Raw genomic sequence first — 115,343 nt, forward strand, 5'->3', positions numbered from 1 at the left:
TAGGTGACGCACCTGATATTTTGGCAATTCCTGTAGGTAACGCAGGGAACATTAGCGCTTACTGGAAAGGCTTTAAAGAATATAACGAGAAAAAAGGGACAACACTTCCAAAAATGTTCGGTTTTGAAGCTGAAGGTGCTGCAGCGATTGTACAAGGCGCACCAATTGCAAAACCTGAAACAATTGCAACAGCGATTCGTATAGGTAACCCTGCAAGCTGGAAATTAGCTGAAGCAGCACGCGATGAATCACATGGTAAAATCGGTGCTGTAACAGACGAAGAAATTTTAAATGCATACCGTTTAATCGCTGCAAAAGAAGGTATTTTTGCTGAGCCAGGTTCAGCTGCTTCTTTAGCAGGTGTGATTCAATCGGTTGCAAATGGTTCAATTCCAAAAGGCAGTAAAGTCGTAGCCATCTTAACAGGTAACGGTTTAAAAGATCCTGATACTGCTGTTTCTGCTTCAACAATTAGCATGGTTTCTTTACCAAATAACGAAGAAAAAATCCGCGAATACATCGAGGGTGTTCTATGAGTAAAATGTGGTCCATCTCCGTTCCTGGAAGTACGGCAAATCTTGGACCGGGATTTGATTCGGTTGGACTCGCATTAGGTCTTTACTTAAAACTAGACGTTACATTACAAGATGAATGGCAGTTTGTGCATCATTCATCTCATTTACCAGTTGAAATTATCGTGGAAGATCACCTTGTTTATCAAGTGGCGCAACAAGTAGCTCAAAAATTCAATGTACAACTACCTGCTTGCAAAGTTGAAATGTATAGTGAATTACCACTCGCACGTGGTTTAGGCAGTAGCGCTTCTGCGATTGTTGCTGCAATCGAACTTGTAAATGTCGTATGTAACTTACAATTAGATGAACAAGCAAAATGTGCATTATCTTCTGAGATTGAGGGTCACCCAGATAACGCTGCTGCTTCTGTATGTGGTGGATTAGTTGTCGGGGCGACATTACCAAATGGTGCGTTACACTTAGTCAATGAGAAACAAGTAGACGCTGCTTTCGCTGTCTTTATTCCAAATGTCGAATTAAAAACAGCCGAGGCTCGTAAAGTGCTTCCTGCTACATATGAAAAAGGATATGCTGTACACGCAAGTGCATATAGTAACCTACTTGTCGCAGCTCTTTTAAAACAAGACTACGCATTAGCAGGGAAATTTATGGAAGCAGATTTATTCCATGAACCGTTCCGCGCTCATTTAATTCCAAACTACGAAACAATTCGTACATTAGCACGCGATCACGGAGCATTCGGTACTTCTATTAGTGGTGCAGGTCCTACGATGATTTCATTAATTGACTCGTCTAAAGTAGATGCATTCGTTGAAAAGATGCAACAGTACTTACCTGACTATACAATCAAAGCAGCACATGTTGACACACAAGGTGTGCAAGTGACTGTTCAAAACAGATAGATAAAATGATTCATTATAAAAAGGTAGGAGTCATATAAAATGGCTTCTACCTTTTATTTTGTTCTATGTTTTTTATAGTTGTGTAAAATGATATAAATGTTCACTCACAAATGCTTCAAATTGTTTCGCGACTTGTGGAATGTAACGACCTTTCATCGTCGCAATCCCAATTCGACGCTCGCAAACTACATCGGTTACATGCAGCCTTTTAATTTGATAGCCATCAATTCTCTGTAAATCAGGCAACAAGCCCACTCCAAAACCTGCTTCTACAAAACTTGCGACCGTATGAAATTCTTCACCTTCAAATACGATATTAGGAGAAATACCAACCTGTTCAAAAACATGATTCTGAATTTGTCGCAAGGAGTTTCCTTCCTTAATCGTCACAAAAGAATCTTCTGCTAAATCTTGTAATCGAATCGTTTCTTGTTTGGCAAAACGGTGGTGTAGAGGGACAATCACATATACTTCTTCTCGCCACAGTTCACGCCAATCAATTGGAATATCTGTTTCTAAATGGGGAATTAGACAAAGATCACATAGACCTTTATTTAAGTCTTGTACAAGCGGTAGCGAGTTCCTTTGAACAAATTCAAACTCCGTCTCCGGATACTCTTTTTGAAATGCTTGAACAGCTCTTGAGACTAATCTCGTTCCCATCGAGTGTGTAAAACCAATCGCAACTGTGCCGGAATTCGGTGCAACCAAATCACGTATTTCCTGTTTAGCTTCGTCTAATATTTGAGTGATTGGTTCGGTTCTTTCTAAAAATAGAGCGCCATAACGATTCAAACGGATTGCACGCCCTACTCGTTCAAATAGCGGTGCCCCTACTTCATGTTCAAGTTGTGAAATTGCCTTACTGAGCGCTGGTTGCGATATATTCAAAACATCTGCTGCACGCGTCATATGTTCTAAACGTGCAACCGTCTGAAAATACTTTAACTGTTGTAAGTCCATATCCCCCACCCCTTCCATTCATAACCAAATCGAATGAATTCAATCAATATAATAGATTGTTATTATGAATTGTAACTCATTATAATAAAAAGAAACAACAATTTCGGAGGTTGCTATCGTGGAATACATTGAAAAAGGATCACGCGCTTTTCGTTTTACCACATTCGCTTTATTTGCGGGTGCTTTTAGTACGTACGCCAATCTTTACATGACGCAACCTGTTCTTCCCATGATTGCTGATACATTTAATATCTCACCAGCAACAGCCCCTCTCTCGCTCTCTTTAACAACTGTTGCACTTGCTATTTGTATGTTAATTGTCGGCTCTGTTTCTGAAGCATGGGGACGAAAAAATTTAATGACTTTCTCAATGATAGCTGTAGCCATTTTATCAATCGCAATTGCCTTTGCTCCTTCCTTTGGCGCACTACTCACATTACGCATTATCCAAGGTGCTGTGTTCGCTGGTCTCCCTGCAATCGCCATGGCTTATTTAGGAGAAGAAATTGAGCCGAAAAGTCTAGGCATTGCGATGGGTCTCTATGTAAGCGGAAGCTCAATTGGTGGACTTGCAGGACGCGTTATGATGGGGGCTGTCAGTGATGTCTATGACTGGCATATCGCTATGCTCTCCATCGGTGTTTTAAGTTTAATTTTGGCTGTTGCATTCTATCTTTTACTACCAAAGTCAAAATATTTTGTTCCTGCAAAATTAGCCTTTAAACCTTTAGCATATTCTATGTTCGAACATCTAAAAGATCCAGGTCTACTTCTGTTATTTAGTCTTGGTTTTGTTTTAATGGGTTCATTCGTAACGCTCTATAATTATATTAGCTTTTTACTAATCGCTCCTCCCTATAACCTAAGTCAGACACTTGTTGGTAGTATCTTCGTTGTCTATTTAGTGGGAACATTCAGTTCTACATGGATGGGAAAATTAGCAGATCGACATGGTCAATTCGCGATGATTTTACTAGCGATTCTACTCATGTTAAGTGGTGCTGTTTTAACTCTTTTCAGTAGTCTACTCATTATTTTAATTGGTATTGCATTATTCACATTCGGCTTTTTCGGTGGACATGCGATTGCAAGTAGCTGGGTGAGTGCGCGTGCTTCACATGATAAGGCGCAAGCTTCATCTCTTTATTTATTCTTTTATTACGTCGGTTCCAGTGTCGGTGGAACAATTGGCGGCTTCTTCTGGCTATCATTCGGTTGGTTCGGCGTTGTTTGTTTCATAAGTGGTATTTTAATACTTGGTGTCGGATTAACATTCGCCTTACACAAATACATTCTATTTGAACAACGCGAAAAGCGTGTAGCTCTAAAACGATTATCACATAAAAAAAGCACATAAAGAAAAGGTGAATCGCTCTCTTAAACGATTCACCTTTTTTCTACTTTTCAAGTTGTTTAAATACTCGTTTTCGACGCTCATACCATAGTAAAGCAAGTGCGAATACCGTATATCCAAGAGCCCATCCACTCACTACATCTGATAAATAATGTCGAGACTCGGCAACACGTGATAGACCGATGCAAAGCGCAATAACAGTCGCAATACTCATTGCGATAACTTTTGTCTTCTTCGTTTGATATTCTGTCGTAATATAAGCAACTGTTAACAGATAAAGCAACCCTGTCATCGCATGTCCTGAAGGAAAACTAAAACTTGTCAATTGTTCTAAAATGTATGGTCGATCTCGTTTAATAAGACCTTTCACAAATAAATTCACGAGATTGCCACCTGCAATCGTAATTAATACAAAAATCATACCACGAAAGTTTTGTTCTTTAATCCATAGCCAGATTAGCAAGAGAACCGCGACGATAACAACAAATATCGGTTCACCAATATAGTGGAACGGAATTAAAAACTCATTCCCCTTTAATAAATGACTTCCCCACTCATCAAAGTCATATACCCAAACTGATTTTAAATTAAATGCGAAAATAAGGAATACAATAAATGTGAGAATTCCTAAAATATATTTCACCAAAAAACACTTCCTTTTCTTTTCTCGTTACTATTTAACCACCTTTTATTCCAAAATATATTTTTCAGATTATTCTTTACATTATACTGGAGGAAAAGGAGGAATTCATTATGCATTATCATACGATTATTATCGGTGCAGGTTCCATGGGAATGCCGACAAGTTACTTTTCTGCAAAAAATGGTCACAAAACGTTACTAATTGATACATATGAACCACCTCATACATTTGGAACACATCATGGAGATACACGTATTATTCGTTATGCCTATGGCGAGGGAGCTCAATATGTACCTCTTGCGCTTCGTGCTGCTACATTATTTAAAGAAGCTGAACATCTCACAAAAAGAAAACTTTTAGAAGAAGTTGGTGTTTTGAATATTGGTAAAGAAGATACCGATTTCATGCAAAATGTATTTAAAAGTGCTGAACGTTTTCAATTACCAATCGAGAAACTTTCGACAAGTGACATCGAAAAGAGATGGACAGGTATACATTTAGTACACAATGAAATTGGGGCTTACGAGCCGAATGCTGGGTTTTTACATGTAGAGGAATGTATTCGTGCCTATAAAGACTTGGCGGCTCAAGAAGGCGCTGTATTTGCTTTTAACGAAAAGGTCGTATCCATTACAGAAGGAGATGGGCATGTAGAAGTTAAAACGAATAAAAGTTGCTATACCGCAGACTATCTCATTGTAACGGCAGGTGCTTTCGTAAAAGAATTGATGTCTTCTATTCATTTACCCCTTCCTGTCACAATTTTGCGCAAAACTTTTGCATGGTACGATTCAGATGAACGATTTTCAGAACAAAACTTTCCTTGCTTTAGTTTTGAATTAGAAAATGCAACTTACTATGGATTTCCAAGTGTAAATGGTACAGGGCTTAAAATTGGGCGACATGATGGAGGCGTCGTCATCGATCCAAATAAAGACAGAGACGACTTTAACCTTTCAGACCAAGAAGAATTAGATGAATTCTTACATGAATACATGCCAAGTATTCAAAATTTAAAGTTCGGTAAAACTTGTATGTATGATATGACACCGGATGAAGACTTCATTATTGACTATTTCCCAGGAAATGACCGAATTGTTTTAGCGAGTGGCTTTAGTGGACATGGCTTTAAATTCGCGAGCGCTATTGGAGAATTACTTGTGGATATGACGAATAAAAAAGATGTAAACTTTGACTTATCTCTCTTCTCTTTAGAGAGATTTAAAAATTCATAATAAAAAGGGTAATCGCTTTGAATCGCGATTACCCTTTTCTCATCATTATTATTTTAATGCTGCTGAAGCATCTGTTACCATTTGTGATACTGATTCGATACCGCCACCTGCTAAGTACCAAGTTTCAGCATTTAGGTAAACAATTTTACCGTTTTTATAAGCATTTGTTTTCTTAATTAATTCGTTCTCTAAATCTTTTTTAACTGAAGATTTTTCGCCGATTGCTGAATCACGGTCGATTACGAATAATACATCTGGATTTTTCTCATAAACGTATTCTGAAGTAACTGTTTGACCATGTGTTGATACTTCAATTTTCTTATCTGTTTGACCAAAGCCGAATACATCATGGATTAAACCGAAACGAGAACCTGCACCGTATGCACTTAAGCTACCTTGTGTGCCTAAAACGATTAATGCTTTTTCATTTGCTTTTGTTGCTTTTTCATTTAATTCTTTGATTTGATCATCAATTTTAGCTAATTCTGTTTTTACAGCGTCTTCTTTATTGAAGATTTTACCTGCTAATTCAGTGTTCGCTTTAAAAGAATCCATGTATTTTGTTGTATCAATACCTACATATACAGTTGGAGCGATTTCGTTGAATTCTTTGAATTGAGAAGCTTGACGACCTGAAATGAAGATAACATCTGGATTTAATTCAGCGATTTTTTCGAAATCAGGCTCTTTTAAACCACCCAAATTTGCATATTTTGAATCTTTATATTGTTTTAAGTAAGCAGGGATATTTTGCTGTGGTACACCTACTACGCGATCTGATAAGCCTAAAGCATCTAATGTATCTAAGTAACCCATATCAAATACAACAACTTTTTTAGGATCTTTTGGTACGTTTACAGTTTCTTTTACTGTATTTGTTGATTTACCATCTTCACTTGTTACACCGAAGTTATTTTCGATTTTAATTGTATCATCATTTGAAGCTGCGTTTGATTTTTCATCCTTTGTTGAAGAACCACATGCTGCTAAAGCTAATACTAAACACATTAATACGGCTGCGAATGCCCATTTTTTCATGATTAAAAATCTCCTTTTATTTTGAATTAAAGTACACACAAATACGACAATCATTCATTTCTTGAATTGGAATGTCCATATCATAAATTTCTTTCAATGAAGCGGTGTTAATAATATCTTCTGTTGGACCATCTTTAACGATTTGTCCATCTTTTAAAGCAACAATGCGATCTGAATAAACGGATGCAAAGTTAATATCATGTAAAACAATAATAACTGTTTTACCAAGTTCATCGACTAACTTACGAAGGATTTTCATAATTTGAACAGAATGTTTCATATCTAAATTATTAAGAGGTTCATCTAATAGCACATATTCTGTATCTTGTGCAATGACCATCGCGATAAAAGCACGTTGGCGCTGACCACCTGATAACTCGTCTAAAAATGAATGCTGCATATCTTCTAAGTTCATATAAGCAATCGCTTTGTCTACCATTTCCTCATCCTCTTGATTCAAGCGACCGCGCGAATAAGGAAATCTACCGAAGGCAACAAGTTCACGAATGGTTAATCGAACATTCATGAAGTTCGATTGCTTTAAAATCGAAACACGTTTTGCAAATTCATTTGATTTAAATGATTTTACATCTGAAGCATCTAACAATACTTCACCAGAATCGGCATTCATCAAGCGACTCACCATTGAAAGTAATGTCGATTTACCTGCACCATTTGGTCCGATAAAAGATGTGATTTTTCCCGGCTGGATATCAACCGTTACCGCATCAACTACCTTTTTCTTACCGAACATTTTTGAAATATCTTTTACTGAGATCATGATGCACGACTTCCTTTCAATAATAAGTAGATAAAGTAAATACCACCGACAAAGTTAATAATGACACTTAACGTTGTCGAGAATGTAAAGATTCTTTCTACAATAAACTGACCACCAATTAAAGCAAATAAGCTGAAGAGGATCGCCCCTGTGATTAATACAGAGTGTTTATATGTATGGAAGAATTGATACGATAAGTTGGCAACAATCAAACCAAAGAATGTAATTGGACCAACAAGAGCTGTCGATGTAGCAATTAAGATTGCTGATAGAACTAGCATTGTTTTCACAACGCCATCGTAATTCACACCTAAGTTACGAGCATGGTCACGACCAAGAGAAAGTACATCGAGCTCACCCATCTTCGTCCAACCATATGCAATCGTTAGTACAACAATTACAAGTGATAGCCAAACTAAGTTTTGATTGACGTTGTTGAAGCTCGCAAACATCTTATCTTGTACATTCATAAATTCATTTGGATCAATTAGTACTTGAAGGAATGTTGATAGACTTCCGAGTAAAGTCCCAATGATAATCCCAACAAGTAATAAGAAGTAAATAGGCTGCCCTTCTTTTCTAAACATAAAGCGGTAAAGTATTAATGCGAATGCAATCATACCAATCATCGAGATAAAGAAGTTCAATGTTTGATTTAATACGAAGATACTTGCTGAACCGAATAAGAAAATAATGACGGTTTGCAGCAACATGTACATCGAATCGAGTCCCATAATACTTGGTGTTAAAATACGATTATGTGTAATCGTCTGGAATGTAACGGTTGCATATGCAATTGCTACACCTGTAATCGCCATCGCTAAAACTTTGATTAAGCGACGTGGAAATGCATAATGATAACTGCCATTTAAGTTATAAAACACATATAAAGCTGCTGAGATTAATACTAAAACGGCAAGAATCGTAAGTTTTAATTTATTGTTGCGCATATGCTCGCCCCCTCATTAATAGATAAAGGAAGATGGCACTACCGATAACGCCTACCATGAGACTGATTGAGATTTCATATGGATAGATGAGCACTCGACCTAAAATGTCACAAATGAGTAGGAAAATCGCGCCTAGTAAAGCAGTATGCGGCAATGTTTTCGCTAAGTTATCGCCTTTGAAAATCGAGACGATATTTGGAATGATTAATCCAACGAATGGAATCACACCAACTGTTAATACAACAGATGTTGAAATAAGTGCCACTAACACTAAACCAAAGTTTACAATACGTTTGTATTTAATCCCTAAGTTTTTAGCAAAGTCTTCTCCCATTCCTGCAACTGTAAAACGGTTGGCATAAAAATAGGCAATGATGAGAATCGGAACACTTATGTAAAGAAGTTCATAACGACCTTTCAGAATCGTTGAGAAATCCCCTTGTAGCCAAGTTGATAAGTTTTGAATAATATTCATCTTATACGCAAAGAATGTCGTAATTGAGTTTAGAACATTACCAAACATCATCCCGATTAAAGGAATAAAAATGGCGTCTTTAAATTTGATTCGATTTAAAATTTGCATGAATAATAGCGTGCCGGCTAGCGCGAATACAAAAGCAACGACCATTCTCTCAAGTAGGGTTGCATTCACAAAAATCATCATGGATACTAAAATACCAAGTTTGGTTGCATCGAGCGTACCAGCAGTAGTTGGTGATACGAACTTATTACGGCTCAAGCTTTGCATGATTAAACCTGCAATACTCATCCCTACACCTGCTAAGATGATCGCTACAAGTCTTGGTACACGACTAATCAAAAAGATTTGTGTCTCTTCTGAACCGAAGTCCAGTAAGTCCATTGGTGATATGCGACTCACTCCTACAAATAATGAAAGAAGTGATAACAATATAAGCGCTATAAAAAGATATCTTTTCTTCATTGTAATCCCCAATGTCGTTATTTATTTGAGTAGATGAAATGATAATGACTATCATTTACTCACTCATACATTATAGCATGTTGATAATCATTTTCAATGACTAAATGATAAGTATTATCAGTTAATCCGTTTACAAATGATATATTCATACGATAAAAACCACTGTAAATCCTTATAATATAAGGATTCTTCAATACTATAATTTATTTCCTTTTACAGTAAAATTACATGAAAAGACACACTTTCGACACATTTAAATTGTGTACAATCAAAAAAGGAACCGTACCACTTGGATACGATTCCTTTTATATAGAAAGAACTTATTTAATTGAGCCCATCTTACGTGAAATCCATGGACTTAACATTAACATAATTAAGAATAGAACAATGGCTGCTCCACCTAAGAAACCGAAGTATTGTACTTCAGATACTTTATCAAACACTTTTGCAAATTGTGCATTTAATGCTTGTGCTGCTGTACTTGTTAAGAACCATAATGCCATTGTTTGTGCAGCAAAGGCTTCTGGTGCTAATTTAGTTGTTGCTGATAAACCAACAGGTGACATTAATAATTCACCGAATACAACTAATAAGAATGATGCAACTAACCAGAATGGACTTACTAATGTTTGACCATCAGATAGAACAGCTGGAATGATCATAATTAAGAATGATGCACCTGCAAAGAATAATGAGAATGAGAATTTGATTGGTGTCGATGGTTGACGTTTACCTAATTTCACCCATAATGCTGCAAAAATTGGTGCAAAAATAATGATGAATAGCGGGTTCAATGATTGGAACCAAGCTGGTGCAATCTCAAATGAACCAATTGTCAAATCGGTACGACCTTCTGCATAACGCGCTAAAATTGTTGAGCCTTGCTCTTGAATAATCCAGAACATAACACCCGTAATGAATAAAGGAATATATGCAAGTAAGTGCGATTTTTCTTCTGCTTTTGTTTTCTTCGATGTAAACATCCAAATGAATACAGTGATTGGTGCTAATAAACCAACTACTGTGAAGAAGTTTACAGCATTACTAATTGAAATCCAGCCAAAGAATCCAGCAATCGCTAATAAAATTGCGGCAACAACTAAGAAAATAATTGAGTTTTTAATTAGTTTCGCACGTTCTTCTTCGTTTAATGGGTTTGTCGGTTTTGCTCCAGCCATACCCAAGTTTTTCTTCTCTGTAATTTTATACATAACAAGACCTAAGAACATACCGATTGCAGCAATACTAAAACCTGCATGATAGTTATAGTTCTTTTGAACAGCCCCTACTACTAGTGGCGCTAAAAATGAGCCTAAGTTAATACCCATATAGAAAATACTGAAACCAGCGTCACGACGGTTGTCGCCTGGCTCGTAAATGTCACCTACAACTGATGATACGTTTGGTTTTAATAGACCTGTACCTAAAATAATAAATACCATTGAGATGAATAATAATGTAATACCGCCTGGTAATGCTAAACAGATATGACCAAGCATAATCAGTACCCCACCCCAGAAGATGGTTCTACGTGATCCTAAAATACGGTCGGCAACCCAACCACCGATGATACCAGACATGTAAACCAATGAACCATAGATTGACATGATTGATGTAGCGGTTGTTTTATCAATACCTAAACCGCCATTTGCTACTGTATCGTACATGAAGTAAAGTAAGATGGCCCTCATACCATAGTAAGAGAAGCGCTCCCAAAACTCTGTAAAGAACAGTGTGAACAGACCTTTCGGATGACCGAAGAAGCCTTTTTGTGGAACTGACTTCGCAATTCGCTCTTTTGTTTCCATATAAACTCCTACTTTCAATTTCTTAAATAGTCAAATAATTTAATCAATATCTTTTTTTGAAAAGAGTATGTCCATTATACACACACAAAAATAACTTGTCAAAATTTAGAAAATTCTCATTTTTCAATAAAAAAAGACTTAATTTTTACGTTAAAAACGCTTTATTAACAACAAACGTCATAAAATTTAAGTCTTTTCTTGTATTTCCATCATATACACTTTTTTCTATCTGTCCTCTCTAAAAATACACATGCATATAAAAAAAGCGTTCCATAGAGGAAATATACCCCACTATAGAACGCTTCTAACTTTATTCTGTTATGATGAATGGCTTTAGTTTCGGTTCATGTTCTAAACGAACTTCCACTTTTAAATGCGTACCATCCTCTTCATAAGCTGTTTCTTTAATGCTCGCCTTTTCATTTAAAAATGAAACTAAATCGCCGCGATCATATGGAATACATACGCGAAGTGTGACATAGTCTGAGAAAACTTCTGAACGAATCATACCGATTAATTCATCTAGTCCTTTACCATCACGAGCCGATAACCAAATGCGATTCTGATTCACATATGGATACGTAATTTCTGTACAATCTGCTTTATTATAAACATAGATAGTTGGTACACCCTCTACGCCAACTGCTTGTAATGTTTTATTCGTTACTTCCATCATATATTCATGATCTTCATTCGAGACATCCACTACATGTAATAGTAAATCTGCATCGCGTGCTTCTTCAAGTGTCGAGCGAAATGCTTTTACCAGATGGTGAGGGAGTTTACTAACAAAACCAACTGTATCCGTAAGTAAAAACTTTTTACGATCCTCTAATTCAATTTGACGTACTGAAGTCTCTAGCGTCGCAAACAGCATATCTTTTTCAAATACTTGCTTGTGTTCTTCATCACTCGTACGCGCCAATAGTTGATTCATAATCGTTGATTTCCCTGCATTTGTATAACCGACAAGTGATACAACAGGAATATTATTTTTACGGCGTTGTTTACGCTGTGTTTCACGTTGTTCTTTTACAACTTCCAAATCGCGACGAAGTTTTGTAATTTGCTCCTCGATTTTACGACGATCAAGCTCTAACTTCGTTTCACCAGCACCGCGGTTCGCAAAACCACCGCCAGTCGCACCACCTTGACGTGATAATGAGTTATACATACCGACTAGACGTGGTAGCATATATTGTAACTGTGCAATCTCAACTTGCATCTGTGCCTCTTTTGTTTTCGCTCGACGCGCAAAAATATCTAGAATTAGCATCGTACGATCAATGACTTTACAATCTAAGTCTTTTTCTAAATTACGAATTTGTGCTGGTGACAATTCGTCATCGAAAATAACTAAGTTAGCGTCCATTGCTTCATATAAACTACGTACTTCATCAATTTTCCCCGTACCAACGTAATGCGAAGCTGTCACACGCTCTAAATTTTGTGTAATGACACCAACTACTTCTACATTTAATGCCTCTGCTAAATTCGCCAATTCTTCCATTGAATATTCAAAGTGTGGATCGTGACGTAAATTCACACCCACTAATATCGCTTTTTCTATAATTTGATCCAAAAAACTTCCTCCTTCATCTACTATACGGGCAAATTACATCTACCCTTTTTTGACAAAATAAAAAAAGGACAGAGCAAACATACGCTTACTCCCTCCTTTTAAATTGATGACTAATCGAATAGAAGACGTAATTCGCCGTATATGATGTATTTAATTGCATACTGCATCATTCAATCGAATACGAATTACCATTTCGAAAAGCCTCCCGTCCTAAAAAGTTAATTTCATCCTATCATACTGCTATTCAATTGTCCAAGCCTTCACAACTTCAATCGTATGTAGGCGTTCTTTTTCATCTGCTGATTCCACAAACTCAAAAATTGCATTATCAAGTCGTAATGTATGATCCTTTGTTGGCAATGATAATAGACGAGCCCATTGCGTTAGTTTTTGTTCAACATCATGTACATGGAAGATACATTTTTTAATCGTTAATTCTTCGTTATCTGGTTTTAACGTACCATCTTCACGCAACGTTTCAAGACGTTCTTCCATTCCTTGCTCCCATTCAATGAAGAATGGATATGGTAACGCATTCCCCACTTTTTGATCAATGAAAAGCATTTTCCAACGACGAATTTCTCCGCTCGCTGTTTTACGTTCAGATGGCAATACTCCACTTGTTTTATAGCCCATCTTTTTAAAGTAGCGATCCATCTTCTCTAAATTCTCAGAACGTAAACAAATTGAAGCAAATCCTTCACGTCCATCTACATCAAATAGTAATTGTTCAATTAACGGATGACGACTTTCTTTTGCTTTAGTTTCATTTTCGACTGATAACCATTCAATGTAACTCGACTTCGTATAAAATAACGCATTATGTGTTCCCCATTGTAAGTGTTGTCCACCCACAACAGGATGAATGCCTGATATCAATTCATTCGCTGCTACTTCTTCAGGACTTTTCTTCGTAAAATAAACGACATGATCTAATTCAAACATACAAGCACCCCTTATTTTTAAAAAGACCGTAGCCCACTAAAATATGGAACTACGGTTTGTTAGTTTGATTATACCCTATTTATCGCGACGTAATATCTCTTTTGTCTCTTCAAATTCACGTTCAATCTCTGGATTTGGTTTATATGTCATCAGACTGACAATAATCACAACAACGAATGCCGAGAAGAAACCTGGTACGATTTCATAAAGCATTCCATGAAGTTCTTTATTTTGTCCCCATACATAAGCAACAACTGCTCCGACAACCATACCTGATAGAGCACCCCAACGTGTGATTTTCTTCCAGAATAATGTTAAAAGAATGACTGGACCGAATGCTGAGCCGAAACCAGCCCATGCAAATGCAACTAATTCTAAAATTGTATTATCTTGATCCCATGCACCCCATAATGCAAATAGTGATACGACTAAAACAGCTAGTCGTCCCATAAATACATAGTGCTTATCTGACGCACTTTTATTAAATACTGCTTTGTAGATATCTTCAACTAATGCTGAAGATGTAACGATTAATTGAGAGGCAATCGTACTCATAATCGCAGCTAGAATTGCGGCTAACATAATACCTGCTACGAATGGATGGAATAGAATTTGTCCTAACGCGATAAATACCGTTTCAGGATTTTTCAATGTTAAACCATGTTGTTGATAGTAAGCAATGCCGACTAATGCTGTCGTCATCGCACCGAATAAACTTAATATCATCCAGCCGATACCAATGCGACGTGCTTGTTTTGTTTCTTTTACACTTGAAATCGCCATAAAACGCACGATGATGTGTGGTTGACCGAAGTAACCTAATCCCCAAGCTAATGAAGAAATGACACCTGCTGTCGTAGCAGTCGCAAAGAAGCTTAAGTAATCTGGATTAACCTCTTTAATCGACGTTACTGTTTCACCAATGCCTCCTGTTACAAATACACCGACAATTGGTACGGTAACTAGAGCTAAAAACATAATTAAACCTTGAATAAAGTCTGTATAACTTACGGCTAAAAATCCACCGAATAATGTATAAGCAACTACGACACCAGCTACTAGTAATAAACCTGAATGATAGCTATAACCGAATGAACTTTCAAAGAATACACCGCCGGATACCATACCTGACGATACATAAAATGTAAAGAATACTAAAATAATAAGTCCTGAAGCAATACGTAATAATTTAGATGAATCTTTTAGACGGTTATCTAAGTAACTCGGAATCGTAATCGAGTTATTCGATACTTGTGTATATACACGTAGACGTGGTGCAACTAATAACCAGTTCAAATATGCACCGACTGTTAAACCTACTGCAATCCAGCCTTCTACTAATCCAGAAGCATATACCGCCCCTGGTAACCCCATTAATAACCAACCTGACATATCAGATGCCCCTGCACTTAGTGCTGTTACAGCAGGTCCAAGTGAACGACCACCTAACATATAATCGGTTAAGTTACTCGTCTTTCTAAACGAGTACCAGCCAATTGCAAGCATCGCAACCATGTAAAGAATAATCGCCAATAATTGATATGTATTATCTGTCATATCATTTCCCCCTTATGTAAGAATTAGGTTTCCCTTTGTATAATAACCATTAAATGGGTATTATTGTGATGTATAAAAATCATACCATAAAGAATCTAAAATGTATATTATACGTACGAAATTTCTCGTTCAAACGTATAAATAACTATTTTAAAGAAACATTTCAGTTTTTCTATATTGACTATCTAATGAACTATGCTAAAATTTAGCTTATACTTCAATGCGTTGAAGCAAAAAAGTAGAACATGATACATTTACATAGATTTTTATAGGAGGTCACACTATGTTTCGTATTCAAGCTAAAATCGCTCCTTCTGTATTAGAAGCCCTCCTTCTAATTTTAGGTATTATTGCGATTATGAGTGCATCTATTATTAAGTTTGGTGCATTTCCACATATTCCGATTTTAATTTCCATTTTGTTATTACTTATTTATGGTGCATTTAAACGTATTTCATTTAAAGATTTAGAACTCGGTATGATGAACGGCGCACGTGCTGGATTAGGCGCTATTTTTATTTTCTTCTTTATCGGAATTTTGATTAGCGCACTGATGATGGGAGGTACAATTCCTTCATTAATCTACGTCGGTTTCTTAACAATCTCACCACACTTCTTTTTCGCGATTGTCTTTTTAATTGCTTGTGTAGTCGGTGTAGCAGTCGGTAGTTCACTCACCACAACCGCTACAGTTGGTGTAGCATTCATCGGTATGGCTTCTGCTATGGATTTATCATTAGCGATTACAGCAGGTGCTATTGTCTCAGGTGCTTTCTTCGGAGATAAGATGTCACCATTATCTGATACAACGAACTTGTCATCTTCTATTATGCAAGTTGATTTATTCGATCATATTAAAAATATGGCTTGGACTACTATTCCAGCCCTTGTTATTTCAACCATTTTGTTTGCAATTTTGTCGCCAACGAAAGAATTGAAACAGACGGAAGCAATCGACCAATTCAAAGAAGCATTATTAAAAACAGATTTAATTCATTGGTATGCTTTTATTCCTGTCGCACTACTTGTCATCATGGCATTTAAAAAAGTACCTGCCATTCCAACATTAGCGATTACATCATTCGTTGCAATCATTATTGGGCTGTTTATTCATCCTTATACAGCTACTGAAGTGATGTCTATTCTATACGATGGCTTCAAATCTACTACAGGTTTAAAAGAGATTGATTCCTTACTAACACGTGGTGGTTTAGTCAGTATGTTCTCAACAATCGGTTTAGTATTACTTGCGCTATCAATGGGTGGATTACTCTTCACACTAGGTATCATTCAAGCGATTCTATTAAAAGTTGAACATTTATTACGTCGTCCACGCTCAGTAATTGCTGGAGCTGCTGGTACAGCAATCGGTATTAATACATTGATTGGTGAACAATATTTATCGATTCTATTAACAAGTGAAGCATTCCAAGATCAATTTAAAAAAGCAGGACTTCATAGTAAAAACTTAGCACGTGTAGTAGAAGATGCTGGTACGGTTGTAAATCCACTCGTTCCATGGAGTGTTTGCGGTATTTTTATTACAACTGTTTTAGCTGTTCCAACAACTGAATACTTCCCATTCGCTTTCTTCTGCTTATTATCACCGATTTTAACCGTTCTATTCGGTTTTACAGGCAAAACATTAACGTATTTAAAGTCAGACGAATCATAAGCGACTGTCATACTCCTTCTATTAAAAATGTGTTAAACTTACCCATAGTTTAAACGCATATAAAGTAGAAGGAGTTTTTATATGGAATTTCAAGAAATGTTAGAGCGTGTAACGACTTTACTAACAACCGAACAACTTATTTCTGCAACGATTAGTCAACCGCGTCAAAAATCAAATGAAGTAAAGCGCGTAAAGTTAAAACCGATTGCACTCAAAGGAATTTATCACATTCAATTCGAATATCAATACGAACGTATTTTAAAACACGAGAATGTAACACTAGACCAAGTAGCTGAAAAAGTCACACAGCTATTTGAAGATTTTAGACAGCTACAAGGTGAGTTCAAAGAAGAAGCGATTCAAATTCAATTATCAAAAAAGAATAAAGTACTTTTCAAAACGAATAAACAACAAAGTACAAAACAAGTGAACCTATCACATAATCGTAAAAAACAATATATTTTAGATCCTGATGTCCCACATCCATTCCTTATACGACTTGGTGTACAAACAAAGGAAGGTAAAGTCAAAAAACAAAAATACGATAAGTTCAAGCAAATTAATCGCTTTATTGAATTTATCGATGATTCACTTGAACACTTACCAAAAGATCGCACGATTCGTATTTTAGATTTTGGTTCAGGTAAATCCTACCTGACATTTGCGTTATATTACTATTTACGCGAAATGAAAGGCTTAGATTTACGTGTGACAGGTCTCGACCTAAAAAAAGAAGTCATTGAACACTGTGCTGAAATTGCACGCGATCTTCAATACGACCAACTTGAATTTTTAGTTGGTGATATTAATGACTATAATGATGAGAATGCAGTCGACATGGTCGTTACGCTTCATGCATGTGATGTTGCAACAGATATGGCATTATCGCGCGCGGTCAAATGGAACGCAAGCGTAATTTTAAGTGTTCCTTGTTGCCAACATGAGCTGAACCGACAACTCGACGCTTCTCCACTCGATATCATGTTGCAACATGGTTTAGTGAAGGAACGTTTTGCTGCACTTGCCACAGACTCCATTCGAGCTGAAATTCTTCAACTTGTCGGCTATGAAGCACAGTTACTCGAATTTATCGATATGGAAAACACACCTAAAAACATTCTCATTCGCGCTTATAAAACAGGTGAAAAACCGACTGAAGAACAACGTGCGCGTTACGATGCTTTCACGCAATTTTTACATGCAAAACCGTTCTTAGAAAATGAATTAAAAGATTATTTATAAACGACTCGCACACCTATTTTCCAAGCGAAAATATGGTGTGTTTTTTCTATTTCACACACGCTTTCTTCCTATTTATTTATTTTGAAAGGATTTTCGAAAAACTTCTATAATTCTTCACTTTTTCGTGATACACTTTTTGAGAAATTTCTTAAAACATTCTTCTCTCTTTTTATTTATTGAAAAAGTATTGACTTTCAACTGATAATGATTATCATTGTTAGTAATAAATAACGAATCGAAAGAAGGATCATAATGAAATCAAAATCAATTTTAGCTACTATTCTTTTAGCAGGAACAGTATTAACAGCAGCATGCGGAAACACAGAAGATGCAAAAAAAGAGGATGCAACAGGTAAAACAGCTGAGCAACCTAAAACAGAGCAAGTTCAACTTGATCAAGAAGTTGCTGCTTACAAAGAATTTGCAATTGATCAATTAGACAAATTCACATCTTCTACTGAAGATTTTGTAAACGCTGTAAAAGCTGGTGATATGAAAAAAGCAAAAGAAATTTATCCAGTAGCTCGTATGTATTTTGAACGTTCAGAGCCAATTGCTGAAAGCTTTGGTGATTTAGATCCACGTATTGATGCACGTCTAGCTGATGTAAAAGATGAAGGTAAGGGCGAAGAAGATTGGTCTGGTTACCACAAGTTAGAGCGCGCATTATGGGTAGAAAAAACAACTAAAGGCTATGAAAAAGTTGCCGATCAATTATTAGCCGATTCAAAAGAATTACACGCACGTGTTGAAACAGTTGAAGTAACACCAAAACTAATGGTCAACGGTGCGGTTGATTTATTAAATGAAGTATCAACATCAAAAATTACAGGTGAAGAAGAAATCTATTCTCATACTGACTTATATGACTTTAAAGCCAATATCGAAGGTGCAGAAAAAATCTTCACAATCTTAGAAAAGAAAATTCAAGATAAAGACCCTGCACTTGCTGAAAATCTAACAAAACAATTTAAAAACGTAAACGATTTATTAGCAAAACATGAAACAAAAGATGGTGGTTTTGTATCTTACACAAAATTGAAAAAAGAAGATACACAAGCCCTTTCTCTAGCTGTTAATCAACTTGGCGAGCCATTAGCTCAAATGGGAACAATCTTGGAGTGATTTAAATGACCGAAGAAAAAAAAGATAATTTGTTTGAAAAGAAAATCTCACGTCGTCAAATGTTAAAAATGACAGGTGTAGGCGCAGCAGGTGTAGCCATCGGTGCTTCAGGTATGGGTGGTATTCTCTCTGCATTTGGTAGAAATAATGCAGTTGAAGAAGACAAGACAAACGTAAAAAATAAAGTAAAGTTTTATGGAAAAAATCAATCAGGTATTATGACGCCTTCACAAACAAATATTTATTTTGCTTCGTTAACTGTTCTTGTGAAAACAAAAGCAGAATTAGCCCAATTATTTAAAGATTGGACACCTGCTGCTGTAAAACTAATGAATGGCGAAACAGTTGGTGATGTCACAAACATCATGGTACCTCCTGCAGATACAGGTGAAGCGGTTGGTCTTGATGCGAAGAACCTAACACTGACATTCGGTGTAGGTCCATCGCTATTTAAAAAATTCGATTTTGGTGATCAAAAACCAAAAGAATTAAAAGACTTACCACACTTCCCAAAAGATCAGTTACAAGAAGAATATTCTGGTGGCGATATTTGCATTCAAGCATGTGCAGATGATCCACAAGTAGCCTTCCATGCAGTGCGTAACTTAGTTCGTATCGCAACAGGTCGAGTTTCACTAAAATGGTCGCAAGCTGGATTCAATGCCATTCCAATGAAGAATGGCAAACCTGAAACACCACGTAATCTATTTGCATTCAAAGATGGTACAGAAAACCCTCGTGATGCGGCAGACGCAGATCGTGTTGTATTTATCCAATCAGGTGAATCAAAATCATGGCTTACAGGTGGTACATACCTTGTGGCACGTAAAGTTCAAATGCACTTAGAAACATGGGATCGTACAGCGCTTGATGAACAAGAAGCAACATTTGGACGTCATCGTGATACAGGGGCGCCACTTGGTAAAACAAGTGAATTCGAAGCGATGGAAATTGATCGCAAAGATAAAAATGGTGAAAATGTAGTCCCTGAAACATCACATGTCTTTTTAGCAAAGAAAGCAAATGTGCGCTTATTACGTCGCTCTTATTCATATGCTTCTGGTGTTATGGACTCAACAGGGACACATGATGCAGGCTTATTATTCATTTCGTTCCAAAAAGATCCGAATCAGTTCATTAAGATTCAAAATAGTTTAGGTCGTATGGATAAAATGAATGAATATATTACCCATCGAGGCAGTGCTCTATTCGCTTGCTTCCCTGGTGTGAAAAAAGGGAGTTTTATCGGTGAAGCACTTTTTAACACGCTTTAGTTCAATCTTATTAATCTTTTTATTACTAGCAGGCTCTTACACAAAGCCTGCTTTTGCAGAACCTGCTAATAACTATAGTCATCTATTCATTTCAATTAGTGATGCCATCACGAATTCGAAACAAGGAAATGATGAAAAAGCAAAAGAAGCCATTGCCACATTCAAAAAAGACTGGGAAGCTTCTAATCGTAAAGATTCAAAAGCAGCAACTGAGGTAAATAATGCGCTTGCTGCAGCTGAAAAAGCGAAAAATAAAGAAGAGCGTCTCGCTGCATTAACAGCTCTTTCAACAGGGATTACAAATCTTGAAACAGAAGAAAATCCCGTAGATGAAAAATCAGAGCGCCAAGACGTATTAATGGCGATGACACCTGCTTTGAATCAATTAGAACGTGCGATTCAATCAAAGAATGTCGAAACTGCCTTAACAGGTTATAAAACATTCAATGCTTTTTGGACAAAGAATGAAAAACCAGTTCGTCAATTTGATATGACGGCATATGGTGAGATTGAAGTACAAATGTCGCTACTTCGCTTAGAATTAGAAGGTGACAATCCAAACTTTGATTCACTACAAAATACATTTAATACATTAAAACAAGACGTAACAGACTTTGCGAATGGTAAAGAAGTTGGTGCTGTAAAAAAAGGCTATTCACTTAAAACCTTAACTGATTTAATTGATGAAGCAAATGATTACATAGACCAAAAAGAATACTCAAAAGCTTCTGCCACGATTACAGAATTCATTAAAGTATGGCCTAATGTCGAAAGTGATATTAGTACAAAAAATGCAGGTCTGTACACAAAAATTGAAAGTGATATGCCCATCATTGCTGGTAAACTAACAAAATCATCGGTGGATGCAGATGCACTAAAAAAACAATTAACAGACTTTAAACAACAAATCCAATTAGTTGATGGTGATCAAAACTATACGATGTGGGACGCTGCATTAATTCTTCTACGTGAAGGTTTAGAAGCACTATTAATTATTTTAGCGCTTGTTGCATTCTTGAAAAAATCAAATCAAGAACATATGGCAAAATGGATTTATATCGGTGCTGGCGCTGGTATTGGCTTGAGTGCCGTGGCAGCCATCTTAATGTCTACACTGTTCAACTCTGATTCGATTGCATCAAGTCGTGAAATGATTGAAGGTTACGTTGGGCTTGCAGCAGCCGCTATGATGATTGGTGTCGGTGTCTGGATGCATAGTAAATCAAATATCAAAGCATGGAACGCTTATATTTCAAAACAAATGAATCATGCCATGTCAAAACAATCGGTATTCGCAATGGCAGCAATTAGTTTCTTGTCCGTATTCCGAGAAGGTGCGGAAACATTAATTTTCTATGCAGGAATCGCACCAAAAATGGCAACAAGTCAATTCGCTCTTGGTATTGCCGTAGCCATCGCAATTCTAGCAGTAGTCGCATTCTTCTTATTAAAAGTGAGTGCGAAAATTCCTGTACACCGTTTCTTCGCTGTAGCGACTGTACTCATCTACTTACTCGCATTTAAAATTATCGGTGTTAGTATTCATACACTTCAATTAACAGACCGTATGAGTACGAACATCATTTCAGGTTTACCTGTCTATCCGAATATCGGGTTCTATCCGACGTGGGAAACCATCATTGGACAACTTATTTTAATCGTACTGGTGATTGGTACAATCATCTATAAACGAAAAAATGAAAAGTAATATAAAAAATGAGATTCTTAATTGAATCTCATTTTTTTAATGCATATTTTTCTTCTATATAAGCATTTAAATCATTCATTTGGCTCCTGGATGGATGTGTTCTCGTTACACAATAGAAAAGACGATGATACGTATAATGTTCATCATATGGAATGTCTGGTACAAGCGAATCTTTCGATAAAATAGTGAGACCTTCTCCCTGCTTTAATAATTCTACAATTAAGGCATTTGAATTCACTTTTAAAATCGGTAAATAGACGTTTTGTTCTTCTAAAAAACGTTGATTGTAATAATAAATACCCGACTCTGCTTCCCTCATCAGCCACTGTTTCGCGTCCTTTTTCCCCGCTAACACTAGCTCATCTTCAAAGATTGGAAAACGTCGAAATGTTTCATGCATAAGTGGTTTTTCAATTAAGCCAATATGCGCCTCATGCTGTTCCATCTGCTTCATCACATCGTCTGAATTCATCTGCTTCAATTCAAAAATAATATTCGGAAAAGCATCTTGTAAATCACGATATATACGCGGCATATAATTCGTGGCACATGTATTGGAACATGCAATAACACATACTTCCTTCTTCTCTTTAATATGCTGTAGTTGCTCTAATACATGATCCCATTCGTCACGTAAATTTAATAGCTGGCGATATAAATAGTCTGCTTCTTCTGTCGGGATGACTTCTTTCGGTCCTTGTCGAATAAATAGCGTAACATGTAGTTCTTCTTCAAGCTTTTTTAGTTGGACAGAAACTGTTGGTTGCGAAATGAATAATGCATTCGCGACTTCTGAAAAATTCCGTAATTTATATGCCTGCATAAAAATTGTAAAACGCTGAAACATATTTTCCACTCCTATTATTAATTTTTGTAATAATTATGATTTTAATAATTTATTTTTATTATAATATATTTCAATTTATAATATAGGTATCAACTAAGAAAGAGATGATTCGATGTCATTCATCAAAAAAATTCCGATTCCAATGGCTGGTCTCATTTTAGCGATTGTATCACTTGGAAACTTTATGTTACAACGCCAATTCGACTTAGTGGGGCATATCTTCGTATGGATCGCTATTCTACTAACTGCATTCCTTACACTACGCGTTGTAATGGACTTCCAATCAATTAAACAAGAATTAAAAAATCCAATGATTGCAGCTGTTGCACCAACATTTACAATGGCAACATTCGGTATTGCTGCATACATTCATCAATTTGAAAATTTTATCTTATTAGCTAATGTTCTATGGTATGGTGCGATTGTGTTACATCTCGGTTTTATGGCACACTTCACTTATCACTTTGTCATTAAACATGATTTAACATTACAGAGCTTATACCCTAGCTGGTTCATCACGTATATTGGAATTGGCGTTATTACATTCACATCGCCAACATTCAATTTATTAATCGGTCAAATCTTCTTCGTACTAGCGATTATTAATTACGTCGTACTCGTACCACTGATGATTTACCGTTTGATTAAAACACATTACAATGAGCTTGCTGCTATGCCACTTCTAACAATCTTAACTGCACCTACATCACTATGTTTAGCTGGCTATTTAGCAATTACAGATGTACCGAATACAACTATTGTAGCTAGTAGTTTAATCGTTAGTCAGATTCTATTCTTTTTCGCACTGTATTTCTTACACAATATTTTCAAACTAGCCTTCTATCCAAGCTTTGCAGCATTCACATTCCCTCTTGTGATTACAGGGATTGCAACAACACTTGCACATGATGTTCTACAATGGCCTTACTTCCAATTTGTCGCTTATACAGAAGTGGCTATCGCTATTGTCATTACAGGGATTGTGTTTGTGCGCTACCTTGCTTTCTTATTCATTCAAAAGAAAGAAGCACCTGTTGCAAAGACTGTTAAAAAAGAAATTGAAATTTAATGAAATATTTAGAGTTTACAATGAAAAACTGGAACCGCGCCACAGCGTGATTCCAGTTTTTTTATGTCTATATGAAATAGTATTTTTCACACTTATATACTATTTTGTACAGTTATCTTCACTATGTTTTGTAGTTGTTGTAATATATTCGGTTTCATCATTTTGTACTATTTCTTTTTCACAAAACTGTTGTACTTCTTTGCCCTTTTTCATGACACCATAGTAATACGTTATATTCGGTTCATCTTTAAAAATTACTTTATACTGTCCTTGATAAAAATCGTCATGTGAAGCTTCTTTTGGTTCTACATAAACTTGTTCATGTAAATCTTTTTCTGTGTAACCTTGCTGTTCTAAATGATTCGGGACATGTTTTTCTACTATGTATTTTGTATAAGGGTTGCCGTTATTCAACACAAAAATAAATAGCAGTGGTACAACAATGATACAAATTCCAATTATAATTGCTAACGTATAAAATAACTTTTTCATATAAATCCCCTCCTTTTCTATAAAATAACATATTTACACAAAAAGAAACGCATAGATGAAAAGAATCGTGCTTTTCACCTATACGCTTTTTTAGTTATTTAATCATCTTACTTGGAACAACCCATTCGTTGAATTGTTCTTCTGTTAATAGACCACTTTGAATCGCAGCTTCTTTTAAAGTTAAGCCTTCTTTGTGCGCTAACTTCGCAATTTTCGCTGCATTTTCATAGCCAATATGAGGATTTAAAGCTGTTACAAGCATTAGTGAATTGTTTAAGAAATGTTCTAGCTTATCTTCATTCGCCGTAATCCCTACTAAACAATGCTCATTAAAGCTACGAATTGCATCTGATAATAGTTCAACAGACTGCATGAAGTTGTGTAAAATCACTGGCTTAAAGACATTCAATTCAAAGTTACCTTGTGAAGCCGCAAAGCCAATTGTCACATCATTCCCCATTACTTGTACGGCTACCATTGTGACAGCTTCACATTGAGTTGGGTTGACTTTACCTGGCATGATTGAAGAACCTGGTTCATTTTCTGGAATCGAGATTTCACCAAAACCTGAACGTGGACCAGACGCTAACCAACGTACATCATTCGCAATTTTCATTAAGTCTGCTGCTAACGCTTTCATCGCACCATGTGTCGTTGTAATTTGATCGTGTGATGTAAGTGCATGGAATTTATTTGGAGAAGGAACAAAATCAAGACCTGTTTGTTTTGAAATTTCAGCGACTACTTTTTCATCGAATCCTTCTGGTGCATTTAATCCCGTACCAACTGCTGTACCGCCAATCGCTAATTCGCGCATATGTTGTGCGGCTTCTCGAATCATCTTTTCAGACGCTTCAACCATATACAACCAACCACTTACTTCTTGTCCTAATGTAAGAGGTGTCGCGTCTTGTAGATGTGTACGACCGATTTTAATTAAGTGCATAAATTCTTCTGATTTCGCTTGTAGTGTTGCTTTAATTTGCGCTAAAGCAGGTAATAAATTATGTTCAACAGCTAGAGAAGTTGCGATATGCATCGCTGTTGGGAAAGAGTCATTTGAAGATTGAGATTTATTAACATCATCATTTGGATGTAGACGTTCTTCTACACCTTTTTCAGCTAGATATTCATTACCGATATGTGCAATGACTTCATTCACATTCATGTTCGTCTGTGTACCTGAACCTGTTTGATAAATAACAAGAGGGAATTGGTTGTCATATTTACCTGCAATGATTTCATCTGCTGCAAAAGTGATAGCTTCAGCTTTCGCTTCTGAAAGTGTTCCTAAATCAACACAAACTTTTGCGACTGATTTTTTCAAAATCGCATATGCATGTATAAAAGTAATTGGCATGCGGTCTGAACCGATGCGGAAATTTTCTGTACTTCTTTGCGTTTGAGCGCCCCATTTACTATTTGCTGGGACTTTGATTTCTCCCATAGAATCATGTTCAATACGATATTCCATATTGTTCATCTCCATTTCTTCAATCTGTACTACTCTTTTATCATAACGCTTTTAAGAAGTTTTATCTTGCCATTTGCTTGAAGTAAGTCGAAATGGAACGCAAACTAGTTTTTAACTTACTTTTTGTAACCTTTATAGATTTTTGCCTACTTTTATATAAACTCTTCCTATTTAAATAAACAACTGTTTCTTGAATATGCACCACATCAATCTATAAGCCGTATTTCCCTAAATATGTATGTTACAAGATTGTAAATTTTATTAAGATTAATTGCTTTTTTTATACGGTATTCGTTTTGAATTTGTTATTATTATAGTTGCGTTTAAAAACTTATATGGTTGTTTCAAACTAGGAGGATTTACATGTTCAGCTCAAAAAAAGAAGATCCATTCTTTGCCGCACTTTATCAAATTGCTGAAAACCTAAATGCTGCATCACACTATGCAGACGATTTTCGCATCACAAGCATCGCTGATTTAAAGGAACTTAGCGTTACACTGAAAAAATACGAAACAGATGGTGATAAACTGATTCATCAGTTAATCCAAATGTTAAATAAATCATTTATGACGCCAATCGAACGTGAAGATATTTTAGAGTTAGCCGTTCGTATGGATGATATTTTAGATGGAATTGAAGGATGTATTGCACACTTTGAGATGTTCTCGTTAACAGAAGTAGATGACTACATGCGTGATTTCTTAAAGTACATCACACTTAGCACAGATGAAATTGTCGCTGCGATGAAACATTTATTAAATCGTAAATTGTTAAACATGCGTGAACACGCAATTGTTATTAAAGACTACGAACGTAAATGTGACGAGGTATTACGTACATCAATCAAACAATTATTCTCACATGAAAAAGATCCAATTCGTATTACACAATTCAAAGATATTTACGAACAACTTGAAGAAGTAGCTGACTACTGCCAAAACGTAGCCAATGCGATGGATACAATTATCATGCGTAACGCATAGGAGATGTCGAAATGGATACTGTATTTCTATTAACAATCGTCGTCGTCATCGCTGCACTTACGTTCGACTTTATCAATGGCTTTCATGATACTGCAAATGCCATTGCTACAGCCGTTTCTACGCGTGCATTATCGCCTAGAGTGGCTGTAACAATGGCTGCTATAATGAACTTTGTCGGTGCAATCACTTTTACAGGTGTGGCAACTGCAATCGCTAAAGACATTGTAGACCCATTTGCTTTAAATCATGGTGTCGTTATCATTTTAGCAGCATTACTTTCCGCGATTATTTGGAACTTAGCAACGTGGTACTTTGGTATCCCTTCTAGTTCATCGCATGCTTTAATTGGCTCACTTGCAGGTGCTGCTGTCATCGCTGGTGGTATGGGCGTTATTAATTTTGAAGGTTTCCTTACAATTATTAAGGCGTTAATTCTATCACCATTCATGGCAATTATTTTAGGATTTTTAATGATGTCTCTATTCAAGGTCATCTTTAAAAATCGTAACTTGTATCGCTCAAATAAACGTTTCCGTCATGTACAGATTGCGACTGCTGCACTTCAGTCTTTCTCACACGGAACAAATGATGCACAAAAATCAATGGGGATTATCGCTCTTGCCTTAATGTCTGGTGGCTATTTATCAGCAGATGCTGGCGTACCAATGTGGGTACGAATTGCTGCAGCAACTGCGATGGGGCTTGGTACATCAATTGGTGGTTATAAAATCATCAAAACAGTTGGTGGTAAGATCATGAAGATTCGTCCAGTAAACGGCGTAGCAGCTGATTTATCTTCTGCTTTAATCATTTTCGGTGCAACACAAATTCATTTACCGGTTTCGACAACACATGTCATTTCATCTTCTATTATGGGTGTAGGTACAGCGCAAAATGTCAAAGGCGTTAAATGGGGTGTGGCGCGAAATATCGTCATTACATGGATTATTACACTGCCAATTTCAGCAGCACTTGGTGCATTAATCTTCCTATTTTTCAATCTATTCTTATAAAAGTCTACTCACAAAGAAATTGCGCGATGGCGTGATTTCTTTTTTTGTTGCGAGCACTCGACTTATTTTGTTCCGTACTTTTTCTGTTTACCAAATAATTCTCGAAAATACATCTATTCCTTTTAATCTTCTAAAACGGTAAAAAAGTGATTTCTTTTATTCGTATTCCTTTTTGAAATTTTGTAAACTGAAAGCAAAGTATGTTAGAAAGGGTGTCACCATGGTTCGCTACTCACAATTTATTACGAAACATGCGAAAAGTATTGTCGCTCTCTGGGTGATTTTCATCGTCATCAGTGCTTTCTTCGCAGTCAAAATTCCCGATTATTTAAAGGGTGACGGCTTCAAAGTAGATGCTGAACATCAAGCTGTCATGAAAGAACTAAACAAAAATTTTGATGTACCTGCTGATTCTATTCTTGTTGTTTTTAACGATGTATCTGATAAGAAAATTAAAAGTACATTGGATGAATTAAAAAAAGAAGAGCCTGAAATTGACTCCATCATTTCACCTCTCAAAGAAAAAGATCAATATTCTAAAAACCTGTCGTATGCAGTTTTAAACTTTGATGAAAGTTCTCAAGATTTAGGTCCTGTGGTAGAACATGTTCGTAATCTCACAAAAGATGACAAAAATATTGAATATACAGGTGGACCTGTCATTTCAAAAGATATGAATGAAGCGAGTCAAAAAGACTTAATGCAAGCAGAATTAATCGGTTTACCAATCGCAGTCATTGTTCTACTATTAGCATTCGGTTCTGTTGTCGCTTCGATTCTTCCTATTTTAATCGGGATTTCTACGATTATCGTGACATTCTTTGCAATGGTAATTATCGGTGATTCTATTTCGCTGTCCGTCTACATTTTAAATATTATTCCAATGCTCGGACTTGCCTTAAGCATCGACTTCTCGCTACTCTTCATTAATCGTTATCGAGAAGAAAGACAACGAACATCTGTCGAGCATGCTGTTCAAATCGCGATTCAAACAGCGGGTAAATCCATTATCTTCTCTGCTATTTGTGTCATGATTGGTCTAGCTGCGATTAGTGTTATTCGCGTCGAACTATTTGAAAATATCGCATTGGGTGGTTCAGTTGTTGTATTCTTCGCTGTTTTTACAGCTCTGACATTATCTCCAGCAATTTTAACACTACTAGGTGATCGTCTAAACAAGTGGACAATTATTCGTGTGAAACCAACTGCTACCTCACGTTGGCATGCTTTCGCTTCAACAGTTATGAAGCGACCTGTACTCGTTGTCATCGCATCACTTGCAGTACTTGTGCTTATGATGATTCCGATTAAGGATATTAAACTAACAATTCCACAAATTGATGCACTACCAAAAACATATGATGCACGTGTCGCATATGAAAAATTAGATAAAGAGTTTAAATTAGATAGCCAATCAACTGTTTATGCCTTAGTTGAACGTAAAGATGGCTGGGATAACGATGGTGGTCGTAAAGAGATTCTTTCACTTCAGAAAAAACTCGAGAAAGACTCACTCGTAAAAGATGTAAAAACTGCATTCACAACAGCAGATATTAAAACGGTAAAAGAATGGAATCAAGCTAGTCAAATCCCACAGGCGAAAACGAGTCTAGAAAAAGCACAGGATGCTTTCATCCATAAAGATCAATTAATGATTCCAATTACATTAAATGTAGCGGGTGATTCTTCTGAAGCACAACAATGGGCGCGTGATTGGTCAAAACCAAACTTTAAATTAGCCGGTGCGCCGAAATATAATCAAGAAATCTTCGATGAAATTTCAGATCATGTTGTTGAAGCAGGCCTCATTATTATCGTGACGACGTTCATTATTCTTTTAATCGCTTTCCGCTCGATTATTATCCCTTTAAAAGCGATTATTATGAATATCTTTGGACTAACTGCTGCATTCGGTTTACTCGTATATATCTTCCAATACGGTCACTTTGGATTAGATGCAGGTAGTATTGTTTTAATCATTCCTGTCATTACATTCTGTCTTGTATTCGGATTGAGTATGGACTATGAAGTATTTTTAATTTCTCGTATTCAAGAAGAATATGAAAAAGGAAGTAGTAACGCGAAAGCTACAATTGATGGTTTAACGCAAACAAGTAAAATCATCACATCTGCAGCACTCATTATGATTGTATTAACAGGTTCGTTTGCATTTACAGATATTATGCCTGTGAAACAAATTGGTGTTGCGATTGCGATTGCTATCGCAATTGATGCTACAATCATACGTCTTCTTCTTGTACCAAGTTTAATGAAGTTATTCGGGGATTGGAACTGGTGGTTACCATTCCGTAAAAACAAAAGAAATGCAAAATAATTAAAACGAGCCTGGAATAAAACATGTCATCTTCCCTTTTTAGAGTTCGCAACGAAAAACTGGAACCGCGCCACAGCGCGATTCCAGTTTTTCTTATGCTCATGTGGAATGTGTTTTTTACACTTATGTCCCAGGCTCGTTTATTTATTGAATCATTTTAAAAAGAACGCTCTACCCATTCTTTTGCAGCTTGTACTTCATCCATTGTTAATTGATGACCGTATTGATGCCAATACATTTTTACATCCGCTCCTGCGTCCTCTAAATAGTCTTTTAAGCCCGTTGATTGCTCAATTGGACACATCTGATCGTTTTCTCCTGCTGTAATAAATACACGCAGCCCTGTAAGGTCTGGTAACGTCACATCTTCACGTGGAATCATTGGATGATGTAAAATTGCGCCTTTTACGACTTTTCCTACTTGGAAAAATAGGTTCGCAGCAATATTCGCCCCATTTGAATAGCCGATCGCAATGACATTGTCACGATCAAAATCATACTCTTTCGCTGCTTCATCAATAAACGCTGCTAATTCTTTTGTACGTAGTTCTAAATTATCTAAATCAAAAACACCCATTCCTAGACGTTTGAAAAAGCGCGGCATACCATTCTCTACTTCGCTGCCTCGTACACCAAGTAATGATGCTTCTGGATTCATCTCTCGTCCTAAACCAAGTAAATCTTTTTCATTACCACCTGTTCCATGTAGTAATAAAAATGTTGGGGCTTGTTCATTTGATCCTTTTATAAATATATGTTCCATTTAAATCCCCCCTCTTCATAATTATCTCGAATTCAAGATAATTATATAAAAAAAGAGCAAGTTCGTCAATGAACTCGCTCCTTCTTCTATTATTTCTCTTTTTTAAAGCCTTCTTCACGTAGATACTGTTCTGCATCTTCTTTCGTTCCAAAGCTTTCTTCTAAGTTGAATGCATGGTACACATTCCAAAATGGTTCTTCATGTACAAGAAGTAATTGGTCATTTTTATTGTTCTTCCAGCTTTCTTCAATGACAACTTCTTCTTTCGGTTCATCTACTTCTGATAAATACATAATTGCATCTTCGATTACTTCAACTAATTGTGTTTCATCAAAGTCACGAATGTTCACAAGACCACGATCATCTGCATCATAAGCAAGTAAATCCCCTACATAGACAAAGCCATTACCATTCGGATGTAACTTCTCTACAACAATTTTCTTCTCGTAGCGACTACCTTCAAAATGATAGTTCAAGCGATTCATTGAAATCGGTTTTTCCGTTAATTCTGGAAAGCGACGGATAACCTCTTTTTTTTCTTCAAATGTTAGCATAATAAACTCCTTTAAAATCAGTTGTTATTAAGTATAACACTCCTTATATTTCTTTGGTGACGGCTTTCCGAATTTCTAATCGACGCGCATAAATATTTTTGATAATTGCCTTCATAACTGCATAGAAAGGTACACCTAACAGAATACCGAGGAAACCAGCGATATTTCCTGCTGCTAAAATAATCGTAATAACTGTTAATGGATGAATATCTAATGTTTTCCCCATTACATTCGGCGTAATCAAGTTACCATCAATTTGTTGCGCAACAAGTGTCACAACACATACCCATAATGCTTGAATTGGACTATCTAGAAAACCAATTACAAGTGCCGGAATAAAGGCAATCCATGGTCCAATGAATGGAATGATATTCATAAAGAATGCGAAAATCACTAATAATAATGCATAGTCTAAACCAATGATTAAATAACCAATGAACATCATGAGCGCAAGTAAGAAACTAATTAATAACTGACCTTGAATGTAGCTACGTAGCACTTCATTCACATCTGCAATCGTCTTCTTAACCCACTCACGGCGACTACCTGTAAACAAATTATAAATACGCGGTGCAAATTTCTCATGATCTTTTAGCATATAGCCAAAGAAGAATGGAATTAAAATCAGAACAAATGCCCAGGCAACGACTTTTGAAATCACATCAAGTACAAATTTACTCGTTGATAGTGCATAATCCTTAATTCCATTAATCGCTCCATCAATCGATTTTTGAACTTGTTCTGGTAAATGCTCACGTTGGTTCACGACATATTTCGACCACTTTGTTACTTCGTCGATGAATCCTGGTAATGCAGCTAAGAAGTTATTCAGCTGAGTAGCAATTAATGGCCATACATATGATACAAAGATTGCCACTAATCCAATCAGTAGTAAGAAGATACTGAGAATACTCGACCAACGCGGAAATTTCTTTTTCTCTAAAAAACGTTGTAGCGGTTCCGTAATGTAGAACAAAACCCCACCAATTAATAAAGGTGTAAAAATCGCACTTAGAATAACAGCGATTGGATAGAAGATATGTTTAATCTCCATAAAATACTTAATAATTAATAATGTTAAAAGGAGTCCAATACCTGCTTGGAACCACACTTTTTTCGTCAACGTACATCACTCCATTTCTTGTACATATTATAGAATATTTCCACAGAATAGGAAAATCTAACATCAAAAAAATGAGAAATCGTTTTATTTACGATTTCCCATCTCATTTATTTATAATTTCGTATCATCAACATTATCTAAATATGCTTTAATCGCTACTACAACATCTTCTAAACATCCTGCTTCAAATGGAGACGTTAAATGAGCTGCCTCAACTAGCTTTGTGAAAGACTTTGAACCGCCTAAGCGACACAGTGCTAAATAATCTTTCCATGCTGCTTGATAATCCTCTCGTGAACGTTTCCAGAATTGGAATGCACATACTTGCGCTAATGTATAATCGATGTAATAGAATGGACTTGCAAAAATATGACCTTGGCGTTGCCAGAAGCCACCCTTCTCTAAATACGCATCGCCATCATAATCACGATGTGGTAAATATTTCTTCTCGATTTCGCGCCATGCAGCTTTACGCTCGTCAGGTGTCATCTCTGGATTCTCGTACACAACATGTTGGAATTCATCGACAGATACACCATATGGCAAGAACATTAATCCACTTTCAAGATGTGAGAATTTATATTTCTCTGTGTCTTCTTTGAAGAATAGCTCCATCCAAGGCCATGTGAAGAATTCCATACTCATCGAATGAATTTCTGCTGATTCAGAAGTCGGCCATAAATACTCTGGAATACCAATATGACGACTTGAATATACTTGGAATGCATGACCTGCTTCATGTGTTAAAACATCAATATCTCCTGATGTTCCATTAAAGTTAGAGAAAATAAATGGTGACTCATAATCTTCGATGAATGTGCAGTAACCGCCACCTTGCTTTCCTTTTTTCGCAACTAGGTCCATTAAGTTACGCTCTTGCATGTAACGGAAGAATTCATTCGTTTGCGGTGACAGTTCTTTATACATTTGTGCACCTTGTGCAACAATCCATTCAGCATCACCTTTTGGTGTTGGATTTCCTGTCGCATATGTGAATGCTTCATCACAGAATTTTAATGTATCAACACCAATTCTTTTACGCTGACGTTCACGTAATTCCGTCACATATGGTACGACAACATCTCGAATTTGATCGCGATATCCTTTTATCATCTCTGCATTATAGTCGACGCGGTTCATACGGACATAGCCTAACTCCACATAGTTTTTATAGCCTAACTTAACTGCCTGTGCATGACGATTTTTTACTAATTCATCATAGATGCGATCAAACTCTGCTTCATGTTTTGCGAAGAATGATGAACTTGCATCGCGTGCTACTTTACGCGTTGCACGATCTTTTGATTCAGCAAATGGTGCAAGTTGTGCCAATGTATATGTTTCACCTTGAAACTCAATTTGAGCCGAAGCAATTAAGTTTGAATACTCCGTACTTAGTTTATTTTCTTGTTGCATCAGTTCAATGACTTCTTTTGAAAAACCTTTTAATACATAATCAGCTAAAGAAAAGAGCTGTGAACCATACTTCTCTTCTAATTCTTTACGGAATTTCGAATTGACTAACGCTTCATAACAAGCTGTTTGCACTTCTTGTAGAATTGGACCGTTTTCATCTAAAAATTCACGCTCTTTACGGTAATATGTATCGTTCGTGTCGATTGAAGAACGAATATATGCGATATTATCCATTGTTCCGTAGTGATTGCGAATAACATTGATTTCATCCAGTACTTGTTCCTGTTCTTCTACTGTTGAAGCTTCTTTAAACTTTGTTACAAGTTGCATTAAATCTTTTTTCATTTCTTCAATATCTGGTCGTGCATATTGATACTCATCAAATGTAATTGTCATGTCTGTTCCTCTTTTCTATTCTTTTCGATTTTCGAAATATTTATTATATTATTCAATAAATTTTGGAAAATTGCAACGAATTGTCGTGCTTATTCTTCCTATATTTAAAAATAAAGGTTAAGAACTTATATTTTCCTCAGATTTATGCTAATCTATTTCTATGCCCAATTTTTAAAGTGAGGTGCTAGACATTGGTAGGTCGTAACAATCCATGTCCATGTGGCAGTGGTAAAAAATATAAGAAGTGTCACGGTAAGAATGCGGATGGCAATCTTATGAACTTAGTAAATGATGAATTGAATCGTCTAGAGCGTACATTCATCCAAGAGGTTAATCCTGCTTCAAACTACAAAATGAATCAACGTTATCAACAATTGCTAGGAGAACTTTCTTCTGTTTTCCCTGATTTTTTAATCAATGCAATTAACATTGAAACATCTGTATATATTGAAGAACCAGCGCAATGGCAAGCATTCATTGCAAACCAAAGTGAAACAACAATGCGTCAGCAAGTAAAAGAGATTATCCAAAATTGGCATAATCCTCGTTTCATTTTGGCACACGTTGAATCATATGATGAAAAAGTGATTACACTTTTAGATGAAGTTGATGGCAAGACATATCAAATCCCTGCAACTTCTGAAGGTAACACACCAGGCGAATGGTTGTTCGGTATCGCATTACCAGACCCTCGTCTAGGTGAAAATGGCTTACTTGTGAAGAGTTCTGCTTTATTCATTCCTAAGAATGACGAAGTAACAAAGAACGCTTTATTAGAAAAGCTAAAAGCAGGTATTACAGATTCATACGAACTGTATAAAGTATTCGGTGAAAGCAATTCGCCAATGGTAGAAGAAGAAGCAACGGAAGTTGTAGAAACAGAAGCTGTTGTAGAAGAAGCTCCGAAAAAAGAAGTGGCTGTAGCAGACGAAGAATCATCTGTTCAAACACTTGCTGAAAAATACTTAGCTGAATATAACTTAGAAGCAGCTGCTTTCTTAGAAAAACTTCAACAGTTCTTAGATTCAGAAACAGTGAAGGCGAAGAAACCAGAAACAGTTGCAGCAAGTGCGATTTTAGCTGGACAAGCAACGAACATGATTCCAGAGGGCGGCTTGTCAAAAGTAAAAGATGTTGCTGAATATTATGGTGTTTCTGCTTCATCACTTTCTAAATACCGTAAGCAAATTACAGAGTTTTTAGAAGCTTAATCAAAAAAGAGAGCTCGTTCCGTAAAGGATCGACTCTCTTTTTTTAACGCCATAATTTTACTTTTTGTAAGATAAGACCTGCGCGTTCTCTCGCGCGTGCAGTAAATTCAATTGTTTTCGGTGTAGGAGCAGCTACTACATCTACATTAAAACCAAAATGTTTTGCAATCATTTGTGCGCGTGCTAAGTGGAAGTCATTTGTAATCAGTGTAATTTTTTCTTGATTAAGTGGAATGAATTGAGATGAGAATTTAATATTTTCATAGGTGGAAGTTGATTTCTTTTCTACAATTAAGCGATGCTCTTCAATCCCTTGCTCGATTAAATAGTCACGCATGACAACTGCCTCTGCCTCGTCTTCATCATCGCCTTGACCACCAGAAACAATGAGTTGTACATGTGGATATTGTTTAGCGTATTCTGCTGCTGCATCTAAACGATTTTTTAAGGACTTTGACGGAACTGCACCTGGATTCACTTTTGCACCTAATACGATAGCATAGTTGCTTTTACCATCTGCTTTTGGTTTCGTACCTTTATTCATTATATAATCCGTACCAAGCCAAAAGATTACGCCTGATGCTAGACAGCTCAACAAAGTTATCTTTTTCCAACCCATGAAAATCACTCCTATTCTATAGAATATAGAACGCTCCAATCAATTGTATGTTGCGTAATATAAAAAAAGAGGAATCACTTTCAAATATCGTGATTCCTCATTCTATATTAGGCTTGTTCTACATTATGATACACTTGTTGGACATCTTCTAGTTCTTCTAATGCATCAATCATTTTTTCAAACTGAGCCATCGACGCTTCGTCTAATTGAACCTCTGTTTGTGGAAGCATTGAAATTTCAGCAACTGTGAATTCTTCAATACCTTCTGCTTTTAATGCTTCATCTACACGTGCAAAATCAGTTGGTTCTGCATATACAATCGTTACATCGCCTTCTTCAAAAACATCGCGTACATCAATGTCTGCCATGATGAATACTTCAAGTAATTCATCTGCTGTTTTACCTTCTACACCAAATACAGCTGTTTTGTTGAACATATAATCAACAGAACCTTTAACACCCATGTTCCCACCATTTTTACCGAATGCTGCACGAACGTCTGAAGCTGTACGGTTTACGTTGTTTGTTAAGGCATCAACAATTACCATTGAACCATTTGGACCAAAACCTTCGTAGCGTAGTTCGTCATAAACTTCGTCTACATTTCCTTTTGCCTTATCAATCGCACGATCAATAATATGTTTTGGTACACTATATGTTTTTGCACGCTCTAAAACGATTTTTAAAGCGCCATTTGATACTGGATCTGGTTCGCCTGATTTAGCTGCTACATAGATTTCACGACCAAATTTCGCATTAATTCGACTAGTATCTTTATCTTTTGCGGCTTTCTTTTCCTTAATGTTATTCCACTTACGTCCCATTAAAATTCACTCTCTTTCAAAATTAGAATACCTAAATTGTCGACGGGTGGGCAGTTATACTGTCGCCCGACATGGACGAGCCATTAATTTACTGTAGTATTATACACCAAATTCATTCAATTGCCTATTTATCATTGTTAACAAATAAAGAGCTAATTCACTTCACTCACATGAAATCAATTAACTCTCTTTTTTATGCCTTCATTATTTCATCATATAAACGCTGATTTGCTTCCACACACAATTGATAGGTTTCTTCAAAATCACCCGTGTAATAAGGGTCTGGTACATCTTTTGGTTCGTCTATAACATCTAAGTAGCGCATGATTTTTGCATGGGTCTTCCCGATTATTCGTTTCGTCTGTTCGATATTATTGAGATCCATACAAACAATGTAATCGAATTTTTGCCCATCTTCTTGTACAAGAGGTCTGCTAACCATTCCATCTGTTGAAATAGCGTGTTCTTTTAACTTTTGACGCGTCCCTCGATGTGGAGGCTCTCCTTCATGCCAACCACTTGTACCTGCTGAATCAATCACCCATCCATCCAGCTCACCTTTTTGTTTAACCATCGCTCGAAAAGTAGCTTCAGCCATCGGTGAGCGACAAATATTCCCTAGACAAACAAATAAAATACGATGTTTCATATTCTACAAACTCCTTAATTCCAAGGGAAGAATTTGAATAGTACAACGCCACTAACAGCTGACTTTTTAATAAAGCCATAATCACGACTGTCACTACTATTTTGACGATTATCACCCATTACAAAGTAAGAGTTGTCAGGTACTTTCTCATCACCTGTTACATCCTTCATCGTAAAATCTTCTGTAAAGTTTAATCCATCTGCTTGATATTCCTTTACATGATCTTGTTCATAGTCTTCTTTGTATTTTTTACCGTTAATAAATAATTCATCGTTTTTAAATTCGATATTATCTCCTGGTAAACCGATTACGCGCTTGATATAGTAATCATCTTCCACTGGCGACTTAAATACAATGACATCAAAACGCTTAATTTTACTTACCTTACTAATAATTACACGATCATTATCATGATATGTGTTCTCCATTGATTCACCTTTTACCGTTACAGGTGCAAATAAGAAATAACGTACACCCACTGCAATTAAAATCGCAATTAGAATTGGCCAAACCCATGACATAACCTCTTTACCCTTACTCGTCTTCTTCTTTTCCTGTTCCATTTCATCACCTTAATTCTGTTATTTCGTTCTTCTAATTATGACATTTTCTCACATTCATAATCAATATATACCCCTATTTCCTATAAAAAAGACTATTCAAACGATGAATTTGTTCCGCTTGAATAGTCATGAGTTTATTATTTTAATTCTTCTAAGTGTTGTGCTGTAATGCCAAGCACTGTATAAACCTTTTGTAATGTCGTTTCACGCACCTTTGTATCGCCACGCTCAATTCGACTTACTGTTTTTTGTGTAACATTTGCACGCTCAGCAAGCTGTGACTGTGTTAGTCCTACTGTCATACGTTTTTTGAAAATAATTTGGCTTCTTTTCTCAGCCATTTTCTCTAATGCCGTTTTTTCAACCACTACATTATTTTCTTGTTCATATAACTCTACTGATACCATTACACTACACCCCTATTTTGTTTTATTTGTTGTCATTTCTCCATTCCATATGTTTCGCTCGACTCATTTGAAATCCCTTGTATTCAAATATCCCTTGCTGTCTTGTCTAATGTTGTCTTGCAATTGTGTCAGTAACTCCCCAAGTTGCTACTCTAACAGTTGCGTATATGCTTCTCTGCCTTCTTTTCCTTTTGCATTGACATAAATAGGTTCACCATAAATGATGTAACCCTTCTTTTTAGAAAATACTTCTTTTGGTGTGTTCGGTCCTATGTATGCAGCTGGAATAATTGGCGCTTTGCTTAGCTGTGCAATCGTAATTGCACCTTGTTTCAAATTAGAAGCCTCTGCATTTCGTGTTCCACTTGGAAAAATCCCAACAATCTCACCATCTTTAATTAGTTTCATTGGGACTTTTACGACACTTGGCCCTGGATTATCACGATCTACAGGAAAAGCATGCATTTTTGTAATGAACCATCCTAATGCTTTTTGATCGAACAGTTGCTTTTTTGCCATAAAATGAATGGGTTTTGGGTAGATAGAAATTCCAAGATTCAACATATCAATCCAGCCACTATGTGTACATGCAAGCACATAACCACCATCAGTTGGTAAATTATTTCTACCGTACACCTTCACCTTATTGAATATACCTAAAAACCATCGAACTAAAAATCCTACAACGCGATACATAATACTCTCCTTCATACTTAAACAATCTAATCGTTTATTATTAAAAAATTTATATCTTTTTACTAGTATAAACAATTCTAAATATAAAGTGCGAATGTATTAGTGAATCTGTTATCTATTTCCCCTTAATTCCATTGTAAAATAAAATGGAAAAAATGTGTACTGAATGTACAAAAAAATTTAAAATTATTATTCAATTCAAAATATTTATGACACATTTTCAATAAATATTAATAAAAGTTGTTATATCAATGATTATGCAGGTTATGAAAATGTTAACAACATTCACTTTTTTGTAAGAAATGCTTATTTTGTCTTTCTGGAGTGGAATACCTTGGGTTTTTCATTACTATCTATTTAACTCCCTACTATTTACAACATAAATTTTTACCAAAATGAATACAAGTATTTTGCTATTTTTTACAATAGAAGGGTAACCATATACACTACGGTTACCCTTCTCTCTCCATATTATGCATAAAGTAAAATGAATTTTAAGTCTTTATTTTTTTCTAACTTTCATCTGTTTGACTAAAAATCCACCACTTAAATTACTTGGCTCGTAAGAAATGATGAATGCTTTCGGCCACATTTCTAAAACGGTATTTCGTAATTTTTTTTCATTTTTACGTTTCGCAATAACCGTCATACAAATTTTCTGACCATCTTTTCCATCTGCTAACCAAGACGTAACCCCATAACCTTTTGAGCGTAATTCATGGACAATTTCAGCATCTTCTAAATTGATAATAATCTCAAACAAAATATAACCTAGCGCTAGTTTACCTTCGATTAAACTACCAATGTAAACACCTAATCCCCAACCTAGACAGTATGCAGCCATATTCCAAGGATTATCTAAATTATCAAGCACCATTGTCAAACCCATTAAGTAAATAAAGACTTCTAAAACAGATAAAATAGAGGCTGCTTTTGGATACCCTTTAATAACGAGAATCAGGCGCAATGTTGTCATGGTCATATAAGCTACGTTAATCACAATAATGAGAATAATCGTATCGAGCATAATAAGCCCTCCTAACCAATATACGAATTGTTTTAACTGATTCCCTTAATTTCCCTTAGAAAACATATCACAATTTAGTGCGCTTTTGTTCTTGAATACGGTCTAATTTTTTTAACGTGTTGTATAAAATCAGTACACCGACAAGATTACAAATTGTACCTAGACTAAATATAGTCCAAAATACTGTAGCTTCTAAATTGCGCGTAAAAGCAAATGTAATACTTAAAGAGCCTATGACGACAAGTGAAATAATCCATACAAATTGTTTAAACATGGATCACACTCCTTTATGCTGTTAGTTTTCTATAAGATGCATTTCAATTTTTCGACTCGTCCGACTTCTTTTCTTTGTTAACAATGCCTTTGCAGATTTCCGAAATTCGACATATTCACCGAATTGTATATATTCTACCCGAAAACCAGCTTCTAACCAAGCAGCAGACTGCACGTATGTACCACTTCTTGTATTTCCCCACCATGCTTGATACTTATATGCAGACTGTGGAAGCGAGGTTTGTAGGATTTCTTCAATTTTTTTAAAACTTAAAATCACTTGTTCCTTTTCTTGTTGTTGTAAAAATTCATGGAGTGGAAAATATTTTCCGTTTCCTTTCATTCTATAACGTCCTTTCTATATTACGGTTCGATTTTATAATTCTAACATAAAATGAAAAGAATATTCTAAAAATTCTAAATTAATGGAAAAGAAACGTTTTACTTACAGAAAAAGGACTTCAAGTGAATGAAGTCCTACTTACACATTTATTTTTTCTTCTTTTTCTCTTTTTCTTGTTCTTCTTTTAAGAACATATTATAGAGTGGCTGTAATGACTTTGCATCTAAGTCGATATCACGTTCATATGCATATTTTACAGCATAACCGAGTGAAATCGTCATCGTTGCTGCAACCGAACCTGCTGCAACTGAACCTGCTCCTGGAATCAGCTTCACAACCTGGCGGAAGATCGTTCGTCCCACACTTCCGACAACGGTCGCAATAATCATCTCTTTTGCGCGATCTTTTGTAATCGGCTTATTATATAATTTGGCTAATTTAATCATCATCGCTACTTGTAATGCTGTTAAAGGTCCAAAGTCTGCTCCTGGTAGAGGAATTGCACCGATTGCAGCAGCAGAAGCCCCAGAAGCTAAAATCCACTTTTTCGCAGTAGATGACTTATCTGCCATGTGTGTTGCCATCAGTACGTCCTTTTTTCCTTTTTCTAAAATACGCAAAATTTGGTTTTGTAACATCGACATGTTCTCACCTGTACGTGAAGAAATCGGAACGACTGGATAGTTATAAGCCGTATTGTCTTGAATATATTTGACCAAATCGCCTACATCTTCAGCAGCATCAATCTTATTTAAGACAATTAAAATATCTTGATTCACTTCTCGAATTTGTTTTAACGTTTGTAGTTCATAATCTGACAGTACTGTTCCAGCAGCATTTAAAAAGAATAAAACAACATCTGCTTCTTTGAAAAACTTCAATGTTTGTTGTGAATTTTCACTGTTTACATCTTGTAACCCAGGTGTATCCACAAAAACAATTTTGTCATGCAGTGCATATTTTTCAATCGACACCGTCTCACCTGGTTTTGCACCTACACGCGCTACTTCCCCATCCATTAGACGATTAATTGTTGAAGATTTTCCTGCATTAACATCACCAATCATCGCAATTAAAATCTCTTGATCCAATTGTTTATTAATTTCGGCTGACTGCTCCGCAAAAATTTTATCAAATTGCTCATCTGAAAAAGGTTGTTTCTCCATGTATTGCTCACTCCTTTTATAATGCCGAACTATGTGACTGACTAGTTCTTATAAATTAAATACCCGCATACTCGGCTAATTCACGCTCATATTTATTTAATGACGAAGCTGAAACATCAAAATATTCTGCAATCGCTTTTACCGTTGTATCGATTTTTTCGAAATATCCATGGTCATTACCGAAACGAATCGCGCCAGCTGCAATGGCGACTGGTTTACGCGCTTTTGGTTGTTTTTCAACAACAAAGTCTTGCGTCAATTGTAGAATGCGCTCTGCGTCGCGTCCCTGTTCTTCTAAGTATGCCATAATGCGATCGAAAACTTCTGTTTCAAAATCTGTAAATTCATTACCTTCAAAACCATTCTCAACAAGTTTCTTCCATAATTCCATAGAATCGTTCATTGTTTTTTCTTTAAAGAACTGTTCAAAAATTGCTGTATAATCGACTGGGAAGAAAATCATACTCGAAATCGCTAAATGATGTTGTTCATCAATTGGCAGTATGAAGCAAAATACATGAACATTCTCTGGAATAGGACGTTCACCTTCGCGTCTTAGTTCCACGAATGCCTTCGTATCACTATGTTCTACAATCATATAGTCGTCTTTTACTTCTTTAATTTTTCCGATTAATAAAGATGGGTGTGACCAATTCTCTAAGCGTTCTTTTAAGGCTGGACGAATCGTATCTTTTAATACTCTTTCTAAATAGCCTGTCCAAATATCTAAGCGTTCTTCAAAGAAGAAATAATCAATGGCAATCGCTTCTACTAATTCGATATCGAGTTTGTCACCTAGCGCTTCATTCCACTTTGCGCCTACCGCATGATATGCTTCAAAATCTTGTTTTTTTGGATATAACTCATAGAAATTTTGAAGTACACGCTCCATTTCTTCGTCTACAACAACGTCTACTGTTACTGCCTCTTTATTCGCACAACACTTTTTATATTTTTTTCCACTACCACATGGGCATGGGTCATTACGTCCAATCATTTTTCCTACTCCTTTTAAAAAAACTTTTACTGTAACACTATAACACCTTTAGAAACATTCCGCTAAACAGTGAAATTCACCTTAAAGTATGCTATTTTTTTAATATGAAAAAATATATTCCGTTACTTTTATTAATCGTTATTATTTTCATTTCATCTAGTCAAAGTTATGAGCAACAATCTATCGTACCAACCTTGCAACAACTCTTACCAAATCAACCGTTCTACAACTTCTTATCACTATTTAAAATTCCCTATTGGGGAATTACAGTGTCTGTTGAAGAACGTGGTTACTATTACTTCATTGAATTTTTAGTACGAAAAGCTGCACATATGTTATCTTTCGGTGCGATGGCAATCGCCATCTATATCGCGTTATTCCCAAGAAAATATCGCTATGTATATGCGCTTATCATCACATTCATCCTCGCCTTAGCAGATGAATTCCATCAGTACTTTACAGATGGTCGCACAGCTACCATGTCAGATGTGTGGTTAGATACATTCGGTGGATTTTTACTACTGACATTATTTGTTCTTATTCTAGCGTTGATTCGTAAATGGAAATCAAAACGATAAAACACATCCTTTCGTATATGGAAGGATGTGTTTTATCGTTTAGAGTAGAAGTGTCATCAAATATTCATCATAATACTCTTGTCCTTTTTTCATAGACTTCTTTTCAATGCCTACTACTTCAAAACCTAATTTTTTATAGAGTGAAAATGCTGGTTCATTCGTTGTCACAACACTTAAATTCAATTTCTCAATATCAGGATCTTCTTTAGAATCATCAATGATTTTTTGAATTAACGCGACACCTGCACCTGTACCTCGTGCTTTTCCTGACACATACACTGCGCCAATTTGCGCACGATGCGACATTTTAATCATTTTCTCTTTTTGCAATGTAGCTGCACCAACTAACTCCCCATCTAAAAAAGCACCATAAAACTGCTCGGCATTCGAGCGTGTCACTTCACGTACGAGGTCAATTGGATTTTCAATTGCTACTGCTTCCTCATAAGACATCGCAAAAGCTTCTGGGACTTCTTGTAATGCTTCTTTTCGAAGCGCCCAGTAAGCATGTGCATCATCCTCTACTAATTTGCGTATTTCTAGCATGATTTTAGCTCCTTTAGCGATTTAAATATCGCAAAGTTTTCGACAGATTACCTTCCATCCTTTACCCATAGCTAAACCATTCTAAAACACTTTCTTTTATAAAGAACCCACCAAGATTTCGACATCAATTGTAATTTCATCTAGCTGTAAGTCTTCGATTTTCTTCTCTTGATGCCAGCCCATCGGTGTCATATGTGCAAGTAATGGGACAAGTTCTGTGGATATCTTTTTTGTCGTTGTCACGCGGAAGATATCCACATGTGGAAAACTCTCTTTAAATCGTTCAACTGTTTGACTGTTCGAGTAATCTTCTTTATCGGATGTCGCGTAGAATTGTTTTCGTAACTCTTTTAAATAGCCGCTCTGTGGAACGACTTTAATCACTTTGCCATTCGGCTGTAATAAACGCTTAAATTCCTCATAATTCGCAGGCGATAAAATATTTAAAATGACGTCGAATTTCTTCGATGCATAGGGGCTTTTCGCTAAATCTCCTACAACCCATAAAATATCGATATAGTTCTTCGCAGCCGCCACGATTCCTTCTTTTGAAAGGTCAATCCCTGTCGCAATCATTTCGTGTTCACATTGTTCTTTTAGTTTATAAAGATGCGTTCCTTCACCACAACCTGTATCTAATACCGTCATCACTTCAGGTAAGTTCGTCAGCTGTTGTAAAATCACATCATATACATCCGCATATAACATGGCATCGAGCACTTGTTTACGCGCTTCAAATAACTTTTGATCATACATCGATTGAACAGGATGTGTTAGTAAATTAATATAACCTTGTTTTGCTAAATCAAAGCTATGACCATTTTTACATACAAGTGTTTTTTCCTCTTGCATGTGAAATGCTTGCTCACAATGTGGGCAGCGAAATAGCTGTGCATTCTTTTGAAGCCACTGTGCGCTCATTTGTTTTTTAGATAACATCTTTCACATTCCCTTCAAAAAAAGAAGCAGAAAACGCGTATTCGTCTTCCGCAACTTTTGTTATTTTATAAGATATTCAATGATTAAACCAATTGATAATAAGAAACCAAAGAATGTATTTGTTAAAGCAGTTGATTTCATCGCCAAACCTTGTTTCATCGGGATGCCTTCGCCTTCTTTAAAGTTCTTAATTGCTGCAATTGGTTTTGGCATACTAATGAAGACGAATAGTAACCATGGACTAACGACACCGAATATGACTAAACCGACAATCCACGCATACGATACGATGAACGAAATCGCCAGCAACTGAATCGCTTTTTCGCGTCCTAGTAGAATCGCAAGTGTTTTACGGCCACCAATTGTATCTTCTTTAATATCACGAATATTATTCGACATATTAATACCACCAACTAAAATACCGAGTGGTACAGATACTAAAAAGCTTGTCATACTTACATCACCTGTTTGGATGAAGTAAGCAATTAAGATAAAGCCAATTCCCATACTCAGTCCTGCAAAAAGTTCACCAAACGGTGTGTAAGCAATCGGCATTGGACCACCTGTGTATAAATAGCCGATTAACATACCAATAATCCCAATAACTACAAGCCACCAACTTGAATTCATACAAATATAGATTCCAATTAATATGGATAGACCGTATAAGATTAAGGCGAATGCCAATACAGAAGACGGTTTTGTACCATGTCGTACAAGCGCACCACCAATCCCTACTGAATCAGCAGTGTCTAAACCTCTTTTAAAATCATAATATTCATTGAATAAATTCGTCGCAATTTGTAAAAACAAACCGCAGACAAGCATTGCCGTAAATAAAAGCCAATTGATTGGACCATCATTAAGCGCGAGCATTGTCCCTAAAATAACAGGCGCAAAAGTTGCTGTTAATGTATGTGGACGTGTTAATTGCCACATTAATTTTAGCGTACTAATATCTTCAATCGGCTGATTTGTTTGTTTCGCCATGTTTTACTTCCTTTCGTACTTTCTATAACTCTATTATTCTACATGATTTTTCGTTTGATTGCTAAAGTTGAATTTCAATAAAAAGTTTGGTACAGTAAAGGCAACTAAAGCGTACAGAAGGATTTCTAGGGTTCCGTAAACAAATTTGTTTAGACTGGTCCGAGAGAAATCCCGCATCAATTTGATGTGCCACGGAAGGACAAAAGCCTGGGAGTTTCACTGCAAGATGCAGTCAAGCTCTCAGGTTTTTTTATGTACATAGAAGGAGGAATTTATAATGAAGCACTGGGCAGTTGTTGTTTTTGCTGCTGTACTCGAAACTTGCTGGGTTATTGGTTTAAAACACGCAGATACTTGGTGGGAATGGTTACTTACCATTGCCGCACTCGTTTACACATTCAAATTATTATTAAATGCAGGTGATCACCTACCTGTCGGAACAGTTTATGCTGTCTTTGTCGGATTAGGTACAGCTGGAACCGTACTAAGCGATATCGTTCTTTTTGATGCACCAATCGAATTTATGAAAATCGCATTAATCGGTGTATTACTAATCGGTGTGATCGGACTCAAAATGGTAACACCCGATCGTACAGAAGGAGGTCAATCATAATGGCTTGGATTGCGCTTATTTTAGCAGGTTTTTGTGAAATTTTTGGTGTTGCCATGATGAACCGCTGGCAACTTTATCGTAATTGGCAAACCATTGTAGCACTGATTATTGGTTTTGGTATTAGTTTAGCCTTACTCTCTTACGCAATGGAAACAATTCCTATGGGAACTGCCTACGCTGTTTGGACGGGTATTGGCGCTGCTGGTGGTGCACTTGTCGGTATGATTTTCTTCAAAGAATCGAAAGACTGGCGTCGCATTGTATTTATTACACTCATTTTAGCTGCTGCTATCGGTTTAAAATTATTTTCTTAGCGTTTATAATGAGAACACTTATGAAGTTTGAAGGGGTGCTTTAACATGAAGATTTTTAAAATTACAGATGTAGCAGATTTAGAAAAAGCATTCTCAATCCGAAAAGAAGTATTTGTAGAAGAACAACATGTACCGATTGAAGAAGAGATTGATGCCTATGACACATTAGACGGTGAATGTGAACATGTTCTATTAACAAAAGACGGTCAAGCTGTTGGTACAGGTCGCGTTCGCTTAGTCGATAACTATGGAAAAATCCAACGTGTTGCCATTCGACTAACAAAGCGTAAACACGGCTATGGTAAGGTCATCATTCAAAAATTAGAAGAACTTGCAGCAGCACGTGGTGCAACTAAAGCAAAATTAGATGCACAAGTTCATGCTATTGGTTTTTACGAAAAGTTAGGCTACACTGTTCAATCTGACGTATTTATGGATGCTGGAATTGAGCATGTACTCATGACAAAATCGCTACATTAAAAAGAAGTCGTTTCTATTTAGGAAGCGACTTCTTTTGTTATATTTTCTTTTTTCGGTGGTTTTATCACTGTATAAATAATCCCTCCAAAGATGAACAGCATACCAAGAATCTGCGCCATCGTTGGTCGGAAATCTAAAATCCAAATATCGAGTAAAATAGCGACTAATGGATCGACAAATACAAGTGCAGATACGAGTAATGTGGATAAGTTACGAATACTATTAAAGAATAAGTAATATACAAAACCTGTATGAATAAAGCCCGTTCCTAAAATATACAACCAGTTACTCGTCGTTAACCCATGAAATACATCAAACTGCACCATTGGGAATAAGATGACAATCCCAACCATCGTTTGAACAAATGTTAATGCATATGTAGATAGATGCTTCACTCCCCGTCCCACAAACATTGTCATCGCATAGCAAATAGCTGATAACATCGCATAGATGAAGCCCTCATTCCATAGTAAATGAAGCGAATCAACTTGTTGTACCCCTACGATTAAAATACTACCTAAAAAGCATACGACAATGGCTAAAATTGCTGGAATCGTTAGACGCTCTTTTAAAAAGATTCCTCCCAAAATTAACACAAAAATTGGCGCTAAATTATAAATCGAAATTGCGAGCGAGATCTCCATTTCATTGAATGCTTTAAATAAAAACACCCAGTTAAATACGAGAAACACACCGCAAATTATCGTTTGAATAACTTCTTTTCGTGACCACTGCTCTGTTTTATAACTCTTCGTTATAAGCCATAAACCACCTAAAAACAATGTCGCACAAATACACCTCACAAATACCAATTCTTCTGCTGGAATACCTGTTTGAATCGTAAAAAAACCAACCGAACCGAAAATTGCCATCGAGATTGTTAGCTGAATGGCTGCTTGCATATTCATGTTGTCTCCTTCTCTCTTTTAAGGAATATTCTTACTATTATACCATGAAAAAAGAGTAAAAAGCAGAATGCCTTTTACTCTTTAGATAATTGGAACCCACAACTCAACGGATTCCTCACCTGTTTCCTTATTATATGCATATTGCTCTAAAATCGGTGCCTTTCGAAAACGAAAATAATCCGCTTGACGAATGCGATGAAAGAAAACAAAAGCATCATACTTTTCATTTGTACTCGTCGCAATCACATAACGCCCTGACGAGATGACAACATCTTCTGCATTCTCGAGTGGAATCGTTGAAGCACCTACAATTCCTGCATAATAAGCTGCGACGCTTAATTCCTCATGTTCTTTGGGAAAGAATACACCATACGTCACTCTCGGTACACGATGTTGTATTTTTAAAGCTTGGTTTAACTTCTTTCGTATCTCCATAATCGATGCTTGCGTTACCACATTCGTACGAAAACCGCGAATTCTAAACCCTACCTGTTCCTCTATCCGTACATACATAACGTCTACTCCCTTGGCCTTAAACTATCCATTTAAAACAATTCGTTTCCCTTTTTAACCATTTTAAAACATTATTTCTTTAAACGGAACGGAACGGTAATTAAAATAACATTTCTCTTATAAAGTAAATAGGTACGAATTAATAAACTTGATTGATTATGCAACATATTATGCCAGCCTTTTTTTACAATGAATTGTGGCACAATAACAGAAACATAATAATTTTTTTCACGTGCTTTTTTCTCCACTTTATCAATAAATTTTGTCAGCGGATTCACTAAACTACGATATGGTGAATACAGTGTAACTAAACGAATGTCTGGTTGCCACTTCTTCCATTTCGCTTCAAATGCCTTTAAATCTTCCTTATCGAAAGAAACATACACTGCTACAATCATATCGGGATTCAATGTTTTTGCATAGTTTAATGAATTACGCACCATCTTTGTAATGCCTGAAACCGGAATAATCATGACGTTCCCGTTCATCTCTGGTAACACTTCATCTGTTAACTTCAGTTGTGGACCAATACTATCATAGTGCGATTTTATACGATGGAAGATGATGACCATAGCCGGAACAAAAATGAGAATCGGCCATACATATCCGAATTTAGTAACAAAGAAAATGGCTGCGACAGTAAATGAGATAATCGCTCCCACTGTATTGATTGTCAGTTTCCCTTGCCAGCCTTTTGGACGTTCTCGTAACCATTTTCGCATCATACCTGCCTGTGCTAATGTAAATGGAATGAATACACCTGTCGCATAGAGTGGAATAAGACTCTCTGTTTTACCCCCGAATAAAATAATTAAGACAATCGCGCCAATCCCTAGTAAGACAATCCCGTTGGAATAACCTAAACGGTCACCACGTACTTGGAACATGCGTGGGATATAGCCATCTTTTGAAAGATTAACAGCGAGTAATGGAAAAGCTGAGAAACCTGTATTAGCAGCCAATATCAAAATTAACGCTGTCATTCCTTGAATAATGAAGTAGAAAATCCCTCTACCTACACTTTCCTGTGCAATTTGAGATACAACTGTCTGATGTCCATTCGGAGTTACACCGTAATAGTACGCTAGAAACACAATTCCTGAAAAAAGAAGAGCGAGTAAACCACCCATTGCTAACAATGTTTTTGTCGCATTGACAGGCTCAGGCTTTTTAAAATTAGGAATCGCATTAGAGATTGCTTCAACACCTGTTAAAGCCGAACTACCAGAAGCAAAAGCTTTTAGTAATAAAAAAAGTGTAACCCCAGCAACTGGTGTTCCAATTGCTGTATGATTCGTTGTCGGTACTTCACCATTTAGAATACGATAAATACCTACACCAATTAAAATGAATAAAGATAAAACAAACAGATACACTGGATAAGCTAAAATCGTCGCTGATTCCGTTACACCTCGTAAATTTAAAATCGTTAAGATGATGACGAATACTACTGCCATCTCGACATTATAATTATGAAGCGCTGGAAAAGCTGATGTAATTGCATCTGCTCCTGCTGAAACACTTACTGCAACGGTTAAAATATAATCAACAAGTAAGGCGCCACCTGCGACTAAACCTGCATTCTTCCCTATATTTTCTTTTGAGACGACATATGCGCCACCACCATGTGGATAAGCATGAATCACTTGTCTGTATGAAAAAATCAGTGCGACCAATAAAACAATTACACCGACAGCGATTGGAATGGAGTACCAAAATGCAGCTGCACCAACAGCCATTAATACGATGAGAATTTGCTCTGGTCCATACGCGACAGACGACAATGCATCTGAAGATAAAATCGCAAGTGCCTTTGTTTTACTTAATCTTTGATCCATCAACTCAGTTGACTTTAATGGGCGACCAATCACATATCTTTTCCATAAACCCATTTTTTACACTTCTCCTTCATATGTTTCAAACTCCATGATTCGCTAAAAAGAATATAAAAAAGCCTACAGGCACGAGAAATAGACCTGTAGACAAGTAATTTTTTGCCTAACAAGTTTCCATCTCTTCTCTGTAACGCTTACGAGGTTAGCTGTCGGATTCGGGCTGAGAGTAGCCCTACCTTTTTCAAAAGGATTCACCCCAAGGAATACATTTTCCTGTTTATGTGGTTCCCCCGCGTTTTTTAACTTCAGCGATTTAGAAATTTGAAACTTTTTAAATTGTGTTGTAATAATACTCCCACTTACGTCATTTGTAAATATTTAAGTTGAATTTTTTTCGTAAATTCTTAGCGCTCGATTTGCATAGTGCATCATGAGTAAGAATAAAGTAAGGGCAATTCCTACGAATAAAAATTTTGCGTCAATAAAATCAAATAATGCACCGAATAATAAAGAGCCTATCGGGCCCATGCCGACAGAGACCGTTTCAATCAGTCCAAATACACGTCCACGATAATGATCTTCTACCGAACGCTGAATGAGTACGCCAATCGGAGTATTCGAGCAAATATTCATTGCGGATATACTGAATAAAACCATCATATAAAAAACAAAAGTTAATTCTTTTGAAAAATCGAAAAAGAGTGGAATTGCGATACTTCCAATGAACATACAAGCAAGAATAACTGCACGTCGAATGAAAATAAGTGGTCTTCTTAAATCACTGCGAACAGATAAATAAATGGACGCAATCAACATTCCAACAGCACCTGCTCCTTGTATAATCCCTACATTCGTAGAAGGCATTTTTAATTGCTCTACAAGGATAAAAACAATGCCTACACTAATTGCTGAATTGAAGAAGTTTAACCAAATATTCATCCATAAAAGAGACTTCACAAGTGGTTTTTCTTTTAAATACTTTACCCCTTCTTTCATACTTTGTAGCATGCTTTCTTTTTCACGTTTTTGATGTTGTTCAAATAATGTAAAATCCATTGTGGCTTCTAAAATTAACGCGATAAAATAAGCGACTGCCATCGAAATTAAGAATACTTGCATCGAGACAAAACCATATAACATCCCCCCGATAACAGGTCCACCAATCCCGCCGATTGAATAGGAAATTTGATTAAATGATAACGCTTTTTGTAGACGCTTTTTCCCCACCATATTAGGGATCGCACTTGAAAATGCTACGCCATTAAATGCACCAATCGTTGAGAAAATAGCGGTAATTGTATAAATTGCAACAACAGATAAACCAAATAGCCATGTATGTATAATTAATAAAACAACAGATAACGTAATACCTGTCATACTCGCGACAACAATTCGTTTTTTCGGAAAACGATCCGCGACATATCCTGCAAATGGTGCCGCTAATGCACGCGGTACAACATTAAATACGATATTCGTTGCGAATGATAATGCCGAGCCTGTAATCGATAAAATATAGAGACTAATACCAAAGCTGAATACCGTAAAACCAAGAGATGTAAGCATTTTACTAATAAAAAAAGTAATTAAATTACGCGTTGCACGCCTTTCAATTTGAAAATCCACAGATGCCCTCCTTTATTTCGGTTATCGTAATATTTTACCAGATACAGTCATTCTGTAAAGAGGATTTAGTTGGCAGACACACACTTTCCGTATTATATTGACACTATAGATGAAAAAAAGGAGTTTTAAATATGACGACTATTTTAATTGTCGATGACGACTCACGCATTGTAGAATTAGTGGAAACACATCTACTCGAAAAAGGCTATCAAACAATCAAGGCAGCAAATGGTATGGACGCATTGGATCAACTAAAAAAACATAGCTGTGACTTGGCAATTGTTGATGTCATGATGCCCTTCATGGATGGTTTACAACTCACAAAAGAGATTCGAAAAAAATACAATATCCCGATTTTATTATTAACAGCGAAAGACCAAATTACAGATAAAGAAGCAGGTTATGAAGCAGGTACAGACGATTATCTCGTCAAACCATTCGAACCACTCGAACTACTATTCCGTGTTAAAGCACTTCTTCGTCGCTATGATGTACAAGAAGATACATTACTTCGCATCGGAAATATTACGGTGAATACGAACACATTTGAAGTAACGGTCGATCAGCGTTCATTGTTCTTACCACCGAAAGAATTTGATTTACTTGTTTATTTTATTCAGCATAAAAAACAAATTTTAAGTCGCGATCAATTGATTGAACAAGTATGGGGCGCTGATTTTTCAGGAGATGAGCGTACAGTTGATGTACATGTTAAACGTCTGCGCGAACACTTTAAAGAGATTTCGCCTTTCGTTCAAATTAAGACGATTCGCGGCATTGGTTACATGTTGGAGGAAACAGAATGAAGTCGCTCTATACAAAATTTGTTGTTTATACAGTAGCGATTATGATTGGTAGTGGTGTCATTGCCTTTCTCATTTCAAATGGTTATTATCAACAAAAGCTAAAGCCAGTAAATGATGCAAAGAATACACGAATTGCACTCGATATTGCAGAATTTGCAGATCGTCATCCAGATATGAACTTAACCGAATATCTCGAAAATACAGCGGCAGTTGGCTATCAATTTTACCTCGTAAAGCCTGATTTAAAAGGTGAATTTTTCGGCTCAGATTTCCGTGAAAAAAATCTAAGTAAAAAAGAAATCGAATCAGTTTTAGACGGTAATATCTTTCATGGTATTCAAAACTTCCCTCAATCCACCTTTGTTACAGGGTTCTTTGCGAATGAATTGCAAAACTCGATTGGTGTTCCTTTAAAGCATGACGGCAAAAACTATGCACTCTTTATTCGCCCTGATATTAAACTACTCTTTGGCGAAATGCATATTCTCTTTGGTATTCTCTTTGTTCTCACGATTGCACTTAGTATTGTTTTTGTATTCATTAGCACAAAATATTTAGTGAAGCCGATTCGCACATTAACGTCTGCAACACAACAACTCGCTAATGGTAAATTTGATGTAGCATTGAATGTGACACACCGCGATGAAATTGGACAGCTTGCAAAAAGCTTTACACATATGGCAGAACAACTTGAAAAAAATGAAACCACACGTAAAGAATTCATCTCCAATGTGTCGCATGATATTCAATCACCATTATCTAATATCAAAGGCTATACGAACTTATTAGAAAAAGAAGATTTACCAGAAGAACAAAAGAAACAATATATCGAAGTCATTAACCGTGAGATTACACGACTATCTGAATTAACGAAACAACTTCTTCTTCTCACATCGCTCGATCAAAATAAATCAATGATTCAACCAACTGAAGTTGATATTGCGCAGCAAATTCGTTCACTCATCAGACAGTACCAATGGCAAATTGGCGAAAAAGGATTAATGGTCGGTTACACACTCCCTTCTTCTTGCGTCATTGAAGGCGATGCAACTTTCCTAAATACCATTTTCGATAACCTTTTAACGAATGCGATTAAATATAATGAAGAAGGTGGTCAGATTGATGTTTCGCTTCGTGAAACAGACTCGCGTGTTATTCTACAATTTAAAGACACTGGAATTGGTATGACAAAAGAACAGCAAGAACGTATTTTTGACCGTTTTTATCGTGCAGATACTTCACGCACACATACTGTTACAGGAACAGGACTAGGTATGGCAATTGTGAAATCAATGGTACAACTACATCATGGCTCTATTTCAATTGATAGTGAGTTAGATGAGGGTACAGTCTTTACTATTTCATTACCAAAACAACTAAAATAATCAAAGAAGAAATCGCTTCATCGAGCGGTTTCTTTTTATATTCCATTTTTTACCTCCATTTATTCATATTCTATTCATATTCCGAACGTATAGTAAGAGTATCAAGAAAAACGGGAGGAAAAAATTATGTTTTCACTATCACTAAAAGAAATTAAATTCTTTAAATTACGTTATATCCTCATCGGGTTTATTTTATTCTTCGTTGCAGCACTTGTATTTATCATCAGTGGCTTAGCGAATGGCTTAGCGAATGATAATGCTTCATCTATGAAAAATATGAATGCTGTTTCGTATTACGTTTCAAAAGACTCCGATAATCGAATGGATCGTTCACGCTTTACAGCTACTGACGTTGAAAAGATTAAAACGAACGATGCACAACCTTTAGGTATTCAAATGATGACATTAAAGGATAAAGAATCAAAAGAAAAATTAGACGTTACATTAATGGGAATTAACCCTAGTCAATTCTTAATGCCAAATGTTGTAGATGGCAAAACCATTTCAAACACATCAAATAACGATGTCGTTGTTGATAAGACATTAGAAAAACAAGGCGCAAAAATTGGTGACAAACTATATGCGGAAAACTCAAAAACAACATTAACAATCGTCGGTTTTACAGAAGACCAAACATATAGTCATACACCAACAGTGATTATGAATACAGACACATGGTATAAAATCTTCGGTGGCAAAGAGAATGCTGGATTTAATGCAATTGCCCTAAAAAATGATAATGCCACAACAAAAGCAGATGTGAAAAATGCCGTAGCTGACGGTAAATTCGTTCCAAAACAAGACCTAATCGATACAATCCCTGGTTATAGTGCTGAACAAAGCTCATTAATGATGATGCTTGCGTTCTTAATTGTCATTGCGGTATTCGTACTTGGTGCGTTCTTCTACATCATGACAATTCAAAAAGTAAATCAATTCGGGATTTTAAAAGCGATTGGCGCAAAAAACAAATTCTTAATCGGTTCAACAATGCTACAAGTACTTGTATTATCTGTTGTCAGCATTGGCTTAGCAATTGGCTTCGCATTCGTTTTACAACAAATCATGCCAAACGGAATTCCATTCGTCTTTGACTTTGCGTTAATTCTAAAATTCGGTGGCGCATTACTTGTTGTTTCACTATTAGGTGCTTTATTCTCAACAACAAGTATTGTGAAAGCCGATCCACTACAAGCAATGGGGAGAGCTGAATAATGAATACACCATTACAACTTGTCAATATTCAAAAACATTTTAAAGATGGCGATAACGAAATCGAGATTTTAAAAGACTTAAACTTGAGCGTAGAAAAAGGCGAGTTTGTCGCAGTTGTCGGTCCATCAGGTTCAGGGAAAAGTACGGTATTATCCATCGCAGGTGCTTTACAAAGTGCCGATGGTGGTGAAGTCGTAATCAACGGTCGCGATATTAACCAATATAGCGATAAAGATAAATCGGACGTGCGTTTAAAATCAATCGGCTACATTTTCCAAGCAGCTAATCTTGTACCATTTTTAAATGTGTACGATCAATTAAAGCTTGTGACTGAACTTGCAGCTGATTGGAATGACGAAACGAAAAAACGTGCAGATGATTTATTAGAATCAGTTGGTTTAGCAAATAAAGCGAAAAAGACAGTTCAACATTTATCAGGCGGCGAAAAACAGCGTGTTGCAATCGCACGTGCTTTCATGAACGACCCTGATATCATCCTTGCCGACGAACCAACTGCGGCACTTGATGCCAATCGTAGTAAAGAGATTGTTGAATTAATCGCTAAAGAAGTTCACGATAAAAATAAAGCAGCCATCATGGTAACACATGATGAATCTGTCCTTCACTACTGCGATAAAATTTATGAAGTTCACGACAAAAAATTAAGATTACGTAAATAACAAAAAGAGCCGAATCCATTATTTCAAAATGGGTTCAGCTCTTTTTTCATTCTTGTAAAACATGTTCATCGATTTGTTTCAAGTGATAATAGATGCCTTGTTGTTCAATTAAATCTGCATGTGTACCTACTTCTGCAATACGTCCCTCATCCATTACAAGAATCTGGTCCATCTGTTCCAACCCTTGTAGGCGGTGGCTAATCATGACAACCGTTTTCCCTTTCGTTTTTTGAATGAGTTTATGATGCAAACGTTTGGTTGTTGCAGGGTCAAGTGCAGAAAATGGCTCATCTAGTAACCAAACAGATGTATTTTTCAGCCACATGCGACCTAGTGCAAGTCGCTGCTTCTCCCCACCTGATAGGTTTTCGCCATGCTCTAACACTTGCATGTTTAAATCAAAATCAAGTTCCATCTCTTTTAATACATAATCTAATTCTTCGTCTGTCGCAATTGGTTTTGCGATACGTAAATTATCACGAATTGTACCATAGAAGAAGTGATTTTGTTGTAACAATACCGTTGTCTTCTTCCATAAATCTTCGGATTGAATTTCTTCAAGCGGTTGTCCTGCAATTCGAATTTGCCCACTTGTTGGGTTATAGAGGTCGAGCATCAATTGGAAAATAGTCGATTTACCAGAGCCACTCGCGCCGACAATCGCTGTTCGCGAACCTTGTAAAGCCATAAATTGAATGTGATGTAATGTGTCTTCAGCTTGCCCTTCGTATCGAAAAGATACATCTTGAAAAGCAATTGAAAATGGTTGCTTTTTAATAAATGTACCAATATCTGTTTCTTTACCGAAGTCTTCTTGTTCAATCATTTGTAAACGGGTCATCGCTTGATCCGACTCTTTCTCAAATGTAGGAACGAGTGCCATTGGAATCGCTAAATCAAATACCGTCAATGTAATTAACACGAGCATCGCTAAATATAAACCATTCAATGAACCTGTTGTCACAAAGTATGCACCAATCACGAGTACCGAAGCGACAGTCAGCATGGATACGAATGCATTGAGTGCTTGGTCACGAATAAGTGCCTTACTCTCCTTATGTTGTTCCTCTGCATAAGCATCCGCAATCGCTGCTACTTCATCCATTTGTTCATGTAATGTATGACTAATCGTTAAATCTCGATAGCCATATAAAACTTCCGTCATCTCCGTTGAAAGTGCCGCACGCTTTTCTAGCTTATGTTGCCCTACTTTTTCATGTCTTTTCGTTCGCAGCGTTGGAATAACAACTGCAGTTAAAATGAGACTGACTAGAATAACGAACGCAATCCATACCGAGTAAAACATCGTAAAGAAAATCGTACAAATAAAGACAATTGCCAAAACAATCGGTGGATAAAATACACGTAAAAAGAAATTTTGAAGTGACTCTACATCGCTGACAATACGCGATAGTAAATCGCCACTACGATATTTTGTGAAGATACGTGGTGCTAGTCGTTCGAGTTGGTCATAAAAGGTCATACGAATATTACTCAATATTTTCAACGTACCTTCATGTGAGACAACTCGTTCAAAATAGCGACTTACTGATTTTGTAATGCCAAATAGTTTTAAACAAGCTGCTAAAATTAAAATAACGTAAAGTGGTGGTTTTAAAGAGGCTTCCGAAATGATATATCCACTCATCGCAAATAGCCCTGCAGCTGTAATACCACCAATACTTCCTAAAAGAATGGAGATGAGAACAGCTTTTCTTTCTTGCATGACTAAATTAACAAGTACCTTCATGTCGCTCGCCCCCTACCATTTCACGATAAATCGCACTCTTTTGAAGTAATTCCTGATGTGTACCTGTCTGTTCAATTGTTCCATTATGAACAAGTAGAATTTGATCTGCTTGTTGAATCGTATGCAAACGATGTGCCACTGTAATGACGGTTCGTGTTTGTGCTAATTCATCCATTACACGCTGTAACAATTGTTCTGTTTGCACATCTAAGCCCATCGTCGGCTCGTCAAAGAAGACAATTGTACATTGTTTATAAAAAGCACGCGCAATCGCTAGGCGCTGCTTCTCGCCGCCCGACATACCGCGACCTGCTTCGCCTACTGCTGTATGCATACCATTCGGTAATGTCGCAATCCAATCGCCTAATTGAGCCTGTTCAATTGCTCGCTGAACGGCTACCTCATCACAAGCACCTTTCTTCATTTGAATGTTTTCTGCGATCGTTCCCGTAAATAAATACGGATGTTGTGAAATATAGGCAATCTGCTCAAACCAAGCATCTTTCGAGACTTCATGACGCAGCTTCCCATCGATTTTCACATGACCTTCTGTTACTTCATATACACCAGCCAGAATGTTTAGAAGCGTCGTCTTACCCTGTCCTGTGGGTCCTACAATCGCTGTTCGACTATTCGGAGAGATTTTCACATTCAGTTGTTCTAATTTGAACGTATCACCATATTGAAAAGCACCCTGTTCAATCGCAATACTTGGTTGTTGTTCAAGTGACTGTGTCCCCCATTTTACTGGCTCGATTGGACGTTCTAATTCCTCTTCTAAAATTTCAGCTGCTGCCATAGAACCACGCCCTGAATGGAATGCACTACCTAAGTCTTTAATCGCATTATAAAACTCAGGGGCAACCGCTAAAATGAAAAATGCAGGGGCAAATGTCATCGTTTCAAATGTAATCATTTGATACGCAATTTCGATTGCAACTAATCCGATTCCAAGTGTTACAACTAATTCAATGAAAAATGTCGAGGCAAACGCAACTTTTAAAATACTCATAGTCGATGTTTGAAAAGCACGATTATTCTCAGCTAGTTCTTCTCGTTGTTGCTTCCCTTGACCAAATAATTTTAATGTTTGTAGTCCTTGTACTAAATCTAAAAACTTCCCTGAAAAAAAGGTCAGTTCTTTTAATTGTCGTTCTGATTTTTTCTGCGTTTGTAAACCAACAATAATATACGCAACTGGAATAAGTGGCGCTGTACATAAAAGAATCAACCCACTATAAATATGTGTCATAAATACCGCTATTAATAGGATGAACGGTACAAGCATCGACTGAATCACCTGTGGCACATAATCTCGGTAATAACTTTCTAACTGGTCAATCATCTCAATCAACATTGTCACTTTGCTACCGGTCTGTCCTTTGACGGATGTCTGAAGCGGGTCTTGTTGCCACTTTTTAAGAAGTGACTGGCGGACACTTTTTTTCACATTCGTTGATAGACGGACACCTAATTGGCGATTTACATTCGTACAAATAACACGAATAATAATCGCACCAATTAATACTGCTATATAAGGAAATGTCGCTGAAAAAGCAGACTTTTTAATAAACACTTCATTGACAACTTGAACAATTGCATAAGACTGCGCAATAATTGCTAACCCTATACAAATAGAAAAAATAGCATTCCCTACTAAAACACCTTTTTGTCTCATTGCCCATTTCTGTAGCCATACCATGAAATTGCACCTTCTCTCTTAATTCCACTATAGAAGAATTTATTATGCTTTTCTTGTTCCAATACCCTTTTCTAGACAGAATTACTTTTTCATTCACAAAAATTACATCGCTTCTTCACAAACGTGAAAAGTTGTTGAAGTTTCGCCATAGTTTTTAGAATGAGAGGCGAATAATTCGATTCCACTATCCAATGTCCCGTTTCGTCGAGCGAATGTCCCTTTCTTCAATCCAATGTCCCGTTTCGCCGAGCGAATGTCCCTTTCTTCAATCCAATGTCCCGTTTCGTCGAGCGAATGTCCCTTTCTTCAATCCAATGTCCCGTTTCGTCGAGCGAATGTCCCTTTCTTCAATCCAATGTCCCGTTTCGTCGAGCGAATGTCCCTTTCTTCAATCCAATGTCCCGTTTCGTCGAGCGAATGTCCCTTTCTTCAATCCAATGTCCCGTTTCGCCGAGCGAATGTCCCTTTCTTCAATCCAATGTCCCGTTTCGCCGAGCGAATGTCCCTTTCTTCAATCCAATGTCCCGTTTCGTCGAGCGAATGTCCCTTTCTTCAATCCAATGTCCCGTTTCGTCGAGCGAATGTCCCTTTCTTCAATCCAATGTCCCGTTTCGTCGAGCGAATGTCCCTTTCTTCAATCCAATGTCCCGTTTCGCCGAGCGAATGTCCCTTTCTTCAATCCAATGTCCCGTTTCGCCGAGCGAATGTCCCTTTCTTCAATCCAATGTCCCGTTTCGTCGAGCGAATGTCCCTTTCTTCAATCCAATGTCCCGTTTCGTCGAGCGAATGTCCCTTTCTTCAATCCAATGTCCCGTTTCGCCGAGCGAATGTCCCTTTCTTCAATCCAATGTCCCGTTTCGTCGAGCGAATGTCCCTTTCTTCAATCCAATGTCCCGTTTCGTTCACAACAACAAAAAGAGGCTGGGACAAAACCCTAGCTAAAAGCAAGAGAGCTTCGGCACATGAAAATGCCGAAGCTCTTTTTGGTCTGTCTGCGGATGTTCGTTTTGGGCGATGCTTTTCGCGGGCACGGCTTCATCTCATGTTGGCGATGCATCGCCAACATGGATATTCCGCTCGTGCTGTTCCCGCAGAAGTCACGCCCTCACGCCCATCTAAAACAAAAAATAGGATACAAAAAAAGAGCCTTTCCTGTTAAAATTTAAGTATCTTACCACAAAAATAATAAAAGGAAGTGCTCTTTATGTATAAAAACTATAACATGAATCAAGTGATTTTACCATTAGATTTTGAAATGAAACTAGCTGAAAAAGATATTGCTTTTTCGATCCATCATTTAGTCGAAAGTATTCCAGAAGAAGCTTTCGCTCCTTTCTACAAAGCGACAGGTTGTCCTTCTTATCACCCTAAAATGATGTTAAAAATTATTTTATGTGGTTATACACAATCTATTTTTTCAGGTCGCCGGATGGAAGATTTAACAAAAGATAGTGTACGTATGATGTGGTTAGCACAAGGTTACGAACCAAGCTATCGTACGATTAATCGTTTTCGCGTTCATCCACAGATGCAAGAACTTCTAAAACAATGCTTTATCCAATTCCGGTGTCGATTAATTGAAGAAAAATGCATTGACCAACAAGCAATCTTCATTGATGGTACAAAAATTGAAGCGAATGCCAATAAGTTCACTTTTGTATGGAAGAAGTCGGTTGAAAACTATCAAGCTAGTATGATTGAAAAGTCTAATGCCTTATACGAGCAACTCGTAGAAGAACGTATTTTGCCTGCCATTCAAAAGGAACAAAAAGAGGCTTTATCTGAAGAAGAGCTAGAACAAGTCGCTTCGACATTAGAAGAAGTAATTGATGATTATACAGAAAAGCTGGAAGCTTCCTCTGATTCAACCGAACGAAAACAATTGCGTGCAGCACGTAAAACACCGAAACAATATTTAAAACAAGTGAAAGATTGGATTGTCCGAAAAAGACAATATCGTCTTCATTTACAACAGATGGGTACACGAAATAGTTATTCAAAAACCGATGTCGACGCGACATTTATGCGCATGAAAGACGATTATATGAAGAATGGACAACTGAAACCCGGTTACAATGTTCAAATCGCAACAGAAAATCAATATGTCCTTGCTTATGAGGTGTATCCGAATCCAACAGATACGAAAACACTCGTGCCCTTTTTACAAGATATTCAAGCTCATTATTTTGAATTACCTGAACATATTGTCGCCGATGCAGGTTATGGTAGTGAACCGAACTATCAATACGTGGTAGAAACACTCCAACGTAAAGCATTAATTACATATGGTATGTATCGCAAAGAACAGCAACGAAAATATCTTAAAGATCCTTTTAAAACAAGCAATTGGGCATATAACGCAACGACAGATTGTTATACGTGCCCGAATGGACAATTAGTAACGTATCAATACGACTCAACACGTACGGACAAAACAGGATTTACACGTCATTTTAAAATATATACATGTGAAGACTGTTCAGGATGCCCTTTCCGTTCATCTTGTACAAAAGCACGTGAAGGAAACAATCGAAGTTTGGCCATCAATACGCATTGGGAAGAACAGAAGAAAATGATTCAAGCGACGCTTTCAGAAGCAAAAACAGGCGCCATTTATCGAAAACGAAAAATCGATGTGGAACCAGTTTTTGGATTTTTGAAGGCGAATTTAGGTTTCACTCGATTTTCACTTCGTGGAAAATCGAAGGTCCGAAATGAAATCGGACTTGCCTTAATGGCAACCAACCTAAGAAAGTATGCGATGAGAGGGTAAAACCCTCCCATCACTTATGAAAAAAATCACACAAAAAAGGAGATTGCCTGCGCAATCTCCTTTTTTGTGTGACTGAGAGCTATTTATGTCCCAGCCTCCAGTTACAAGGCTTATTCATGCCATGTGTACGTATAGAGTTGTTTTTTCTCTTGGATTGCTAAGAAATAGTCCTTACCATCATTTTTTGCACGATAATATGCATAATCTCCTACTTCAATTGTTGGTTCATGATCCTGTAAAGATTTTTTCATATCACTTTTCAAACCTGTATCAATTGCATCCTCTTTAAACTTATTTAATAGCTTTTGATAATAAGCTTGGTTCTCTTTCGTAACTTCTTCCATCTCTGTATTCGTCATAGAGGGTATTTTATCGTATTCATATAATGTAACCCATTGCCCACTTCCTGTTTGGGCTAATTCATGCGCTAGAATAGGTGATTCCGCAGTTGGTGGTGGAATCGTCACACCCCATTCTTGTTTATATGCATCCACAACAACTTTCGGATCCATACCGCCTTTTCCAGTCAAAATGTATAAAGAAGCTGTAACCAAAATAATAAAGAGTAAGATAAAATAATATTTCTTTTTCATGTAGAATCTCCCATAGTAAGTGATATAGTAAGATTATCAAAAAATGGCGTTCTATACGAATGAATACTGTAAAATATGCAAATTTGATGTGCGACCTGCCATGCGAAGTTCGGTATCGGTATAACCTTGCTTTATATACAAAGTACGCGCACGTTCATTTCCTTCATTCACTGCTAAAATAATACGCTTGATATGTGGAAAGTTCTCTTGTACATAGCTTGGAATTTTTTCAAGAACTTTTGTTGCATAGCCACGTCCTTCGTAGCGAACATCTGTTGAAAAAGAACGTAATAAAATATCATGTTCAGTACCTAAAAAATCAAGAGGGCCTTTTCCTTCATGCAAAACAAAAAATGTTACAAATAAATCCTCATCCATCGCCAAAATAGGGTGTCTCTCGCAGTCTTCTATTTTTATAACTTCACGTGGTGAGGCAGTGTAAAACAGTTGATCTTCTGTTAGTAAATAGTTTTGAATACGTGGCTCATCTTCAACCGTAAATTTTTTAAAATACATACATTCATCCCCTTTTCTTCATTTTACCGAAAGAACGTTTGTTCGTAAACTTTAAACTATAAAAGAGGTACTACATTTATGGAAATCATCACAACTCAATTAATTTTCATCGCGATTTTCATTTTGATGATTCACTCAATTGAAACACTCGCTTATGCAGTTCGCTTATCTGGCGCGCGAGTTGGCTTACTTGCCTCGGCACTCTCATTATTTAATATTCTTGTGATGGTGTCACGTATGGCAAATATGGCGCAACAACCATTCACAGGAAACTTACTCGATGAAGCACCTCAAGATGGCGGTGCTTTTTTAGAGACACAATTTCGCTTCATTATCGGCGCTTCAACAGTTGGCACTCTTGTAGGTATTCTTCTACTTCCAACATTTATCGCGGTATTCTCGCGAGCAATCATCCATTTAACAGAGGTGAATGGCTCTGTTGGTGCACTATTTAAAAAAGGATTTACAGAAGGTTACTTCCGCCGTAGTTTAAACTATATTCGCTTACCCAAACGAAAAGACTGGCAAGAGATTGAATGGAAGGATGCACCGTATCGCCTATTCTTTATTAATATTTTTATTACAGCCATCTATACGATTGGTGTCTTATCTGCTTTATATGCGGCTCTCTTAATGCCCAGTCATAGTGCAACTGCTACAATGGCATCTGGACTGATTAATGGTGTAGCAACAATCCTTTTAATTATTTTTATTGACCCAAAGATTTCTGTCATGGCGGACAGTGTAATCCGAGGAAAAGGGCGCTATAATCAACTGAAAACAGCAAGCATTTTTATGATTACATCAAGATTAATCGGTACTCTAGTAGCTCAATTATTATTTATTCCTGGGGCAAAATATATCGCTTGGTTCACAACACTCCTCTAGGAAAGGACATATATTGTCTATTTCAAACGTAAATTTAGTTGTATTTTTCAATAAATCTGATACAATACGAATGGTCATTTGAAAGGGGTGTCAGCCATTGACTTGGGAGATTTTTAGTGTAGTCGGAACGATTGCTTTTGCAATCTCTGGTGCAATTATCGCTATGGAAGAAGAATATGATATTTTCGGCGTTTACTTACTAGGAATCGTCACAGCTTTTGGTGGTGGTGCAATCCGTAACGCATTACTTGATATTCCTGTTTCTGCACTTTGGGAACAAACTTCATTATTCCAAATTGCGCTTGTATCTATAACACTTGTCTTTTTATTTCCCCATAAAAGCATCGCGCATTGGAATCGATGGGGGAATTATTTTGATGCGGTCGGTCTATCTGCATTTGCTATTCAAGGTGCCTTATATGCCGTCCACCTAAATCTACCTGTAGCAGCGGCTATCGTAGCAGGTATTTTAACAGGTTCTGGCGGTGGGATTATTCGTGATTTACTAGCAGGGCGTAAACCACTTGTTTTAAAACAAGAAGTATATGCCGTCTGGGCGGGAATCGCTGGTTTAATTATTGGACTTGAGTGGGTAAAAGCTGATTGGGCGCTCTACACATTATTTGTCGTCATCACGATTTTAAGAATCATTTCATATATTTATAAATGGACATTACCATTTAAATCGTTAAAACCAACAATTGTAAAATGAAAAAAGCTAGGTTGTTTTCGATGAATCATCGAACAACCTAGCTTTTATTGTATAATTTGCTGCCAACAGATTACTTTTTCTTCAAAAGACTTTACGTTTTTTCCCGGAACAGGGCTTGTTGAAGGCATAAGCATATATGAAACTTGCTCTGAAAAAGTATGTTTAAAATACTTCAAAAAAACACGTTCTGCTTTCCCACCATTAAAAACAATCCGTTCAACATTCGGATAACGAACCAATAGCTTTTCAAAATCATTTGGTACTTCTTGTTTAATAGCTGAATCTAGACTTCCTACACGCTCACAAGAAGCAATCGCGTCCCATAATCCAATCCGATTGTCTAATAACCATGCAATCTTTTCATCATATGTAGATGGTATATCTTGCTGTAAAATATGCGACATAATTCCCCAAAAATGATTTCGCTCATTTCCGTAATACTGCTGCTTCTCAAGAGAAATTTTCCCTGGCATCGAACCGACAATTAATACTTTCGTCTGTTCGTCAATGACAGGTGCTAGTACATTATTAATTTTAGCCATTGAAAGCTTGTTTTAGCTTTTCAAATTGTTCTTGAAGAGCTTCTAAATCCGGTTTTGATGCTTTTTGATCCGCCTTCACATTAATTTCATAACGTAATTTTGAATAATGTTCATCAAATTTTGCAACAGCTTGTTTGAAATCTTTTAATGGTTGGAATGATTCAAATTCCGGATCCATAAATGTATACACTTGGAATGAATGTACACTCGCACTAAAATGCGAATAGTTTTCCATGCCTTTTTTACCTGTTGGCTCACCTTTTTGAAGCGCTACTGCATTGTCGATGATACTTTTAGCCGCATCAATTAATAATTGTGTATTAGTTGAATCCATAATATTACCCAACTACCTTTCTTTTAATCAAATTGACTTCTCTTACCAATTGTAGCATATCGACGCAAATTTTTTATACGTAAAACACTTGATTAAATTTGAACATTACAGCCCCTTTCAATTAATATATCTAACCAAGGAGGAACATCTTCAATTGGATTATCTCGTAAGTCAAGTTCTTGTAAACTCGTTAGTTGTAACAGCTCAGCTGGAACCTCTGTTACTTGATTGCCTCGCATATTTAATACTTTCAAAGCCTGACATTTAAACATCTTACCAGGGAATCTTTTTAATTGATTTGCTTGTAAATCGAGTACTTCTAAGCTTGAAAAACTTGGCGTAAAATCCTGTATCTCCGCAATTTGATTATATCCTGCATAAAATTCTTTTAGATGAATAAGTGTATAAAATGAACGTGGAATTGTCATAATTTGATTATGGTCGATTGATAAATGTGTTAATTGAATAAGCATACCAATCTCTTCAGGGATTTGAACAAATTGGTTGTGTGAAATATTTAAAGATTTTAGTTTATGTAAATTCCCAATCGTACTTGGCAATTCTTTCATTTGATTATATTCAACGTGTAATGCTCCCGATAAATTTTGTAATAACCCTACCTCTGCTGGCATCTCTTCAATTTGATTATGGGATAGATTCAATTCTTCCAATTCAGTTTGTAAAAATAATTCATTTGGAAAACAAGTTAATTGTTGTTCAGATAAATCGACACATGTCATTTGACCTTCTGCATTAGAAAACATCTATTTAAAACCTCCTATCCTTTATTTTTATACAATCTTAGTATGCTAGTTATATCGTCATACTTATTTCATTGTATAGTATAAAAGGTCTTTAATTATATGACGAATTGTAATATTAAATGCACCACTCAAAATAAATAAAAAAGACCCATTCAATATGAACCTGTATAATTAAAGTTCCTACACCAAAATCAACAGGGGGCCATATTGAATGAGCTATTATCATCTTACCATATCTGAACGTTCGAAAATAGAGGTTTTAAAAGGATTAGGGTACTCTTGTCGTGCCATTGCGCGTCATCTCAACCGTTCTCATACAACGATTTCTCGTGAATTAAAGCGATTGAATGAATGGTCAGCTGAAAAGGCGCAATGGCACGCGGCTGCGCAGAAGAAAAAATGTGGTGCGCGTTCAAAGTTTACCGACAAACTGCGTAAAATTATCGAAGAAAAACTAAAAGCGACATGGTCTCCTGAACAGATTGTCGGTTCCTTGTTTCAAGGCAAATTATCTTTCAAAACAATTTATCGCTGGCTTTATTCAGGGAAACTTCACGTGACGCTTCAAGTGCTTCGCCAAAAAGGAAAACGTCAGGCACCACGCGAAACACGTGGGCGTTTCAACGTTGGAACTTCTATTCAGCATCGCCCAAAAGAAGTCAAAACGCGTGAAACGTTTGGCCATTGGGAATTAGATACCGTCGTTTCAGCACGCGGTACAAAAGGATGTATCGCGACATTCGCCGAGCGAAAAACAGTACGGCATCCCAATTTACTTCGCTGATCCGTACGCGCCATGGCAACGTGGCACGAGTGAAAATAGTAATGGTCTTTTACGCGAATTTTTCCCAAAACGAATGGATTTGGGACAACTAACACCAGCAAAAATAGAAAAAGCACTTTCATTGATCAACAATCGACCAAGAAAATGCCTCAACTGGAACACCACGCAGGAAGCATTTGAATATCAGGTGGTGCAGTTAATTTGACAATCTATCGTGCATAAAAAAAGACTTGCCAGCCACCCCAAGTCCCTCTACTGTTTAAGGTGTCGAAGCCAAAACAGGGAGGTAAGAAAGGATGCTAGCAATGTCTGAAGTTAATTGTATCAAAACATTACGAAACGAAAAAGGATTATCGATTACTGAAATCGCAAAAATAATGCAAGTCAATTGGCGTACTGCTAAAAAATATGGTGACGGGGATCAGCTCCCTCAAGAGAAAACTCATTTAAAAAAAGGCATGATGTACGATGGAAAATGGGGAGAAATCGTAGTTGATTGGTTAGAAGAAGATTTAAAGCTCAAGAAAAAGTTACGACGAAAAAACAAAAAAATATTTGAGGATCTAGTAAAAGAGGGTTTCCAAGGTTCTTACAGAACGGTTTTTAATTTTATTCAAGAATGGAAGGTAGCACAGGAAGAAGAAGCAGACAAAGTCCATGAACGCTTAGCACATCCAGAAGGAGAAGCGCAGGTAGACTTCGGTATCATGGAAGCTGTTCAAGATGGAGAAATACTGGATGTACATGCATTAGTCATGTCGTTTCCAGCAAGTAATACAGCATTTGCGGTACCAATGCCGAGTGAATCAAATAAACGAACCATTTGAAGTTTAAATTCAGGTGTAAATGTTCTTCTTTGTCTAGCCATAATAAAATCGCCTACTTTCTTAATTTAACAATACATCCCCTCAGGAAAGTTGTCCAATTAAGTGTAGACGATTCAATTACCATTTTATATCTAATGGATCATTTGAGTCACTAGTTATTTTTGACATCCTATTACTCAAATATTAACTATAGTTATTATTGTATGATTAATCATATTCCTATCTCTCTTGATATTTTACCAATTAGATTTCTGGCTGGCTCTCAAATATATATCACTACACAATTTTAGATTTTTTTAATAAATATAAGAAATAAGGTGCACCTATAATGGCTGTTACAACACCTGCAGGAATTTCGAGTGGAGGAAACAACCCTTTACCTATTGCGTCTGCTACTAATAGGAATATTGAACCTATTAAAGCTGACAACGGTAACAATTTAATGGCTTTTGGTCCTGCTAGTAGCCTTGCTATATTAGGTGCAATTAACCCTATAAAGCCAATTGTTCCTGTTACTGACACAACAGAACCAACACAAATTGCTGCCATTACAAGATATACATTTCTAATGAGCGATACTTTTTCTCCTAAACTGACAGCAGATTCATCACCTAAACTTAATATGTCAATTTTACGAGCAAATAAGAAAATAAACGGCAACACCACAACTCCTGGTATAAAGAACCATAAGTCATCATAATTACGTCCCCATACACTTCCTGACAACCACAATAATGTCGTATTAATATTGTCTGGATATCTGATCATAAAATATTGAAGACCTGCCTGACATATCGCACTTAAAGCAACACCTATTAATGCTATTGTGTATGTACTTGCTTGGATCAATTTGCCTATAAGCATAATGAGCATAATGAGTACAACCGCTCCAATAAATGAAGCAATACCTAAGAAATAAAATGGAAGTGCTGGTAACAATATTGTTTGCGCAACCGCAAACAATCCTGCACCTTTTGTGACACCAATAATATCTGGCGATGCTAAAGGATTTCTCAGTATGCTTTGGACAATTGCTCCAGATACACCTAATAAACACCCACCTATTAACGAAAGAATCATTCTTGGCAATCTATAATTATAAATGACAAAATCATAATCATCTGAAAAACCAATAAATGTAGATATAATCTTTGATATACCTATAAACTGAGAACCAACTTGTAGATTAATGAATAACGCGACCAATAGTACGAGTGAAACGATGATATATTTCCATTTAAGTTTCATCCTTTTTGAACACTCCTTCCATTTTTACATAAGTAAAGGAAGAATGGACTGCCTATTAAAGCTGTTACAATCCCAACAGGCGATTCATAAGGATATGCAATAATATGTGATAACGCATCTGAATATACGAGTAATACCGCACCAATCAGTGCCGTTAATATAATATGCCTTTCATAACCGCCTCTAATCAACCTCTTAGATATATGAGGTGCAATTAATCCCACAAAACCAATTGGCCCTGCAACAGATACTGATGAACCTGCTAAAATAATAACCATTAAACCAAATATAATATAAATCCTTTTCTTATAAATACCTAATCCTGTAGCTAAATCATCACCAAGTGAAATAACTGTTAAATGTCTCGCTAACATAATGGTGATAATCGTACCGATTACAAACCATGGTAATAAGACTTCCACACTATCCCAATCTTTACCGTTTAACGAACCTGTTAACCAATATAGAATATCTGTGGCATTTTCATTCATTAGTATCAATACTTCAGTGACCGAAGATAGTAACAAATGAATGGTCATACCCGCTAAGGCTAAACGAACTTGATTATTCTCGTGTCCATAAATAAAGGTATAAACAATCACGCCACCTAAAATCGCACCAATAAAGCCAATATATGCACTTTGGTTACCATTATAATCAGGAAAGAAAACCAATGCCGCCACGAGCACTAATGAAGCACCAGCATTAATACCAAATGTTTGAGGTGAAGAAAGTGCATTCCTCGTAATACCTTGCATGATTGCACCTGCTAACGCTAAACTCACGCCAACCATAATCGCAACTAATACTCTTGGTAGTCTTACCGTTCTAATAATTAATGTATCTTTCGAGTAATCATTATGTAATAAAGCGTGAAATATCGTTTTAAAACTCATAATTGATGAAGCAAAGCTTAAATTTATAAAAATCCCTAAAATTAAAATTATGACTGTTACTATAATGATTACTGTTTCTTTTTTCATAACATCACCAACTCAACTCAGAAATAAAACAATGAACGAACAATTATGTACGTTCATTGTTCAAGTATTTATTTCTTTTTGTTATATTTTTGTAAATCTTTTATGATATATTCATTGGCATTGATACCTCTGAATCTCGTCCAGAAGTCTCTATCTACTTGATATATTTGACCTTTTCTATATGCTTTAAGATCTTTCCAAATCGCTTTTTCTTTCCAATCATCTGTTATTGGATTCTTTTTATCAGTTGTAAAAATGATTTTATCCGGATTAATTTTAGATAAATTTTCTAAATTAACATCTTCATATGCATTTTTAGATTCTACAGCATTATCTAATCCCAATTTCGTTAATAGCTGGCCAGCATAAGAAGTAGATGTATGAGCTTGAAAAGCATCTTCTCTCGCAACTGCAATCAACACTTTTTCACCTTTGTTTTCTTTAGTAGTTACTTTATCTTTAGCTTTTTTAATTTTTGCATCTTGATCTTCAAGTAATTGTTTAGCTTTATCTTCTTTACCTAAAGCTTTGCCAACTGTTTTAAATGAACCATTCACATCATCATAGCTTGCTTCTCTACTTTTCAATACAAGTGTTGGTGCAATTTTCTTCAAGTCTTCACTTATACCTTTATGACGTTGAACATCCGCTATAATCAAATCTGGTTTAAGTGAACTGATAGATTCTAAGTTTGGTTGTTTACGCGTACCAACTGACGTATATTTCACATCTTCACCATATAATTTTTTAATAATTTCTTTCTTATTATCGTCCGCAATACCAACTGGTGTATTGCCAAGATTTTTAACTGCATCTGCAAAAGAATACTCTAATACGACAATGTTTTTAGGATTCTTATTAACTTTTTGAATACCTAATTCATCTTTTATTTCTATCGTTTCAGATTTCTTAGCACCTGATTCACTACCTTTATTATTGCCACACGCTGCTAGAAACATTGCTGAAACAACTAATACCGCCATAAAAATTCTTGAATATTTATTCATGATGCCCTCCTATTAATTGATAACCATTATCAATTATAAATTACTCATAAAATAATGTCTATAATTAATTAAAAAGTTTTACAGAGAGCGTAAAATATTTTGTGTAAATGAAAAAAACATAAAAAAAGAAGACCCAATTCTTGGTAGAATAAAGTCACGACAACCAATTCTAGAAAAAGGGTCTTCCTATGGATAAGTTTACGACAGAAATCAATATTTTTATTATTATACTAATAATATGATTTACCTAAATTATGTTATAAAAAAAACTCGAATACGCTAGTGTACTCGAGATCTTAAAATTATTTTTTTTGCTTTTGAATATAAACAACTAAACTTAAAACACTGATTAAAATAACGATTAAATGCAGTGCCAATAAAAGTCCACTTGTTTGTTCTGATATTGGTAATAATACGGTTAAAATACCGATTCCTAATAAAAAATAGGCACTATTTGTTGCGACTTGTAATAGTGGTTTTTTTATTTGAGTTACTTGCATACCAATAAGCATTTGCAAATTTTTAGTGCGCCATAAATAAATAGCTAATAAAATAAGTGCCGTTCCAATGACGGTTGTTGGCACAAAGTCCATCGCCTTCATATTCTTCATTCCTTACCTCGGTTGAATTGTCCATAGCCCACAACAATGAGCATATTTCTTAAATTGTACCTTGGCAAATGTTGAAATGATAGGTAAAAGCTTTGTTACGATAAAATAATATTCGCTATCATCCCAATCATCGATATGCTGTTTACGACATTTACTCTGTAAAAAGTGTGTTTCAAAGCTAATGTCACCAATATAGATGGCACCATCTTCGTTTAGGTGGGTCAATAATTCACGAAACAACTTAACTTTTTCGTCATCCGTTAAATGATGCATTGCGTAGGTACTAATAATGACATCGAATTTTTTATTCGTAATCAACTTCGATGTATTGTGTAAATCACCTTCGATAAAAGTCGCTTTCGGCATTTTATCGCCTGCGATTTTCAACATCTCTTCCGAAAAATCAATGCCTGTAATATGATGTCCTGCATCATATAAACGTTTCGTTAGTTTACCTGTTCCAACGCCTAAATCGACAATGTTTTGTACATCCTTTGTACAAACTTTTTCGTACAAAGCTTCCATCATTGGTTCATACCCCGCAAAAGGATATGCTTCTTGTTCATCACTTAATTTAACTGTTTGATCATAGCTTGAAGCCCATAAATCAAAACCCTTATTATCCAACATCAATGTAGAACTCCTCCAGATTATTCCGGAGAATTTACATGTGTAAACCCTCCTTATTTACTGTGATTGTTTTCATTGATTTAATCATATTCAACACTCCTTCATTTTTTCTTTTTTATTTAATCTTCATCCCATTCATCAAAGTATAATGCCATATGATATTCATCAATATACTGATGATTTGGCATCTTTAGAATATCTTTTTCCATACCGATAATTTCAAAACCAAAAGATGTATACACACCTTTTGCAATTTGATTTTTCACATTAACTTTGAGATGAATTTGCTCACAACGTAATTCTTTTGCACGCATAATCGCTGCGGCAATAATCGGCTTACTAATGCCCTCTCCTTGATAATCTTGATGCACATAAATTCCTTTTAAAGAAGCGATATGACGCAATTTTAGCCTTGTATTTGTCTCTAACGTGACCATACCTACAAGTAGTTCTTCTTCAAATGCACCAAACACAATATGATTTTGATTATTTAGAAAATTTTCGAAATAATGAGGTTCATACGTTACTTCTTCTTCATAGGATGAGGCAAAGGCGGTTGGAGAGTGTTCAAGTGCTTGTAACCGTAATTCTCGATAGATCTGTGTATCTTCTTTCGTTAACACGCGAATACGCACAAAAGACCCTCCTTTAGTTTTTGATATTATACCACATTTTAGCAATTACAAGCTATTATGACCAAAAATAAAAAATGGGCTATAGCGAGTCGGGTAACTCGTTATAGCCCATTTAGATTCAAAAAGTGTAAGCGATTTTTTTGGAGAAAAGTGGCTTACCTCTTTGTTTCCAATATCTATTTTACTAAACATATGCAATAAAAACTAGATATAACTTTGTATAGAATGTAACTCTTTATCCTCGATTTAAAGCATTTTCTTCTAAAGTTACTATTTTAGAATTATTCACTATTGCTTGATTAGATTTACTTTGTAAAAATCCGCTCATATTGGAATTCTTTTGTTGCTTCATCTCGTGTAATTAAGAAGACATCTGGATTCGTCATGTTCTGCCAACCTTCAAAGCTAAACTGATCATTAATTGTTTGTAAGAACATCGAGATTAAATTACCATGACTGACAACGACTGCTTCTTCTTCAGGTCGTTCAATTAACTCGTTCATCACTTCTACAATGCGCGCTTGTGCTGCACGACCTGATTCTCCACCCTCAAATTCTAAATCCATATCTACAAATCCTCTTTGTATCCATGTCAGCCAATCATCTACTTTTAATGTACTAAACACACGCTCTGTTAAACGCTTTTCTTCATGAATAGGTAAATCAAGTGATGCGGCAAGTGGTGCAGCTGTCTGAACTGCTCGGTCATATGTACTCGACATAATTAAATCGATGGGATGTCCTTCAAAAAATGGAATTAAGTCTTGTGCCTGTTGACGTCCTTCTTCTGTTAATTGCGCTTTAGGCTGTTGACCATCCGCTTTACAATGACGTACTAGGTAGATTTTTTCCATAGGATCTCCTTCTTTCTAATTGATTGTCTCATTATACAAAAGGTGTGCTTGAATGAATAATTATAACTCTTCATTCGCATACATATCTTAGCGTATAAAAAACCACCATATAATATACAGCGGTAGTAAACATCCTAAACTATATAAAACAATGCTTTTCCACATACACTTTAATTTATTAACCCATAACTGCATAGAAAACTTCCTTCATTCATTTTCTATAGTATAGTAAAAATCATTAGAAAATACGATTAAAGTAGATTACGAATACCTAATATGAATTCATAAAGGAAATACAATGCGAAACCAATTAGAAGAATACCTGCAACAATAGAGACTTTTCGAATCACTTTGCGACTCATTGCCCGTCTTGAAATCGACACAATCGCTAACAGACCAACATCATGTAAAACAATACCTGTTAGAATACCGAGCCCTGCAAAACTGAATTCATGAACGCTATAAGATTTCGCAAGTACTGCACCAAATACCGACACCCAAAAGACTAAGTTTCCTGGCGATACAGCTACTAAGATTCCATTTCTATATGTACGCCAAAAAGATTGATTCGGTTTCTCACCTACTAAACTAATTCCTTGATCGGCATTTTTAATCGAATCATACGCTAAATAAAATAAGAAAGCGGCTCCAACAATCCATAATGGTAATTGAACAAATGGAAGTGCTAAAAATGAAGCTAATCCAAAATACAGTGCAATAATTAATGCGGCATCAATTGTCATGCCACCAAGTCCAACTGCCCATCCATGAATAAAACCATTTTTCAAACCTTGTTTTGTCATTTCAACGGTCATGGCTCCGACAGGTAAAGCAATTGTAAATCCAACAATTAAATAAGAAATATACGTTTCCATAACTTTACCAACTCCTTACTTGATTATAAGGAGAATAAGTATGAATATCAATACATAAATTAGAATATTTATACTTTCAAGCCATAAAAAAAGCAACTCCCTTAAGAGAGTCGCCTTTTACGGACAAACTTTAAAAATTAAAGTTTAGTTACGTTAGTAGCTTGTGGTCCGCGGTTACCTTCTTCAACTTCGAATTCAACTTTTTGACCTTCGTCTAAAGTTTTGAAACCGTCGCCTTGGATAGCTGAGAAGTGTACGAATACGTCGTTTCCGCCTTCAACTTCGATGAAACCGAAACCTTTTTCTGCATTAAACCATTTAACTGTACCTTGTGTCATTATGAATGACCTCCTATTAATGAATTCAATAATAGATTGTTCAACCGAGAATAAAAATACACCTGCTAGAGAGACCGCATTATACAGTCTTCCAAGCAGGTGAATGTATTGTATACGCTGAGCCAATTTCATTATTAATAATAGTATAACCTATTTTGTCCGATTTGTCTAAAAAAGACTATCCAATCATTAAAAATTTTCTGCTTTTTTATACAAAAATCTTTACTTAATCAAGGTTCCTTGATGGAAAAACAATTTCCAATCTTTCTCTTTTTTACGCCAAATCGAACTTCTTAAAGCTTGCTGTTTTGTTAAAATATTTGTTGTTTTATATGTTACTAGAATGACACTTTTATCTACAAAACGTTCTTCATAATCTTCTACACGTAAAAAACGTTCTGTTGGTGGTGATTCTTTACCGATGGCACTTAGCTGATTTTGTTTTGTGTATTGTGTGCCGATTGTGCCAAATTCGATAAAGTCTTCATCCATCATTTGATCAAATTCATCATACACATAATTTTGCAGTCTCATCTCTAAGTCATATATTTGCATCATAAGCATCTCCCCTATACACTTTACTTATACCCCTTTATCTATGAATTAAAATTGTCATTTGTATTTGATTAATTTATACAGTAACAGGGAATGTAGAATAGGGATGAAAAATCACTTTAAAAGGAGCGTTTTAAATGAATTTTAAAAATGTTACAGTTGCTGGTAGTGGTGTTTTAGGGAGTCAGATTGCTTTTCAAACAGCTTTTCAAGGTTTTAATGTAAGTGTTTATGACATTAATGAAGGTGCGATTAAAGCCGCACAGGAACGCGTTCAAAAGCTTGCTGAGACATATAAACACGAAGTTGCAAAACATCCGTCAGAGGTGGATGATGCACTCGCTCGACTTTCTTTCTATACAGATTTAGGTGAGGCTGTAAAAGATGCTGATTTAGTTATTGAAGCTGTTCCAGAACGAATTGATATTAAAACAAGTTTCTATGAACAATTAGCAAAAGTAGCACCTGAAAAAACCATCTTTGCAACGAACTCTTCTACGATGATTCCAAGTCAATTTCGCGATGCAACAGGACGACCTGAAAAATTCCTAGCACTGCACTTCGCAAACGAAATTTGGAAAAATAATACGGCTGAAATCATGGGACATGATGGAACAGATCCAAAATACGTAACAGAAGTAATTGATTTTGCTCGTGCGATTGGCATGGTTCCACTGCATATTTTAAAAGAACAACATGGCTATATTTTAAATTCATTACTTATACCATTACTTAATGCTGCACAGGCATTGTACGCAAACGGCATTGCTGAACCACAGACAATTGATAAAACTTGGATGATTGCGACTGGCTCACCAAGAGGGCCATTTGCTATTTTAGATGTAGTTGGCTTGCAAACCGCTTACAACATCGTATCTGCAAGTGCAGATAAAAATCCAGTTGCTGGAAAAATCGCTGACATTTTAAAACATGACTTTATTGATAAAGGAAAGATGGGGGTTGCGACAGGAGAAGGATTTTACAAATACCCAAACCCTGCTTATGCCGATCCAAACTTCTTAAAATAATTCGCTCAACGAAGGAGAAATTTCGCTATGACGAGATTTCTCCTTTTTAATTTGTATAATTTCATTTGATTACGCATACTTAGAGTATTCATATATGTAGAAAGGGTTAAATAAATGACTGAAAAAGAAAAAATCTCAAAAAAAAATTTTAAAAAGTTCATTCAACTCGTTAAAAGTACCAATCCACCAAAACTTCTAATCGTGATTGCACTTATTTTAACGCTCTCCACAACTGCTGTATCCTTAATGGTTCCGCTCTTCACAAAGAACCTCGTAAATGACTTTACAATTGATGATTTAAATAAAACAACGATTGCATTACTAGTCGGTGCGATTATTTTACAAGCATTATCAGGTGGATTCTCCATCTACATTTTAAATCGTATTGGACAAAGTGTTGTCGCTGGTATGCGTGACCGTCTATGGAAGAAGTTATTAGTTCTACCCGTTAATTATTTTGATGAAAACCCTTCTGGTGAAACCGTAAGTCGTATGACGAATGATACGACCGTCGTTAAAACACTCATCTCAGAACATCTTGCCAACTTCTTATCAGGTATCATCTCGATTATTGGCGCAATGATTGTCCTGTTCATTTTAGATTGGCGCATGACAACTGCCATGTTTATCGCCATTCCGTTAGCTGCGGCCGTTCTAATTCCGCTTGGTCGTAAAATGTATAAAATCTCAAAGAATACACAGCTTGAAACAAGTAAATTCACAGCACTTTTAACACAGGTACTCTCTGAGATTCGTCTTGTGAAATCTTCAAACTCTGAGAAAATTGAATACAATAACGGCGCAACAGGTATTCGTAACTTATTCAATTACGGTTTAAAAGAAGCAAAAGTATATGCTTTTATTGGACCGATTATTAATCTAGTTATGATGATTTTATTAGTTGTATTACTCGGTTATGGTGGTATGCGTGTATCTTCTGGGGCGCTATCAGCAGGTGCATTAGTAGCTTTCATCATGTACCTCTTCCAAATCATTATGCCAATGGCACAAATTGCAGAGTTCTTTACGCAATTCCAAAAAGCTTCAGGTGCAACCGAACGCATTATTGAAATTTTAGAAGTTGAAGATGAAAAAGATGGTTATGAAGAAGTTCAAAAAGTTGATGAAGCAATTCAGATTGAGTGTTTATCTTATAACTATCCTGATAAAGAACCTGTATTAAAAAATCTAAACTTTACGATTCCGCCGAATCAAGTAACCGCAATTGTCGGTCCGAGTGGTAGTGGTAAAACGACCTTCTTCTCTCTTATTGAACGTTTTTACCAACCACAAGAGGGAGCGATTCTTCTTGGCAATCAAAATATCCAAAACTTCTCTCTATTATCTTGGCGTAAGCAGATTGGCTATGTGTCACAAGAGAGTCCGATTATCGCAGGGACCATTCGCGACAATATCACATATGGATTAGAACGAGAAGTATCAGACGAAGAAATCAATCGCGTTATTAAAATGGCCTATGCCGATCAGTTTATTGAAAACTTAGAAGATGGTATTTTAACCGAAGTAGGTGAACGTGGCATGAAGTTGTCTGGTGGACAGCGCCAACGTATCGCCATTGCACGCGCGTTCTTACGTAACCCACAAATTCTAATGTTAGATGAAGCAACATCGAGTTTAGATAGTAAATCCGAACAAGTTGTACAACGTGCGTTAGAGGAGCTCATGAAGGGTCGTACAACAATTGTTATCGCTCACCGTCTCTCAACCGTTATTCATTCCGATCAAATTGTCTTCCTAGAACAAGGTGAGATTACAGGGATTGGTACACATCAAGAACTTTATGCAACACATGCACTCTATAAAGAATTCTCTGACCAACAACTAAAAGGATTACAAGTCTAATCAAAAAGAAGAATCGTTCCTCACGTGAAGGGGCGATTCTTCTTTTAATATTTAAGATCGTACTGCATAGCTTTCAACCTGTGCTTGAACTTTTTTCTTCATATGCACAATAGGCATTTGATGTCCTAATAAATTCGTCGTTTCAAATGTAGATTCGATGTGCATACCATAAGATTCATAGAGATGAACATTACGTGATTCATTCGCGCGAACGTCGCAAGCAATCCATTGTACAGACTGTTGTTTTGCAATATTTTCTAAATAGGTAACTAGCTTTTTCGCATATCCTTTTCCACGTTGAGTTGGTAAAACACTTACACGAGAAAAAGTGAGTGTACTCTCTTTTATCTCATAACGTGCCATCGCCACAGGACCTTCATTATTCAATCCAACAATTGCTTTTTGACCACAAGCTAACGCTTTTTTAACATCGCGCTCTGTTTCCATTATGGCGCTTGATGGCGGATTCACATACTCTTTAAACGCTTCATGCATGAGCTCTACGATTAATTCCTCATTTTCTGTATGCACAATAATCATTCTCTACACACCCTTAAATGAATTTTTATTCATTATTATACATAAAAATTCTATAAAAATGCAAGAACTATGATTTATTTCTTCCAGTGAAGGTGTTGTAAAAAGTGTAAAAAGTCTTCATACATTGTTTTAGCATCTTTTCCATATGTCATTAAATGCCCTGCTTGTTCATAACATGTTACAACTTTTTGTGTTGAACCGATCCGCTCGGCTACATAATTCGCTGTCTCTTCATATAATGCATCATCTTGACCACCATATGCTAAGTAAATAGGTACTTGAATTTGCTCTAAATGTTGCATCTGTTGTTCAATCATCTCAATAAAGGCTGGTACAATCTCCATCGGATGTGCTTTTAAAGCTTGTCGTGCCGCTTCTTTTTCTTCATCTGTACCTTCTTCATATTGTTGATGTTGTTTTGCATAGTAGACCACTCTTTTTCGCAAGGTCACTTCATCACGCGTCATCGGTAGTGACATTGTAACAATTGCAAGTGGGTTTAATTCATGTGCTACTTTTAATGTGAGTACAGCGCCTAAAGATAGCCCCATCACAACAATCTCCTCATATCCCTCATCTTCAAGAAACTCATACGCTGATTGAACATCCTCCCACCAAGTAGATGGACCATACTGTAGTAATGTATCTGCCTTTTGGCCATGCCCCGTATACATCGGTGCATGAACCGTATATCCTTCTCTATTTAAAAACTTCCCAAGTTGTCGCATATCAATCGTCGACCCCGTAAATGAATGAAGTAGTAAAATCGCTTTACTACCGCCTTGAAAATAAAATGATTCCGGTGCTTTATATTTCATAAGTCCCTCCTGTTAGGTTTAAATATTAAAAATAATTTGCATATCTTCTGTTTTTTTAATAGACTAGAAGACGTCAGTTTTTTAGAAAAGAAGGTGATTTTGTGGAAGACGCGTTGCATTATTTCGTCATTTCTACAACCGCAGGCTACTATGCGCAATCTGGATTTGTAGCAGATATTGAAGAAGCACAAGCTTTTTGTTCTGAAATCGAAGCCGAAAGAGCGGCTCAAATTATTAAAGGTACAGTCTGCTCGCAATCTGTATCTTACGACGAACTTGAACAATCTTTTTTAGAACTCTCAGCACAATACGATATACTTTATACATTAGATGAGCAGCAAGCCATCCAAAGCATTTGCGCGGAGCTTCAAGCAATCTAAGTCTCTGGTCTTAGACAAAGTTACAGTCTGAGACCTTTTTGTTTTCCTTTTTTTCTTTTTATAATAATGAATATAGAAAGAAAAAGGAGGCTTAACATGAAAACCATTTTGAAGCAGTTAGGTATTTTCTCTTTTGCTGTATCGATGATGTTCGGAATTACATACTTACTCACAGGTGACCGATTCATGCCCTTCATTCCATCTGAACACTTCTATGCAGTAGCACATACAGCAGAAGAACAACAGCGCGTCAGTGGTCATTACGTATATGAAACCTACGCTGTAAATACTGCAGGCAAAAAACAATTCCTTGCATTCCAAACAGAACGTCCACTTCCAGAAGGTACATATGTGAAACTCTACGTAAAAGGCAATTATATCAAACTCATACAAGAAACTACCGCAGAAAGTATTCCATCAACAATACGGAATTCACTCCATTAAAAAATATTCTAACGTCACATGGACGCTAGAATATTTTTTATTTGACTATTTTTTCTTTTAGCGCGATTTTTCGATATGCGACTCGCGGTTCTTTCACTTTCTTTTGATAGTTGGCAATTGTTACACCGAGCATGATAAATACTGCACCAATATAACCCGTCATGCCCATTACTTCTTGTAAGAATAAGAAGGCAAAGAAAGCAGAGAAGATCGGTTCAAGTGAAAAGAAAAAGCCTGTATTTTCAGGTGTTGTATATTTCTGTGCAATGGGCTGCATAACAAAACCATATGCTGAACAGATGAACGCTAAACCTAAAATCGAAATCCAAGAACCCGATGTCGTCGGTAGAGCGGGTGTTTCAAATGTGAACGCAATAATAATGGCATATAACGAACAAAAGCCTAATTGATAAATTCCTAATTGCAGTACATCGACCTTACGCGCAAAATGATTCGTCACAAGAATATGAATGGCATAACACAATGCACCGATTAAACAATAAATAGCACCAAGCTGAATAGAGAAGCCATCTTTTAATGTTAAAAATGCTAGTCCCATCATGACCACCACAACACCAATCATAATTTGCTTCGCTGGTAGTCGCTTCGTTAAAAAGATTTGCAAAATCGGTACAAGTACAACCGTTGTACTCGTTAAAAATCCTGCTGTCGAAGCATCTGTATATTTCGTTCCTAATAATAATCCTAAGAATACACCGTATAATAATGCACCGACAATCGCACTGTACTTGATCGTTTGCCACGATACGCGAACCATCCTCTTCGCGAATAATAACCACATGAAGATGAATGCGATAATACTACGCATTGCGACGATTGTAAAAGAAGGCATTCCATCATCTGCGGCTACTTTCATAAATAAATAAGACGTTCCCCACGCCATCGAAACCGTAATTAATAATAAGTTCGCTTGTTTCTGTGTCATTCCATCACTTCCTTATTTTTTCTTTTTCTTAGATTATCACCGTTATTTACATTAATAAAACGAATATTTATAATAGTAATATTAGTTTTATTAATGTATAGGAGATGATGGAATGAATATTTATGAGTCCTTCGTTAAAATTGTTGAGCTCGGTAGTTTTACAAAAGCTGCTGAAGCACTTGGTTACACACAATCAGCAATTAGTCAGATGGTGAATAATCTTGAAAAAGAACTCGATACAACGCTGATCATTCGTTCTCGCAAAGGAATTTCTCTCACACCAGATGGTGAGGAGATGCTCCCTTTCATTAAAAATATTTGTCATGCACATAGTGAATTAAAAGAAAAACATCAAGAGATGCAAGGTTTGGAACGTGGTCTCATACGGATCGGTACATTCTCAAGTGTTTCAACGAACTGGATTCCGACCCTATTACATAACTTTAAACAACTGTATCCTGGTGTCCACTTCGAGTTACAACAAGGTGAATATACAAGTATTTCAAAATGGATCTATGAAGGGACCGTCGATTTTGGTTTTGTGAATCCTGCTGCTGTATCGAATTTAACGACTATTCCATTAGCACAGGATGAGGTCTTAGCTGTGCTACCTTACGGACATGAACTTGCTGACCATGATGAAGTACATATTCATGATTTAACAAAAGATCCTTTTATTCAAATTGACGAAGGAGATTTTAGTGAACCACAACACTATTTTGAGAAGGCAAATCTTACACCGAACACACAATTTAAAGTGTATGACGATTACACAATCATGGCGATGGTCGAACAACAACTCGGTATTTCCATGTTACCGAAACTCGTATTAAGCCGCTGCCCTTATCATATTTTGACAAAACGCATCTCGCCACCTGTCGTCCGTACAATTAGTCTCGCTTATAAAAATAAAAAAGTGCTCCCAATCGCAAGTCGCTATTTCATCGACTTTATTACGGAACACTTCTCAAAAAAACAGGAAACACGCATATAAAGCGCATTTCCTGTTTTTATTTAAATATCACTATGTGTTTCTACGCTCGTTAGTTTATTGAAAAACGGGTAGAATTGATCTTTTTCAGGTGTTTTACGCATCGCAATCGCACTGCGTGGATGTTCATTGAATAATCCAGTCAAAGCGTAGGCTGTATTATACCCCCACTCCACTTCCTTACTAAGCGGTACAAAGCGATCATCAATTAGTTTTAAAAGCGGCTTCATATCATAACGTGAAGCGGTTAAGTGACCCACTACTAATTCTGTTTGACAGTTCCCTGCGCCGCGTCCCATACCGTAAACCGATGTATCTAAAAATTCAACGCCTAATTCAATACCTTCTAATGTATTAGCAAAAGCCATCTGTAGGTTATTATGCGTATGAATTCCTAAACGTTTTGACGGTGCATGCTCTTTGAAAAGCTTCACTAAGTAAGCAATGTCTTTTGGGAAAAGGCTACCGAATGAGTCAACAACATACAGTACATCGACAACACTATGTTCAATTTTCTCTAGCGCTTCAACTAAATGTGAATTAATTGAATTCGATACAGCCATAATATTTAATGATGTTTCATAACCCAGATTATGGAATTGATTAATTAAATCAAGTCCTTTATCAATGTCTTTTAAGTAACAAGCGACACGAATCATATCGAATGGACTTTCAGAGCGTGGTGCACATTCGCTTGGATCTACGCGACCGATATCAACGATTGCTGATAGCTTCGTATTTTTCTTTTCTGGGATTACTTCACGAATGAAGTCATCATCACAAAAGCGCCAAGGGCCACAACCATCTGCATCTAATAACTTAGGTGAGTTTTTATAACTAATCTCCATATAATCGACACCTGCATTATTTAATGCTTCGTATGTATCACGCACGAAATCTACACTGAAATCCCAATTATTTACAAGACCACCATCACGAATTGTACAGTCTAAAATTTTCACTTGATTTGAGTTCATTTTCATCACCTGTCCTATCTACGAAATAAAGTTGATTATAACACATATCTGAATTTTTAGAATATTAAATTTCTCAAAAATGCTAATTTTTTATTTTTATATAAACTAAAGCTGTTCTATAAATCAAATACAAATTTATAGAACAGCTACCTCCCTCGCCCAAATTGTTAAAGGCCCTATCGCTGACCAACCACCACGCATGGCAGCAGCCAATCGTTCATCTGCTTCATATCCTACAATGGATTGTTTCGGAAAAAAGTTAGCCAAGACAGCAGGAATATCTTGAAATACATGGTTTACGCCAAATACATTAAAAATCCCGATAATCCCATGGCTTTGATAAGCTGAAAAACCACCATATCCTTCTTTATGAAATACTAAAACATGAGGGTCATCAATAATTGATGGCTGTAGCATACCTTCTAAATTAGCCGCCACAAGCCACTTTTGAAATGCTTCTTCATTTCGAACCCACTTCCACTCACTACAATACGGTACAACAGAAGATGACATCATCCACTGCGCTTTAAAGAACTTCGTGAATCCTAGAATTTGTAAGGTTGCATAACTATCCATAATCGTCGATACGCGGTCTGGAATTTTTTCCACAGTCGCTTCTCTCGTCTCTGTAATCATCTCTGGATAATAACTCGGTACATATTGATCCGCAATCCATACGTTATCCATACAGGCTGTTGTAATATGATGTGTTGCGCACACAGCTTTCCACCAAGCAATCTGGTTTAAAACTGCTTTTCTTAATAGCTTTTCTGGCATTTGGATCACCTCTAAACTATTAGTACCCTTTATTAAATGTTTCATTCTAATTTGATAGAATTTGTTCCCCTGTTAATTCAAATACAGCCTGACAACTCGCACATACCGTAGGATTTTCAGAACTAATAATGAGCGTAACACCTTCTGCTTTTACAGAACGCAAACACTGTATGAATTTTTCTAGTTGCGCTTCTGTTAATGCTTTTTCAGGTTCTTCGATTAACAAAATAGAAGGCGCATGTAAGCATGCGCGAATAAGCGCCATACATTTAATTTGAAAAGCATTTAGATGTACTGCTTTCTTCCCTAGTAATTCATGCATACCAATAAGCTTGCTTAGCTGATCTAAACGCTGCTTTCTCGCTCCTGGCAACTTATTAGTACCTGTTTGGAAAAAGAACGGTAGCTGAATATTCTCAAGTACGGTTTCATCTTTTAAAAATTCGTCTTGTGCAGGTAGATAGCCCATCTTCGTTTGTCTCAACACAGCTAAGTCGCCCACATCTTTTGTTTCATTTTGATGATATTCTAAGCGATATGTCCCGTTCGTCAAAACGCGGAAACAGCCAATTGTCTGTAGTAATTCATTTCGATAAGCGCCTGTAATCGCTAGTGAAGCTCCCTTTTCAACGACTAAATTCACTTTTTGAAAATACGGTTCTACCGCTGCATATTTTAATTGAATTTTAGACATGCTCCTGCTCCATTTCTATCGTTGTTTTACGTAGTACACGCCATAGAATACCGCCGCCAATCATTGCACCTAGAATGAGATATAAAACGAGTGGAATGATGGTAAATTGTGAAATCACCAGAAACGGTATAGCTGGAAGAATGAGTGCAATCCCTAGTAAAGTTCCCACTTCAATTCGAATATACTTTCGAATTTCACGTTCTGCCATACCACTCGTAATCAGAATACGGAACAACTGCTTCGTCCCTTCATTTCTACGCTTTTGAATACGCTGTACAGCTATAAACATACCAACTAAAGCAATCAGGAATAATCCATACACGAGTACAGGGTTTGCTTTTAAAATCTTATTATAGATATTAACTGTTATCCCACCTGCGCCACCAATTGTAAATGACCAGAAATCTGATTGCTGTGATACTTCAAGCATGATATCGCGAATACCAATCTTAGATGCATTCGTTACGAGCATTGTATTTGCAGATGCGATCAATGATTCTTTTGCGAATACATTGTCTTCGCTTGGTGTTTGGCGATATTGCTGTGACGGAACTAACACTTGATGCCCTGCTGACATTTGAGGTAATGCTGTTGTCACAATCGTTTGTTCACTCTTTAAAAAGCCGATGATTTTCGCGTGAATATCTTGACCATGAATACGCATGCGAAGTGAATCACCAATATCATACAACTGATAATAGTCACTTCCTAACACAACGGGCATAACTTCTTTGTCATCATAATCCTTAAAATCTTCTTGTTTAAAAAATGTACCTGCATCCATCTCTAGCTTATTTAGCTTTTGTGCAGCTGCATTCACTTGAAGTCCATAAACAGGTATATACTGTCCATCTGCTTTTGCATTTTCAGGTGTAAATGCTTCATCACCTGAAAATTTCTGTATAAACACAGGAATCGGTGAAGCTGTGTAAACAGTTAGTTGCTTATTATTTTGCAATGCTTGATTGAAGCGTTCTAATTGCTCAATTGTTGGTTCTTCTCCAATGAGTGTAAGATTGTAATTATTTTGTCCTGCAAATGTGGTCCCACCTTTTGCAGGTTCACTTTTATATGCTGTATGCAAAATCGTAAAATAGACAATTGAAAAACATAGCAGTGCAGCTGCCATAAGGATTAAATTCCATTTACGATTACGTTTATGCAAAATGTATAAAGCTCTCACTTATTTGTCCACCTTTATCTTTGTTAAATAAACACTTATAACAATTCTATACATAGGCAACCAATCAGCGCAATGAAAAGCAATAAGTTTTAAAAACTTATTATAAAAAAACAAGGTATGTCCGATTGAACACACCTTGTCTTCACGTCATTATTTTTTTACAATTGCCGCATAAATGAGTCCGATGATGGCACCTACCACAGCAGGAGCAGCCCATCCTAAACCGATATCATATAACGGTAAGTAATGTGAGTAGAATATCTCAATCGATTCTAACACTTGTAATTTCGCACCCGGCACACTTTCAACCAATGCTTTGTAACCATCAATCACACTCACGAAGAATGTTAGGAACATCGACATCGCATATACACTTTGACGTGCTTTGAATAGCGGCGAGAACATCGTTAATAGAATTAAAACAATCGCTAGTGGATATAAGAACATTAATACCGGAACAGCATATGTAATGATATTACTTAAACCAAAGTTCGCAATTAAGAATGATACAAACGTTAAAATGAATACAAACCATTTATAGCTGATGGCTGGCATAACTTCATGGAAGAATTCACTACATGATGTAATTAAGCCAATACTTGTTTTTAAACAAGCTAAAATAATGATAATCGCTAGTAAAATCCCACCGAATGAACCGAAGAAGTGTTTCGCAACAGCTGCAAAAATTAAGCCGCCATTTTCAAATGTTCCAACAGCGCCAACACTTGTACCGCCCATGTATGTGATAAATCCATAAATAATCATCATTAAAGCCATTGCGAAAATTCCCGATTTCCAAGTCGCCATCGCAATATCTTTCGTACTGGTAATACCACGACTCTTAATCGCATTAATTACGACGATCCCAAACGCAAGTGATGCTAGTGCATCCATCGTATTGTATCCGCCTTTAAAACCTGTCATAAAGGCTTGATTCACATAGTCACCTACTGGTTTTTCAAAACTCCCCATCGGATTAACAACACTGACAATAATTAAGATAAATAAGAACACTAAGAATGCAGGTGTTAAATATTTACCGATATAATCCATTACTTTTGCTGGATTTAGTGAGAAGTAATACACAACTAAAAAGAATACAAAACTAAAAATGCCTAAAAATAATGATACTTGATCTGGATTTAAGAATGGTTCTAACCCTACTGTGAACGATACAGTCGCTGTACGCGGAATCGCAAAGAATGGTCCAATCGTTAAATATAGTACAACTGAAAATACAAGACCGAATAGTGGATGCACTCGATTCCCTAAGTCTCGTAAACCATTACTTCCTGATAAACCAATTGCTAGAATTCCCATGAACGGCAAACCGATTGCTGTAACTAGGAAACCAATTAAAGCCCACCAGAATTGCGTACCAGCCATCTGTCCAAGTTCGATTGGGAAAATTAAGTTCCCTGCCCCGAAGAACATACCGAATAACATCGTACCGATGATGGCGTATGTTGAAAATGGTACTTTTGCTTGCATATTTTTCCTCCTTATGACTTAAATCGTCTATTTAATATTGTAATTAGAGTATATTAACAATTTACTACAGACAATACAAGATGAACAGAGAATAAAGAGAAAGAATAAACGAAAAATAGATAATTTTGTATAATTTTTAGACTATTTTGTATTTTTTGAGTATGAAAAAGTGTCGCTCTATCATTTATTTAAATTAAGATAAACGAATATGCATTAAGCTCATAACTCTATTTCCATTTGATTTTCCCATTCGCCTATCACTAAATTAAGTGCATCTTCTTCATCTGTAAATCTAAAATAAATAGGTAAAGGCAATGTAACCATGGCTTTATCAAAGCCTTTTTTCACCCAATCACTTACTTCTTTCATCGTAATTTCTTCTAAATCATGATCATCAAAAAAATTAACAAATTTTTCAAACTGATCCCCTGTGTCAAACTTTTTATACAACCTAAAAGGACCAACTAAATAAATGCCATCGCTATATCCACTATTTTCACTAACTTGATTAACACCATGATACTCATACTATCTCACCCAATTAAGAATCGATTTATCATCTGTACCAATCGATCTCGCTATTGTATATAAACTTTCCGTACCGTTTATATACCTTAAAGCGGCTTGTATTTTTTCTTCTGATGAATATTTTGCCATATAAAAACTGCACCTCCAATTAGTAGATGTGTCTAATAATTGAGGTGCAATTCAATCATACGGGATTTGTTCATTCAGATCAATTTCCGCTTCGAAAAACGAATAGCGGTAGGCAAGAAAAGAACGCAACGTCCTGTTGCAAATCTTGCCCCACTACATCACGTAGCGTTCGGGCATGGCTTCAAACTCCTCGTCACTGCGTTCCTGTGAGGTTTTCAGCTCACGCTATTCCCGCAGGAGTCGTTTTCTACGCGTTCAATTGATTTGATTATTCGTATTTGAGACATATTATTTTGTTCTGTACCAGGCTTTTTTCTATCAACTTTCTAAGTCTTACTTTATTCAATAAAGTATCCTTATAATTATAATTTTAATCCTCTAAATCGTATTCTAACTTTGAATAATAATAACTTGTATCAAAATTAAGATTTATTAATTTGCCTAAGTCATAACTTTTTTGTTTATAAATTTCTTTCATAAATTGTAAGAAAATATAACGACAACCATATAACTCACTTATTGAATCTAAATCTTCTCGTAAATCGATATAATCAATTTCATCACCTAAAGAATCATGTGTAATTGTTTCAAATTCTAAATTCGTATGCCACATGAAATCTAAAAACCCTTGTAAAACAGCTTTTTTATACTCATCTAATGAAAAAGTAGCAAATACTTGTTTTTTATAATGAAATTCAACTGTTTTTTTATGATAAAAAATTCTAATTTTAAAATTATCCATAACATAATCGTCTGCATAAAATATTAGATGATCGAGTTTTTCAATAGATTTATCTTTTGGTAATAAAGTTAAAACCAAATTATACCAAAACCTATATAATTCAAATACTTCTGTATTAAAAGGCAAGGGTTTTCCATCTACACAAAAAACTACTTTACCTCCAGGATATCCTCCAGATCGTCCAAACTCATAATTAAATACATCTAAACCTTCTAAATGGGTCATTTCTATGTAGCCTGGGTACTCTTGATTTTTATTTAACTCTTCTTTTTCAGGGGGATTGTAATATACGATTTAATTTCTAATTTCATATGTTTTACTCCTTAATTTCAAGGTTTAGGATAAAAAGAAGATACTGTTAGTTTCCCTTTTTTATCAACGTATATAGCTAATTTATAAGTAACTTTATTTATTTTTTTAGTTACTATTGAATCATTTATTCATAGTGGCAGAATTACGTATCGTTCGTAGTACAACACAAAAAAACAGTGGAATGATTCAAACATCTCCATCGGTTTTTCGTCGTACTGTGAGTATGTAATCCATATTGTGTTCGCATACTCAAACACCTCCTATCCGCGTAGGTTTTTGGTTGTACTCGAAGATTGGCAGGTCTCCTGGCTCGTATTCAATGCACTTTTCACCTTCCCATCTCATAAGACAGTGGTTTATCGAAAAGCACTCCTACTTACAGTTGCGGGACAGCGACGGACTTTCACCGTTCTTCCCTTTTAAACAAGTGCCATACACTTGTACCAACTTCTATTATTCCGTTTGATTTTATTATACAAGAAAAGAAAACAGGCTGGGACAAAACATGTCATTTTCATTTTTTTAGCGTTCGCAACGAAAAACTGGAACCGTGCTACAGCGCGATTCCAGTTTTTCTTATGCTCATATAGGATGTGTTTTTTGCCCTTATGTCCCAGCCTGTTTTCACGTTCTATTTAAATTCTTTCGTATAATGCCAATATTCATCATCTCGTTGCATACCGATATCTTCATATAGTTTTTGAGCAGCTACATTATCTGGATGTGTCTCAAGCGTGATGTACGCTGCACCCATCTGTTCACAAAATACAAATGCTTCCTCCATCAAGGCTCTCGCCGCACCTAACTTTCGGTGAGACTCCTCAACGAATAAATCGTTTAAAATATATGCGCGTTTTAATGCAAGTGATGAAAAACTTGGATAGAGTTGCGTAAATCCAATTGCTTTTCCTTCATGTTCTGCATATAAAATGATGGCATCATCGTTTGTTAAACGCTTTTTAATAAAAGTCACCACTTCTTGTTCTTCAAATTGGCGACCATAAAACTGTAAGTATCCTTGAAATAATGGCACAACCTTTTCTAGATCTGCTTTCGTTGCATATTGAATTTCCACATCATCCACCCCTTTTCCTTATTGTACCAAAATGCAGCTTTTTTAAAATAAAAAAAAGAACCGTATATGCACGATTCTTTCTGTTTTTAAACTTATTGTTGTTTTTCAATCCATAATGCAAACGCATCATTCGTTTCTGCTTGACGTTCAACGTGCTGCAATTGAACCTCACGTTCTTCACGTGGTAAAGCAAGCTGTGCATAGACATGTGATGTTCCAAGACCTGCTTGTTCTTCTTCTGAAGAATAGGCATAATATACATCTTTAAAGTTTGCCCAGTAAATCGCACCCATACACATCGAGCATGGTTCACCACTTGTATATAGCTGACAATCCAATCAATCTGTTGTTTGTAACTTTTCTGTTGCACGACGAATCGCGAGTAGTTCAGCGTGTGCTGTTGGGTCATGTGTTTCTAACACTTCATTCACACCAACTGCTACAATGGCATCATCTTTGACAATGATGGCACCGAAAGGCTTTCCACCATTCACTGTATTCTCATATGCTAGTTCAATTATTTTTGCATCCACTGTTCTTTTGTCATCTGTGTACCTCCGAATTTGCCTATTTTGCTCTCATATTATATGAAAAAAACATTTATTTAGACAATCGCTATATGTTTACTTCGAATCACTTTTTAACGATAGAACAAATTAACCCATCACCGATTGGTAGTAGTACTGAAAATAGATGTGGGTGCTGTGATACATATTCATTATATTCACGCATAATACGTGTACGTTCTTGTAAATGTTCAGGTAAAGAATCTTTAACCGTTTCGTCTGCTACGCCACCTAGCACTAATACATTATCCATAACAATAACTGCCCCATCTTCTGCAATGTCTACACACGCATCTAAATAATGTTTATAACGCTCTTTATCCGCGTCAATAAGGAAGAAATCGAATGTTTTTTGGTCTTCTTTTAACTGCTTCAAAGATGTTAACGCATCTCCAATACGATAGTCTACAACTTCGCCGTATCCTGCGCGCATAAGGTTTTCTTTCGCTAGTTTTGCATATTCTGGTTCTAACTCTAATGATAGGAGTGTGCCACCTTCTGCTAAACCTCGCGCAATACAGAGACCACTATAACCACCTAAAGCACCTATTTCTAATGCTTTTTTTGATTGCTTTAATGTCGCAAGAAGCGTCAGCCATTTTCCTGTCGCATTTGAAACCGAGATATTTTTCATACCATGTTCTTCAATTGTTTTTAAAATATGTTGTAAATGCTCATCTTCATTTCCAAAGTACCTATCTGCGTATTTATTTACTTGTTCCATCATTCGTTTTCCCCCTCCTCTATTTCAGAGCGTTCCACTTGAAAGACATTTTTAAACTCTTCGATAATCATTTCAACAGCTTTCAATTCGCCCTCAATCACTGGTCGACTGTTCGCAAATTCTTCCCGCTGTAGTTGATCCTTTAATGTTTCTTGTTTCACATAGAGCATCTCCAAAAAGCCAAGTGCGCGTTTACGACGAAATGTTTGAGCACGATGTTCTTCTCCACCACGATGATCTCGATCATTTGGCTTTTCTCCCCGACGATATTCTCGCATTTTCATCTTTGAATAGCTCCTTTCCAAAATGAAAAGTATTCATCTTCACTTATTCAATCGACACGTCCACACCGTATTGGCGCATGTTTAATGTGCGAGCGATGCCTTGTGAAGCAAAGTTATCCCATGTTGTACTATAGAGTGCGACGCGTCCTTGGCGTTGCACATCTCTTGCCCACGCTTGCGCCACTGCTGCACCGTATCCTTTTCCTCTTGATTTAGGATGTGTATAGACGCTTGCTTCAGCTGCTACTGCACTTTGTCTAGCTGTACAACAAATTGATGCAATACGATCTAATTCCATGACTACATAACAAGGTTGCTTCATATCAAAATTCATATAAGTGAATAGAAAATCGTCTTTTAACCTTTCTTTATGTTGCTCCGTTACGTGTAAAACCTTAGGTGAGATTTCTTCAATTGTAGGGAACACATAGGTTGGTCCCATACGAAATTCATGTAAATCTGCGCGATTCATTAGCTGATGAATTAAATCCACAAGTAAATCTTCATCTGCATCTTGAATCGTATTTTCTAAACGTTTTTTAAATACTTCATCTACTCGCGAGGAAAAGCGCGTTTGCTTCCCATCTCTCGTTACGCCAATATGAACTGTAGGTGCTGGTTCAAATGGTGGTTCATTCATTACCGTCAATGCACCTACTTCATTTTGTTGGTACAGTACATCTAAATGTAATTGCATTAAATCTTCATCACGCACGTTCATCACTCCCTTTTGGATTTATGAAATGGCTTGTTTAATATGCGCTAAATGGTGATTGCCATGCCATGCATATAAACCAATAGCTTGCTTTACTTGAATCGCTTCTCCATTTGGATAGACGAATTTTTTTTGCAACTGTTCTTTCGTCAATGAGCGTAAAAAGTGTAGCCAGCGTTGATGAAGCGAAGCAATTAATTGTAATGATACTTCCACAGGTAATGTATAGTCTGCTAACTCAGCCCATAACTGTTCTTCATATGTTGAAACCGTCGGATTATTTTCTGTCACTGCTAGCTTCATACGAATATAACTATTCATATGACTATCCGCAATATGATGCACCACTTGCTTCACCGTCCAACTACCCTCACGATATGTTTTTTGTAATTGATCATCTTCTAAATGCATAACCGTTTGATTTAATAAACGTGGTAGTGCTTCCATTTCGTATAGCCAAGCTGTTAATTTCGCACCGTCCACTTCTTCCGGTACATCAAAACGACCAATTGGATAACGTTCATCCATACTTTCTCATCCCCTTTGTATAAAATAAAAAGTACGTCCTATTTATATAGTAACGTACTTTTCAAATATATTTCCATTCACAAAGGAAAAACTTTTTCTAATGATGGTGTCCTCCACCGCTATTTGAAGATGGTGTAGTCGATTGTAATGCATCTATATCTTTTTTCGATAGTTTCCCAACTAATAAACGTTGTGTTGGTGAGATGGTTTCGGTTTTTGTTCCTGCGTGAATCTGTACATAGTATAGTCCAGGTTTTTTAAAGTCGAACGGGAATGTAAATGTCCCGTCTTTCTCCTCTAAAGCAGCTGTCATATCTAATGTCACCGAGCGATCTACATTCCAAATCGAGATATGTGTAAACTGAAGATCTTTCGCAGATTGACCATCTTGTAATAGTTTAAAGTGAATCGTATGCTCGCCTTCTTTCTCATACGCTTCTTTCGATAGAAATTGAACTTCTAACGGTTGTTCTTTTTTATATAGTGTATTTGCATCGGAACGTGTTTCACAGCCTGCTAGCACGAAAATCAATGCGAAAACGACCACATACATGAGTTTTGATTTCATCATTTCGTGCCTCCTATGCATTAAAGAATTTTTTCAGTTTTGCTACGCGATGAATTACTAAAAAGTCGAGTAAGAAAATCACAATAAGTGATAAACCAACTAATGGGAAGATGATTCCTAATATGACTAATAAGATGTAAAAACCATAGGCATGACGTGCGCTACCTGATTTCGGTGCACCTAATTGATGGCTCGGTTTTCGTTTCCACCATAAGTAAATACCGCTACATACTACTAACACAATGCCAATACAGATGAGCACACTAATTAATTGATTGATGAGTCCGAACTGTGTTCCTTTATGAAGTGTAATACCGAGTGCAATCGCCTTACCCATCCAACCATAGTTGTCATAACGATAATCAGTTAATACCGCACCTGTGTACTGATCTAAATGCATTGTTACTTCATCCTGTGCTTTATTCGGGAAAGCAGAGATTGTGTACACACCTTCTGCTGTTTGCGGCATGACAATTTTATAGCCTTCTGGTACACCACGTTTTTCAGCATTTTCTTCAATCGTTGTAAGTGATACACGTTCATAGTTCGGAATTATGGTTGACTTAGGAACTTCTAATGTTTCTGCTGCCCACGGTACTTTTGTTAAATCTTTCGTCTGTGTCACAGAATCAGGTGGATTCCCCGTCCAAATACTTGGTGGATACCCCTGTCCTGTATTCGTTACGATGGATTGGAAGTTTGTACCCCAAAAGCCCGACCACGGTAACCCTGTTGCGATTAAAAAGGCAATACCCGCTGTTAACCAAACGGCTGGAACTGCATGCAAGTCACGACGCAATGCACGTCCACCTTTATCAAAACGAATAAGGAATGTACCGCCTTTTTCTTTTTTTGATTTACGAGGGAACCATAAATAAACCCCTGTAATGATTAAAACAATGACCCAACAAGTTACGAGTTCAACTAGACGGTCACCCCATGTTCCCACCATTAATTCACCATGTAATTCTTCAATTCGATCCATAATACGATCATGGTTATCTAATTTTTTAATCACTTCACCACTATAAGGATTTAAAAAGACTGTATACGTGGCGTCACCTTCTGCCAAACCGACTTCGCTTGAACGTGTAGGCGAACTACTTGGTTTGAAAGATGTGACTGTTCCTTCTGGGTATTGTTTTTGGACGACAGCTACCTGTGCATCTGCATCCATCTTTGTACTTTCTTCTTTCACTTCATAATATGAATGATAAAGTGCTTGTTCAATCTGTGGTTTAAATAAATATGTACCGCCTGTAATCGCTAAAACAATTAAGAAAGGCGCAACGAAAATGCCTGCGTAAAAATGCCATCGCCAAACTGTTTTATACAGTTCTGTTGTCTTCTTTTTCATTCATGTAATCTTCCTTCCTTTTTTCAATTTGTTTAATATACCAAGAAAATGTGAAATAACAATGAAACAATGTATTTAAATGAAGATGATTTTTTGTAAAAAAAATAATGACAACAATCATTTGTACGAGCCTATTTTTAACAGCTTGTGGTAATGAAAAAGAAATTACAAAAACAAATACCACACCTAAAACCCAAACAACCACAACACAAACGACACCTCAAAAATAGAATCTATATGCGAGTTACATGAATAAGACAACTCTTATCGGGCAGAATTTCGATGAAGCAGCATACGCAATAGATGGTGAACGTCAAGATAGCTTTGCCCCTATGTTAAAAGCATTCGATGCAAGTTATAAGCAGTGGGATGCTCTATTAAATGAAATTTACGGCACATTAAAATCACGTCTATCTTCACCCGAATTCACTGTGCTACGTGATATACAGCGTAATTGGATTAAAGAACGTGATCATCATGCTGGTAGCGCATCTGCTTATAGCGAATATGCACCAGAGATTGCCTATACAGAATCTTTAGCTGCTTCAACAAGAGAACGCTGTTATGCACTTCTTGAACAATACCGTGAAACATTACGCTAACCTGTAATAAGCCACTTTAAACAATCTAAAGTGGCTCTTTTTTATGAAAACGCTTCGAATAAGAATAAATTGTGACAACCGTAAAAAAACACTTCCATTTTTCTAAAAATCATGTAGAATAAATTATAACAAGTTTTGTTATATAACAACAATAACTTGTAATATAACAAAGAATGGAGAATGACCATGTGGGTTGTAACAATTTTCAATAATATTCATGATATTCGTATGTTTGAGTACACAAATAAGGATGCTGCTACAGAAAAGCTAAAAGGATGCAATAACGCTATTTTGTCTTATACAAAATAAAATCATGAGGTTAAAACAATGAATCAAATGCTTTATGAAACCTTACCTTCTATCTCGCACAATTAGATAGAAGGTCTTTTTTTGTTTGAATTCATAGAAGTAAAACTTATAATAAATGCATTTCATACCATTACAGTTCTATTCTCTTTTATAGTAAAAAATAATATATGGATGAAATTGGATAAAAAACATATATAATTGAACTAGTAATTATAGAAAGGACTTTTTAACATGAAAAAATTCGGTATATTTTTAGGCATTGTGATTTTAATTGGGCTATCTATTTTTGGATATATCGAAACTAAAAAGTGTCTGGTTAAAAATGATGTTCATACATATCTATTGAAGGAAAAAAATATAAAAGAAGCTGACATTGAAGTATTAGATCCATTTGTAGCTAACTTAGACGGAGATAAAAATTGGCTAGTTTATGTAAAAATCAAAAATGATCCTAAAAAATATTACTATTATAAAAACAGTGATACAGACCGTATTCTTTTAGAATCGGCTGAATAAGAATAAGGAGACAATAAATTGAAAATCATCAGTCTTTTAATACTAGGTATACTATTGAGCTTATTTTTAGTCACATTTTTAGAGGATATCGGCTTACTAATGCTTGCTGGGTTAGGTCTCGGTAGTTTGTTTGTCATCATCTATCAATTAGAAAGAAACTACAAAAATAACCAATAGAAAAACGATTTAGTCGAAGCTGACTAAATCGTTTTTCTATTATTCCTCTTTAAATAATTCTTCTAACATCTTTTCACGATTTCTCAAAAAGTATGTGGAGATTTGTACATGTGATGTTTCTTCATAAGCTACTTCATGAATCGTTTCATCAAATTCATAAATTTTTGCGTTAGGATAACCGAGTAAAATTGGTGAATGTGTCGCTATAATAAATTGTACATTTTGTTCTTTCTCTAAATCATGTAAAATCCGTAGCAATGTCAACTGCTTCGCTGGAGACAATGCAGCTTCAGGCTCATCCAATAAATAGATTGCCTTTTCACGAAAACGATGTTGAAAGAGCGACAAAAAAGATTCACCATGCGATTGATGATGAAGCGACTTCCCGCCGTAGGATTTAAATCCATCTACATCCACTTCATCAATATGAGATGCAAATTGATAAAACGTTTCTGCTCTTAAAAAGAAACCATCTGTCACTTTCGGCATCCAAGATAGACGTAAGTAATCACCCAAATGCGATTCACTCGCATGTACATTATAAGCTCTTACATTTTGTCGACTTCCTCCAGCTGTATGAAAGCCAATCTGATCGGCAATAGCTTCAAGTAATGTTGATTTACCTGAACCATTCTCCCCTACAAAAAACGTAACAGTTTGATTAAGCGATAAAGTATCTAAATGATGAATCGTTGGAATCGAGAATGGGTATACAGTAAAATCTTGTACTTCTTCTCTCTTTAAACGACAACTTTTTAAAAACATCACATGACTCCTTTTTTCTTATTTCATCGGAACCCAGCCCGGGCGACTTTTAATCATTTCAAACATCGTCGTTGGTAAAACAGGTGGATTTTTCGTATCAAGTGCTGTTTCCACTTGTTCACCACGTTGAATTTTCTCTACCCAATGTGGTTCAATTAATAATTCACGACCAATTGCGAGTAAGTCTGCACCGATATGTGATGCATTCTCTAAATCTTCTTTACTGTAGATTGAACCTACTGCAATTAATGGCAATCTACCTGCGATTGTTTCTTGAAGTGCCTCTACACGTGTAGTCGCTGTACCACTATAGCGACGTGGCTCTGAATCAAACTGCATTTGTGAGACATGTAAGTAGTTAAGTGGTTGGTCTGCTAGAACATCTACTAATTCTAGTGTCTGATCCATTGTAATACCATCTTCTTCAGGCTCTTCTGGAGAGAAACGGTAACCAACGATAAATGATTCATTTGCATATTTCTCTTTAGCTGCTTGTACAGCTTGTACGACTTCTAAAATGAATTTCATACGGTCTTCACCGTAAGCATCTGTACGCTTATTCGTGAAGCCACTGAAGAATTGTTGTAATAGGTATGTGTTTGCACCATGAATTTCGACACCATCAAAGCCTGCTTCAATCGCACGTCTTGTCGCTTCATGGAAGTCACGTACAATTTGTTGTACTTCTTCTGTCGTTAAAGCACGTGGTGTTGGTTGTCCATCACTTGTAATATCCGTTGCGCCTACCACTTCTGGTACTTCATTCGCCGGACTTTGACGACCTGCGTGGAAAATTTGCAAAATTGCTTTTGCACCTCCACTTTGAATTGTTTTCGCTAAACGACGTAAACTTTCAATATAACGATCTTCATGCGCTGAGAATTGTCCTGGGAATCCCTTACCATGCTCTGATACATAGGCAACAGCTGTAATAACAGCACTTACACCACCAGAACGTTCTTTATAGTAAGCAATCTCCTCATCTGAAACAGTACCATCTGGATTACCAGAATATGTTGTCATAGGGGCCATAACTAGGCGATTTTTTAATCTCACACCATTATTTAAAGTAATTGGTTCAAAAGCATTCATACAAAAATTCCCTCCTCATATCTATGAGAAAATTATGAACGTGTTATATCAAAATTTCAAAAAATATGCTTATCATTTTAGTTGGAATTATGAAAGGCTACAGCGTTAACTCCAAAAACACATAAGAGTCTTGTCTCACTTCTCGTCCCACTTTTACATCTAGTGACTGTTGAAAACAAGGGCCATCTACAACAGTCGTATGAAATTCACCTTGTTCACCACATGGGTCAATTCCTCGCTCAATCAATTCATTCATGAACTCAATCGACAACTCACGCCCTAAATCCGATGCCTTCATTCCGAGCGACTCGTTTATCGTGACAATAATGGCACGATATCCTCTTTCTACAACCTCTTTTACAATGGATTTACGTTCTTCTTGCCATAATGGCATAGCGAGCTGTAATCCTGCTCGCGCTGCCACTTGTTCATGCCAGAGACCATGCTCTAGTAAATCTATATCTCCTGTCACAAGTACTTCTGCCCCTGCTTCTTTTGCTGCTTTTAACGCTTCTACAAAAGCTTCCTCGTAAGTTGCCCAACTTGCTAATACTTCAAAAACAGGAAGACCTATTGCTTTTGCCTGCGCGCGTACAAGCTCTGAACCTGTCGCATGTGAACGTGAACGCCCTCCTTGTTCCTCCATCATAACGAGTAAGCCAATCACTTCTCCTTGCTTCATCGCCCATTCAAGTGCGAGTGTACTATCCTTACCACCACTATAAGACACGATACTCTTTTTATTAGCGGCATTCTGTTTCCATGTATTCATATGCTTCATTCCTTTGGTAATGTAATTGTAAAGCAGCTTCCCACATTCACTGTACTTGTTACTTGAATCGTTCCACCATGTTGCTCAACAATCTCTTTTGCAATCGCTAACCCAAGACCTTCACCACCAGTAGAACGCGCGCGGTCTGTATCAACACGATAAAATCGTCTAAAGATATAAGGTAACTTCTCCTGTTCAATTCCTCTACCTTCATCAATCACTTCAAGCTTTGTGCCATATGCTTTAATCGTAATCTTCGAACCATCGTCACTATAACGAATGGCATTTTGTACGAGATTCATGACAACTTGTTGCATCTTCATGACATCCATCTGTTGTGATTGTGCTGACTGTAATACATAATTCATCTCACGTTTTTCCCCTAGCACTTCTAAAACAGGCATTAAATCTTCTACTAACTCATTAAAACTAATCATTTCTAACTGTAAGGCTTCTTTTCGGTCTAAACGTGATAACTGTAGTAGCCTCTCAATCAAAGCACTCATTCTTTCTGTTTGAAGATGAATTTGCGCAACGGAATCTTCTACTTGTTGTACATTTTCAAAATTCGAACGAAGAAGTACCTCTGTAAAACCACGAATCGATGTAAGTGGCGTTTTTAATTCATGTGATGCATCGGACACGAACTGCTCTAACACTTTTTTCGTCTCCTTCTCTTTTTCAAAGGCTTGTTGTACACGTTGTTGCATCTTTTGAATTGCACTTTCTAACTGCTCAACTTCAATTGGCGCCTGTTTAACTGAGACTGCTTTTCCCATTTGATCGATGGTTAATTCACGCACTTGTTCAGATAATTCATCTAATGGGCGCAATGTACGACGTAAGATTTTCTGATATAACCAAAAAACAATCGTAAAAATAATCGCAACAACTACTGTATAAATAATTAATTGTGTGAACATAATTTCATTTTCTTCATGTGTTGGGAAAGAAACTTTGAGTGTTTGACCTGCTACTTCTCTTTCGATTGTACGTGATGTGACTTTATCATCGTCATCTCCACGAAATGAACGAATTACTTCTCCATCCCATTCAATGCGAGCATTTAAAAATTGCTTTTCGAGTAACTCACGTGATTCGGGTGTTAATTCACCATTTCTTATGTCTAATTGTTTACTCGCCATTTTCACATTATCTTGTTGTTGGTATTCTACAGAATATTTAAAAATCCCAATTTGTAAAATACCGAGTATCACATATAAAATAGCAAAAATAATCGATGTTCGAACAAGTAATTGTTTTTTCATTCGGTCACATCCAATTTATAACCGAAACCCCTCAATGTTTGAATCACTTGATGTTCAGGGTCTTGTAGCTTTTGACGAAGCGTTTTTATATACGCTTCAACGACATTATCATTTCCGTAATAATCGTACCCCCATACAGCATTCAAAATCGCTTCTTTTGATAGCACTTTGTTTTTATGTTGAATAAAATAGCGTAATAATTTGTACTCGGTACGCGTTAATGTAAGTGCCTCTCCTTGATAGGTGATTTGTTTTTGTTCGTCATCAATTGAAAAAAGCCCTGTTGGTTGTTCTTCATATTGTGGTGTATTGCGCAGTCGTGCTTGTACACGCGCAATCAGTTCTTCAAAGCTAAATGGTTTTACCATATAATCATCTGCACCTGCATTTAACCCCGTTACACGGTCGGTCACTTCTCCTTTTGCAGAAAGTAAAATAACTTGGCAGTTTATATATTTTTTCAAACTACGACATACTTCATACCCATCCATACCAGGCATCATAATATCAACAATGGCAACAGCTGGTTTCCATTTCTCTGCTAATTGAATGCCTGTCATTCCTTCAGAAGCAGTGATTACTTCATATCCTTCAGCTTCAAGCCCCATCTTCAAAAATTGTGTAATACTTTCCTCATCATCAATGGCTAAAATTCGTGTCATATCCCCATTCTCCTTTTTTCAGCTGATTTTCAGCTACCCTTCATTTGAAATACAGCATCCTTTTCTATACTTGATTTAACAGAAAGGATGATTCGTATGAATGCTAAATGGCTATCATTTCTTACATTTCTTTTACCACTTCCATTAATCTTTTGGCAAATTACAACACAAGATCATGGATTCGCTTTTTGGAACATTGTCACCGTATCATTCGGTGCCATCGCATATAGTTACCTGTGCTTCATCTTATTCTTAAGTACACGTCCAAGATGGATTAAATATGAAGTAGCACAAAAATTCCATCGTGTTTTACCAATTCTTGCAATCGCAGCGATTCTTCTTCATAGTCAAACAGAAGACTTCGTAAACAATCCCGATGGTTTACATGATGCTAGTGGCTATGGTGAACTTTCACAAAATGTATTTCTAATTATGGGTGGATTAAGTATCTTATTCTTAGCAACAAAATGGTTACGTTATACACCTTCTATTGTACAGACATTCATGAAGATGTTCTCCTTTATTCGTTATGACTGGATGAAGTGGGTACATCACTTACAAATCTTCGGGATTATCTTTATGGCTATTCACGTAATTCTAGTGAATACCGCTTACAATACACCGATGACAGCTGTCCCTTATATTGTGTACTTCGGAGTGGCACTTGTATTCTATATCCCATTCCTACTAAAAAAATTCGCAAGACGCAATGCAACCGTAGCATCTGTTACAGCTTTAAGCTCTGTAATGTATGAATTAAAACTACACATGAACAGTAAAAAATATGCACAATTTGGACAAGTAGCATGGATTCGCATCAATGGTATGGAACATCCATTCACGATTGCAGATGTGAATGACGATGAAGTAACCATCATCTTTAAAAAGGTTGGACCATTTACAAAGAAAATGGCACAACTACAATCTGGAGATCGTCTATACATGACGAAGGGTTACGGAAAGCTACCGAAATTTGAAAAACCAACCATTTATATTGCTGGTGGTAGTGGTATTGCTGTGGGGATGAGTTATATTAAAGCTTGGTCTAAAAATCCAACACAACCATTCCATCTTTACTGGTCTGTTCGTAAAAGTAACGAGTTAGTATATGACCGCTATTTCCGTCAATTACAACAAACAATTCCAAACTTCTACTACACACCATACGTAACACAGGAAGGGTTATGTGAGCGATTAACATATAAAGACTTAGAACAAAATCTTTATTTAGAACAAGCTCAATGCTTCATCTGTGCATCAGCTAAAGCTAGCTTCGCCTTTGAAAAAATGTTACACAAAGTACAAGCAGATGATATACATGCTGAAAACTTCTAAAACACAAAAAGGCTTCGACAAATGTCGAAGCCTTTTTGTTATTTTGCATCTTTATTTGTATAGTCTAGCGTAGAGGGGTCCGTTGCTTTAAAACCTTCTGGTGTGTAGAAACGTAATAAATCTCCATTTACAATCTTATCTGAGATACTTAATTTCTCTGACACTTCAGCTTTAATTTTTTCAGCCTCTGGAATTTGATCTTCGCTTAATAATTCACCCGTTTTATTATCATAATATTTATCATCTACAAAGAAATAGTTAGGAGTAGCGAAACTACCGTTACGGAAAGCTACAATTTCTTTATGATCTTTTGATAATAAGTCTGTACCTAATTGTACATATTTCTGTGTATCAACACCTAAAAGATGTAATAACGTTGGTAAAAGGTCGATTTGACCACCGTATGTGTGATTAACGCCGCCCTTCATACCTGGAACATGAATGAATAATGGTACACGTTGTAAATTCGTATTTTCATATGGCGTAATCTCTTTATCCATAATTTGAGCCATCGCTTTGTTGTGGTTGCTTGAAATACCATAGTGGTCACCATACAGAACAACCATCGTGTTATCATCTAAGCCATCTTTCTTCATTTGTTGGAAGAATTGTTTCACTGACTCATCTAAATAACGTGCCGTTTGGAAGTAATCGTCTACACTTTGGTCACCTGTTTTTTCTTTGCCAATCGTCACAAGATCTTGATCTATTTTATATGGGAAATGGTTCCCTACTGTAATCAATTTTGTATAGAATGGTTCCGGTAATTCTTTTAGATATGGTTCAGATTGTTTAAAGAATGGCTTATCTAATAAACCATACTCAGCCATATCTTTTGGTGAGCTTGTATCATAGAAGCTTGCATCATAGAAATGATCGAAACCGAATTGCTTATAAATCACATTACGGTTCCAGAAGCTTCCGTTATTCCCGTGGAATACTGCTGATGTGTAACCTTCACCTTTTAAAATATTCGGTGCAGCTTGGTACGTATTTTGACCTTTTGTAATGTAAGCTGAACCTTGTGGTAAGCCAAATAATGAGTTTTCTAACATGAACTCTGCATCTGATGTCTTTCCTTGCCCTGTTTGGTGGAAGAAGTTATCGAAGTACAATGTCTCTTGGTCTTTCATTAACTTGTTTAAGAATGGGGTTACTTCCTCACCATCTACTTTGTAATTTAATAAGAATGTTTGGAACGACTCCAAATGTAAATAGATGACGTTCATATCTTTGGCAGCGCCAAAGTATTCTTTATTCGGTTTTGCATAGTTTGAACGCGTGTAGTTCAATACATCCGTAATATCACTACTATCAGCTAGTACACGTTCTGAAGAGGCTTGAACCGTTTCATATGTGTCATACGCTGTGTAATTATACATACCCAAGTATTTTACGATGTACGTGCGGTCGAAACCACGTGATAATAATTGTGGACGATCAATTTCAGCTAATGCTAAGTTTACAACTGAGAAACCGACTGATACAGCTAAAATTAATGTAGCATTTTTTAGCGTTCCACGTTTTTCATTCACTAACTTATGCGTTTTCTTTGAGAAACGTAAATACATTAATGCAAATACATCAATAAAGAATAGAATGTCATACCATTTTAATAACGATAGTACACTACCACCTAAATCACCAAAGTTTTGTGTTTGCGTTACAGTTGGCAACGTAATAAAATCACTGAAGAAGCGATAATATACAGCATTGGCAAATAATAAAATCGTCATCAATGTGTAGATAACAACAAGAGCAGTTAGTTTTCGTTTGTCTTTCTTAAAAAAGAAAGACAAACCGAGTAGTAACACAATAGCGCCTAGTGGATTAATAACAAGTAAAAATTGTTGCACCACACCTTTAACTTCCAAGTTAAATTGTGTGACTTGTACAATATATGTTTTAATCCATAGCACAAGTACGGCTACTAAATAAATCCCCGTAAAACGATTCATAGACGAGAATTTTTTATCTTTCAACATATTTTTTACACCTACTTCATAAAAATTAAGTTCATTTTCAATAAATCATAAGCTATAACGTTTTTGTTTGTGAAATGTTTCATAAAAGAACACTTAGCTTATTTTACAGTATTTTTCTTTGAAGTTCTAATATAAATAACTTGATTTTTACATTCACTTATTAAGTGTACACAAGTTTGGCGATCTATGTAAACTTTTATAGTCTTATTCTTATCGATTGTAACTTTTATGTAAAGAAGTCATACATCCTATTCTGTTGTTGTTTTATTGTTATTTTCCTTAAAAAAATAGAGGAGCACCAAATAAACACTTACACCTATTAGCATTTCCTTTGTCACAATTGAAATAATAAATGTGACCATACTTCCTTCATTAAAATGTGACGCCTTTGGTAAATATTTTTCTGTTCCGATATGTAAAGTCATTAAATAACTAGTTAACACAATCAATACGTATAAAGTAATACTCCCCAAGATGAGCAGAGGGTTTTTTCGTTCGTTCACTTCTAGCCAAATGGCACTAAATAGTAAAAAGAATGGACTCATTACTAAGATAAACAAAGATACCATATCTATATTATAGTATGTACACCCAAGTACAATACTAACTAAAACAATTTCTAATACAATATAAAAGTAGAATCTACCACTGATGTTCAGCATCTCTTTCTCCTTAATTTAAACGAATACGTTTTTTTATAATGTATTTTAACTATCACTTTATTATTACTTATAAAAAAATAAACATGTATATAACACTACCATTTTAACAAAGTTTGTAACATGGTATAAATTAACCCCACTTCAATAAATTCACGCTATATAAAAATACTTTTATTTCATTTTTATCCCTAAAAGAAAATATGTAATAGAAAGTATTTTAGAATCGATGCTAAAAGACTTAAACTGATTGTTTTTTTATATAAAAAGCCTTATTTTAAATTACTTTTTAAAAATATCTTTTCTTGCTTATTTTTGAGATGAGATAGTGCATCTTGAAATTTGAGTAATGAATAGATTGCTTCTAATTTTGCTAAACTTATCTCCCCTTTTATTTAAATAGGTGTAAAGTGAATCGAAAAATCGCGAAAATTAGATTTAAGAGAAAACTCAAAAAACCTTGAATAATACCTTCCCAAATCACTTCACGAATTACATTTTTTACATCTCGAAAAAAACGTTGAATTCGTCCTTCTTTTTTCCGCATAAAATCTTCCTTTTTTAGAGATAGTATAACAAAAAGCAGGTGCAAAAGAATATGCACCTGCTTCACTTAACTATTTGTATTCTTCAAATTGCTTGTCAATTTTAGAGCTTCTTCTTTTTCATCATAACAATCATATTTTTGAATTTCATGTAATAAGCGCTTAAATTCATGAATGACTTTCTTCCCCTCATACCATTCCTTCATACGATGTGACTTATCATCTTCTTTATTCGCTTCTAACTTTTAAGTACTTTACCTAATCTCATTAATGTTTCCGCCATTTTATAAATCATTTTGTCTTTTTTTCTTCATAGTTTGTCATCTATAAAACACTCCTTCTAATTTAGTGTGTAAACCCGTGTACATGTGGTTCATCATCATCGTGGAATAAGACACGTGCATGATTTAAATCTTCGATACATTGTAAGAAATCTTCTATTAAAGAGTCCGCTAGGTTTTGACCTAAATCGGCTCGACATACAAAACGTTGAATGACAATATCATCTAAATCGGCTGGTAATGGATATGCTGGAACTTGCCACCCCTTCATTTGAAGACGGTCAGCTAATTCATATAAATTCCAAGATACATCGGCATCTTCTTTCAACGTATAACAAACAATGGGCAGATTTTCGCCATCATTATACAGTTTAAAGAGTCCTGTCTCTTCAATTGCTTTTGAGATATTTATGGCTGCTTTCTGTGAATGTTTATGAATCTCACGATACCCTTCATATCCTAAACGATAGAAATTATAGAACTGGCCCACCACTTGACTCGCACTACGAGAGAAGTTAATCGCCATTGTTGGCATATTCCCTCCTAGATAGCTCACATCAAAAATTAATTCTTTTGGTAGATATTCTTGATTTCGCCATAAAATCCAGCCAACACCTGGATATACAAGCCCATATTTATGCCCTGATGTATTAATTGATACAACATTTTTCAATCTAAAATCCCATGCAAGGTCAGGATCAACGAATGGTACAAACATTGCACCACTCGCACCGTCTACATGGATAACAAGCTGATGTTCATGTGTTTCGTTGTACTTTTCAACAAGTTGATCGAGCGCCTCAATATCATCAAACTTACCTGTATACGTAATACCTAAGATACCCACAATTCCAATTGTGTACTCATCTACATAATCCATTACCTTATCTAAATTAATGCTTAAATGTTCTTCATCCATTGGTACTTCACGCATCTCAATATCCCAATAGACACAGAATTTTTCCCAACATACTTGATAACCTGAAGAAATCACAAGATTTGGTTTTTGTGCATTTAAATCAAGTCCGCATTCACGCGCAAGATTTCGCCACCGAAACTTCATTGCCATACCGCCAAGCATACAAGCTTCACTTGACCCAACAGTAGACGTTCCTTTCACTTCCTCGGTATCCGGTGCATTCCATAAATCAGCTAGTACATTCACACAACTCGTTTCTAAGCGTGCTACTTCTGGATATTCTGATTTATCAATTGCATTTTTCTCCATTGTTTCAGACATTAATTTTGTGACTTCTGGTTCCATATACGTTTGACAAAAAGTCGCTAAGTTTTGTCTTGCATTTCCTTCATCAATTAACTGATCTTTAATTAATTGATAGGCAATATGGGCACTAATTGGTTTTTTGCGTAACTTTTTCAAAACAACGTCTTTACCTGATGCTAACGAACCATACAAAGGGCTTGCATCATCTGGTAAGTGTTTTTTCTTCACGAAAGAACCTCCTTTCTAATTCAACTCTTTAAATGCTTCTTCTTTTTGTACTTTAAACATTACAGGTTCTGTTGATGCTAAAAGCTCATCGGTCATTTTCACTTTAGAAATTTGATAATTCTCATACGATGTGTAGTAATATGTGCGTGACGTGTTACACATCGTTCCGACATATTGAGAAAAGTCTTCTCGGTCATCTGCTGTGACAACAATTCCTTTTGGAATACGAACTGTTGAAAGGATATGATAGGCATTTGATACTCCCTCTGTTTCGTTCTCCGGTTGTTTAATATGTTCTTTAAAGAATGCCGCTCGAACGAATCGCTCAGGAGGCGTATAACCACCAGGTAACCCCATCGTTCCCGTTCCTTGTGAGAAAGCTCTTGCTTCATATTCACCAAATTTCACAGGAGGATATTGTTTCGGACGCACATGTAAATAGTTATGCAAATTCGAAAAATGCCATTGAATATTCGGCGTATTTGTCATAACACCAACAGGGTTCTCTGTAATTGTTAGATTTTCTGTTAGCGGTTCAATAACAACGCATCTTCCTGTACGATCTGTCACAATCCAATGCAGTGGTGTAATAGTGTTAATAAGCGGTGCCGATTTTGCTACAAGATGTACTTGATGTAATTCTTTTTCTAACTCATCAATCGTTGCAAAACGTTCAATTGCCCATGTAATAAATTCATGTGGTGCTAAATTAATTGCCCCTTCTTTACTATCTTCTGCATAATAAGCTTCACCTGGTAAATAAAGTTCAGCCATTGATAAGCCTTTTTCATTTACACCATCAGCAACAGTATAGAGACCTTCAATCTCTGTTCCTGCACCTAGTACGCCATACTTCCCAACATACTCTGTTCCATCCACTACTGACTCAAATGAATGTTCTCTTGGCAAATAAACAGGTTTTGTATCGAGTTCAAACGAAAAGTCCATCGTACGTGATAATAAATAGTTACCATCTTTTGTTACAGTAAAAATACTTGTACACACATTTACACATCCTTTACTTGTTTATGTTTCATATAGAAATGATAAAAAACAAATGGAATTGCAACAGACCTTTTTGTGCTACAAAATGAAGCCCTTCAGTAGGACTAACAATCCACGAACTTACTTGTGCAAGTACACCAATTGTTAAAAGAATGGCGGCTGCTTTTACGAAGATACTTAGCTCAGGATGTCCTGTTAAAACTAGTGTTTCAAAAGCCCGCACAACTCTTGCAATAACGAGATAAATCATAATTTTAGGGTAATTCTTCTTCGGATCATCAAGTTGTTTGATATACTGCGTTTTTGTGTCATTCCATCACTCCCGTCTATTTAAATATAAGAAAATCTATAGAAGTCCCGAATCTTCTAAAAGTTCTTCAATGAACGTATCTTTAATTTTCTTTAATTCATGCTTCGCCAACATGCCTTCTAAAATTGGAACTTTCATATCGCGAATACCTTTTTTATCATTTAAATAATAAGAGGCGCGCAGCAACATACGAATGTCATATGAAGAAGCGAATACTTCTGGTACACCGCGTTCAATATCTAAAAATGTGTAAACTGCTTCCATCGCTGTACGAACAGAATATTCTGTTGTAAATACCGTATCGCGTTCTGTTTCTGCGAAGTTACCGATGAACGCTAAGTTTTTAGATCCTTTGGGAACAACGAGTGGACGATCACCTAATGCACGTGGCATGAAGTAAGACGTAATATACGGCATGTAACATGGGACTGTATTACATGAATTACGTGCTAAATCTTCAATTTCATTCATCGGTACACCCATGTGGTATAACCATTCACATGCAATTTCCATACCTGTACATTCTGTAATTGGTTTTTTAATATAATTACCAGGTTGGTCTGAAATTAGTGCATATACCCAAACAACTAATTGGTCTTTTGGCTGTGCTTTAAAATGTGGTTGTCGATTTAATGTATAACTCATTTTCCAATTAGAGTCTCTAGCATGAACAATACCACCTGTTACAACTTTACCTGCATAGGGATCACGTTTACTAATTCTCTCAATATATGGTGCTACTTTATCATCTAATGTTGTAACGGTTGCTGATACAAACCAACTTGCTTTGGGGATATTTTTGTAGAATTTTTCAGGATATCCAAAGTCCGCATCCTGTGCAGCTAAATTTTTCCATAAGTCCCATCCACCGCTTGTTTTATGTGTTGGGGGTGCTGGTTCGTCTTGTGTTCCATATGTTGTACTATCTGTGATTGAACCATTCGTTACAAATACAAGGTCGTCTTCACTTAATTGAACGACTTGCTCTTCACCTTTTACTGTAAGGTGAAGTTCTTTTGCAACCTTCTCTAGACCACCTTTACTCATCATCACATTTTTCACTACTGTGTCATATTGGAAATGAACACCTTGTTCTTTTAAATAATTCATTAACGGTAAAACTAGCGATTCATATTGATTATATTTAGTGAATTTTAATGAGGAGAAATCTGCGAGGGCATCAATATGGTGAATAAAGCGCATGAGGTAGCGACGCATTTCCATTGCAGAGTGCCATTCTTCAAAGGCAAACATTGTGCACCAATACGTCCAGAAGTTTGATTCAAAAAACTCTTTAGAAAAAACATCTGTAATTTTTTTATTTTGTAAGTTTTCTTCTTTTTGAAGGCATAAATGTAAAATCTCTTTAACGGATTTTTCGCTTAACGTGAGTTGACCGTCTGTTGGGTAGCGTTCACCTTTTTTATGAATAATACGGCAATGAGATGAGTTTGGATCATCTTTATTCAACCAGTAGAATTCATCAAGTACAGAAGCATTCTCTACTTCAAGTGAAGGGACAGAGCGGAATAAATCCCATAAACATTCAAAATGCGCTTCCATTTCACGACCGCCACGAATAACAAATCCAGCGTCAGGACGATCAATGCCATCCAATGAACCTCCTGGTATCGAGAGTTCCTCTAAAATATGAATACGTTCTCCTGGTACCTGACCATCACGCACTAAAAATGCGGCAGCTGCTAAAGATGCTAACCCTGAACCAACTAAATAAGCGGATACGCGATCGGCTCTTTCTGGTTTTCTCGGTCGTGCAAATGCTTCATAGTTACCATTACTTCTATACATAGTTGATTCCTCCCAAATTACATGTGTAGTCTTTTTGTAAAAAAAAAACAGTCTACCAACTGCCTCTTCGAGTGACGAACAATCGGGCTGATTTTTGTCATTTAAAAACCAACCACTCTACCACAATCCGTTCCCCCTATTCCATAACTTTAACCATTTTTAGCCGGTTCAATTTTCCATATCCATTAAAAATTCACACCCTATTTAAAAGAAAAGTATTTTAGATTTTTTCATTTTAAAGAACCAAAATAAGAACCTTAAACTTCCTTTCATTTTTAGCGACAAATGATTATAATGGGGTTGTCTTGTTATAACGAGCTATAAAAGGAGTTCATTCATAATGAAAAAGATTTATAGTTTAGTTACAACCTTATTGTTACTCGCACTACTGACCGCTTGTTCGAATACAGAGACTTCGAAAGAATCTTCATCTAAGCAGCCAGTCGACCTTACTGTGTCAGCTGCCGCTAGTTTGCAGGATGCTTTAGTGGAACTTCAAAAAACATATGAGAAGGAACACACAGATGTCAACGTACAGTTCAACTTTGGTGGGTCTGGTGCTTTAAAACAACAAATTGCGCAAGGAGCACCTGTTGATGTATTCTTTTCAGCAGCTTCAGAACCATTCGATGCATTAGTACAGAGTGGTGATATTGAAAAATCCAAGCAAGTGAACTTATTAGCCAATGAATTAGTTTTAATTACACCAAAAGATACAAACAACAATATTCAGTCTTTTAAAGACTTAACAACAGCAAAAAAAATTGCACTCGGTACACCTGAATCTGTACCTGCTGGTCAATACGGTCGCGAAACGCTTGAAGCGCTAAAACTCTGGACACGTGTCGAGGACAAAATCGTCTACACAAAAGATGTACGCCAAGTCTTAACCTATGTAGAATCAGGTAATGTAAATGCTGGTCTTGTTTATGAAACAGATGCGCGTACTTCCGACAAAATTCAATTAGTTGCGACTGCTAAAAGTGATACACACCAGCCGATTATCTATCCTGTTGGCATCATTAAAGACAGTAAACACCCAAAAGAAGCACAAGCTTTTTATGATTTCTTACAAAGTGATGAAGCGATGAAAACATTCGAAAAATATGGGTTCAAAGGAGCGAAATAGTATATGAATACGGACATTTGGACGCCACTCAAGCTGTCGCTACAAGTTGCATGCATCGCGAGTATTGTCGTCCTTATTGTCGGTATTTTGCTAGGCAAATGGATGGCACATCGGCAGTTTCGCGGGAAGGTACTCTTTGAGACATTCCTTCTACTCCCACTTGTGTTACCACCTACTGTTGTCGGCTTTTTACTCATTGTCATCTTCGGAAAAAACAGTTTTGTCGGTGACGCAATTGAATGGCTCTTTCACGCACCCATTATTTTCACGTTTTGGGCAGCTGTTCTGTCCTCGATTGTCGTCGCATTCCCATTAATGTATCAATCGACAAAAACAGGTTTTGAAGGTGTCAGTCGGGATATTGAAAATGCTGCGCGTGTAGACGGTGCAAGTGAATGGAAAGTCTTGCTATTCATCTCCATTCCACTTGCTGCAAAAGCTATTATATCTGGTGGCATTTTAAGTTTTGCGCGCGCACTCGGCGAATTCGGTGCTACATTAATGTTTGCAGGGAATATTCCTGGTAAAACACAGACTGCACCACTTGCCATCTATACTGCAATTGACTCAGGGAACATGAGTGTTGCATGGACACTTGTGATTTGTATGGTAGTCATCTCATTCATCATGTTACTCTGTGTTCATCTCATTCGAGTTGATGCATAGATGAAACGTATCACTTTTTTAGCGTTTGAAACAAAAAAACTGGAACCGCGTCAAAGCGCGATTCCAGTTTTTCTTATGTTTATATACATGCATGTCCTAGACTATTTTATTTAGCCGCCACTAATCGGTGGTATAAATGCTACTTGGTCTCCTTCATTGACAATCGTTTGATCGCGCGCAAATTCTTCATTCACAGCTGTCATTACCTGTGCTAACGAGAGTAATGGATACTCTTTCTCTAACCAAGCTTTCACTTCTGCCACTGTTTTCCCTGCTAATGGCACTTCCATCTGTGCTTGCCCCATACTTTCTTGTAATTGTGCAAAGAATAAAATCGAAATCATCTTATTCTGCCGTTGCCAAAAACCTATAAAAATCTATAAGCAATGTTTATTTCCTGTTTCTTTGTATCTGCTTTTGCCGAAGCTACTCACATTTGGTATGATACTCCACAGGCGTTAATTCGGGTACAACGAACCCTACACATTAGTAGTGTCTTGTAAGTGACTAAGCTACTAATTCTCCATATTTAGCTAAATTTAACGCAGCATTCATATCTCTGTCTATCTCTAATCCACAGTCACACTTGTAAACTCTATCAGATAATTTTAAATCTGATTTAATTTGTCCACAGCACGAACATGTTTTAGAAGATGGGAAGAAACGTCCAACTTGTATAAATTCAATTCCGTATTTTTCACATTTGTATTTCAATTGACGGAGAAATTCATACATCTTTTGTTTGGCTACTGCTTTAGCTAAATGACGGTTTTTCATCATTCCAACTACATTCAAATCTTCCATCACAACTTTACAAGGTTTGGTTTTCACTATTGTATTTGTTGCTTGATGAATGTGGTTGTTTCTAATGTTAGCTAACCGTCTGTGTAGATTTCGTATTTGCTTTTCGATTTTTATAATGTTACATGTTTTGACAAATCGGTCTCCCTCCTTATTCATCTCATATTTTCGGGAAACGCTTCGCTGTAACCTACGTAAACGTTTCTCAATATTTCTCACTTCTTTTGTTTTGTTAATGTTTTTGAACACCATTTCGTTCGAGCAAATTGCTAATTCTTTAACTCCTAAATCTACTCCAATTACTTCATTCGTTAATTCTTGTTTTACTTGTTCTTGCTCTACTCCAACAGAGATATACCAATACTTTCCGTCAAAAGATACTCTAGGATTAGTATATTTCACCCCCATTGGGACTTGTTCAGAAGTTGCAACCCATCCTACTTTCTCAATTAACACCGTGTTCTTTTTTACTTTAAGTTTCACATTGTCATTATAGAAAGAAGATTTAGATTTCTTCTTAGACTTGAATCTTGGACGTTTCGCCAAACCTTTAAAGAATCTCTTATACGCATTACAAGCATCTTTAACAGCTTGCTTAGCTACATTATTTGATACTTCACTCAACCATTGGAAGTCCTCTTGTTTTTTAATTTGTGTGATTTCTTTTCTCAAAACATTGTCAGATAAGAATTTC

General features: G+C 36.3%; 122 protein-coding genes, 2 pseudogenes and 3 riboswitches (2 of these 127 only partly in view). Of the genes and pseudogenes, 40 read left to right on the forward strand and 84 right to left on the reverse strand.

Going from position 1 to position 115,343, the window contains the following annotated elements; translation table 11 throughout:
* Both thrC and thrB read left to right on the forward strand, forming a co-directional pair.
* On the forward strand, positions 1 to 536 hold the 3' portion of the coding sequence (thrC, locus tag MHB75_RS11205; RefSeq protein ID WP_340997742.1) for a threonine synthase. The gene continues 517 nt to the left of window position 1, outside the view; 536 of the gene's 1,053 nt are visible here — the last part of the coding sequence; the start codon falls outside the window, past its left edge; its stop codon occupies positions 534 to 536.
* The gene (gene thrB, locus MHB75_RS11210; protein ID WP_340997745.1) at positions 533 to 1,438 is read left to right on the forward strand and encodes a homoserine kinase; all 906 of its coding nucleotides are present in this window, start codon (positions 533 to 535) and stop codon (positions 1,436 to 1,438) included. Before thrC ends, thrB begins: the two co-directional genes overlap by 4 nt.
* A 72-nt stretch (positions 1,439 to 1,510) precedes the next feature.
* Here thrB and MHB75_RS11215 read toward each other — a convergent pair whose 3' ends face one another.
* Positions 1,511 to 2,401, reverse strand: a complete 891-nt coding sequence (locus MHB75_RS11215; protein ID WP_170214751.1) for a LysR family transcriptional regulator — start codon at positions 2,399 to 2,401, stop codon at positions 1,511 to 1,513.
* A gap of 118 nt (positions 2,402 to 2,519) precedes the next feature.
* Here MHB75_RS11215 and MHB75_RS11220 point away from each other — a divergent pair, with 118 nt between their 5' ends.
* Positions 2,520 to 3,758, forward strand: coding sequence for an MFS transporter (locus MHB75_RS11220; RefSeq protein WP_340997749.1), 1,239 nt, complete (start codon positions 2,520 to 2,522; stop codon positions 3,756 to 3,758).
* A gap of 40 nt (positions 3,759 to 3,798) precedes the next feature.
* On the opposite strand, the gene MHB75_RS11225 is transcribed toward MHB75_RS11220, so the two are convergent.
* Positions 3,799 to 4,398 (reverse strand): phosphatase PAP2 family protein, encoded by a 600-nt coding sequence (locus MHB75_RS11225; RefSeq protein ID WP_340997751.1) that lies wholly within the window; start codon positions 4,396 to 4,398, stop codon positions 3,799 to 3,801.
* A 110-nt stretch (positions 4,399 to 4,508) separates the two neighbouring features.
* Between MHB75_RS11225 and solA the strand changes: the two genes are divergently transcribed.
* Complete coding sequence (gene solA, locus MHB75_RS11230; protein ID WP_340997753.1) at positions 4,509 to 5,633, forward strand: N-methyl-L-tryptophan oxidase; 1,125 nt, start codon at positions 4,509 to 4,511, stop codon at positions 5,631 to 5,633.
* Positions 5,634 to 5,681: 48 nt separating this feature from the next.
* Here solA and MHB75_RS11235 read toward each other — a convergent pair whose 3' ends face one another.
* The 8 genes from MHB75_RS11235 to putP form a co-directional block, all read right to left on the reverse strand.
* Positions 5,682 to 6,671 (reverse strand): siderophore ABC transporter substrate-binding protein, encoded by a 990-nt coding sequence (locus tag MHB75_RS11235; protein WP_340997754.1) that lies wholly within the window; start codon positions 6,669 to 6,671, stop codon positions 5,682 to 5,684.
* A 16-nt stretch (positions 6,672 to 6,687) separates the two neighbouring features.
* The gene (locus MHB75_RS11240; protein WP_340997756.1) at positions 6,688 to 7,452 is read right to left on the reverse strand and encodes an iron ABC transporter ATP-binding protein; all 765 of its coding nucleotides are present in this window, start codon (positions 7,450 to 7,452) and stop codon (positions 6,688 to 6,690) included.
* A complete protein-coding gene (locus tag MHB75_RS11245; RefSeq protein ID WP_068450491.1) occupies positions 7,449 to 8,402 on the reverse strand; it encodes an iron chelate uptake ABC transporter family permease subunit in 954 nt (317 codons plus the stop codon). Before MHB75_RS11245 ends, MHB75_RS11240 begins: the two co-directional genes overlap by 4 nt.
* Entirely contained in the window at positions 8,389 to 9,345 is a 957-nt protein-coding gene (locus MHB75_RS11250; protein ID WP_340997758.1) for an ABC transporter permease, read from the reverse strand. Before MHB75_RS11250 ends, MHB75_RS11245 begins: the two co-directional genes overlap by 14 nt.
* A gap of 320 nt (positions 9,346 to 9,665) precedes the next feature.
* A complete protein-coding gene (locus tag MHB75_RS11255) occupies positions 9,666 to 11,153 on the reverse strand; it encodes a peptide MFS transporter (protein ID WP_340997760.1) in 1,488 nt (495 codons plus the stop codon).
* A 310-nt stretch (positions 11,154 to 11,463) separates the two neighbouring features.
* Positions 11,464 to 12,735 (reverse strand): GTPase HflX, encoded by a 1,272-nt coding sequence (gene hflX, locus MHB75_RS11260; RefSeq protein WP_068450483.1) that lies wholly within the window; start codon positions 12,733 to 12,735, stop codon positions 11,464 to 11,466.
* 240 nt (positions 12,736 to 12,975) lie between these two features.
* On the reverse strand, positions 12,976 to 13,680 hold the full coding sequence (locus MHB75_RS11265) for a VOC family protein (protein ID WP_340997763.1): 705 nt from the start codon (positions 13,678 to 13,680) through the stop codon (positions 12,976 to 12,978).
* A 75-nt stretch (positions 13,681 to 13,755) separates the two neighbouring features.
* Positions 13,756 to 15,237: a sodium/proline symporter PutP gene (putP, locus tag MHB75_RS11270; protein ID WP_340997764.1), complete on the reverse strand. Its 1,482-nt coding sequence runs from the start codon at positions 15,235 to 15,237 to the stop codon at positions 13,756 to 13,758.
* 283 nt (positions 15,238 to 15,520) lie between these two features.
* Between putP and nhaC the strand changes: the two genes are divergently transcribed.
* From nhaC to MHB75_RS11295, 5 genes are all read left to right on the forward strand, one after another.
* Positions 15,521 to 16,912, forward strand: a complete 1,392-nt coding sequence (nhaC, locus tag MHB75_RS11275; protein ID WP_340997766.1) for a Na+/H+ antiporter NhaC — start codon at positions 15,521 to 15,523, stop codon at positions 16,910 to 16,912.
* A gap of 81 nt (positions 16,913 to 16,993) precedes the next feature.
* Entirely contained in the window at positions 16,994 to 18,154 is a 1,161-nt protein-coding gene (locus MHB75_RS11280) for a class I SAM-dependent methyltransferase (RefSeq protein ID WP_340997768.1), read from the forward strand.
* 252 nt (positions 18,155 to 18,406) lie between these two features.
* Positions 18,407 to 19,279, forward strand: a complete 873-nt coding sequence (gene efeO / locus MHB75_RS11285; protein WP_340997769.1) for an iron uptake system protein EfeO — start codon at positions 18,407 to 18,409, stop codon at positions 19,277 to 19,279.
* Between the two features lie 5 nt (positions 19,280 to 19,284).
* On the forward strand, positions 19,285 to 20,553 hold the full coding sequence (gene efeB / locus MHB75_RS11290; protein ID WP_068450469.1) for an iron uptake transporter deferrochelatase/peroxidase subunit: 1,269 nt from the start codon (positions 19,285 to 19,287) through the stop codon (positions 20,551 to 20,553).
* Complete coding sequence (locus MHB75_RS11295; RefSeq protein WP_340997773.1) at positions 20,528 to 22,261, forward strand: FTR1 family iron permease; 1,734 nt, start codon at positions 20,528 to 20,530, stop codon at positions 22,259 to 22,261. The genes efeB and MHB75_RS11295 overlap by 26 nt, the downstream gene beginning before the upstream one ends.
* A 28-nt stretch (positions 22,262 to 22,289) precedes the next feature.
* Here MHB75_RS11295 and MHB75_RS11300 read toward each other — a convergent pair whose 3' ends face one another.
* The gene (locus MHB75_RS11300; protein WP_340997774.1) at positions 22,290 to 23,108 is read right to left on the reverse strand and encodes a LysR family transcriptional regulator; all 819 of its coding nucleotides are present in this window, start codon (positions 23,106 to 23,108) and stop codon (positions 22,290 to 22,292) included.
* Positions 23,109 to 23,220: 112 nt separating this feature from the next.
* Between MHB75_RS11300 and MHB75_RS11305 the strand changes: the two genes are divergently transcribed.
* Positions 23,221 to 24,177 carry a TDT family transporter gene (locus MHB75_RS11305; protein WP_340997777.1) on the forward strand — a complete coding sequence of 319 codons (957 nt, stop codon included), beginning with the start codon at positions 23,221 to 23,223 and terminating at the stop codon, positions 24,175 to 24,177.
* 99 nt (positions 24,178 to 24,276) lie between these two features.
* On the opposite strand, the gene MHB75_RS11310 is transcribed toward MHB75_RS11305, so the two are convergent.
* Together MHB75_RS11310 and fumC are read right to left on the reverse strand one after the other, a co-directional pair.
* Positions 24,277 to 24,669: a DUF3139 domain-containing protein gene (locus MHB75_RS11310; RefSeq protein ID WP_141274577.1), complete on the reverse strand. Its 393-nt coding sequence runs from the start codon at positions 24,667 to 24,669 to the stop codon at positions 24,277 to 24,279.
* A gap of 94 nt (positions 24,670 to 24,763) precedes the next feature.
* Positions 24,764 to 26,143, reverse strand: coding sequence for a class II fumarate hydratase (gene fumC / locus MHB75_RS11315; protein WP_340997779.1), 1,380 nt, complete (start codon positions 26,141 to 26,143; stop codon positions 24,764 to 24,766).
* Between the two features lie 363 nt (positions 26,144 to 26,506).
* On the opposite strand from fumC, the gene MHB75_RS11320 reads away from it, so the two are divergent.
* The 3 genes from MHB75_RS11320 (at position 26,507) to MHB75_RS11330 (ending at position 30,475) form a co-directional block, all read left to right on the forward strand.
* Positions 26,507 to 27,127 carry a DUF47 domain-containing protein gene (locus MHB75_RS11320; RefSeq protein WP_068450458.1) on the forward strand — a complete coding sequence of 207 codons (621 nt, stop codon included), beginning with the start codon at positions 26,507 to 26,509 and terminating at the stop codon, positions 27,125 to 27,127.
* An 11-nt stretch (positions 27,128 to 27,138) separates the two neighbouring features.
* A complete protein-coding gene (locus tag MHB75_RS11325; protein ID WP_340997781.1) occupies positions 27,139 to 28,140 on the forward strand; it encodes an inorganic phosphate transporter in 1,002 nt (333 codons plus the stop codon).
* 220 nt (positions 28,141 to 28,360) lie between these two features.
* Complete coding sequence (locus tag MHB75_RS11330) at positions 28,361 to 30,475, forward strand: MMPL family transporter (RefSeq protein WP_340997782.1); 2,115 nt, start codon at positions 28,361 to 28,363, stop codon at positions 30,473 to 30,475.
* 157 nt (positions 30,476 to 30,632) lie between these two features.
* Here the strand turns inward: MHB75_RS11330 and MHB75_RS11335 are convergent, their stop codons facing one another.
* From MHB75_RS11335 to MHB75_RS11350, 4 genes are all read right to left on the reverse strand, one after another.
* Complete coding sequence (locus MHB75_RS11335) at positions 30,633 to 31,238, reverse strand: alpha/beta hydrolase (protein ID WP_340997783.1); 606 nt, start codon at positions 31,236 to 31,238, stop codon at positions 30,633 to 30,635.
* An 89-nt stretch (positions 31,239 to 31,327) separates the two neighbouring features.
* Positions 31,328 to 31,792, reverse strand: a complete 465-nt coding sequence (locus tag MHB75_RS11340) for a hypothetical protein (RefSeq protein ID WP_340997785.1) — start codon at positions 31,790 to 31,792, stop codon at positions 31,328 to 31,330.
* A 43-nt stretch (positions 31,793 to 31,835) separates the two neighbouring features.
* A complete protein-coding gene (locus MHB75_RS11345; RefSeq protein WP_068450451.1) occupies positions 31,836 to 32,915 on the reverse strand; it encodes an AI-2E family transporter in 1,080 nt (359 codons plus the stop codon).
* 111 nt (positions 32,916 to 33,026) lie between these two features.
* On the reverse strand, positions 33,027 to 34,727 hold the full coding sequence (locus MHB75_RS11350) for a M3 family oligoendopeptidase (protein ID WP_340997787.1): 1,701 nt from the start codon (positions 34,725 to 34,727) through the stop codon (positions 33,027 to 33,029).
* A 191-nt stretch (positions 34,728 to 34,918) separates the two neighbouring features.
* Between MHB75_RS11350 and MHB75_RS11355 the strand changes: the two genes are divergently transcribed.
* Positions 34,919 to 35,938 (forward strand): YecA family protein, encoded by a 1,020-nt coding sequence (locus MHB75_RS11355; RefSeq protein ID WP_340997789.1) that lies wholly within the window; start codon positions 34,919 to 34,921, stop codon positions 35,936 to 35,938.
* Positions 35,939 to 35,981: 43 nt separating this feature from the next.
* On the opposite strand, the gene MHB75_RS11360 is transcribed toward MHB75_RS11355, so the two are convergent.
* The 11 genes from MHB75_RS11360 to MHB75_RS11410 form a co-directional block, all read right to left on the reverse strand.
* Positions 35,982 to 36,557: a YdcF family protein gene (locus MHB75_RS11360; protein ID WP_340997791.1), complete on the reverse strand. Its 576-nt coding sequence runs from the start codon at positions 36,555 to 36,557 to the stop codon at positions 35,982 to 35,984.
* A 107-nt stretch (positions 36,558 to 36,664) separates the two neighbouring features.
* Positions 36,665 to 37,381, reverse strand: coding sequence for a YebC/PmpR family DNA-binding transcriptional regulator (locus MHB75_RS11365; RefSeq protein ID WP_068450444.1), 717 nt, complete (start codon positions 37,379 to 37,381; stop codon positions 36,665 to 36,667).
* 193 nt (positions 37,382 to 37,574) lie between these two features.
* Entirely contained in the window at positions 37,575 to 38,030 is a 456-nt protein-coding gene (locus MHB75_RS11370; RefSeq protein WP_340997792.1) for a low molecular weight protein-tyrosine-phosphatase, read from the reverse strand.
* A 14-nt stretch (positions 38,031 to 38,044) separates the two neighbouring features.
* Positions 38,045 to 38,593, reverse strand: a complete 549-nt coding sequence (lepB, locus tag MHB75_RS11375; RefSeq protein WP_340997794.1) for a signal peptidase I — start codon at positions 38,591 to 38,593, stop codon at positions 38,045 to 38,047.
* Between the two features lie 137 nt (positions 38,594 to 38,730).
* Complete coding sequence (locus MHB75_RS11380; RefSeq protein WP_340997796.1) at positions 38,731 to 39,000, reverse strand: helix-turn-helix transcriptional regulator; 270 nt, start codon at positions 38,998 to 39,000, stop codon at positions 38,731 to 38,733.
* Between the two features lie 147 nt (positions 39,001 to 39,147).
* On the reverse strand, positions 39,148 to 39,696 hold the full coding sequence (locus MHB75_RS11385; protein ID WP_141274146.1) for a lysophospholipid acyltransferase family protein: 549 nt from the start codon (positions 39,694 to 39,696) through the stop codon (positions 39,148 to 39,150).
* 502 nt (positions 39,697 to 40,198) lie between these two features.
* Complete coding sequence (locus tag MHB75_RS11390) at positions 40,199 to 40,723, reverse strand: DUF2179 domain-containing protein (protein WP_068450434.1); 525 nt, start codon at positions 40,721 to 40,723, stop codon at positions 40,199 to 40,201.
* A 67-nt stretch (positions 40,724 to 40,790) separates the two neighbouring features.
* A complete protein-coding gene (locus tag MHB75_RS11395; protein WP_340997798.1) occupies positions 40,791 to 40,997 on the reverse strand; it encodes a hypothetical protein in 207 nt (68 codons plus the stop codon).
* 21 nt (positions 40,998 to 41,018) lie between these two features.
* Positions 41,019 to 41,339 (reverse strand): DUF7662 domain-containing protein, encoded by a 321-nt coding sequence (locus MHB75_RS11400; RefSeq protein ID WP_141274148.1) that lies wholly within the window; start codon positions 41,337 to 41,339, stop codon positions 41,019 to 41,021.
* A gap of 146 nt (positions 41,340 to 41,485) precedes the next feature.
* Complete coding sequence (locus MHB75_RS11405) at positions 41,486 to 42,505, reverse strand: YcjF family protein (protein WP_340997799.1); 1,020 nt, start codon at positions 42,503 to 42,505, stop codon at positions 41,486 to 41,488.
* A gap of 55 nt (positions 42,506 to 42,560) precedes the next feature.
* Positions 42,561 to 43,502 carry a YecA family protein gene (locus MHB75_RS11410; RefSeq protein WP_340997801.1) on the reverse strand — a complete coding sequence of 314 codons (942 nt, stop codon included), beginning with the start codon at positions 43,500 to 43,502 and terminating at the stop codon, positions 42,561 to 42,563.
* Between the two features lie 104 nt (positions 43,503 to 43,606).
* On the opposite strand from MHB75_RS11410, the gene MHB75_RS11415 reads away from it, so the two are divergent.
* Entirely contained in the window at positions 43,607 to 44,080 is a 474-nt protein-coding gene (locus MHB75_RS11415; RefSeq protein ID WP_068450421.1) for a VanZ family protein, read from the forward strand.
* A 39-nt stretch (positions 44,081 to 44,119) separates the two neighbouring features.
* Here the strand turns inward: MHB75_RS11415 and MHB75_RS11420 are convergent, their stop codons facing one another.
* The 3 genes from MHB75_RS11420 to MHB75_RS11430 form a co-directional block, all read right to left on the reverse strand.
* Positions 44,120 to 44,626 carry a GNAT family N-acetyltransferase gene (locus MHB75_RS11420; protein WP_340997803.1) on the reverse strand — a complete coding sequence of 169 codons (507 nt, stop codon included), beginning with the start codon at positions 44,624 to 44,626 and terminating at the stop codon, positions 44,120 to 44,122.
* Positions 44,627 to 44,722: 96 nt separating this feature from the next.
* The gene (locus MHB75_RS11425) at positions 44,723 to 45,565 is read right to left on the reverse strand and encodes a putative RNA methyltransferase (RefSeq protein ID WP_340997804.1); all 843 of its coding nucleotides are present in this window, start codon (positions 45,563 to 45,565) and stop codon (positions 44,723 to 44,725) included.
* A gap of 60 nt (positions 45,566 to 45,625) precedes the next feature.
* A complete protein-coding gene (locus MHB75_RS11430; RefSeq protein ID WP_340997806.1) occupies positions 45,626 to 46,555 on the reverse strand; it encodes a 1,4-dihydroxy-2-naphthoate polyprenyltransferase in 930 nt (309 codons plus the stop codon).
* Between the two features lie 114 nt (positions 46,556 to 46,669).
* Positions 46,670 to 46,771: riboswitch (guanidine-I (ykkC/yxkD leader) on the forward strand.
* 58 nt (positions 46,772 to 46,829) lie between these two features.
* On the opposite strand from MHB75_RS11430, the gene MHB75_RS11435 reads away from it, so the two are divergent.
* The 3 genes from MHB75_RS11435 to MHB75_RS11445 are packed head-to-tail and all read left to right on the forward strand — an operon-like array spanning position 46,830 to position 47,962.
* Positions 46,830 to 47,168 (forward strand): DMT family transporter, encoded by a 339-nt coding sequence (locus MHB75_RS11435; protein ID WP_304364146.1) that lies wholly within the window; start codon positions 46,830 to 46,832, stop codon positions 47,166 to 47,168.
* Positions 47,168 to 47,482: a DMT family transporter gene (locus tag MHB75_RS11440; RefSeq protein ID WP_068450411.1), complete on the forward strand. Its 315-nt coding sequence runs from the start codon at positions 47,168 to 47,170 to the stop codon at positions 47,480 to 47,482. The genes MHB75_RS11435 and MHB75_RS11440 overlap by 1 nt, the downstream gene beginning before the upstream one ends.
* 45 nt (positions 47,483 to 47,527) lie before the next feature.
* The gene (locus tag MHB75_RS11445) at positions 47,528 to 47,962 is read left to right on the forward strand and encodes a GNAT family N-acetyltransferase (protein WP_340997808.1); all 435 of its coding nucleotides are present in this window, start codon (positions 47,528 to 47,530) and stop codon (positions 47,960 to 47,962) included.
* Between the two features lie 17 nt (positions 47,963 to 47,979).
* On the opposite strand, the gene MHB75_RS11450 is transcribed toward MHB75_RS11445, so the two are convergent.
* The 4 genes from MHB75_RS11450 to MHB75_RS11465 form a co-directional block, all read right to left on the reverse strand.
* Complete coding sequence (locus MHB75_RS11450) at positions 47,980 to 48,870, reverse strand: DMT family transporter (RefSeq protein ID WP_340997810.1); 891 nt, start codon at positions 48,868 to 48,870, stop codon at positions 47,980 to 47,982.
* Between the two features lie 81 nt (positions 48,871 to 48,951).
* Positions 48,952 to 49,383, reverse strand: coding sequence for a hypothetical protein (locus tag MHB75_RS11455; RefSeq protein ID WP_340997812.1), 432 nt, complete (start codon positions 49,381 to 49,383; stop codon positions 48,952 to 48,954).
* Between the two features lie 71 nt (positions 49,384 to 49,454).
* On the reverse strand, positions 49,455 to 51,275 hold the full coding sequence (locus MHB75_RS11460) for an APC family permease (protein WP_087681068.1): 1,821 nt from the start codon (positions 51,273 to 51,275) through the stop codon (positions 49,455 to 49,457).
* Positions 51,276 to 51,394: 119 nt separating this feature from the next.
* Positions 51,395 to 51,539: riboswitch (cyclic di-AMP (ydaO/yuaA leader) on the reverse strand.
* 57 nt (positions 51,540 to 51,596) lie between these two features.
* Positions 51,597 to 52,841 carry an MFS transporter gene (locus tag MHB75_RS11465; RefSeq protein ID WP_068450401.1) on the reverse strand — a complete coding sequence of 415 codons (1,245 nt, stop codon included), beginning with the start codon at positions 52,839 to 52,841 and terminating at the stop codon, positions 51,597 to 51,599.
* Between the two features lie 131 nt (positions 52,842 to 52,972).
* On the opposite strand from MHB75_RS11465, the gene MHB75_RS11470 reads away from it, so the two are divergent.
* The 4 genes from MHB75_RS11470 to MHB75_RS11485 all read left to right on the forward strand — a co-directional run bounded on the left by MHB75_RS11470 (position 52,973) and on the right by MHB75_RS11485 (position 56,927).
* A complete protein-coding gene (locus tag MHB75_RS11470; RefSeq protein ID WP_087681067.1) occupies positions 52,973 to 53,647 on the forward strand; it encodes a response regulator transcription factor in 675 nt (224 codons plus the stop codon).
* A complete protein-coding gene (locus MHB75_RS11475; RefSeq protein ID WP_068450397.1) occupies positions 53,644 to 55,032 on the forward strand; it encodes a sensor histidine kinase in 1,389 nt (462 codons plus the stop codon). Before MHB75_RS11470 ends, MHB75_RS11475 begins: the two co-directional genes overlap by 4 nt.
* 126 nt (positions 55,033 to 55,158) lie before the next feature.
* Positions 55,159 to 56,247: an ABC transporter permease gene (locus MHB75_RS11480; RefSeq protein WP_325922439.1), complete on the forward strand. Its 1,089-nt coding sequence runs from the start codon at positions 55,159 to 55,161 to the stop codon at positions 56,245 to 56,247.
* Positions 56,247 to 56,927: an ABC transporter ATP-binding protein gene (locus MHB75_RS11485; RefSeq protein ID WP_340997820.1), complete on the forward strand. Its 681-nt coding sequence runs from the start codon at positions 56,247 to 56,249 to the stop codon at positions 56,925 to 56,927. The genes MHB75_RS11480 and MHB75_RS11485 overlap by 1 nt, the downstream gene beginning before the upstream one ends.
* Positions 56,928 to 56,973: 46 nt before the next feature.
* Here MHB75_RS11485 and cydC read toward each other — a convergent pair whose 3' ends face one another.
* Entirely contained in the window at positions 56,974 to 58,677 is a 1,704-nt protein-coding gene (gene cydC, locus MHB75_RS11490; RefSeq protein WP_340997821.1) for a thiol reductant ABC exporter subunit CydC, read from the reverse strand.
* Positions 58,661 to 60,379: a thiol reductant ABC exporter subunit CydD gene (gene cydD / locus MHB75_RS11495; protein ID WP_340997824.1), complete on the reverse strand. Its 1,719-nt coding sequence runs from the start codon at positions 60,377 to 60,379 to the stop codon at positions 58,661 to 58,663. Before cydD ends, cydC begins: the two co-directional genes overlap by 17 nt.
* Positions 60,380 to 61,341: 962 nt before the next feature.
* On the opposite strand from cydD, the gene MHB75_RS11500 reads away from it, so the two are divergent.
* Positions 61,342 to 61,545, forward strand: a complete 204-nt coding sequence (locus MHB75_RS11500; RefSeq protein ID WP_340995029.1) for a hypothetical protein — start codon at positions 61,342 to 61,344, stop codon at positions 61,543 to 61,545.
* A gap of 38 nt (positions 61,546 to 61,583) precedes the next feature.
* Positions 61,584 to 63,152, forward strand: a complete 1,569-nt coding sequence (locus MHB75_RS11505; RefSeq protein WP_340997827.1) for an IS1182 family transposase — start codon at positions 61,584 to 61,586, stop codon at positions 63,150 to 63,152.
* 110 nt (positions 63,153 to 63,262) lie between these two features.
* Here MHB75_RS11505 and MHB75_RS11510 read toward each other — a convergent pair whose 3' ends face one another.
* Complete coding sequence (locus MHB75_RS11510; protein WP_340997829.1) at positions 63,263 to 63,745, reverse strand: hypothetical protein; 483 nt, start codon at positions 63,743 to 63,745, stop codon at positions 63,263 to 63,265.
* 51 nt (positions 63,746 to 63,796) lie between these two features.
* Positions 63,797 to 64,261 carry a GNAT family N-acetyltransferase gene (locus tag MHB75_RS11515; RefSeq protein ID WP_340997830.1) on the reverse strand — a complete coding sequence of 155 codons (465 nt, stop codon included), beginning with the start codon at positions 64,259 to 64,261 and terminating at the stop codon, positions 63,797 to 63,799.
* A gap of 78 nt (positions 64,262 to 64,339) precedes the next feature.
* Between MHB75_RS11515 and MHB75_RS11520 the strand changes: the two genes are divergently transcribed.
* Positions 64,340 to 65,149: a lipid II flippase Amj family protein gene (locus tag MHB75_RS11520; protein WP_087681061.1), complete on the forward strand. Its 810-nt coding sequence runs from the start codon at positions 64,340 to 64,342 to the stop codon at positions 65,147 to 65,149.
* 97 nt (positions 65,150 to 65,246) lie between these two features.
* Positions 65,247 to 65,861, forward strand: a complete 615-nt coding sequence (locus MHB75_RS11525) for a trimeric intracellular cation channel family protein (protein ID WP_068450378.1) — start codon at positions 65,247 to 65,249, stop codon at positions 65,859 to 65,861.
* A gap of 44 nt (positions 65,862 to 65,905) precedes the next feature.
* Here MHB75_RS11525 and MHB75_RS11530 read toward each other — a convergent pair whose 3' ends face one another.
* The 3 genes from MHB75_RS11530 to MHB75_RS11540 form a co-directional block, all read right to left on the reverse strand.
* Entirely contained in the window at positions 65,906 to 66,403 is a 498-nt protein-coding gene (locus MHB75_RS11530) for a DNA-deoxyinosine glycosylase (protein WP_340997832.1), read from the reverse strand.
* Positions 66,396 to 66,737 (reverse strand): hypothetical protein, encoded by a 342-nt coding sequence (locus MHB75_RS11535; protein WP_340997833.1) that lies wholly within the window; start codon positions 66,735 to 66,737, stop codon positions 66,396 to 66,398. Before MHB75_RS11535 ends, MHB75_RS11530 begins: the two co-directional genes overlap by 8 nt.
* 92 nt (positions 66,738 to 66,829) lie before the next feature.
* Complete coding sequence (locus MHB75_RS11540; protein WP_340997834.1) at positions 66,830 to 67,501, reverse strand: leucine-rich repeat domain-containing protein; 672 nt, start codon at positions 67,499 to 67,501, stop codon at positions 66,830 to 66,832.
* Between the two features lie 211 nt (positions 67,502 to 67,712).
* Here MHB75_RS11540 and MHB75_RS11545 point away from each other — a divergent pair.
* Both MHB75_RS11545 and MHB75_RS11550 read left to right on the forward strand, forming a co-directional pair.
* Positions 67,713 to 68,490: pseudogene (locus MHB75_RS11545) on the forward strand (IS30 family transposase).
* A 91-nt stretch (positions 68,491 to 68,581) separates the two neighbouring features.
* Positions 68,582 to 69,112: a hypothetical protein gene (locus MHB75_RS11550; RefSeq protein WP_340997835.1), complete on the forward strand. Its 531-nt coding sequence runs from the start codon at positions 68,582 to 68,584 to the stop codon at positions 69,110 to 69,112.
* Positions 69,113 to 69,388: 276 nt separating this feature from the next.
* Here the strand turns inward: MHB75_RS11550 and MHB75_RS11555 are convergent, their stop codons facing one another.
* The 10 genes from MHB75_RS11555 to MHB75_RS11600 all read right to left on the reverse strand — a co-directional run bounded on the left by MHB75_RS11555 (position 69,389) and on the right by MHB75_RS11600 (position 76,851).
* Positions 69,389 to 70,360: a FecCD family ABC transporter permease gene (locus MHB75_RS11555; protein ID WP_340997837.1), complete on the reverse strand. Its 972-nt coding sequence runs from the start codon at positions 70,358 to 70,360 to the stop codon at positions 69,389 to 69,391.
* Positions 70,357 to 71,343 carry a FecCD family ABC transporter permease gene (locus tag MHB75_RS11560; protein ID WP_340997839.1) on the reverse strand — a complete coding sequence of 329 codons (987 nt, stop codon included), beginning with the start codon at positions 71,341 to 71,343 and terminating at the stop codon, positions 70,357 to 70,359. The genes MHB75_RS11555 and MHB75_RS11560 overlap by 4 nt, the downstream gene beginning before the upstream one ends.
* A 68-nt stretch (positions 71,344 to 71,411) precedes the next feature.
* Positions 71,412 to 72,350: an ABC transporter substrate-binding protein gene (locus tag MHB75_RS11565; protein ID WP_340997840.1), complete on the reverse strand. Its 939-nt coding sequence runs from the start codon at positions 72,348 to 72,350 to the stop codon at positions 71,412 to 71,414.
* 302 nt (positions 72,351 to 72,652) lie between these two features.
* Positions 72,653 to 72,961 carry a hypothetical protein gene (locus MHB75_RS11570; protein ID WP_141274172.1) on the reverse strand — a complete coding sequence of 103 codons (309 nt, stop codon included), beginning with the start codon at positions 72,959 to 72,961 and terminating at the stop codon, positions 72,653 to 72,655.
* A 3-nt stretch (positions 72,962 to 72,964) separates the two neighbouring features.
* On the reverse strand, positions 72,965 to 73,591 hold the full coding sequence (locus tag MHB75_RS11575; protein WP_340997842.1) for a class I SAM-dependent methyltransferase: 627 nt from the start codon (positions 73,589 to 73,591) through the stop codon (positions 72,965 to 72,967).
* Positions 73,592 to 73,710: 119 nt separating this feature from the next.
* Positions 73,711 to 74,226: a GNAT family N-acetyltransferase gene (locus MHB75_RS11580; RefSeq protein WP_340997844.1), complete on the reverse strand. Its 516-nt coding sequence runs from the start codon at positions 74,224 to 74,226 to the stop codon at positions 73,711 to 73,713.
* 305 nt (positions 74,227 to 74,531) lie between these two features.
* Complete coding sequence (locus tag MHB75_RS11585) at positions 74,532 to 75,080, reverse strand: histidine phosphatase family protein (RefSeq protein ID WP_340997845.1); 549 nt, start codon at positions 75,078 to 75,080, stop codon at positions 74,532 to 74,534.
* A gap of 251 nt (positions 75,081 to 75,331) precedes the next feature.
* Entirely contained in the window at positions 75,332 to 75,955 is a 624-nt protein-coding gene (locus MHB75_RS11590) for a LysE family translocator (protein ID WP_141274176.1), read from the reverse strand.
* 137 nt (positions 75,956 to 76,092) lie between these two features.
* Positions 76,093 to 76,293: a cold-shock protein gene (locus MHB75_RS11595; protein WP_068450358.1), complete on the reverse strand. Its 201-nt coding sequence runs from the start codon at positions 76,291 to 76,293 to the stop codon at positions 76,093 to 76,095.
* A gap of 222 nt (positions 76,294 to 76,515) precedes the next feature.
* Positions 76,516 to 76,851, reverse strand: coding sequence for a nuclear transport factor 2 family protein (locus MHB75_RS11600; protein ID WP_340997849.1), 336 nt, complete (start codon positions 76,849 to 76,851; stop codon positions 76,516 to 76,518).
* Between the two features lie 134 nt (positions 76,852 to 76,985).
* Between MHB75_RS11600 and MHB75_RS11605 the strand changes: the two genes are divergently transcribed.
* Together MHB75_RS11605 and MHB75_RS11610 are read left to right on the forward strand one after the other, a co-directional pair.
* Positions 76,986 to 77,876: a 3-hydroxyacyl-CoA dehydrogenase gene (locus MHB75_RS11605; RefSeq protein WP_340997851.1), complete on the forward strand. Its 891-nt coding sequence runs from the start codon at positions 76,986 to 76,988 to the stop codon at positions 77,874 to 77,876.
* 114 nt (positions 77,877 to 77,990) lie between these two features.
* Positions 77,991 to 79,739: an ABC transporter ATP-binding protein gene (locus MHB75_RS11610; RefSeq protein WP_340997853.1), complete on the forward strand. Its 1,749-nt coding sequence runs from the start codon at positions 77,991 to 77,993 to the stop codon at positions 79,737 to 79,739.
* Positions 79,740 to 79,790: 51 nt separating this feature from the next.
* On the opposite strand, the gene MHB75_RS11615 is transcribed toward MHB75_RS11610, so the two are convergent.
* Positions 79,791 to 80,279 carry a GNAT family N-acetyltransferase gene (locus tag MHB75_RS11615; protein WP_340997855.1) on the reverse strand — a complete coding sequence of 163 codons (489 nt, stop codon included), beginning with the start codon at positions 80,277 to 80,279 and terminating at the stop codon, positions 79,791 to 79,793.
* A gap of 74 nt (positions 80,280 to 80,353) precedes the next feature.
* Positions 80,354 to 81,097 carry an alpha/beta hydrolase gene (locus MHB75_RS11620; protein WP_141274181.1) on the reverse strand — a complete coding sequence of 248 codons (744 nt, stop codon included), beginning with the start codon at positions 81,095 to 81,097 and terminating at the stop codon, positions 80,354 to 80,356.
* A 101-nt stretch (positions 81,098 to 81,198) separates the two neighbouring features.
* Here MHB75_RS11620 and MHB75_RS11625 point away from each other — a divergent pair, with 101 nt between their 5' ends.
* On the forward strand, positions 81,199 to 81,477 hold the full coding sequence (locus MHB75_RS11625) for a hypothetical protein (protein ID WP_087681051.1): 279 nt from the start codon (positions 81,199 to 81,201) through the stop codon (positions 81,475 to 81,477).
* 96 nt (positions 81,478 to 81,573) lie between these two features.
* Positions 81,574 to 81,921: a YxeA family protein gene (locus MHB75_RS11630; RefSeq protein WP_170214755.1), complete on the forward strand. Its 348-nt coding sequence runs from the start codon at positions 81,574 to 81,576 to the stop codon at positions 81,919 to 81,921.
* Between the two features lie 37 nt (positions 81,922 to 81,958).
* Here the strand turns inward: MHB75_RS11630 and MHB75_RS11635 are convergent, their stop codons facing one another.
* Positions 81,959 to 82,867: a DMT family transporter gene (locus tag MHB75_RS11635; protein ID WP_340997858.1), complete on the reverse strand. Its 909-nt coding sequence runs from the start codon at positions 82,865 to 82,867 to the stop codon at positions 81,959 to 81,961.
* A 112-nt stretch (positions 82,868 to 82,979) separates the two neighbouring features.
* On the opposite strand from MHB75_RS11635, the gene MHB75_RS11640 reads away from it, so the two are divergent.
* Positions 82,980 to 83,861 carry a LysR family transcriptional regulator gene (locus MHB75_RS11640; protein WP_340997859.1) on the forward strand — a complete coding sequence of 294 codons (882 nt, stop codon included), beginning with the start codon at positions 82,980 to 82,982 and terminating at the stop codon, positions 83,859 to 83,861.
* 20 nt (positions 83,862 to 83,881) lie between these two features.
* On the opposite strand, the gene MHB75_RS11645 is transcribed toward MHB75_RS11640, so the two are convergent.
* The 15 genes and pseudogenes from MHB75_RS11645 to MHB75_RS11715 form a co-directional block, all read right to left on the reverse strand.
* Complete coding sequence (locus tag MHB75_RS11645) at positions 83,882 to 84,835, reverse strand: aldolase catalytic domain-containing protein (protein ID WP_340998620.1); 954 nt, start codon at positions 84,833 to 84,835, stop codon at positions 83,882 to 83,884.
* Between the two features lie 135 nt (positions 84,836 to 84,970).
* On the reverse strand, positions 84,971 to 85,612 hold the full coding sequence (locus MHB75_RS11650; RefSeq protein ID WP_340997861.1) for a hypothetical protein: 642 nt from the start codon (positions 85,610 to 85,612) through the stop codon (positions 84,971 to 84,973).
* Positions 85,613 to 85,658: 46 nt separating this feature from the next.
* On the reverse strand, positions 85,659 to 86,306 hold the full coding sequence (locus MHB75_RS11655; protein WP_141274187.1) for a hypothetical protein: 648 nt from the start codon (positions 86,304 to 86,306) through the stop codon (positions 85,659 to 85,661).
* Positions 86,299 to 87,489: a hypothetical protein gene (locus MHB75_RS11660; RefSeq protein ID WP_340997863.1), complete on the reverse strand. Its 1,191-nt coding sequence runs from the start codon at positions 87,487 to 87,489 to the stop codon at positions 86,299 to 86,301. Before MHB75_RS11660 ends, MHB75_RS11655 begins: the two co-directional genes overlap by 8 nt.
* Positions 87,490 to 87,639: 150 nt before the next feature.
* Entirely contained in the window at positions 87,640 to 88,980 is a 1,341-nt protein-coding gene (brnQ, locus tag MHB75_RS11665; RefSeq protein ID WP_340997864.1) for a branched-chain amino acid transport system II carrier protein, read from the reverse strand.
* Positions 88,981 to 89,199: 219 nt separating this feature from the next.
* Positions 89,200 to 89,430 carry a hypothetical protein gene (locus MHB75_RS11670; RefSeq protein WP_340997866.1) on the reverse strand — a complete coding sequence of 77 codons (231 nt, stop codon included), beginning with the start codon at positions 89,428 to 89,430 and terminating at the stop codon, positions 89,200 to 89,202.
* Between the two features lie 577 nt (positions 89,431 to 90,007).
* Positions 90,008 to 90,604, reverse strand: a complete 597-nt coding sequence (locus tag MHB75_RS11675) for a hypothetical protein (RefSeq protein WP_340997867.1) — start codon at positions 90,602 to 90,604, stop codon at positions 90,008 to 90,010.
* A gap of 365 nt (positions 90,605 to 90,969) precedes the next feature.
* Positions 90,970 to 91,154, reverse strand: a riboswitch (cobalamin riboswitch).
* A gap of 168 nt (positions 91,155 to 91,322) precedes the next feature.
* Complete coding sequence (locus MHB75_RS11680; RefSeq protein WP_165442688.1) at positions 91,323 to 91,766, reverse strand: GNAT family N-acetyltransferase; 444 nt, start codon at positions 91,764 to 91,766, stop codon at positions 91,323 to 91,325.
* Between the two features lie 92 nt (positions 91,767 to 91,858).
* Positions 91,859 to 92,299 (reverse strand): annotated as a pseudogene (locus tag MHB75_RS11685) (nucleoside deaminase).
* 100 nt (positions 92,300 to 92,399) lie between these two features.
* A complete protein-coding gene (locus MHB75_RS11690; protein ID WP_340997869.1) occupies positions 92,400 to 93,059 on the reverse strand; it encodes an O-methyltransferase in 660 nt (219 codons plus the stop codon).
* Entirely contained in the window at positions 93,056 to 93,340 is a 285-nt protein-coding gene (locus tag MHB75_RS11695) for a hypothetical protein (protein ID WP_340997870.1), read from the reverse strand. Before MHB75_RS11695 ends, MHB75_RS11690 begins: the two co-directional genes overlap by 4 nt.
* 43 nt (positions 93,341 to 93,383) lie before the next feature.
* Positions 93,384 to 94,055 (reverse strand): GNAT family N-acetyltransferase, encoded by a 672-nt coding sequence (locus MHB75_RS11700; protein WP_170214781.1) that lies wholly within the window; start codon positions 94,053 to 94,055, stop codon positions 93,384 to 93,386.
* A gap of 21 nt (positions 94,056 to 94,076) precedes the next feature.
* Positions 94,077 to 94,583: a YfiT family bacillithiol transferase gene (locus MHB75_RS11705; protein WP_141274725.1), complete on the reverse strand. Its 507-nt coding sequence runs from the start codon at positions 94,581 to 94,583 to the stop codon at positions 94,077 to 94,079.
* A 97-nt stretch (positions 94,584 to 94,680) separates the two neighbouring features.
* Positions 94,681 to 95,154: a FixH family protein gene (locus MHB75_RS11710; RefSeq protein ID WP_340997876.1), complete on the reverse strand. Its 474-nt coding sequence runs from the start codon at positions 95,152 to 95,154 to the stop codon at positions 94,681 to 94,683.
* Between the two features lie 10 nt (positions 95,155 to 95,164).
* On the reverse strand, positions 95,165 to 96,508 hold the full coding sequence (locus MHB75_RS11715) for a PepSY-associated TM helix domain-containing protein (protein WP_340997878.1): 1,344 nt from the start codon (positions 96,506 to 96,508) through the stop codon (positions 95,165 to 95,167).
* 107 nt (positions 96,509 to 96,615) lie between these two features.
* On the opposite strand from MHB75_RS11715, the gene MHB75_RS11720 reads away from it, so the two are divergent.
* From MHB75_RS11720 to MHB75_RS11735, 4 genes are all read left to right on the forward strand, one after another.
* Entirely contained in the window at positions 96,616 to 96,738 is a 123-nt protein-coding gene (locus MHB75_RS11720) for a hypothetical protein (protein ID WP_340997880.1), read from the forward strand.
* Between the two features lie 18 nt (positions 96,739 to 96,756).
* On the forward strand, positions 96,757 to 97,110 hold the full coding sequence (locus MHB75_RS11725; protein WP_340997882.1) for a lysozyme inhibitor LprI family protein: 354 nt from the start codon (positions 96,757 to 96,759) through the stop codon (positions 97,108 to 97,110).
* 540 nt (positions 97,111 to 97,650) lie between these two features.
* Positions 97,651 to 97,935 (forward strand): hypothetical protein, encoded by a 285-nt coding sequence (locus tag MHB75_RS11730; RefSeq protein WP_340997884.1) that lies wholly within the window; start codon positions 97,651 to 97,653, stop codon positions 97,933 to 97,935.
* A 54-nt stretch (positions 97,936 to 97,989) separates the two neighbouring features.
* Complete coding sequence (locus MHB75_RS11735) at positions 97,990 to 98,112, forward strand: hypothetical protein (RefSeq protein WP_340997885.1); 123 nt, start codon at positions 97,990 to 97,992, stop codon at positions 98,110 to 98,112.
* Positions 98,113 to 98,151: 39 nt separating this feature from the next.
* Here MHB75_RS11735 and MHB75_RS11740 read toward each other — a convergent pair whose 3' ends face one another.
* The 5 genes from MHB75_RS11740 to MHB75_RS11760 all read right to left on the reverse strand — a co-directional run bounded on the left by MHB75_RS11740 (position 98,152) and on the right by MHB75_RS11760 (position 102,671).
* Positions 98,152 to 98,877, reverse strand: a complete 726-nt coding sequence (locus MHB75_RS11740) for an AAA family ATPase (RefSeq protein ID WP_340997886.1) — start codon at positions 98,875 to 98,877, stop codon at positions 98,152 to 98,154.
* A gap of 18 nt (positions 98,878 to 98,895) precedes the next feature.
* A complete protein-coding gene (locus MHB75_RS11745) occupies positions 98,896 to 99,969 on the reverse strand; it encodes an NADH-dependent flavin oxidoreductase (RefSeq protein ID WP_340997888.1) in 1,074 nt (357 codons plus the stop codon).
* Between the two features lie 97 nt (positions 99,970 to 100,066).
* Positions 100,067 to 100,741, reverse strand: a complete 675-nt coding sequence (locus MHB75_RS11750; protein WP_340997890.1) for a Dph6-related ATP pyrophosphatase — start codon at positions 100,739 to 100,741, stop codon at positions 100,067 to 100,069.
* 5 nt (positions 100,742 to 100,746) lie between these two features.
* Positions 100,747 to 102,009, reverse strand: coding sequence for a sensor histidine kinase (locus tag MHB75_RS11755; protein WP_340997891.1), 1,263 nt, complete (start codon positions 102,007 to 102,009; stop codon positions 100,747 to 100,749).
* Entirely contained in the window at positions 102,006 to 102,671 is a 666-nt protein-coding gene (locus MHB75_RS11760) for a response regulator transcription factor (protein WP_340997893.1), read from the reverse strand. The genes MHB75_RS11755 and MHB75_RS11760 overlap by 4 nt, the downstream gene beginning before the upstream one ends.
* 96 nt (positions 102,672 to 102,767) lie before the next feature.
* On the opposite strand from MHB75_RS11760, the gene MHB75_RS11765 reads away from it, so the two are divergent.
* Positions 102,768 to 104,006 (forward strand): hypothetical protein, encoded by a 1,239-nt coding sequence (locus MHB75_RS11765; protein WP_340997895.1) that lies wholly within the window; start codon positions 102,768 to 102,770, stop codon positions 104,004 to 104,006.
* Positions 104,007 to 104,044: 38 nt separating this feature from the next.
* Here the strand turns inward: MHB75_RS11765 and MHB75_RS11770 are convergent, their stop codons facing one another.
* The 7 genes from MHB75_RS11770 to MHB75_RS11800 all read right to left on the reverse strand — a co-directional run bounded on the left by MHB75_RS11770 (position 104,045) and on the right by MHB75_RS11800 (position 112,053).
* Positions 104,045 to 105,991, reverse strand: coding sequence for an LTA synthase family protein (locus tag MHB75_RS11770; protein ID WP_340997897.1), 1,947 nt, complete (start codon positions 105,989 to 105,991; stop codon positions 104,045 to 104,047).
* Positions 105,992 to 106,239: 248 nt separating this feature from the next.
* The gene (locus tag MHB75_RS11775; RefSeq protein WP_340997899.1) at positions 106,240 to 106,653 is read right to left on the reverse strand and encodes a hypothetical protein; all 414 of its coding nucleotides are present in this window, start codon (positions 106,651 to 106,653) and stop codon (positions 106,240 to 106,242) included.
* A 610-nt stretch (positions 106,654 to 107,263) separates the two neighbouring features.
* The gene (locus MHB75_RS11780; protein WP_340997901.1) at positions 107,264 to 107,401 is read right to left on the reverse strand and encodes a hypothetical protein; all 138 of its coding nucleotides are present in this window, start codon (positions 107,399 to 107,401) and stop codon (positions 107,264 to 107,266) included.
* Between the two features lie 139 nt (positions 107,402 to 107,540).
* Positions 107,541 to 108,929, reverse strand: coding sequence for a glutamate decarboxylase (locus MHB75_RS11785; RefSeq protein WP_445667006.1), 1,389 nt, complete (start codon positions 108,927 to 108,929; stop codon positions 107,541 to 107,543).
* A gap of 15 nt (positions 108,930 to 108,944) precedes the next feature.
* Positions 108,945 to 109,934, reverse strand: a complete 990-nt coding sequence (locus tag MHB75_RS11790) for a choloylglycine hydrolase family protein (RefSeq protein ID WP_340997902.1) — start codon at positions 109,932 to 109,934, stop codon at positions 108,945 to 108,947.
* 28 nt (positions 109,935 to 109,962) lie between these two features.
* Positions 109,963 to 110,157, reverse strand: coding sequence for a hypothetical protein (locus tag MHB75_RS11795; protein WP_340997904.1), 195 nt, complete (start codon positions 110,155 to 110,157; stop codon positions 109,963 to 109,965).
* Positions 110,158 to 110,280: 123 nt separating this feature from the next.
* Positions 110,281 to 112,053 carry an oleate hydratase gene (locus MHB75_RS11800; RefSeq protein WP_340997905.1) on the reverse strand — a complete coding sequence of 591 codons (1,773 nt, stop codon included), beginning with the start codon at positions 112,051 to 112,053 and terminating at the stop codon, positions 110,281 to 110,283.
* A 340-nt stretch (positions 112,054 to 112,393) separates the two neighbouring features.
* On the opposite strand from MHB75_RS11800, the gene modA reads away from it, so the two are divergent.
* Both modA and modB read left to right on the forward strand, forming a co-directional pair.
* Positions 112,394 to 113,182: a molybdate ABC transporter substrate-binding protein gene (gene modA, locus MHB75_RS11805; RefSeq protein ID WP_141274252.1), complete on the forward strand. Its 789-nt coding sequence runs from the start codon at positions 112,394 to 112,396 to the stop codon at positions 113,180 to 113,182.
* 3 nt (positions 113,183 to 113,185) lie between these two features.
* The gene (gene modB, locus MHB75_RS11810; RefSeq protein ID WP_340997907.1) at positions 113,186 to 113,848 is read left to right on the forward strand and encodes a molybdate ABC transporter permease subunit; all 663 of its coding nucleotides are present in this window, start codon (positions 113,186 to 113,188) and stop codon (positions 113,846 to 113,848) included.
* 110 nt (positions 113,849 to 113,958) lie between these two features.
* Here the strand turns inward: modB and moaD are convergent, their stop codons facing one another.
* Positions 113,959 to 114,192 (reverse strand): molybdopterin converting factor subunit 1, encoded by a 234-nt coding sequence (gene moaD, locus MHB75_RS11815; protein WP_141274253.1) that lies wholly within the window; start codon positions 114,190 to 114,192, stop codon positions 113,959 to 113,961.
* Between the two features lie 163 nt (positions 114,193 to 114,355).
* A protein-coding gene (locus MHB75_RS11820) for an RNA-guided endonuclease InsQ/TnpB family protein (RefSeq protein ID WP_340996986.1) crosses the window boundary here: on the reverse strand, positions 114,356 to 115,343 show its 3' portion. The gene runs 134 nt beyond the window's last position; the window shows 988 of its 1,122 coding nt (coding positions 135-1,122); its start codon lies off the right edge, out of view — the gene reads right to left on this strand; it ends in the stop codon at positions 114,356 to 114,358.

The organism is Kurthia sp. FSL E2-0154 (genome assembly GCF_038003625.1).
GTDB classification, from domain to species: Bacteria; Bacillota; Bacilli; order Bacillales_A; family Planococcaceae; genus Kurthia; species Kurthia gibsonii.

Coding starts and splice junctions, on each gene's coding strand:
- thrB (WP_340997745.1), top strand. CDS start 533: ATGAGTAAAATGTGGTCCATCTCCGTTCCTGGAAGTACGGCAAATCTT.
- MHB75_RS11215 (WP_170214751.1), bottom strand. CDS start 2,401: ATGGACTTACAACAGTTAAAGTATTTTCAGACGGTTGCACGTTTAGAA.
- solA (WP_340997753.1), top strand. CDS start 4,509: ATGCATTATCATACGATTATTATCGGTGCAGGTTCCATGGGAATGCCG.
- MHB75_RS11235 (WP_340997754.1), bottom strand. CDS start 6,671: ATGAAAAAATGGGCATTCGCAGCCGTATTAATGTGTTTAGTATTAGCT.
- MHB75_RS11240 (WP_340997756.1), bottom strand. CDS start 7,452: ATGATCTCAGTAAAAGATATTTCAAAAATGTTCGGTAAGAAAAAGGTA.
- MHB75_RS11245 (WP_068450491.1), bottom strand. CDS start 8,402: ATGCGCAACAATAAATTAAAACTTACGATTCTTGCCGTTTTAGTATTA.
- MHB75_RS11250 (WP_340997758.1), bottom strand. CDS start 9,345: ATGAAGAAAAGATATCTTTTTATAGCGCTTATATTGTTATCACTTCTT.
- MHB75_RS11255 (WP_340997760.1), bottom strand. CDS start 11,153: ATGGAAACAAAAGAGCGAATTGCGAAGTCAGTTCCACAAAAAGGCTTC.
- MHB75_RS11265 (WP_340997763.1), bottom strand. CDS start 13,680: ATGTTTGAATTAGATCATGTCGTTTATTTTACGAAGAAAAGTCCTGAA.
- putP (WP_340997764.1), bottom strand. CDS start 15,237: ATGACAGATAATACATATCAATTATTGGCGATTATTCTTTACATGGTT.
- nhaC (WP_340997766.1), top strand. CDS start 15,521: ATGTTTCGTATTCAAGCTAAAATCGCTCCTTCTGTATTAGAAGCCCTC.
- MHB75_RS11280 (WP_340997768.1), top strand. CDS start 16,994: ATGGAATTTCAAGAAATGTTAGAGCGTGTAACGACTTTACTAACAACC.
- efeO (WP_340997769.1), top strand. CDS start 18,407: ATGAAATCAAAATCAATTTTAGCTACTATTCTTTTAGCAGGAACAGTA.
- efeB (WP_068450469.1), top strand. CDS start 19,285: ATGACCGAAGAAAAAAAAGATAATTTGTTTGAAAAGAAAATCTCACGT.
- MHB75_RS11300 (WP_340997774.1), bottom strand. CDS start 23,108: ATGTTTCAGCGTTTTACAATTTTTATGCAGGCATATAAATTACGGAAT.
- MHB75_RS11305 (WP_340997777.1), top strand. CDS start 23,221: ATGTCATTCATCAAAAAAATTCCGATTCCAATGGCTGGTCTCATTTTA.
- MHB75_RS11310 (WP_141274577.1), bottom strand. CDS start 24,669: ATGAAAAAGTTATTTTATACGTTAGCAATTATAATTGGAATTTGTATC.
- fumC (WP_340997779.1), bottom strand. CDS start 26,143: ATGGAATATCGTATTGAACATGATTCTATGGGAGAAATCAAAGTCCCA.
- MHB75_RS11320 (WP_068450458.1), top strand. CDS start 26,507: ATGTTCAGCTCAAAAAAAGAAGATCCATTCTTTGCCGCACTTTATCAA.
- MHB75_RS11325 (WP_340997781.1), top strand. CDS start 27,139: ATGGATACTGTATTTCTATTAACAATCGTCGTCGTCATCGCTGCACTT.
- MHB75_RS11330 (WP_340997782.1), top strand. CDS start 28,361: ATGGTTCGCTACTCACAATTTATTACGAAACATGCGAAAAGTATTGTC.
- MHB75_RS11335 (WP_340997783.1), bottom strand. CDS start 31,238: ATGGAACATATATTTATAAAAGGATCAAATGAACAAGCCCCAACATTT.
- MHB75_RS11340 (WP_340997785.1), bottom strand. CDS start 31,792: ATGCTAACATTTGAAGAAAAAAAAGAGGTTATCCGTCGCTTTCCAGAA.
- MHB75_RS11350 (WP_340997787.1), bottom strand. CDS start 34,727: ATGACAATTACATTTGATGAGTATCAATATGCACGACCAGATATTGAA.
- MHB75_RS11360 (WP_340997791.1), bottom strand. CDS start 36,557: ATGGGTTGGAAAAAGATAACTTTGTTGAGCTGTCTAGCATCAGGCGTA.
- MHB75_RS11365 (WP_068450444.1), bottom strand. CDS start 37,381: ATGGGACGTAAGTGGAATAACATTAAGGAAAAGAAAGCCGCAAAAGAT.
- MHB75_RS11370 (WP_340997792.1), bottom strand. CDS start 38,030: ATGAAACATCGTATTTTATTTGTTTGTCTAGGGAATATTTGTCGCTCA.
- lepB (WP_340997794.1), bottom strand. CDS start 38,593: ATGGAACAGGAAAAGAAGAAGACGAGTAAGGGTAAAGAGGTTATGTCA.
- MHB75_RS11380 (WP_340997796.1), bottom strand. CDS start 39,000: ATGGTATCAGTAGAGTTATATGAACAAGAAAATAATGTAGTGGTTGAA.
- MHB75_RS11385 (WP_141274146.1), bottom strand. CDS start 39,696: ATGTATCGCGTTGTAGGATTTTTAGTTCGATGGTTTTTAGGTATATTC.
- MHB75_RS11390 (WP_068450434.1), bottom strand. CDS start 40,723: ATGCTCGATACGATTATTCTCATTATTGTGATTAACGTAGCTTATATG.
- MHB75_RS11395 (WP_340997798.1), bottom strand. CDS start 40,997: ATGTTTAAACAATTTGTATGGATTATTTCACTTGTCGTCATAGGCTCT.
- MHB75_RS11400 (WP_141274148.1), bottom strand. CDS start 41,339: ATGAAAGGAAACGGAAAATATTTTCCACTCCATGAATTTTTACAACAA.
- MHB75_RS11405 (WP_340997799.1), bottom strand. CDS start 42,505: ATGGAGAAACAACCTTTTTCAGATGAGCAATTTGATAAAATTTTTGCG.
- MHB75_RS11410 (WP_340997801.1), bottom strand. CDS start 43,502: ATGATTGGACGTAATGACCCATGCCCATGTGGTAGTGGAAAAAAATAT.
- MHB75_RS11415 (WP_068450421.1), top strand. CDS start 43,607: ATGAAAAAATATATTCCGTTACTTTTATTAATCGTTATTATTTTCATT.
- MHB75_RS11420 (WP_340997803.1), bottom strand. CDS start 44,626: ATGCTAGAAATACGCAAATTAGTAGAGGATGATGCACATGCTTACTGG.
- MHB75_RS11425 (WP_340997804.1), bottom strand. CDS start 45,565: ATGTTATCTAAAAAACAAATGAGCGCACAGTGGCTTCAAAAGAATGCA.
- MHB75_RS11430 (WP_340997806.1), bottom strand. CDS start 46,555: ATGGCGAAACAAACAAATCAGCCGATTGAAGATATTAGTACGCTAAAA.
- MHB75_RS11440 (WP_068450411.1), top strand. CDS start 47,168: ATGGCTTGGATTGCGCTTATTTTAGCAGGTTTTTGTGAAATTTTTGGT.
- MHB75_RS11445 (WP_340997808.1), top strand. CDS start 47,528: ATGAAGATTTTTAAAATTACAGATGTAGCAGATTTAGAAAAAGCATTC.
- MHB75_RS11450 (WP_340997810.1), bottom strand. CDS start 48,870: ATGAATATGCAAGCAGCCATTCAGCTAACAATCTCGATGGCAATTTTC.
- MHB75_RS11455 (WP_340997812.1), bottom strand. CDS start 49,383: ATGTATGTACGGATAGAGGAACAGGTAGGGTTTAGAATTCGCGGTTTT.
- MHB75_RS11460 (WP_087681068.1), bottom strand. CDS start 51,275: ATGGGTTTATGGAAAAGATATGTGATTGGTCGCCCATTAAAGTCAACT.
- MHB75_RS11470 (WP_087681067.1), top strand. CDS start 52,973: ATGACGACTATTTTAATTGTCGATGACGACTCACGCATTGTAGAATTA.
- MHB75_RS11475 (WP_068450397.1), top strand. CDS start 53,644: ATGAAGTCGCTCTATACAAAATTTGTTGTTTATACAGTAGCGATTATG.
- MHB75_RS11480 (WP_325922439.1), top strand. CDS start 55,159: ATGTTTTCACTATCACTAAAAGAAATTAAATTCTTTAAATTACGTTAT.
- MHB75_RS11485 (WP_340997820.1), top strand. CDS start 56,247: ATGAATACACCATTACAACTTGTCAATATTCAAAAACATTTTAAAGAT.
- cydC (WP_340997821.1), bottom strand. CDS start 58,677: ATGAAGGTACTTGTTAATTTAGTCATGCAAGAAAGAAAAGCTGTTCTC.
- cydD (WP_340997824.1), bottom strand. CDS start 60,379: ATGGTATGGCTACAGAAATGGGCAATGAGACAAAAAGGTGTTTTAGTA.
- MHB75_RS11500 (WP_340995029.1), top strand. CDS start 61,342: ATGAAAATGCCGAAGCTCTTTTTGGTCTGTCTGCGGATGTTCGTTTTG.
- MHB75_RS11505 (WP_340997827.1), top strand. CDS start 61,584: ATGTATAAAAACTATAACATGAATCAAGTGATTTTACCATTAGATTTT.
- MHB75_RS11510 (WP_340997829.1), bottom strand. CDS start 63,745: ATGAAAAAGAAATATTATTTTATCTTACTCTTTATTATTTTGGTTACA.
- MHB75_RS11515 (WP_340997830.1), bottom strand. CDS start 64,261: ATGTATTTTAAAAAATTTACGGTTGAAGATGAGCCACGTATTCAAAAC.
- MHB75_RS11520 (WP_087681061.1), top strand. CDS start 64,340: ATGGAAATCATCACAACTCAATTAATTTTCATCGCGATTTTCATTTTG.
- MHB75_RS11530 (WP_340997832.1), bottom strand. CDS start 66,403: ATGGCTAAAATTAATAATGTACTAGCACCTGTCATTGACGAACAGACG.
- MHB75_RS11535 (WP_340997833.1), bottom strand. CDS start 66,737: ATGGATTCAACTAATACACAATTATTAATTGATGCGGCTAAAAGTATC.
- MHB75_RS11540 (WP_340997834.1), bottom strand. CDS start 67,501: ATGTTTTCTAATGCAGAAGGTCAAATGACATGTGTCGATTTATCTGAA.
- MHB75_RS11550 (WP_340997835.1), top strand. CDS start 68,582: ATGCTAGCAATGTCTGAAGTTAATTGTATCAAAACATTACGAAACGAA.
- MHB75_RS11555 (WP_340997837.1), bottom strand. CDS start 70,360: ATGAAACTTAAATGGAAATATATCATCGTTTCACTCGTACTATTGGTC.
- MHB75_RS11560 (WP_340997839.1), bottom strand. CDS start 71,343: ATGAAAAAAGAAACAGTAATCATTATAGTAACAGTCATAATTTTAATT.
- MHB75_RS11565 (WP_340997840.1), bottom strand. CDS start 72,350: ATGAATAAATATTCAAGAATTTTTATGGCGGTATTAGTTGTTTCAGCA.
- MHB75_RS11570 (WP_141274172.1), bottom strand. CDS start 72,961: ATGAAGAATATGAAGGCGATGGACTTTGTGCCAACAACCGTCATTGGA.
- MHB75_RS11575 (WP_340997842.1), bottom strand. CDS start 73,591: ATGTTGGATAATAAGGGTTTTGATTTATGGGCTTCAAGCTATGATCAA.
- MHB75_RS11585 (WP_340997845.1), bottom strand. CDS start 75,080: ATGGAAAAAATCTACCTAGTACGTCATTGTAAAGCGGATGGTCAACAG.
- MHB75_RS11590 (WP_141274176.1), bottom strand. CDS start 75,955: ATGGAAACGTATATTTCTTATTTAATTGTTGGATTTACAATTGCTTTA.
- MHB75_RS11595 (WP_068450358.1), bottom strand. CDS start 76,293: ATGACACAAGGTACAGTTAAATGGTTTAATGCAGAAAAAGGTTTCGGT.
- MHB75_RS11600 (WP_340997849.1), bottom strand. CDS start 76,851: ATGATGCAAATATATGACTTAGAGATGAGACTGCAAAATTATGTGTAT.
- MHB75_RS11605 (WP_340997851.1), top strand. CDS start 76,986: ATGAATTTTAAAAATGTTACAGTTGCTGGTAGTGGTGTTTTAGGGAGT.
- MHB75_RS11610 (WP_340997853.1), top strand. CDS start 77,991: ATGACTGAAAAAGAAAAAATCTCAAAAAAAAATTTTAAAAAGTTCATT.
- MHB75_RS11615 (WP_340997855.1), bottom strand. CDS start 80,279: ATGATTATTGTGCATACAGAAAATGAGGAATTAATCGTAGAGCTCATG.
- MHB75_RS11620 (WP_141274181.1), bottom strand. CDS start 81,097: ATGAAATATAAAGCACCGGAATCATTTTATTTTCAAGGCGGTAGTAAA.
- MHB75_RS11630 (WP_170214755.1), top strand. CDS start 81,574: ATGAAAACCATTTTGAAGCAGTTAGGTATTTTCTCTTTTGCTGTATCG.
- MHB75_RS11635 (WP_340997858.1), bottom strand. CDS start 82,867: ATGACACAGAAACAAGCGAACTTATTATTAATTACGGTTTCGATGGCG.
- MHB75_RS11640 (WP_340997859.1), top strand. CDS start 82,980: ATGAATATTTATGAGTCCTTCGTTAAAATTGTTGAGCTCGGTAGTTTT.
- MHB75_RS11645 (WP_340998620.1), bottom strand. CDS start 84,835: ATGAACTCAAATCAAGTGAAAATTTTAGACTGTACAATTCGTGATGGT.
- MHB75_RS11650 (WP_340997861.1), bottom strand. CDS start 85,612: ATGCCAGAAAAGCTATTAAGAAAAGCAGTTTTAAACCAGATTGCTTGG.
- MHB75_RS11655 (WP_141274187.1), bottom strand. CDS start 86,306: ATGTCTAAAATTCAATTAAAATATGCAGCGGTAGAACCGTATTTTCAA.
- brnQ (WP_340997864.1), bottom strand. CDS start 88,980: ATGCAAGCAAAAGTACCATTTTCAACATACGCCATCATCGGTACGATG.
- MHB75_RS11675 (WP_340997867.1), bottom strand. CDS start 90,604: ATGACCCATTTAGAAGGTTTAGATGTATTTAATTATGAGTTTGGACGA.
- MHB75_RS11690 (WP_340997869.1), bottom strand. CDS start 93,059: ATGATGGAACAAGTAAATAAATACGCAGATAGGTACTTTGGAAATGAA.
- MHB75_RS11695 (WP_340997870.1), bottom strand. CDS start 93,340: ATGAAAATGCGAGAATATCGTCGGGGAGAAAAGCCAAATGATCGAGAT.
- MHB75_RS11705 (WP_141274725.1), bottom strand. CDS start 94,583: ATGGATGAACGTTATCCAATTGGTCGTTTTGATGTACCGGAAGAAGTG.
- MHB75_RS11710 (WP_340997876.1), bottom strand. CDS start 95,154: ATGATGAAATCAAAACTCATGTATGTGGTCGTTTTCGCATTGATTTTC.
- MHB75_RS11715 (WP_340997878.1), bottom strand. CDS start 96,508: ATGAAAAAGAAGACAACAGAACTGTATAAAACAGTTTGGCGATGGCAT.
- MHB75_RS11720 (WP_340997880.1), top strand. CDS start 96,616: ATGACAACAATCATTTGTACGAGCCTATTTTTAACAGCTTGTGGTAAT.
- MHB75_RS11725 (WP_340997882.1), top strand. CDS start 96,757: ATGAATAAGACAACTCTTATCGGGCAGAATTTCGATGAAGCAGCATAC.
- MHB75_RS11730 (WP_340997884.1), top strand. CDS start 97,651: ATGAAAAAATTCGGTATATTTTTAGGCATTGTGATTTTAATTGGGCTA.
- MHB75_RS11740 (WP_340997886.1), bottom strand. CDS start 98,877: ATGTTTTTAAAAAGTTGTCGTTTAAAGAGAGAAGAAGTACAAGATTTT.
- MHB75_RS11745 (WP_340997888.1), bottom strand. CDS start 99,969: ATGAATGCTTTTGAACCAATTACTTTAAATAATGGTGTGAGATTAAAA.
- MHB75_RS11750 (WP_340997890.1), bottom strand. CDS start 100,741: ATGAATACATGGAAACAGAATGCCGCTAATAAAAAGAGTATCGTGTCT.
- MHB75_RS11755 (WP_340997891.1), bottom strand. CDS start 102,009: ATGAAAAAACAATTACTTGTTCGAACATCGATTATTTTTGCTATTTTA.
- MHB75_RS11760 (WP_340997893.1), bottom strand. CDS start 102,671: ATGACACGAATTTTAGCCATTGATGATGAGGAAAGTATTACACAATTT.
- MHB75_RS11765 (WP_340997895.1), top strand. CDS start 102,768: ATGAATGCTAAATGGCTATCATTTCTTACATTTCTTTTACCACTTCCA.
- MHB75_RS11770 (WP_340997897.1), bottom strand. CDS start 105,991: ATGTTGAAAGATAAAAAATTCTCGTCTATGAATCGTTTTACGGGGATT.
- MHB75_RS11775 (WP_340997899.1), bottom strand. CDS start 106,653: ATGCTGAACATCAGTGGTAGATTCTACTTTTATATTGTATTAGAAATT.
- MHB75_RS11780 (WP_340997901.1), bottom strand. CDS start 107,401: ATGAAGGAATGGTATGAGGGGAAGAAAGTCATTCATGAATTTAAGCGC.
- MHB75_RS11800 (WP_340997905.1), bottom strand. CDS start 112,053: ATGTATAGAAGTAATGGTAACTATGAAGCATTTGCACGACCGAGAAAA.
- modA (WP_141274252.1), top strand. CDS start 112,394: ATGAAAAAGATTTATAGTTTAGTTACAACCTTATTGTTACTCGCACTA.
- modB (WP_340997907.1), top strand. CDS start 113,186: ATGAATACGGACATTTGGACGCCACTCAAGCTGTCGCTACAAGTTGCA.
- moaD (WP_141274253.1), bottom strand. CDS start 114,192: ATGATTTCGATTTTATTCTTTGCACAATTACAAGAAAGTATGGGGCAA.